General features: G+C 62.4%; 106 protein-coding genes (1 of these 106 cut by a window edge). 57 read left to right on the plus strand and 49 right to left on the minus strand.

The genetic code is table 11. The annotated features are described in order from the left end of the window. Positions 1-910: 910 nt before the first annotated feature. On the plus strand, positions 911-1399 hold the full coding sequence (locus AC1DVN_RS07895) for a hypothetical protein (protein WP_477993672.1): 489 nt from the start codon (positions 911-913) through the stop codon (positions 1397-1399). A 164-nt stretch (positions 1400-1563) separates the two neighbouring features. On the opposite strand, the gene AC1DVN_RS07900 is transcribed toward AC1DVN_RS07895, so the two are convergent. Further along, positions 1564-1698 carry a hypothetical protein gene (locus AC1DVN_RS07900; RefSeq protein WP_477993673.1) on the minus strand — a complete coding sequence of 45 codons (135 nt, stop codon included), beginning with the start codon at positions 1696-1698 and terminating at the stop codon, positions 1564-1566. 297 nt (positions 1699-1995) lie between these two features. Here AC1DVN_RS07900 and AC1DVN_RS07905 point away from each other — a divergent pair, with 297 nt between their 5' ends. Beyond that, entirely contained in the window at positions 1996-2874 is an 879-nt protein-coding gene (locus AC1DVN_RS07905; RefSeq protein WP_477993674.1) for a serine/threonine-protein kinase, read from the plus strand. Then, a complete protein-coding gene (locus AC1DVN_RS07910; protein ID WP_477993675.1) occupies positions 2871-4040 on the plus strand; it encodes a hypothetical protein in 1170 nt (389 codons plus the stop codon). Before AC1DVN_RS07905 ends, AC1DVN_RS07910 begins: the two co-directional genes overlap by 4 nt. On the opposite strand, the gene AC1DVN_RS07915 is transcribed toward AC1DVN_RS07910, so the two are convergent. Next, positions 4001-4558, minus strand: a complete 558-nt coding sequence (locus AC1DVN_RS07915) for a hypothetical protein (RefSeq protein WP_477993676.1) — start codon at positions 4556-4558, stop codon at positions 4001-4003. The genes AC1DVN_RS07910 and AC1DVN_RS07915 overlap by 40 nt on opposite strands. A gap of 1384 nt (positions 4559-5942) precedes the next feature. On the opposite strand from AC1DVN_RS07915, the gene AC1DVN_RS07920 reads away from it, so the two are divergent. From AC1DVN_RS07920 to AC1DVN_RS07930, 3 genes are read left to right on the plus strand one after another with little or no spacing between them, the layout of a single operon-like run. Then, positions 5943-6353 (plus strand): DUF4192 family protein, encoded by a 411-nt coding sequence (locus AC1DVN_RS07920; RefSeq protein ID WP_477993677.1) that lies wholly within the window; start codon positions 5943-5945, stop codon positions 6351-6353. Beyond that, positions 6236-6763 (plus strand): DUF4192 family protein, encoded by a 528-nt coding sequence (locus AC1DVN_RS07925; protein ID WP_477993714.1) that lies wholly within the window; start codon positions 6236-6238, stop codon positions 6761-6763. The genes AC1DVN_RS07920 and AC1DVN_RS07925 overlap by 118 nt, the downstream gene beginning before the upstream one ends. Positions 6764-6794: 31 nt before the next feature. Beyond that, the gene (locus AC1DVN_RS07930; RefSeq protein WP_477993678.1) at positions 6795-6965 is read left to right on the plus strand and encodes a hypothetical protein; all 171 of its coding nucleotides are present in this window, start codon (positions 6795-6797) and stop codon (positions 6963-6965) included. Between the two features lie 155 nt (positions 6966-7120). On the opposite strand, the gene AC1DVN_RS07935 is transcribed toward AC1DVN_RS07930, so the two are convergent. Further along, positions 7121-8560 carry a phytoene desaturase family protein gene (locus AC1DVN_RS07935; protein WP_477993679.1) on the minus strand — a complete coding sequence of 480 codons (1440 nt, stop codon included), beginning with the start codon at positions 8558-8560 and terminating at the stop codon, positions 7121-7123. Between the two features lie 556 nt (positions 8561-9116). Between AC1DVN_RS07935 and gltB the strand changes: the two genes are divergently transcribed. The 3 genes from gltB to AC1DVN_RS07950 all read left to right on the plus strand — a co-directional run bounded on the left by gltB (position 9117) and on the right by AC1DVN_RS07950 (position 16240). After that, positions 9117-13715 (plus strand): glutamate synthase large subunit, encoded by a 4599-nt coding sequence (gene gltB, locus AC1DVN_RS07940; protein WP_477993680.1) that lies wholly within the window; start codon positions 9117-9119, stop codon positions 13713-13715. Next, entirely contained in the window at positions 13708-15159 is a 1452-nt protein-coding gene (locus AC1DVN_RS07945) for a glutamate synthase subunit beta (RefSeq protein WP_020968013.1), read from the plus strand. The genes gltB and AC1DVN_RS07945 overlap by 8 nt, the downstream gene beginning before the upstream one ends. 184 nt (positions 15160-15343) lie before the next feature. Next, positions 15344-16240, plus strand: coding sequence for a cutinase family protein (locus tag AC1DVN_RS07950; RefSeq protein ID WP_020905644.1), 897 nt, complete (start codon positions 15344-15346; stop codon positions 16238-16240). On the opposite strand, the gene AC1DVN_RS07955 is transcribed toward AC1DVN_RS07950, so the two are convergent. After that, the gene (locus tag AC1DVN_RS07955) at positions 16241-16801 is read right to left on the minus strand and encodes a DUF732 domain-containing protein (RefSeq protein WP_172932407.1); all 561 of its coding nucleotides are present in this window, start codon (positions 16799-16801) and stop codon (positions 16241-16243) included. A 212-nt stretch (positions 16802-17013) separates the two neighbouring features. Here AC1DVN_RS07955 and AC1DVN_RS07960 point away from each other — a divergent pair, with 212 nt between their 5' ends. Together AC1DVN_RS07960 and AC1DVN_RS07965 are read left to right on the plus strand one after the other, a co-directional pair. Further along, on the plus strand, positions 17014-17886 hold the full coding sequence (locus AC1DVN_RS07960) for a hypothetical protein (RefSeq protein ID WP_205907220.1): 873 nt from the start codon (positions 17014-17016) through the stop codon (positions 17884-17886). 150 nt (positions 17887-18036) lie between these two features. Continuing rightward, positions 18037-18762: a single stranded DNA-binding domain-containing protein gene (locus AC1DVN_RS07965; protein WP_477993681.1), complete on the plus strand. Its 726-nt coding sequence runs from the start codon at positions 18037-18039 to the stop codon at positions 18760-18762. Position 18763: 1 nt separating this feature from the next. Here AC1DVN_RS07965 and AC1DVN_RS07970 read toward each other — a convergent pair whose 3' ends face one another. Beyond that, positions 18764-19666 carry an SDR family NAD(P)-dependent oxidoreductase gene (locus AC1DVN_RS07970; RefSeq protein ID WP_054825338.1) on the minus strand — a complete coding sequence of 301 codons (903 nt, stop codon included), beginning with the start codon at positions 19664-19666 and terminating at the stop codon, positions 18764-18766. Positions 19667-19737: 71 nt separating this feature from the next. Between AC1DVN_RS07970 and AC1DVN_RS07975 the strand changes: the two genes are divergently transcribed. Both AC1DVN_RS07975 and AC1DVN_RS07980 read left to right on the plus strand, forming a co-directional pair. Beyond that, positions 19738-20028, plus strand: coding sequence for a putative quinol monooxygenase (locus tag AC1DVN_RS07975; protein ID WP_003943546.1), 291 nt, complete (start codon positions 19738-19740; stop codon positions 20026-20028). 174 nt (positions 20029-20202) lie between these two features. Continuing rightward, the gene (locus AC1DVN_RS07980; protein ID WP_003943604.1) at positions 20203-21822 is read left to right on the plus strand and encodes an ABC transporter substrate-binding protein; all 1620 of its coding nucleotides are present in this window, start codon (positions 20203-20205) and stop codon (positions 21820-21822) included. Positions 21823-21895: 73 nt separating this feature from the next. Here AC1DVN_RS07980 and AC1DVN_RS07985 read toward each other — a convergent pair whose 3' ends face one another. Both AC1DVN_RS07985 and AC1DVN_RS07990 read right to left on the minus strand, forming a co-directional pair. Then, entirely contained in the window at positions 21896-24208 is a 2313-nt protein-coding gene (locus AC1DVN_RS07985) for a transketolase-like TK C-terminal-containing protein (RefSeq protein ID WP_477993682.1), read from the minus strand. A 292-nt stretch (positions 24209-24500) separates the two neighbouring features. Further along, positions 24501-24821 carry a UBP-type zinc finger domain-containing protein gene (locus tag AC1DVN_RS07990; RefSeq protein WP_019746256.1) on the minus strand — a complete coding sequence of 107 codons (321 nt, stop codon included), beginning with the start codon at positions 24819-24821 and terminating at the stop codon, positions 24501-24503. Between the two features lie 26 nt (positions 24822-24847). On the opposite strand from AC1DVN_RS07990, the gene AC1DVN_RS07995 reads away from it, so the two are divergent. From AC1DVN_RS07995 to AC1DVN_RS08020, 6 genes are all read left to right on the plus strand, one after another. Beyond that, complete coding sequence (locus AC1DVN_RS07995; protein WP_477993683.1) at positions 24848-26443, plus strand: Na+/H+ antiporter; 1596 nt, start codon at positions 24848-24850, stop codon at positions 26441-26443. A 182-nt stretch (positions 26444-26625) separates the two neighbouring features. Beyond that, positions 26626-28245, plus strand: coding sequence for an ABC transporter substrate-binding protein (locus tag AC1DVN_RS08000; protein WP_477993684.1), 1620 nt, complete (start codon positions 26626-26628; stop codon positions 28243-28245). Positions 28246-28337: 92 nt separating this feature from the next. Continuing rightward, complete coding sequence (locus AC1DVN_RS08005; protein WP_019746259.1) at positions 28338-29294, plus strand: ABC transporter permease; 957 nt, start codon at positions 28338-28340, stop codon at positions 29292-29294. Further along, positions 29287-30381 (plus strand): ABC transporter permease, encoded by a 1095-nt coding sequence (locus AC1DVN_RS08010; protein ID WP_020968023.1) that lies wholly within the window; start codon positions 29287-29289, stop codon positions 30379-30381. The genes AC1DVN_RS08005 and AC1DVN_RS08010 overlap by 8 nt, the downstream gene beginning before the upstream one ends. After that, entirely contained in the window at positions 30378-31475 is a 1098-nt protein-coding gene (locus tag AC1DVN_RS08015; RefSeq protein ID WP_019746261.1) for an ABC transporter ATP-binding protein, read from the plus strand. The genes AC1DVN_RS08010 and AC1DVN_RS08015 overlap by 4 nt, the downstream gene beginning before the upstream one ends. Next, positions 31475-32464: an ABC transporter ATP-binding protein gene (locus AC1DVN_RS08020; protein WP_020905656.1), complete on the plus strand. Its 990-nt coding sequence runs from the start codon at positions 31475-31477 to the stop codon at positions 32462-32464. The genes AC1DVN_RS08015 and AC1DVN_RS08020 overlap by 1 nt, the downstream gene beginning before the upstream one ends. On the opposite strand, the gene AC1DVN_RS08025 is transcribed toward AC1DVN_RS08020, so the two are convergent. The 4 genes from AC1DVN_RS08025 to lysX all read right to left on the minus strand — a co-directional run bounded on the left by AC1DVN_RS08025 (position 32465) and on the right by lysX (position 38818). Continuing rightward, positions 32465-33064: a histidine phosphatase family protein gene (locus AC1DVN_RS08025; RefSeq protein WP_031330982.1), complete on the minus strand. Its 600-nt coding sequence runs from the start codon at positions 33062-33064 to the stop codon at positions 32465-32467. Positions 33065-33069: 5 nt separating this feature from the next. Next, positions 33070-34479, minus strand: a complete 1410-nt coding sequence (locus AC1DVN_RS08030; RefSeq protein ID WP_019746264.1) for a GGDEF domain-containing protein — start codon at positions 34477-34479, stop codon at positions 33070-33072. 78 nt (positions 34480-34557) lie between these two features. Then, positions 34558-35448, minus strand: coding sequence for an alpha/beta fold hydrolase (locus AC1DVN_RS08035; protein WP_477846510.1), 891 nt, complete (start codon positions 35446-35448; stop codon positions 34558-34560). A gap of 13 nt (positions 35449-35461) precedes the next feature. Continuing rightward, positions 35462-38818: a bifunctional lysylphosphatidylglycerol synthetase/lysine--tRNA ligase LysX gene (gene lysX / locus AC1DVN_RS08040; protein ID WP_019746266.1), complete on the minus strand. Its 3357-nt coding sequence runs from the start codon at positions 38816-38818 to the stop codon at positions 35462-35464. Between the two features lie 88 nt (positions 38819-38906). Between lysX and AC1DVN_RS08045 the strand changes: the two genes are divergently transcribed. Further along, on the plus strand, positions 38907-39134 hold the full coding sequence (locus AC1DVN_RS08045; RefSeq protein ID WP_003943569.1) for an RNA-binding S4 domain-containing protein: 228 nt from the start codon (positions 38907-38909) through the stop codon (positions 39132-39134). 15 nt (positions 39135-39149) lie between these two features. Here AC1DVN_RS08045 and rraA read toward each other — a convergent pair whose 3' ends face one another. Next, entirely contained in the window at positions 39150-39626 is a 477-nt protein-coding gene (gene rraA, locus AC1DVN_RS08050) for a ribonuclease E activity regulator RraA (RefSeq protein WP_003943552.1), read from the minus strand. 72 nt (positions 39627-39698) lie between these two features. Here rraA and AC1DVN_RS08055 point away from each other — a divergent pair, with 72 nt between their 5' ends. Next, positions 39699-40685, plus strand: a complete 987-nt coding sequence (locus AC1DVN_RS08055) for a DUF2332 domain-containing protein (protein WP_084325567.1) — start codon at positions 39699-39701, stop codon at positions 40683-40685. On the opposite strand, the gene AC1DVN_RS08060 is transcribed toward AC1DVN_RS08055, so the two are convergent. After that, positions 40682-41302: a TetR/AcrR family transcriptional regulator gene (locus tag AC1DVN_RS08060; protein WP_041814434.1), complete on the minus strand. Its 621-nt coding sequence runs from the start codon at positions 41300-41302 to the stop codon at positions 40682-40684. The genes AC1DVN_RS08055 and AC1DVN_RS08060 overlap by 4 nt on opposite strands. Before the next feature lie 124 nt (positions 41303-41426). Between AC1DVN_RS08060 and AC1DVN_RS08065 the strand changes: the two genes are divergently transcribed. From AC1DVN_RS08065 to AC1DVN_RS08075, 3 genes are read left to right on the plus strand one after another with little or no spacing between them, the layout of a single operon-like run. Further along, entirely contained in the window at positions 41427-42650 is a 1224-nt protein-coding gene (locus tag AC1DVN_RS08065; protein WP_477846508.1) for a phosphotransferase family protein, read from the plus strand. Further along, entirely contained in the window at positions 42647-43810 is a 1164-nt protein-coding gene (locus AC1DVN_RS08070) for an Rv3169 family protein (RefSeq protein WP_477846507.1), read from the plus strand. Before AC1DVN_RS08065 ends, AC1DVN_RS08070 begins: the two co-directional genes overlap by 4 nt. A gap of 51 nt (positions 43811-43861) precedes the next feature. Next, complete coding sequence (locus tag AC1DVN_RS08075; RefSeq protein ID WP_477846506.1) at positions 43862-44797, plus strand: tyrosine-protein phosphatase; 936 nt, start codon at positions 43862-43864, stop codon at positions 44795-44797. Between the two features lie 10 nt (positions 44798-44807). Here the strand turns inward: AC1DVN_RS08075 and AC1DVN_RS08080 are convergent, their stop codons facing one another. Next, positions 44808-45383, minus strand: a complete 576-nt coding sequence (locus tag AC1DVN_RS08080) for a hypothetical protein (RefSeq protein WP_477846505.1) — start codon at positions 45381-45383, stop codon at positions 44808-44810. Between the two features lie 150 nt (positions 45384-45533). Between AC1DVN_RS08080 and AC1DVN_RS08085 the strand changes: the two genes are divergently transcribed. Beyond that, entirely contained in the window at positions 45534-45998 is a 465-nt protein-coding gene (locus AC1DVN_RS08085) for a GNAT family N-acetyltransferase (RefSeq protein ID WP_477846504.1), read from the plus strand. Positions 45999-46180: 182 nt separating this feature from the next. Here AC1DVN_RS08085 and AC1DVN_RS08090 read toward each other — a convergent pair whose 3' ends face one another. Beyond that, complete coding sequence (locus AC1DVN_RS08090; protein ID WP_021342356.1) at positions 46181-47077, minus strand: oxygenase MpaB family protein; 897 nt, start codon at positions 47075-47077, stop codon at positions 46181-46183. 170 nt (positions 47078-47247) lie between these two features. On the opposite strand from AC1DVN_RS08090, the gene AC1DVN_RS08095 reads away from it, so the two are divergent. Both AC1DVN_RS08095 and AC1DVN_RS08100 read left to right on the plus strand, forming a co-directional pair. After that, positions 47248-47706 carry a hypothetical protein gene (locus AC1DVN_RS08095; protein ID WP_019746277.1) on the plus strand — a complete coding sequence of 153 codons (459 nt, stop codon included), beginning with the start codon at positions 47248-47250 and terminating at the stop codon, positions 47704-47706. A gap of 154 nt (positions 47707-47860) precedes the next feature. Continuing rightward, positions 47861-48244, plus strand: a complete 384-nt coding sequence (locus tag AC1DVN_RS08100; protein WP_336504053.1) for a helix-turn-helix domain-containing protein — start codon at positions 47861-47863, stop codon at positions 48242-48244. On the opposite strand, the gene AC1DVN_RS08105 is transcribed toward AC1DVN_RS08100, so the two are convergent. From AC1DVN_RS08105 to AC1DVN_RS08115, 3 genes are all read right to left on the minus strand, one after another. Then, positions 48190-49638 (minus strand): histidine-type phosphatase, encoded by a 1449-nt coding sequence (locus tag AC1DVN_RS08105; protein ID WP_279164339.1) that lies wholly within the window; start codon positions 49636-49638, stop codon positions 48190-48192. The two genes, AC1DVN_RS08100 and AC1DVN_RS08105, sit on opposite strands and share 55 nt — an antisense overlap. Positions 49639-50016: 378 nt before the next feature. Next, positions 50017-51666, minus strand: a complete 1650-nt coding sequence (locus AC1DVN_RS08110; protein WP_477846503.1) for a class I adenylate-forming enzyme family protein — start codon at positions 51664-51666, stop codon at positions 50017-50019. Further along, positions 51663-52616: a cyclase family protein gene (locus AC1DVN_RS08115; RefSeq protein ID WP_003943547.1), complete on the minus strand. Its 954-nt coding sequence runs from the start codon at positions 52614-52616 to the stop codon at positions 51663-51665. Before AC1DVN_RS08115 ends, AC1DVN_RS08110 begins: the two co-directional genes overlap by 4 nt. A gap of 115 nt (positions 52617-52731) precedes the next feature. Here AC1DVN_RS08115 and AC1DVN_RS08120 point away from each other — a divergent pair, with 115 nt between their 5' ends. Both AC1DVN_RS08120 and AC1DVN_RS08125 read left to right on the plus strand, forming a co-directional pair. Then, complete coding sequence (locus AC1DVN_RS08120) at positions 52732-53658, plus strand: TetR-type transcription factor C-terminal domain-containing protein (protein WP_029254130.1); 927 nt, start codon at positions 52732-52734, stop codon at positions 53656-53658. Positions 53659-53704: 46 nt separating this feature from the next. Next, positions 53705-55432, plus strand: coding sequence for an oleate hydratase (locus AC1DVN_RS08125; protein ID WP_020905674.1), 1728 nt, complete (start codon positions 53705-53707; stop codon positions 55430-55432). Positions 55433-55439: 7 nt separating this feature from the next. Here AC1DVN_RS08125 and AC1DVN_RS08130 read toward each other — a convergent pair whose 3' ends face one another. Together AC1DVN_RS08130 and AC1DVN_RS08135 are read right to left on the minus strand one after the other, a co-directional pair. Further along, positions 55440-55817 (minus strand): DUF5313 family protein, encoded by a 378-nt coding sequence (locus tag AC1DVN_RS08130; RefSeq protein ID WP_003943558.1) that lies wholly within the window; start codon positions 55815-55817, stop codon positions 55440-55442. A 30-nt stretch (positions 55818-55847) separates the two neighbouring features. Beyond that, entirely contained in the window at positions 55848-56819 is a 972-nt protein-coding gene (locus tag AC1DVN_RS08135; protein ID WP_070796726.1) for a GlxA family transcriptional regulator, read from the minus strand. A 71-nt stretch (positions 56820-56890) separates the two neighbouring features. Here AC1DVN_RS08135 and AC1DVN_RS08140 point away from each other — a divergent pair, with 71 nt between their 5' ends. From AC1DVN_RS08140 to AC1DVN_RS08150, 3 genes are all read left to right on the plus strand, one after another. Continuing rightward, entirely contained in the window at positions 56891-58207 is a 1317-nt protein-coding gene (locus AC1DVN_RS08140; protein WP_021332663.1) for an MFS transporter, read from the plus strand. 78 nt (positions 58208-58285) lie between these two features. Next, positions 58286-59839: a succinic semialdehyde dehydrogenase gene (locus tag AC1DVN_RS08145; RefSeq protein WP_003943578.1), complete on the plus strand. Its 1554-nt coding sequence runs from the start codon at positions 58286-58288 to the stop codon at positions 59837-59839. A 3-nt stretch (positions 59840-59842) separates the two neighbouring features. After that, positions 59843-60286 carry an SRPBCC family protein gene (locus tag AC1DVN_RS08150; RefSeq protein ID WP_019746286.1) on the plus strand — a complete coding sequence of 148 codons (444 nt, stop codon included), beginning with the start codon at positions 59843-59845 and terminating at the stop codon, positions 60284-60286. Positions 60287-60321: 35 nt separating this feature from the next. Here the strand turns inward: AC1DVN_RS08150 and AC1DVN_RS08155 are convergent, their stop codons facing one another. From AC1DVN_RS08155 to AC1DVN_RS08165, 3 genes are read right to left on the minus strand one after another with little or no spacing between them, the layout of a single operon-like run. Next, positions 60322-61683: an MFS transporter gene (locus tag AC1DVN_RS08155; RefSeq protein ID WP_259121297.1), complete on the minus strand. Its 1362-nt coding sequence runs from the start codon at positions 61681-61683 to the stop codon at positions 60322-60324. Positions 61684-61743: 60 nt separating this feature from the next. Next, positions 61744-62481, minus strand: a complete 738-nt coding sequence (locus tag AC1DVN_RS08160) for an SDR family NAD(P)-dependent oxidoreductase (protein ID WP_477993685.1) — start codon at positions 62479-62481, stop codon at positions 61744-61746. A 15-nt stretch (positions 62482-62496) separates the two neighbouring features. Continuing rightward, positions 62497-63210: a GntR family transcriptional regulator gene (locus AC1DVN_RS08165; RefSeq protein ID WP_256065318.1), complete on the minus strand. Its 714-nt coding sequence runs from the start codon at positions 63208-63210 to the stop codon at positions 62497-62499. Between the two features lie 441 nt (positions 63211-63651). Between AC1DVN_RS08165 and AC1DVN_RS08170 the strand changes: the two genes are divergently transcribed. The 4 genes from AC1DVN_RS08170 to AC1DVN_RS08185 all read left to right on the plus strand — a co-directional run bounded on the left by AC1DVN_RS08170 (position 63652) and on the right by AC1DVN_RS08185 (position 69166). Beyond that, the gene (locus AC1DVN_RS08170; protein WP_029537334.1) at positions 63652-65832 is read left to right on the plus strand and encodes an alpha-ketoacid dehydrogenase subunit alpha/beta; all 2181 of its coding nucleotides are present in this window, start codon (positions 63652-63654) and stop codon (positions 65830-65832) included. 80 nt (positions 65833-65912) lie between these two features. Further along, entirely contained in the window at positions 65913-67172 is a 1260-nt protein-coding gene (locus tag AC1DVN_RS08175; RefSeq protein ID WP_256065319.1) for a dihydrolipoamide acetyltransferase family protein, read from the plus strand. Positions 67173-67204: 32 nt separating this feature from the next. Then, the gene (lpdA, locus tag AC1DVN_RS08180) at positions 67205-68605 is read left to right on the plus strand and encodes a dihydrolipoyl dehydrogenase (RefSeq protein WP_290283670.1); all 1401 of its coding nucleotides are present in this window, start codon (positions 67205-67207) and stop codon (positions 68603-68605) included. A gap of 51 nt (positions 68606-68656) precedes the next feature. Beyond that, the gene (locus AC1DVN_RS08185) at positions 68657-69166 is read left to right on the plus strand and encodes a VOC family protein (protein WP_019746293.1); all 510 of its coding nucleotides are present in this window, start codon (positions 68657-68659) and stop codon (positions 69164-69166) included. Here the strand turns inward: AC1DVN_RS08185 and AC1DVN_RS08190 are convergent. Next, positions 69123-70103, minus strand: a complete 981-nt coding sequence (locus AC1DVN_RS08190; protein ID WP_290283671.1) for a proline dehydrogenase family protein — start codon at positions 70101-70103, stop codon at positions 69123-69125. The two genes, AC1DVN_RS08185 and AC1DVN_RS08190, sit on opposite strands and share 44 nt — an antisense overlap. 161 nt (positions 70104-70264) lie before the next feature. Between AC1DVN_RS08190 and AC1DVN_RS08195 the strand changes: the two genes are divergently transcribed. After that, on the plus strand, positions 70265-70438 hold the full coding sequence (locus AC1DVN_RS08195; RefSeq protein WP_400821616.1) for a hypothetical protein: 174 nt from the start codon (positions 70265-70267) through the stop codon (positions 70436-70438). Positions 70439-70467: 29 nt separating this feature from the next. Further along, positions 70468-70647: a hypothetical protein gene (locus tag AC1DVN_RS08200; protein WP_019746296.1), complete on the plus strand. Its 180-nt coding sequence runs from the start codon at positions 70468-70470 to the stop codon at positions 70645-70647. Between the two features lie 9 nt (positions 70648-70656). On the opposite strand, the gene AC1DVN_RS08205 is transcribed toward AC1DVN_RS08200, so the two are convergent. From AC1DVN_RS08205 to AC1DVN_RS08220, 4 genes are all read right to left on the minus strand, one after another. Then, on the minus strand, positions 70657-71472 hold the full coding sequence (locus AC1DVN_RS08205; RefSeq protein WP_030536654.1) for a siderophore-interacting protein: 816 nt from the start codon (positions 71470-71472) through the stop codon (positions 70657-70659). 144 nt (positions 71473-71616) lie between these two features. After that, the gene (locus AC1DVN_RS08210) at positions 71617-72855 is read right to left on the minus strand and encodes an HNH endonuclease signature motif containing protein (protein WP_477993686.1); all 1239 of its coding nucleotides are present in this window, start codon (positions 72853-72855) and stop codon (positions 71617-71619) included. Positions 72856-72947: 92 nt separating this feature from the next. After that, positions 72948-73565 (minus strand): response regulator, encoded by a 618-nt coding sequence (locus AC1DVN_RS08215; protein WP_019746299.1) that lies wholly within the window; start codon positions 73563-73565, stop codon positions 72948-72950. Then, positions 73562-74764, minus strand: a complete 1203-nt coding sequence (locus tag AC1DVN_RS08220) for a sensor histidine kinase (protein WP_477993687.1) — start codon at positions 74762-74764, stop codon at positions 73562-73564. The genes AC1DVN_RS08215 and AC1DVN_RS08220 overlap by 4 nt, the downstream gene beginning before the upstream one ends. A 114-nt stretch (positions 74765-74878) precedes the next feature. Here AC1DVN_RS08220 and AC1DVN_RS08225 point away from each other — a divergent pair, with 114 nt between their 5' ends. The 3 genes from AC1DVN_RS08225 (at position 74879) to AC1DVN_RS08235 (ending at position 77214) form a co-directional block, all read left to right on the plus strand. After that, a complete protein-coding gene (locus AC1DVN_RS08225) occupies positions 74879-75925 on the plus strand; it encodes an ABC transporter permease (RefSeq protein WP_477993688.1) in 1047 nt (348 codons plus the stop codon). Next, complete coding sequence (locus AC1DVN_RS08230; protein WP_020968047.1) at positions 75922-76662, plus strand: ABC transporter ATP-binding protein; 741 nt, start codon at positions 75922-75924, stop codon at positions 76660-76662. Before AC1DVN_RS08225 ends, AC1DVN_RS08230 begins: the two co-directional genes overlap by 4 nt. Before the next feature lie 111 nt (positions 76663-76773). Next, positions 76774-77214, plus strand: coding sequence for a PAS domain S-box protein (locus AC1DVN_RS08235; protein WP_003943598.1), 441 nt, complete (start codon positions 76774-76776; stop codon positions 77212-77214). Between the two features lie 6 nt (positions 77215-77220). On the opposite strand, the gene AC1DVN_RS08240 is transcribed toward AC1DVN_RS08235, so the two are convergent. Next, entirely contained in the window at positions 77221-77847 is a 627-nt protein-coding gene (locus tag AC1DVN_RS08240) for a TetR/AcrR family transcriptional regulator (protein WP_019746303.1), read from the minus strand. A 51-nt stretch (positions 77848-77898) separates the two neighbouring features. Between AC1DVN_RS08240 and AC1DVN_RS08245 the strand changes: the two genes are divergently transcribed. After that, positions 77899-78870: a saccharopine dehydrogenase family protein gene (locus tag AC1DVN_RS08245; protein WP_153213364.1), complete on the plus strand. Its 972-nt coding sequence runs from the start codon at positions 77899-77901 to the stop codon at positions 78868-78870. On the opposite strand, the gene AC1DVN_RS08250 is transcribed toward AC1DVN_RS08245, so the two are convergent. The 5 genes from AC1DVN_RS08250 to AC1DVN_RS08270 form a co-directional block, all read right to left on the minus strand. Further along, positions 78817-80109 (minus strand): YcaO-like family protein, encoded by a 1293-nt coding sequence (locus AC1DVN_RS08250; RefSeq protein WP_477993689.1) that lies wholly within the window; start codon positions 80107-80109, stop codon positions 78817-78819. The two genes, AC1DVN_RS08245 and AC1DVN_RS08250, sit on opposite strands and share 54 nt — an antisense overlap. Then, positions 80106-81446 carry a YcaO-like family protein gene (locus AC1DVN_RS08255; RefSeq protein WP_322742492.1) on the minus strand — a complete coding sequence of 447 codons (1341 nt, stop codon included), beginning with the start codon at positions 81444-81446 and terminating at the stop codon, positions 80106-80108. The genes AC1DVN_RS08250 and AC1DVN_RS08255 overlap by 4 nt, the downstream gene beginning before the upstream one ends. Next, a complete protein-coding gene (locus AC1DVN_RS08260; protein ID WP_477993690.1) occupies positions 81439-82869 on the minus strand; it encodes a CocE/NonD family hydrolase in 1431 nt (476 codons plus the stop codon). Before AC1DVN_RS08260 ends, AC1DVN_RS08255 begins: the two co-directional genes overlap by 8 nt. Then, complete coding sequence (locus AC1DVN_RS08265) at positions 82866-83678, minus strand: hypothetical protein (RefSeq protein ID WP_477993691.1); 813 nt, start codon at positions 83676-83678, stop codon at positions 82866-82868. The genes AC1DVN_RS08260 and AC1DVN_RS08265 overlap by 4 nt, the downstream gene beginning before the upstream one ends. A gap of 94 nt (positions 83679-83772) precedes the next feature. Beyond that, positions 83773-83961: a streptamidine-related RiPP repeat protein gene (locus AC1DVN_RS08270; protein WP_003943543.1), complete on the minus strand. Its 189-nt coding sequence runs from the start codon at positions 83959-83961 to the stop codon at positions 83773-83775. A gap of 92 nt (positions 83962-84053) precedes the next feature. Here AC1DVN_RS08270 and AC1DVN_RS08275 point away from each other — a divergent pair, with 92 nt between their 5' ends. From AC1DVN_RS08275 to AC1DVN_RS08295, 5 genes are all read left to right on the plus strand, one after another. Beyond that, positions 84054-85313, plus strand: a complete 1260-nt coding sequence (locus tag AC1DVN_RS08275) for an MFS transporter (protein ID WP_031330989.1) — start codon at positions 84054-84056, stop codon at positions 85311-85313. A gap of 85 nt (positions 85314-85398) precedes the next feature. Further along, positions 85399-86466, plus strand: a complete 1068-nt coding sequence (locus AC1DVN_RS08280) for a FecCD family ABC transporter permease (protein WP_069146710.1) — start codon at positions 85399-85401, stop codon at positions 86464-86466. Then, positions 86463-87257 (plus strand): ABC transporter ATP-binding protein, encoded by a 795-nt coding sequence (locus AC1DVN_RS08285; protein ID WP_477993692.1) that lies wholly within the window; start codon positions 86463-86465, stop codon positions 87255-87257. The genes AC1DVN_RS08280 and AC1DVN_RS08285 overlap by 4 nt, the downstream gene beginning before the upstream one ends. After that, entirely contained in the window at positions 87254-88234 is a 981-nt protein-coding gene (locus AC1DVN_RS08290) for an ABC transporter substrate-binding protein (RefSeq protein ID WP_477993693.1), read from the plus strand. The genes AC1DVN_RS08285 and AC1DVN_RS08290 overlap by 4 nt, the downstream gene beginning before the upstream one ends. Then, positions 88231-88914 (plus strand): SagB family peptide dehydrogenase, encoded by a 684-nt coding sequence (locus AC1DVN_RS08295; protein ID WP_477993694.1) that lies wholly within the window; start codon positions 88231-88233, stop codon positions 88912-88914. The genes AC1DVN_RS08290 and AC1DVN_RS08295 overlap by 4 nt, the downstream gene beginning before the upstream one ends. 1 nt (position 88915) lies before the next feature. Here AC1DVN_RS08295 and AC1DVN_RS08300 read toward each other — a convergent pair whose 3' ends face one another. From AC1DVN_RS08300 to AC1DVN_RS08315, 4 genes are all read right to left on the minus strand, one after another. Next, positions 88916-89209 (minus strand): SHOCT domain-containing protein, encoded by a 294-nt coding sequence (locus tag AC1DVN_RS08300; RefSeq protein ID WP_069146707.1) that lies wholly within the window; start codon positions 89207-89209, stop codon positions 88916-88918. Beyond that, a complete protein-coding gene (locus tag AC1DVN_RS08305) occupies positions 89206-89658 on the minus strand; it encodes a DUF6325 family protein (protein WP_070796736.1) in 453 nt (150 codons plus the stop codon). The genes AC1DVN_RS08300 and AC1DVN_RS08305 overlap by 4 nt, the downstream gene beginning before the upstream one ends. 3 nt (positions 89659-89661) lie before the next feature. Continuing rightward, a complete protein-coding gene (locus AC1DVN_RS08310) occupies positions 89662-91311 on the minus strand; it encodes an MFS transporter (protein WP_019746318.1) in 1650 nt (549 codons plus the stop codon). A gap of 65 nt (positions 91312-91376) precedes the next feature. Then, positions 91377-92624 (minus strand): hypothetical protein, encoded by a 1248-nt coding sequence (locus tag AC1DVN_RS08315; RefSeq protein WP_477993695.1) that lies wholly within the window; start codon positions 92622-92624, stop codon positions 91377-91379. 18 nt (positions 92625-92642) lie between these two features. Here AC1DVN_RS08315 and AC1DVN_RS08320 point away from each other — a divergent pair, with 18 nt between their 5' ends. Beyond that, complete coding sequence (locus tag AC1DVN_RS08320; RefSeq protein ID WP_019746321.1) at positions 92643-93230, plus strand: DinB family protein; 588 nt, start codon at positions 92643-92645, stop codon at positions 93228-93230. Position 93231: 1 nt separating this feature from the next. Here the strand turns inward: AC1DVN_RS08320 and AC1DVN_RS08325 are convergent, their stop codons facing one another. Then, positions 93232-93411, minus strand: coding sequence for a hypothetical protein (locus AC1DVN_RS08325; protein WP_139047398.1), 180 nt, complete (start codon positions 93409-93411; stop codon positions 93232-93234). A gap of 1 nt (position 93412) precedes the next feature. On the opposite strand from AC1DVN_RS08325, the gene AC1DVN_RS08330 reads away from it, so the two are divergent. Genes AC1DVN_RS08330 through AC1DVN_RS08345 form a run of 4 tightly spaced genes read left to right on the plus strand, consistent with a single transcriptional unit; the run spans position 93413 to position 100392 of the window. Further along, on the plus strand, positions 93413-94048 hold the full coding sequence (locus AC1DVN_RS08330) for a TetR/AcrR family transcriptional regulator (protein ID WP_019746323.1): 636 nt from the start codon (positions 93413-93415) through the stop codon (positions 94046-94048). 25 nt (positions 94049-94073) lie between these two features. Beyond that, positions 94074-95771 carry an AMP-binding protein gene (locus AC1DVN_RS08335; RefSeq protein WP_477993696.1) on the plus strand — a complete coding sequence of 566 codons (1698 nt, stop codon included), beginning with the start codon at positions 94074-94076 and terminating at the stop codon, positions 95769-95771. Further along, positions 95768-98965 carry a carboxyl transferase domain-containing protein gene (locus AC1DVN_RS08340; protein ID WP_019746325.1) on the plus strand — a complete coding sequence of 1066 codons (3198 nt, stop codon included), beginning with the start codon at positions 95768-95770 and terminating at the stop codon, positions 98963-98965. The genes AC1DVN_RS08335 and AC1DVN_RS08340 overlap by 4 nt, the downstream gene beginning before the upstream one ends. A gap of 56 nt (positions 98966-99021) precedes the next feature. After that, entirely contained in the window at positions 99022-100392 is a 1371-nt protein-coding gene (locus AC1DVN_RS08345) for a sulfatase family protein (protein ID WP_477993697.1), read from the plus strand. Here the strand turns inward: AC1DVN_RS08345 and cysC are convergent. The 8 genes from cysC to AC1DVN_RS08385 all read right to left on the minus strand — a co-directional run bounded on the left by cysC (position 100389) and on the right by AC1DVN_RS08385 (position 107480). Next, the gene (gene cysC, locus AC1DVN_RS08350) at positions 100389-102269 is read right to left on the minus strand and encodes an adenylyl-sulfate kinase (RefSeq protein ID WP_019746327.1); all 1881 of its coding nucleotides are present in this window, start codon (positions 102267-102269) and stop codon (positions 100389-100391) included. The genes AC1DVN_RS08345 and cysC overlap by 4 nt on opposite strands. Next, positions 102269-103183, minus strand: coding sequence for a sulfate adenylyltransferase subunit CysD (gene cysD, locus AC1DVN_RS08355; protein ID WP_019746328.1), 915 nt, complete (start codon positions 103181-103183; stop codon positions 102269-102271). The genes cysC and cysD overlap by 1 nt, the downstream gene beginning before the upstream one ends. Beyond that, positions 103180-103989, minus strand: a complete 810-nt coding sequence (stf0, locus tag AC1DVN_RS08360; protein ID WP_019746329.1) for a trehalose 2-sulfotransferase — start codon at positions 103987-103989, stop codon at positions 103180-103182. Before stf0 ends, cysD begins: the two co-directional genes overlap by 4 nt. A gap of 122 nt (positions 103990-104111) precedes the next feature. After that, complete coding sequence (locus AC1DVN_RS08365) at positions 104112-105053, minus strand: copper resistance D family protein (protein WP_019746330.1); 942 nt, start codon at positions 105051-105053, stop codon at positions 104112-104114. Between the two features lie 4 nt (positions 105054-105057). Beyond that, positions 105058-105576: a copper resistance CopC family protein gene (locus AC1DVN_RS08370; protein WP_019746331.1), complete on the minus strand. Its 519-nt coding sequence runs from the start codon at positions 105574-105576 to the stop codon at positions 105058-105060. Further along, positions 105576-106244, minus strand: a complete 669-nt coding sequence (locus AC1DVN_RS08375; protein ID WP_019746332.1) for a YcnI family copper-binding membrane protein — start codon at positions 106242-106244, stop codon at positions 105576-105578. The genes AC1DVN_RS08370 and AC1DVN_RS08375 overlap by 1 nt, the downstream gene beginning before the upstream one ends. A 52-nt stretch (positions 106245-106296) precedes the next feature. Continuing rightward, entirely contained in the window at positions 106297-106812 is a 516-nt protein-coding gene (locus AC1DVN_RS08380; protein WP_019746333.1) for a hypothetical protein, read from the minus strand. 14 nt (positions 106813-106826) lie between these two features. Continuing rightward, entirely contained in the window at positions 106827-107480 is a 654-nt protein-coding gene (locus tag AC1DVN_RS08385) for a DUF6474 family protein (RefSeq protein ID WP_003944178.1), read from the minus strand. Between the two features lie 124 nt (positions 107481-107604). On the opposite strand from AC1DVN_RS08385, the gene AC1DVN_RS08390 reads away from it, so the two are divergent. Continuing rightward, on the plus strand, positions 107605-109161 hold the full coding sequence (locus tag AC1DVN_RS08390; RefSeq protein ID WP_029537352.1) for a TM0106 family RecB-like putative nuclease: 1557 nt from the start codon (positions 107605-107607) through the stop codon (positions 109159-109161). A gap of 138 nt (positions 109162-109299) precedes the next feature. Next, on the plus strand, positions 109300-111627 hold the full coding sequence (locus AC1DVN_RS08395) for a putative bifunctional diguanylate cyclase/phosphodiesterase (protein ID WP_477993698.1): 2328 nt from the start codon (positions 109300-109302) through the stop codon (positions 111625-111627). Here AC1DVN_RS08395 and AC1DVN_RS08400 read toward each other — a convergent pair. Further along, the gene (locus AC1DVN_RS08400) at positions 111615-112373 is read right to left on the minus strand and encodes an SDR family NAD(P)-dependent oxidoreductase (protein WP_477993699.1); all 759 of its coding nucleotides are present in this window, start codon (positions 112371-112373) and stop codon (positions 111615-111617) included. The two genes, AC1DVN_RS08395 and AC1DVN_RS08400, sit on opposite strands and share 13 nt — an antisense overlap. A gap of 158 nt (positions 112374-112531) precedes the next feature. Between AC1DVN_RS08400 and AC1DVN_RS08405 the strand changes: the two genes are divergently transcribed. The 3 genes from AC1DVN_RS08405 to AC1DVN_RS08415 are packed head-to-tail and all read left to right on the plus strand — an operon-like array spanning position 112532 to position 115258. Further along, complete coding sequence (locus AC1DVN_RS08405; RefSeq protein WP_030535862.1) at positions 112532-113122, plus strand: hypothetical protein; 591 nt, start codon at positions 112532-112534, stop codon at positions 113120-113122. Next, on the plus strand, positions 113115-113765 hold the full coding sequence (locus tag AC1DVN_RS08410) for a DUF6308 family protein (RefSeq protein WP_477993700.1): 651 nt from the start codon (positions 113115-113117) through the stop codon (positions 113763-113765). The genes AC1DVN_RS08405 and AC1DVN_RS08410 overlap by 8 nt, the downstream gene beginning before the upstream one ends. 35 nt (positions 113766-113800) lie before the next feature. Then, a complete protein-coding gene (locus AC1DVN_RS08415; RefSeq protein WP_477993701.1) occupies positions 113801-115258 on the plus strand; it encodes an HNH endonuclease signature motif containing protein in 1458 nt (485 codons plus the stop codon). Here AC1DVN_RS08415 and AC1DVN_RS08420 read toward each other — a convergent pair. Continuing rightward, positions 115236-115343 carry the end of a GNAT family N-acetyltransferase gene (locus AC1DVN_RS08420; RefSeq protein ID WP_317832484.1) on the minus strand. Its footprint extends 444 nt past the window's final position, so 108 of the gene's 552 nt are visible here — the last part of the coding sequence; the start codon falls outside the window, past its right edge; the stop codon is at positions 115236-115238. The genes AC1DVN_RS08415 and AC1DVN_RS08420 overlap by 23 nt on opposite strands.

The following is a 115343-nucleotide window of genomic DNA, read 5'->3' on the forward strand; positions in this document are numbered from 1 at the left end:
CGACGCCGCCTACAGGCGCGTCCTTGACGAAGCCAGCCGTCTCTACTTGAAAGACTGACTGCCAGGACATCATTGGAGGATCTGCGCTTTACCGACACGCGAGTACACCTCACAGAGCCCCTACCTGGGCTACCCATCTACTTGACCTTCGCGGAGATCAAGCATCTACCAGACCTCACCGCGATATTCCGACAGGCCACCGAAGAAGTTGCAGAGGGTGCAGATCCGGAGACCATCGCCACGCGCATCAAAAGGAAAGCCAGATTCGCCAACTCCCTCTTCGAACAGGCGATGAACTATCGATACATTACCCAGTCGGGAGACTCGTCCAGCTTGATTTCCGCAAGTCAGCCCGGATGGATCAACATCACCGTTCATCCCCACAACGCGGGGGAACTGAGGAGTGATCGACAACTTCTTAAGCGCCCACGACGAGCTCTACGACGCGAATGCCCCGGACACAGAGACCAATCGCCCCCATTCTTCTGGTGTCTTCAATAATGGATGAGACCTTCGAATGCAGGCGCACGACTAAGAGAGTCCTCGTTGTCCCCCTACATCGGATCGGTTCATTGGAAGATCTGCACGACTGGTGAATGAACGCATGCGGTGCCGAAATTGTCTGCCCCGCCAAGTAACCTTCACGATGCGACGAGAAGCGGGTCGTCACACCTGCCAGACCGACGATCACTCGACGGTCCCGATCTGTAGGGAACCCCTCGGATCGGCAGCTGTGTGGCGACCCGATTCTAGTTCGACACCACCAGGGATGTTGCTTCGCTGGCACGTATCTGGATTGCTCCACCCGGACAGCCGAAAGAAGGCGAAAGAAACCGGATGGTCAGCTACTATCCACTCTCGTAGACGCTCTCGAAGAGCGCTCAGCTCGACCGCATCAGAAAGACCACACATGAGTCGTACGACCACCCTCGCCGCTGCCACTGTCCTGGCGGCAGCCCTGTCCCTCGCCGCGTGCGGCCACGACGTTGACGCCAAGCCTGAAACTCACACCAACTCGTCGTCCTCCCAGGAGCAGCAGGTGGATACCCCGGCCCAGCCGGTCTCCAAGTCCGAATCTGTCGTGCAGAGATTCACCACGGCTCTCGATAACCTCGGCATCAAGTACGCCGAGCCCGAACGTGCAGAGGTTGGACTGTCAGGGGCTCAGATGCGGTTCGATATGCCAGTGAACGGCTACGACGCCGGAATCAACATCTTCCCGAACAAGGAGACGCTCGCGACGTGGCAGGAGGCCAGTGATGCCTTCGGCGGGATTCACGTCGCCCTGCCCGATGCGGATGCCGTGCTGACATTGAACAGTTCCGAGGGTATCGCTGACTCAGCGAAGATCGCCCCGAGGATCGCCGAGGCCGTCGGCGGCACCGCACACGGAGTTTAGATGCGCAACGGGCGACTCCCCGACGCTCTCCGGGGAGTCGCCGGCGAGTGCAGTCAACTATTGAAACTGGCAGTCCTGTTTGATGATCGGCAACCGCTCGGCTTCGCCGACCAGCCTAGCTAGTAGTCGATGATATCGAGGGCGTCGAGGTCGCTGGTCAGCTTCTAGTAGACGTCGGAGTCGTAGAAGCCCTTTGCATCGCTGTTTCCTTGCCCTGGGTCGATCTTGTCCATATCGGGGACGTCGTAGGAGATCTCGTAGCGTTCAAGCGCATCGCTCCACTGGAGATGGACGATCATGTCCGCTGTTTCGATGTCGTACTTGTCGTTCCCGTAATTCTGGCGATGTACTCGAAGGAATACGTAAAGGTGTAGCTGTCGTCCTGCTTCCGCGACTGGGGGTCAGCTACTTCAACAGTGGCGACGTCGCTACGGCGCGAGCGTGGTGGGAGACGGCTGCTGCTGCGGGATCTGACAGCGCGCGAAAAGCCCTTGACGAGTTGGGTGATGATTAGCCGCAGACCACCTGGAGTGTCGGTGTCGTACGTCGAGCTAGTCCGTATGCGACCATTGCCTGGTGAGCAAGAAGGACCTGACATGAGCGTTCCGTTTTCCGATGATGAGCTGCTACGGGTCTTTGCCGACTTCCAGCTCACCCTGCCCGCGTTGGGGCAGGGTTCGTTCAAAATCGCCTACCGAGGTCAAATCGGGCCGGACGACATTGTCATCAAAATTTTGAAAGATCCCCTGCCGGATGAAAACTTCGACTCCGACGATTCGATTCCGATTCCCACACGGTTTGGGCGTGAGATTGAGGGTATGTCGCAGGTCGACTCACCGTATGTTGTTCGCTTGGTCGAATCCCCGAGGAAATGCCGTCTTTCGCAGCGGGACTATATTTGGTACGCGGAACCTTTTTATTCCGGTGGAACGCTGGAGGAGGCTATAAATGCTGAAGGTGGGAGTGAAGAGCTTTCTCGGCGTCTGGTGATCGCATTGCTCCATGCAGTGAACGCAATGTGGTCTGATGCGGGGATCGTGCATCGCGACATCAAGCCAGGCAACATTGTTTTTGACAACGACGGACGTCCGGTCCTTCTAGACCTCGGGATCGCCTACCATAACGATCTCTCCCCTCTGACCGATGCGTTCGACGCTTCGCCGCGGACCAGTCGTTATGCGGCGCCTGAGCAATTCGAAATGAGACGATTTGCAGAGATAGACTTTCGGACCGATCTGTTTCAAATCGGCATAGTGGCATTCGAGGCACTCGCTGGCCGCCATCCGTTCTGGCATGAGAAGATCGACACCAAAGAGTACTTTCGGAAACTTGAGAGCTTCGATTCCTCCAATTTCGACGGTTTATTCTGCGAAGAGGATCTGCGAGCTGTTATAACACGGTTACTTGCGCCTCGGCCTAGTCAGCGGTATAGGAACGTGTCAATCCCACTGCGACGGCTTGGAGTGACGGCATGAGTTTCTATGTCCAGCATGGATACGGTAAAGGCACAAAAATTTTCGACGTTGCCGATCAAGGTTCGCTATCGGGTGTCGTGCTAAGTCCTGGGGACGAAGAGGTCGCGGGTCTCACCAGCACCGTAGCAGGGATCCAATCTCTGGGGCTGGACGCACTTCTTGACCCTCAGTCTTACATTTACTCCACGACGCCCGTCGGTTCAGCTCGTTGCCATTCAGCTCATGATCTTAACTTCCGTCGGGTTAAATGGTCCCAAAGCGCTCAAGACATTGCTGGTCAGATTGACTCGATTGAGGCAGCTAATGTAGCAATTGGTATACGTGGTCCGATGATTGCGCCTACCTGTGTCCAATCGACTTTCACCGACATCTGGACGCCTCTGGCCCTTCAATATGCGCGATCGGCCGTAGATTCATGGGGGCCTGACCGAACCATCGCCAGCGTGGCAATTGACGAGGGCGCCTTGACCAATTGGAAAGATATTGCCGATTGGCTCGACGTCGTAACAAGTATCGACGTCCGAGGGTTCTATATCGTTGTCAATCGGGCAACGAAAGGGTATCCCCCAGCGCCGTGGGACTCGATCCGTTTATGCAATCTACTTCGACTTATCTATAACCTCTCCGAGGTCAATGAGTACGACGTTCACTGGGGCTACTCGGACCTTGAAGGATTGATCGGCCTTGCAGCCGGAGCAACCGCAATATCATCAGGTTGGTTCTACACCCTGCGGCAATTTTTCACTTCGAAATGGCAACCGTCTCCAGCTGGTGGTCAACCTCCTACTGCACGGGTGTATATACCGGCGCTGTGGGGTTCACTCAAAGCGCAGGAAGAGCTGTCCTATGTCATGAACCTTCCATACAAAGACGACATCGTGCTTCCTGCAATCGATTCGATTTTCACTGCGCGCAGCCTGTCTTCCTGGAGCCGCGTAGAGGCTCAGGTGCAGTTCATGACGCAACTGTCCAGAGAGGCAGAGAGCGTGGTCATATCGCGCGACCTGCCAACCCGGTTGGATTCAGTCGAAAGTGCCCTGAGCCAGGCGTCGAACTTGTACGGCAGGATCGCTCGAGATGGGGTAGTGCTTCCGCCCGGTTATGCCGGACGTGTCACCAACCTCCGTTACGCAGTCGAGGAGATGCGGCGCGCAGAAGGAGTCTGATCGTCGTCCAGCTGCCGATGAAGAAGTTCAAGGAGCCAGAGTTTCTGTGCATCACCGAGCGGACGTTTGGGGGCGCCACGCTGCCATGAAAGTCGACGGTCGGTCACCGCGATCAAACCGCTCTCGTACACGCTCAGTGTGTGGCGATCCACCCGGTTAGCGACTTCTTCGGGCATCAGGATGGCAGTGCGGTGAGCCATTGGCCTGAACCTCGCCACTTGTCTGACCGCACGTCGCCAATCCGCCATTTTGGCTTCCACTGCGAGCGAGTCGTGGACGAGGTTCCTTGCCTGGAGGAGTTGGGAGTCATTCCAGTCCGCAGCTTGTACCCGCGCGCGTAGGTCTTTCGCGTAGGTGGCCGATACGCCTATCGGTTCGTCGACGTCGCCAGAGATGACCTGTGCCTCGGTAAAAGTGGACAGGCGACTGGACTTACGGAGGTACGACAGGAGACCGCTGGAGGAAACTACGAGGATGAGAATGTCGGGTCTGCCGCGGCCCACTCGTGGTTCCAGCATCAGGTAAAGGCTGCGACCTGGTCCTGGCGGCATCAACTTGTCCGCATCCCTGACGAACGCGTCTGTCAGCCGTGCTTCGTGAATGGGGAGCCCCACTATTCGGCGAGCTACCGACTCGCTTGGGTCGGTCGTAATGTCGTGCTGTTGCCCGGTCACAGCGTGAGACGATACGAATGTAGTCACCTCCCCAGCCTATTGCCCTTGGACATGAGTAAGCACTCTGGGCAGTCGGGTCGGTGAGGGGTAGCTTCCGCCGACAGGCAAAAGAAACTTGAAGAAGACTGGGTCGCCGATTGTTGATTGTGTGCGACGCGTGGTTTCGGGGACGATGCGGGAGGGTTGTCGGGCATGCCGGGCAGCGGCGATGGTGCATCGTTGGCGAACGTCATCGTCTGCTCCTGACACTCGATCCGGACTGTTACCCGAGCTGACTGTAGGAGCGTGCACCGACAGGGCCATGCTCACACTGGCCTCGGACGGGCGCGGGTGACAGCTCCAGCGAGTGCCAGCGGCATGCAGCACACTCAGCTCCTCGCTTCCCCCGCCGGCCACTCGAGTGGGTGCGAACGCCGCGCCCGCCGCCGGCTGTGTTGCCGCCTGCCCGGCGGCCGGCTACCTGCCGGTGTCCTCCGAAATGCACTCCGAAATGCGCTTCGCACCAGCGAAAAAATCACCACCGCAACGAGCGCGGCAGGGATGCAAGCCGCAATCGGGTAGCTCACCCACGCTCACGAAATCACCGCACACGAGGCCGTCGCGCTGCTCGCCGTTGCGACCCGCCGCACCGCACGGAATCCGATTCCGAGGGTAAGCGCACCGAAGGAGGAACTGCGGTAGATCCGTGGATGTTCAACCATCACCAAGGATCTAGGGGAGTTCGGCGGCCTCGTCGTCTGTCAGTTCGATCTCTTGCCCGTTGTCGCCAAGCCTGTAGTAGTCCCGTTGTCCGTCCGTCGGATTTGTGCGCTTAACGATCGTGTAGGTAGCTCCGTTTGGATCTTTACTGTCATGCAGCGAAGCTACCTCGCTGAGATCGGCCGGTCCGGCGATGGAGTACCGGAAAAGTGACGCTTGCCCGGCGGCCGGCCACCTTCGGTGTCCCCCTAAATGAACTCCGCTGCGCTCCGTTCTGCGAAAAACATTGATTTGTTTTCACTTCTGGCCTTCCGATTCTCGTCGGCGGTGACCTGCGCGCAACCCCTGGCGGCGCAAGCGCCGGCCGATGGCTCCGAGAAATTTTCGCCACTCGCAAGCTCCCGTCAAAATTTTCTCGGCCAAGGGGTGGCACTCCGGCCCCCTCATGCCGACGCGATTCTCCTTTGCCAGAAGGCGAAAAAAATTGGCGGGGCACGAGGCCCGGTCACTTTCACAGCAAGGGGACGACATGCAGAACATCCGTTTGAGGACCGCCACCGACGTCTTGGCCGCAATCCCGGCATTGCTCGGATTCGTCCCCGCCAATTCCGTCGTGATGATCGCTCTCACCGGATCACCGGCCACCCTCGCGTTCGTCGCGCGCACCGATGTCATCGGTGCCCATGCGGCAGCCGACTACCGCGTCGCACTTGAGCAAGCCGCAGTCACGTCCGTTATCTGGGTTGTCGTCGGCACCGGTCCGGTGGCAGCCGCCGGACTCGATCAGATCGAGGCGGCAAGCGCGAGCTCGACAGCATGGGAATCCACAGCGTCCGCACCCTTGTCGCCGAGTCTCTCGAAATCGGAGCGGAGTGGTTCGACACCAACGGCGAGGAGAGTGGACGCACCGCCAACCCGTTCCTGTCGGAGGTCAGCATGAACCGAATCATGGGCGGACGTCAGACGTCGAGCAGCCGCGCCGAGATCGAAGCCCGTTACCGCGAGGACACGGCCGCCGACATGGACGCAGCCCGCGCCGCCGCAGCCGAGCAGGGCGAGGACTTCGCACGAAACACGATCACGGAAATCGCCGCAGTCGTGCGCAATTTCGAGGTTCCCAGCCTCGACCTCGCCGCCCGCGCTGGATTATGCGCGGCAGCGGACCCGCACCACCGCGACGCCATGATCGGAATCGTCACCATCAGCCCGCAAGCCGCAACGGACGCCTTCGGAACCATCGCCGCACACCTACGCGGAAACTACCGAGTCCAGGCCCTCACCCTTGCCGGGTTGGCCGCATACGTCGACGGCGACGGAGCCGCCGCCGGAATTTGCGCTCGACACTGCTAGCGCTATCGGCGTCGACCCCAGCCTCACGACGTTGCTCAAGCTGCTCGACGCGTCCCGCACGGCCGGAATCAAGCCGGAGGCGATCGCCGAACGCGCCACCATCGGCGTCGAAGTGGCGCGGTCGATGGGAATCGACCTCCGCGCCGGGCTTCCCATGGTTGTCTTCATTCCCGATAACGAACGCGCCGCCGTCTGCGCTTAGTGACGCAAGGTCTCTCGCTAGTCCTGTATTTGCGCCAGTCGGGTTGAACCTAGGCTTTTGCGGCCCGAGGTAGAAAGAGCAAGTAATCGAACAATCATGAAGCACAGTCTTGATAACACCTACGTGTCCGAAATGTCGTCCCCATCGGGGACGCCTCAACCCCTTGCTTTCAGCGCCGCCCGCGCCGCATTGAACCCACCCATCCCGTGGACCCCGCCGCCCGGGGGAGTCGCGGACGAGCAAAGGTAGACGCCCGGGGCGCCGGTGGCATAGGGGTCGAGCCCGAACCGGGGGCGCGCGATGATCTGCCGCGCAGTGTTCGCGCCCGCGGAGATGTCGCCACCCACGTAGTTGGGGTTGTACGCCTGCATCTGCGGCACATTGCGCACGTGGACGCCCACGATCCGGTCCCGGAACCCCGGCGCGAAGCGCTCGATCTGACGTGTGATCGCTTCGGTGGCGTCACCCGGATATCCGTGCGGCACATGCGCATACGCCCATACCGGGTGGATGTCTCCCACAGATCGGGAGGGGTCGGCCAAGAACTGCTGGCCCAACAGAATGAAGGGCTTGTCCGGCATCTGACCCCGAACGGTCTGACGTTCGACAGCAGCAGTTTGCGAAATCGTCCCGGACAGGTGCAGGGTGCCGGCCTTGCGGGCATGCGGATTCGTCCACGGCACGACGCTTCCGTCGGAGTCACCACGCACGGCGTAGTCGACCTTGTAGGCGGCGGTGCCGTAGCGGAATTTGCGGTAGGCCCGGGCAATGCGGTCGGGCTGCCGGCCGTCGAGCAGACGACCGGCCGCATCGGGGGCGATGTCGAGCATGACGATGTCGTAGTCGGCGATCTGGGCGTAGTTGTTAACCCAGTTTCCGGTTTCGATGGTGCCACCGAGGCTTCGCAGGATCGACGCGAGGGCGGCTGCAATTGAGCCCGAACCACCTTGTGCCACAGGCCAACCGTGAGCATGAGCGGCCGCAGTGAGCATCGACGCGACAGCGCTGGACAGGGGAAGGTCCAACCGCCCGAACATGTGCGCCGCGACGCCACCGAAGAGCGCCCGCGCCTGTGGAGTCTTGAACATCCGCGCGAAACCCGTCGCGGGAAGCAGAGCGCCCGTCCCGAAACGGGCGAGCATCAGCGGGTGCTTCGGGAGATGCACGATGGGCTGGAAGACGTCCTGCACCAACTCGTCGAAGTTCTCGGCGAGGTATCCGAAGACGTCGAGCCACCTCTTACCGTCGGCACCCAATCCGTCAGCGGTCCGGTTGATGTCGCGCCACAGAACCCCGGCGGTGCCGTCGTCGAGTGGATGGACCAGATCGATCTCGGGCCACAGCCACGTCAGGCCATGTTTGGCGAGCCCGAATTCACGGTCGAGTTCCTTGAAGTATGGAGAAGCCAAAGCGGTGGGATGGAAGGCGGAGCAATCGTCGTGGACGAGTCCGTCGACGATGTATTCGCTACTGCGGGTGCCGCCGCCGATCTTGTCCGCACCCTCGAAGACATGGACGTCGATTCCGGCGCGGGCGAGTTCGATCGCCGCCGCGAGGCCGTTGGGGCCACTGCCCACCACTACTGCTGTTGTCATTTGCTCTTCGCCACCCGTCTTCTCAAGGGTGAGCCTACGGAAATTACAGCGATGGCATTCTGCGAGCAAACAATTCAGGCCTAGACCTTGGTTGATCGATCAACTTTTGTTACAGTTCGAGGCGCACTGGCCGCAGCTGATTCTTATCGCTGCGGCCAGTTGTTGCATTCATCGCCCATCGCGCCTGTTTCCTGCGGATTCGGTATCCTGTGAATCGGAACTTCTCTGCACAGACGCAGCTCCGAAATCTGTCGAGGGGCCTTCTGGCTCCCTGCATCGCCGCAGTTCAGAGCAATTATAGGGCTACCTTAGTTGCGCCCGTGCCGGGGTTCTGAATTATCGTTTTCGTTACACGGTTGACTCACAAAAGTTTCAACCGACCGAAGACTCACGTCGCCGGGTGCCAGAACGCACACCATCGCGTCTGCGCAGGGCGGCTACTTCGGTGGTACCGAACACATCGTCGTGTCGGTGCTTTGAAGGACTTGCATTGCAAGTTGATGGCCATCAGCGCTGCTGGTCGTCGGTGCATCTTTATGGCATACGAAGGCTGGGTATGAAGCAACTTCCAGGCCCCCAGGGCCTCTATCACCCGTCCAATGAGCACGACTCCTGTGGAGTCGCATTTGTTGTCGACATGCATGGTCGCCGCAGCAGGGACATCGTCGAAAAGGCGATCACCGCTCTGGTCAACCTCGAGCATCGCGGCGCTGCCGGATCAGAACCCAACACGGGTGACGGTGCGGGCATTCTGCTGCAGGTTCCCGACAAGTTCTTCCGAGCTGTCGTGGACTTCGCGCTGCCCGCCGAAGGCGCGTACGCAACCGGTATCGCATTCCTCCCGCAGGGCGACGCCGATGCACACGAGGCTGCTGCTGCAGTCGAGAAGATCGTCGTCGAAGAGGGCCTGAAGGTTCTCGGCTGGCGCGAGGTCGGAACAGACGACTCCTCGCTGGGCGCACTGGCGCGCGACGCGATGCCGACGTTCCGTCAGATCTTCATCGGCTCCGAGGGTGACAAGTACACCGGCATGGATCTCGAGCGTCGTGCGTACGTGGTGCGTAAGCGCACCGAGCACGAACTCGGCTCCGAAGGCGCCGGCAAGGGTGGCCCGGGTAGCGAGACCGTGTACTTCCCCAGCCTGTCCGGCCAGACGTTCGTCTACAAGGGCATGCTCACCACCCCGCAGCTCAAGGGTTTCTACCTCGACCTGCAGGACGATCGTGTCGAGAGCGCACTGGGCCTGGTCCACTCGCGCTTCTCCACCAACACGTTCCCGTCGTGGCCGCTGGCGCACCCGTTCCGCCGGGTCGCTCACAACGGTGAGATCAACACCGTCACCGGCAACGAGAACTGGATGCGCGCTCGCGAGTCCCTGATCGACAGTGACGTCTTCGGTGGCCGCGAGAACCTGGACAAGATCTTCCCGATCTGCACCCAGGGCGCCAGTGACACCGCTCGTTTCGACGAGGTGCTCGAGATGCTGCACCTCGCCGGCCGCAGCCTGCCGCACGCAGTTCTCATGATGATCCCGGAAGCCTGGGAGAAGCACGAGAGCATGGACCCGGCTCGTCGGGCGTTCTACGAGTACCACTCGGCTCTCATGGAGCCCTGGGACGGACCGGCGTCGGTGTGCTTCACCGACGGCACCGTCATCGGCGCCGTGCTGGACCGCAACGGTCTGCGTCCGTCGCGTCTGTGGATCACCGAAGACGGCCTCGTCGTCATGGCGTCGGAGGTCGGCGTTCTGCCGATCGATCCGTCCACCGTGGTCCGCAAGGTCCGCCTCCAGCCCGGCCGCATGTTCCTCGTGGACACCGCGCAGGGCCGGGTCATCAGCGACGACGAACTCAAGTCCGAACTCGCTGCCGAGCACCCGTACCAGCAGTGGATCGATGAAGGTCTGATCCACATGGACGACCTGCCGGACCGCCCGTACACGTACATGTCGCACGAGCGCGTCGTCCTGCGTCAGCAGCTCTTCGGTTTCACCAGCGAAGAGGTCAACCTGCTGGTCAAGCCGATGGCTCTCTCCGGTGCCGAGGCTCTGGGTTCGATGGGTACCGACACTCCGATCGCCGTGCTCTCGTCACGTCCGCGGATGCTGTTCGACTACTTCTCGCAGCTCTTCGCTCAGGTCACCAATCCGCCTCTCGACGCGATTCGTGAAGAGGTTGTCACCAGCCTCGGCGCGACCATCGGCCCCGAGGGCGACCTGCTGCACCCGAATGCGGACTCCTGCAAGCAGATTGCGCTCCCGCAGCCGATCCTGCACAACGACGATCTGTCGAAGCTCGTTCACGTCAACGACGACGGCGAATTCCCGGGCTTCCGCAGTGTCGTGATCCGTGGCCTGTACCCCGTCAAGGAAGGCGGCGACGGTATCCGTCGTGCGCTCGAGGGCATCAAGTACCAGGTCTCGCAGGCAATCGAGGGTGGCGCACGCATCGTCGTGCTCTCGGACCGCGAGTCCACCGAGGACTACGCACCGATCCCGTCGCTGCTCCTCACCTCGGCTGTGCACCACCACCTGGTTCGTGAGAAGTCGCGCACCAAGGTCGGCCTCATCGTCGAGGCCGGCGACGCCCGCGAGGTGCACCACATGGCGCTCCTCATCGGCTTCGGTGCCGCAGCGGTCAACCCGTACATGGCTTTCGAGACCATCGACGAGTTCCTGCAGAACGGCGAGCTCGAGGGTCTGACTCTCGAGAAGGGCATCGCGAACTACATCAAGGCAGCCGGCAAGGGTGTCCTGAAGGTGATGTCCAAGATGGGCATCTCGACGCTCGCGTCGTACACCGGTGCTCAGCTGTTCCAGGTCATCGGCCTCTCGCAGGAGCTGACGGACGAGTACTTCACCGGTCTGCAGTCGCAGCTCGGTGGCATCGGCCTCGACCAGATCGCAGCCGACGTCGAAGCACGTCACCGCATCGCGTACCTCGATCGCCCCGAAGAGCGCGCTCACCGCGAGCTCGAGGTCGGCGGCGAGTACCAGTGGCGTCGTGAAGGCGAGTACCACCTGTTCAACCCGGACACGGTCTTCAAGCTCCAGCACGCAACTCGCACAGGTCAGTACGAGGTGTTCAAGGAGTACACGACAATGGTCAACGACCAGTCGGAGCGCCTTGCCGCTCTGCGTGGTCTGTTCGACTTCAACATCGGCAAGCGGCCGTCGATCTCGATCGACGAGGTCGAGCCGGCCAGCGAGATCGTCAAGCGTTTCTCGACGGGTGCGATGAGCTACGGCTCCATCTCCGCCGAGGCTCACGAGACTCTCGCCATCGCGATGAACCGTCTGGGCGCCCGCTCCAATTCCGGTGAGGGCGGCGAACATCCGTCGCGCTTCACGCCGGACGAGAACGGCGATCTGCGTCGCAGTGCCATCAAGCAGGTCGCGTCGGGACGCTTCGGTGTCACCTCGCACTACCTGAGCAACTGCACCGACATCCAGATCAAGATGGCGCAGGGAGCCAAGCCCGGTGAGGGCGGCCAGCTTCCGGCTCACAAGGTGTACCCGTGGGTGGCCGAGGTTCGGCACTCCACGCCTGGCGTCGGGCTGATTTCGCCGCCGCCGCACCACGACATCTACTCGATCGAGGATCTCGCGCAGCTGATCCACGACTTGAAGAACGCCAACCCGCAGGCCCGCATCCACGTGAAGCTGGTCTCCGAGGTCGGCGTCGGAACCGTCGCGGCCGGTGTCTCCAAGGCACATGCCGACGTCGTTCTGATCTCCGGTCACGACGGTGGCACCGGTGCCACCCCGCTGACCTCCGTCAAGCACGCGGGCGCACCGTGGGAGCTCGGCCTCGCCGAGACCCAGCAGACGTTGCTGCTCAACGGTCTTCGTGACCGCATCGTCGTGCAGGTCGACGGCCAGCTCAAGACGGGTCGCGACGTCGTCGTTGCTGCCCTGCTCGGCGGCGAGGAGTTCGGTTTCGCCACCGCACCGCTGGTGGTCTCGGGCTGCATCATGATGCGCGTCTGCCACCTCGACACCTGCCCCGTCGGTGTCGCGACGCAGAACCCGTTGCTGCGTCAGCGTTTCAGTGGCAAGCCGGAATTCGTCGAGAACTTCTTCATGTTCATCGCCGAAGAGGTTCGCGAGCTTCTCGCGGAACTCGGTTTCCGCACGCTGCTCGAAGCAGTCGGCCAGGTCGACATGCTGGACACCACGCGCGCTCTCGATCACTGGAAGGGAAGCAAGGCAGGCAATCTCGATCTGTCGCCGATCCTGACCCAGGTCGAGTCCGCGTTCATGGACCAGGACGTCCACTGCACCGGCACACAGGATCACGGTCTCGACAAGGCACTCGATCAGCAGTTGATCGTCTCGGCCCGCAATGCACTCGACAAGGGTGAGGCGGTTTCGTTCGAGTCCGCGATCACCAACGTCAACCGCACGGTCGGCACCATGCTCGGCCACGAGGTCACCAAGGCGTTCGGTGGAGAGGGCTTGCCCGAGGGCACCATCGACATCACGTTCACCGGTTCCGCCGGTAACAGCTTCGGTGCTTTCGTGCCCAGCGGTATGACCCTGCGCCTGCACGGCGACGCCAACGACTTCGTCGGCAAGGGCCTCTCGGGTGGACGCATCGTCGTACGCCCGCCGCTCGATGCAGCGGAAGGCTTTGTCGCCGAGGACAACATCATCGGTGGCAACGTCATCCTGTTCGGCGCCACCAGCGGCGAGGCTCTGCTTCGCGGTGTCGTCGGCGAACGCTTCGCAGTCCGTAACTCCGGCGCCACTGCCGTCGTCGAGGGTGTGGGCGATCATGGTTGCGAGTACATGACGGGTGGAAAGGTGGTCATCCTCGGAGCCACCGGACGTAACTTCGGCGCCGGCATGTCCGGTGGCGTCGCGTACATCTACAACCCCGACAAGGCATTCGAGAAGAACCTCAACACCGAACTGGTGGACCTCGAGGATCTTTCGGGCGACGACTTCACCTGGTTGAAGAGCGTCATCGAACGTCATCGCGACGAAACCGGCTCCGAGGTTGCCACGCGCATCCTCGGCGACTGGTCGCAGCAGGTGGGTCACTTCGCAAAGGTGATGCCCCGCGACTACAAGAAGGTTCTTTTGGCCATCGCGGCCGCAGAGAAGGATGGCAAGAACGTGGACGAGGCAGTTATGGAGGCAGCTCGTGGGTGATCCAAGCGGCTTCCTGAAGCACACGTCGCGCGAACTTCCGGTTCGCCGGCCGGTGCCGTTGCGCCTGCTCGACTGGAAAGAGGTCTACGAGGAGTTCCCGAAGGAAACCCTCCAGACCCAGGCCAGCCGTTGCATGGACTGCGGAATTCCTTTCTGCCACAACGGTTGCCCTCTCGGAAACTTGATTCCCGAGTGGAACGACCTGGTCTTCAAGGACCACTGGCACGACGCCATCGAGCGTCTGCACGCGACCAACAACTTCCCGGAGTTCACCGGTCGTCTGTGCCCCGCACCCTGTGAGGCGTCCTGTGTCCTGGGCATCAACCAGGATCCGGTCACCATCAAGCAGGTCGAGGTCGAGATCATCGACAAAGCCTTCGACGAAGGGTGGGTCAAGCCGGTTCGCGCCGCGCACGCCACCAACAAGAGGGTCGCAGTTGTCGGCAGTGGTCCGGCCGGTCTGGCCGCAGCGCAGCAGCTGACCCGCGCCGGTCACGCAGTGACGGTCTTCGAGCGGGCAGACCGCATCGGCGGCCTGCTGCGCTACGGCATCCCCGAGTTCAAGATGGAGAAGCGGCACATCGACCGCCGTCTCGAGCAGATGGAAGCCGAAGGCACCGTCTTCAAGACCAACGTCAATGTCGGCGTGGACATCACCGCGGACGAGCTGCGCGAGCAGTTCGACGCAGTGGTTCTGGCCGGCGGCGCCACCGCAGCTCGCGATCTGCCGATCCCGGGCCGCGAGCTGGACGGCATCCACCAGGCGATGGAGTTCCTGCCGATCGCCAACCGTGTGCAGTTGGGTGACCTCGACGCTCCCACCATCACCGCTGAGGGCAAGAAGGTTGTCATCATCGGCGGCGGCGACACCGGCGCGGACTGCCTCGGCACCTCGCACCGTCAGGGCGCAGCCAGCGTGCACCAGTTCGAGATCATGCCGCGTCCCCCGGAGACTCGCGCCGAGCAGACTCCGTGGCCGACGTACCCGCTCATGTTCCGCGTGGCTTCGGCTCACGAGGAAGGCGGCGAGCGTCTGTTCTCCGTCAACACCGAGAACTTCGTCGGTGAAAACGGCAAGGTCACCGGACTCAAGGCTCACGAGGTCGAGATGAAGTCGGGTCGTTTCGAGAAGGTCGAGGGCTCGGACTTCGAGCTCGAAGCCGATCTCGTGCTCCTGGCAATGGGCTTCGTCGGTCCCGAGAAGCCGGGTCTGCTCACCGATCTCGGTGTCGACTTGAACGAGCGCGGCAACGTCGCCCGCACGTCGAAGTGGAACACCAACGTCGACGGCGTGTTTGTGGCCGGTGACATGGGCCGCGGTCAGTCCCTGATCGTCTGGGCCATCGCCGAGGGACGTTCCGCAGCAGCCGCTGTGGACACCTACCTCGAGGGTGTCACCGCCCTTCCGTCACCGATCCACCCGACAGCGGCTCCGCAGCGCTAGAGGCTCTTACAAAGCCGCACCCCATCGCATTCGGTGGGGTGCGGCTTTGTTTCTGCAAGTAGTTCGCACGATCTGTAACAAACCTTCATCAATCGTGCATCGGACAGACACAACGCCCAGACAGTATGATTCCGGAGCATCGATAGTGGTGTATGGGTTGCTTAAGTTAAATCAGGGGAGTTTCATGCGTGCGAGGCGTCTCGTTGCGGTGTTGTCGGCACTAGCTGCGGCAGTAGTGGTACCGGTTGTCAGTTCTCCTGTGGCGTCGGCTGATCCCTGCCCCGGTCTGTACGTCGTGGCCATTCCTGGAACCTGGGAGCCTTCGGGTACTTCTCCCGGTGCCGGCATGCTTGCCCCGGTCACCAACGGCCTTCCCGGTTCCGTACGCACCGATTACGTCACGTACTCGGCAACGGCCTTCCCGTGGGAGTCCAACGTCTACGCCAAGTCGAAGCAGCAGGCTGTCGACAACGCCCGCGGCATGATCGCCGCGATGGCCGCCTCGTGCGGTGACACCCGCTTCGCGATCGTCGGATACAGCCAGGGCGCCGACGCGGCAGGCGATCTCGCAGCCGAGATCGGAACCGGCATCGGCGTTGTTCCCCCGACTCGCGTCGAGGGCGTAGGCCTCCTGTCAGATCCCCGCCGCTCCGAGTCAGACGTCCTGATCGGACCCGCTGTCGGAGGCAACGGAGCCAGCGGCGCTCGCATCGGTGGATTCGGTTGGCTGTCAGGCAAAACGGTGACGCTGTGCGCCGTCGGTGATCTGTACTGCTCGACGCCCAAGGACGATTTCGTGATGCGTCTGGCCGGGTTCATGGCTCAGGTTTCCGACCCCACTCCGGCAAACGCTCTCTCGCTGCGCGACGAGGCCGCCGTGATCGTGAACGATCTGGTCACTGCAGGCGGACTCCCCGCACTGATGGCTCAGCTCGATCCAGGCGCGAACTCCCGGCGTGTCGATCAACTGGTCGCCTTCTACGGCTCGCAGGTTCACACCGACTACACGCGTTACGTCGTTGACGGCGCAGGCAATTCGGCCACATCCTGGCTGCACAACTGGTTGGCAGGAAAAGCCTGATCAGCAGTACGTCTGCTCCGCGGTGTCGACGTAGATCTCGGCGATCCGCTGCGAAGACATCGGCGTGATCTGTGAGTACACCTCTCCGACGGAGTTGAACTCCGCCAGCACCTCGGACCGCGGCATGCCGTCGGCCAGAGCCTTGCAGGTGCCGTCCGCGTAGAGGATCTCGGCGGAATCCATTCCGGCGGGCGGGATCCCGGCCAGACGCAGGGCGGCGATGTACCGCTGTCCCTTCTCGCCTGCGTTCGCGACGATCTCGTCCGGTGACCGGGCGTCGATCGGTGCGTTCGCCGGTGGCGCTACCTGTGGCGCTACCGGCAGCGTTACCGGTGGGGGCGTCGATTCGACGACGCTCGGCGCGGCTTCCGGAGTTGCGGCGGGTGGGCTGGTCGCCAGCGCCGACAGTGACTCGGGGGCAGCTGAACTCGACGTTGCCGCGATCGACGTGCTGGTGGCAGCAGAAGTGGATTCCGCTGCGTTGCTGTCGGATTGGCTGCTGCAGCCGCTGAGGAGTAGGCCCGCTGCCGCGACGCAGAGGACCAGTCTGTTCGTGTTCATCACCCGTGAGTGTTACACACCGTACCGCTTAGTTTGTCCGTTTTAAGGAAACTCCCTTTTGCCCTGTTTTTAAGTCGAAGTCCTGTGATATACATCTGTTCAGTTGTTACTTGTGAGTAGGAGCACATCGCAAGACCTTGTCGGCGGCGGTCGAAACACAAGCAATGACTGCGAGTTTCGTCCCCCATCACATAAACGGCAGGGAGAAATCAGTGCAGAAATCTCACAAGAACGGCAACAGACGTCTCGTCACGCGCGTGGCCGTTATTGCAGGTACCGCAGGTGCAGTGCTGGCTTTTGCAGCGCCGATGGCCTCGGCTCAGGACCCGGTCGACAATTCGGTACCGGGCGCCGCAGTGTGTCCGGCTACTGCCGAATCCTGTGTGTCGGTGGTGGTTCAGAGCGGAACCTTCGACAACAACGGCTTCAACCTCCCGATCGGAAAAGGCGACATGATCATCGCCGCCGAGGCCGGCTCCGGTGAAGGTGAGTCCACCGTTCTTCTCCCGCGCGACGACGGACACAACGGTGTCTACTCCAAGCCGCTGACGGTTCCCGGCGGCGTTCTGGGAATCGATCTTCCGTTCGGCAATCTCTTCGGCCTGGCCGCAGTAACGGCCGAAGTGGAGGCAACGGCTGCGCCGACCCTCAACGGAATCATCACCGACATGGATCTGAGCATCCCGGTGCGGATGAAGATCAACAACGCGTTCCTCGGTGACAACTGCTACCTGGGTTCCGCGGTGGCGCCGGTGAATCTTCGTCTCGCGCCTGACCCGTCGGTGGTCCCTACCTACACGGTGCTGCCGTCGACTGCGCTGAAGGTGAGCCCGGTCGGGAACGAGGCCACCGGCTTCGCGCTGCCCGCCGCCAGTGGTTGCGGACCGTTCGGAGTGCTGAATCCGATCGTCAACTGGCGAGCAAAGGTACCGGCCACGTCCGGAACCTCGCTCAGCACGATCTCCGACGCCTACCTGTACCCGGGAGGGCTCACCGGTAGCGATCCTCTCGACGATCTCGGTGGCGGAACAGGATCCAGCGGTTCCAGTGGCTCGAGCGGTTCGTCCGGAAGCTCCGGTTCCTGAAAAATCGGAAGCCTAGACGCAGCGGTGGTGACGGAATGTCACCACCGCTGCGGCGTCCGACCTGTAATAACCTGTGCCTCAGGGTGGGCGAAGGCGGCACTCCATCAGGAGGACCTGCGCGGCCACGAAATCACAGGGGAGTCCTCAAACATGTTTCGAGACAGCGTTCTTGCCGGTCCGGTCCTGCGTCGGGGTGTGACGGCGCTGGCAGTTGCAGCCGCGGCCACCATGTTTGTCGGCACCGCAGCAACGGCGGAGCCGGCAGCAGTTGTCGGTGAGGTGTCCGCGGACTCCATCGCGGCAGCCCGTGCGCAGGCCATCGGAACGACGGTCACCGTCGTGGGAACCGCGACTACGCCGTCCGGAGTGTTCGAATCCAGCTTCTACGACAAGGGCTTTGGTCTCCAGAGCGGCAATTCGGGCATTTACATCAGCGATCCGAACAACTCCGGGATTGCTCTCGGCGATCAGGTTCAGGTCACCGGAGTCCTCGCGGATCAGGAAGGCCTGCTCGTCGTCCGCCCGACTGCCATCGAGGTAATCGGCACGACCACTCAGATCAGCCCGGCGCGATTGCCCCTCGATGCAATCGGTGAGGGCAGCGAAGGTCGTCTCGTGACGGTGTCCGGAATCGTGAGCGGACCCGTCGTCGACGATCTGCCGTACGGTCACAAGATCCTGGTGTCCGGCGTCGACGGAAACACCGTCATCTTCGTCAACACCCAGACCGGAATCGACGTCGATGCCGTCGCCGTCGGACGACCGATCACCGTCACCGGTTTCAGTGGCCAATACGCCAGCACCTACGAGGTTCTTCCCCGTTCGGAAGCCGATGTGCAGCAGGGTTTCACGGGCAGCCTGAGCTTCGGCAGCTGACCTAGATCTCGAACCGAGCTCCGACGCGCATCGACCCGGGAGACAACCGGCTGATCGTGCGTCCGAGCTTGGCTTCGACGGTCACGGGCACCACGGCCTTGTTCGTGCGAACTGCTTTCACGATGGCACTGGCCACCCGGTCGGGGGTGAAGTTGCGCTTGCGGTAGAAGTTGTCGACCTTGGTTTGATTCTCGAGTTGTTCCTCGGCGGTGGTCCCGGCAAATTCGGTGGTCTTGAGGATGTTCGTGTGCACGAGGCCGGGGCAGATGGTGCTGACGCCGATGCCGTGTGGAAGTAGCTCTGCCCTTAGGCAATCCGAGAGCATGAATACCGCTGCCTTGCTTGTCGAATACGCGGTGAGTGCCTTCTGTGGCGTGTAGGCGGCGGCCGAGGACAGGTTGACGACGTGTCCGCCGGTTCCCCGGTCGATCATCATCGGGGTGAATGCCCGGCAGCCGTAGACAACTCCCCAGAAGTTGATGTCCATGACGCGCTCGAACTGGCGCTGCTCGGTGTCGGCGAATGTCCCGGAGAACCCGATTCCAGCGTTGTTGACGACGATGTCCGGCACGCCGTGATGCGCCGCGACTGTCTCCGCGAATCGGATCACGGCCTGTTCGTCGGACACGTCGACCTGGTAGGCATGCGAACCGCCACCGAACACCGCTTCGGCTCCGCTGGCCTGAGTGGGTGTGTTGATGAGTGCCGCAGTGTCCTGCGCGCTTTCGAGGTTGATGTCGGAGACGACGACGATAGCTCCCTGGGCCGCGAAGGCGAGGGCCGTTTCACGCCCGATGCCGCTGCCTGCACCGGTGATCACCACCAGCGTGCCGGTGAGATCGCGCAGTCGACGCTGCAACTTCGTTCCGCGTCGCCAGCCGGTGACGTCCTTCAGTAGCCCCATTGGTTGCCCTTTTCGTGTGTACGTTTGTGGCGTGTGTCTCTAGCTGACTTCCCCTCTGCGAAAGGTATCCGATGAGCGAGCTTCGTGTAGTTGCAACCATCCCGGCCAAGTCCGGTTCCGAGGACGACGTCCGATCGGCTCTGACAACTCTCGCGGAGGCGAGTCGGTCCGAGGACGGCTGTGTGTCGTACGAGTTGTTCGAGTCAGCGGCTGCGCCCGGCACGTTCGTCACGATCGAAACTTGGCGCGGGCAGGAGGAGTTGGACGCTCACATGCAGTCCCCGCATCTACAGGCCGCGCTGGCCGCCGCCGGACCACTTCTCGACGGCGCTCCGGCGATTCATCCGTTGAAAGGCGCCTGAATCAGAATGAATTCCTGACCTTCGCTAAGGGTCTGACCTGCGAATGTCGCTCGAAAACTGACCAATCGTCGCGCTTCATTCCACTGAGCGGGACCTGCGACTAATACCTGTGCCTTAAGTCACAAACTGTCTCGACAATGCTTCACATCACAGTTTCTGACCTGGAGGTTTTGAATGAGTCGCAGTTCTCGGCGCGGTCACCGCAAGGTTGCCGCCGTCGCGCTGGCAGTCTCCGCCGGCCTGTTCGTCTCGTCGTGCGCTGACAGCGGGAACGGGGGTGGGAGCGGCGACGCACCGGACTCCGGTTCGGGATTGTCCATCGGCCCGGTCAACGAGCAGTCCGGCGAGGGCGATCCGGTCAAGGGCGGCACCCTCACGTTCAGCGGGTACTCCGCCGTCACCAATCTCGATCCGGCGAAGACTCAGATCGCCGGTTCGGTCGCCGGTTCGGAGTTGGGCGCGATCTACGACACGCTCCTGCGGTACGACCCGGCGTCCAAGGAATTCGTTCCGAAACTCGCAGAGTCGATGGAGCCGAGTTCCGACTTCAAGACGTGGACCCTCGAACTGCGTGACGGTGTGAAGTTCAGCGACGGGACGCCGGTGGATTCGGCGGCCGTCTCGGCGAGCCTCAATCGCTACGTCACCAACAAGGGGCCGCAGTCGAGTCTGTACGCGTCGAAGGTCGCGTCGGTAGACACTCCGGATCCGTCGACGGTCGTCTTCAATCTCGTCGACCCGTGGACCGGTATCGAGTCACTGCTCTCGACGGGCCCCGGCATGATCGTCGCGCCGAGCGCCCAGCAAGGTGATCAGTTCACCCCGATCGGCGCGGGTGCCTTCACCCTCGAGAAGTTCGCTCCCAACGAGGAATTGATCCTCGACGCTCGGGAGGACTACTTCGACGGTGCCCCGAACGTGGACAAGCTGCGGTTGATCAGCATCGTCGGTTCGCAGTCCACCACCGAATCGCTCAAGAGCGGCGGCACGGACGTCGCATACATGCGGTCGCTACCGAACGTGCTGGATCTGATCGACTCCGGCTACCCGGGCTTTGTCGACATCCCCTCGCTGTCCTACCTGTCGCTGGTCAACACGGCACCCGGTCGTCCCGGTGCCGACGTGCGCATCCGTCAGGCATTGGCGCTCGCAACCGATCCCGTCGCACTCGACAACCGACTCAACGAGGGCAAGGGTCTGCCCGGGCAGGTCATCTTCCAGGACACCTCTCGCTGGCACAACGACGTCGCTCCGATCGGCGTCGACACGGCCAAGGCGAAGCAGCTTCTCGACGAGGCCAAGGCTGACGGTTACGACGGCAAGATCACATACCTGACGCTGCAGGAGAATTCGGCGCAGGCGATGGCTCTGGCACTGCAGTCGATGGCCAACGCCGTCGGATTCGATTTCCAGATCGAGTACGTCAACTCGGTTGCCGACGTCGTCAAGCGTTTGTACGCCGACCGCGACTTCGACATGGCAACAGGTTCCGCCAACCTCGCGGAAGCCGATCCGTTCGAGCGTCTGTACTCCAATCTCAAGTCGGGTGGACGAAACAACGCCACGAGCTTCTCCGACCCCGAGATCGATTCGCTTCTCGACCAGTTGGGTGTCGCGACGTCGACCGACGCGAAGATCGAGGTGCTCGCCAAGATTCAGGAGCGCGCCAACGAGGTTGTGCCGTGGCAGGTTTACGGCAACACCCCGTGGCTCGGTGTGTGGGGACAGAACGTCCACGGCATTCAGCAGAGCCTGGACGGAATAATGTTCTTCGACAAGGCCTGGAAGAACTAGACACCTGAATGACTGACTGGACCCGAGAAGCGTCCCTGCGGGGACGCTTCTCGGCATCAGAGAGTGTGATAGATCAAGAAGTGAGATCGAGGGCAGCGCGGACGATGCTGTCGGAGTCGAGGCCGTGGTACCGGTAGACGTCCTCGAGTGAACCGACCTGACCGAACCGGCTCACTCCGAGCGCAGCACCCGGAACGTTGTTGATTCCCGTCAGGAACGCGAGGGTGTGCGGGTGTCCGTCGAGAACGGTCACCATCGGCGCGGACCGGCTGCTCGGAAAGACCTGATCCAGGATCCACGACGGACCGTCCGCGAGACCGCGCCGAGACTGGAGTGCTTCGAAGAGCAAGCCGGGGCTGGTCACGCACACGACGTCGGCGGAAATGCCTTGCTCGCCGAGTCTTTCGGCGGCGACAAGTGTTTCGGTGACGGTGGCACCCATGCCAACCAGGGTGACGACCGGATCAGGGTTGTGCCGCAGCGTGTACGCGCCGGCCACCACCTGACGTCGGCGGCGTTCTCGCGCAGCCGGATCGGTCGGCACCGCGGCCAAGGCCTGATCGACCGGACGGGTTGACAGACGCAGATACGACGAGCTGCCGTCTGGTCGGCCGAGGCGTCCGATGCTGTCGAGGAGCGTCCACTCCACGTCGACGGCGAATGCCGGTTCGAAACTGACGCATCCCGGCTGTTCGAGCCCGATGGACGGGGTCTTGATCGACTGGTGCGCACCGCCTTCGGCTGCCAGGGTGACGCCCGACGGAGTGCCGACCATGATCGACTGTCCACCGGCGTAGATGCCGTACGACCACGGTTCGAGAGCCCGCTCGATGAAGGGGTCGTACATCACGCCGATGGGGAAGAGCGGCTGGCCCCAGCGACTCCAGGTTGCACCGAGTTCGCCCATCAGTCCGACCAGGTTGGTCTCGGCGATACCGAGTTCCATGTGCTGACCGGTGGGCTTCTCACGCCAGTGCATGATCGTTTCGGCGTCGTCGGCAAACCAGTTGTGCCGCTCGTTGGGGGACCAGACCCCGACCTTGTTCAGCCACCCTGCCAGGTTGGTGGTGGAACTGACGTCCGGGCTCAGTGTGACAACACGTTTCGCGGCGTCCGGCGCCTCTCGGCTGAGGTCGAGTAGCACCCGACCGAGAGCTGCCTGAGTGGTGGATGTGCCGGAGGGGGTACGGCCGATGTCTTTCGGAACTGCCGGGGGCATCAGATGCTCCACCTTCGGGCGAGCCAGGCGCTCAGCGGTTTCGGCGCAGATGCGGCCGGACGGGCCGTCCGCCTCGAACCGTTCCCAGGGCTTCGACGGATCCATGCCGAGTTCCGCCGCCAGAATCTCGTACTGCTCGGCGGTGAGCAGCGACGAGTGGTTCTGCGGATGGCCCTGCGTCGGCAGGCCCCTGCCCTTGATCGTGTACGCGATGATCACGGTGGGGCGGGTGTCGTCGATCTGCGCGTACGCCTCTCGCAGAGCGTCGAGGTCGTGGCCACCGAGATTGCGGATGGCCTCGAGCACCGTGGCGTCGTCGAGGTCGTTGATCAGCGACGTGATCCCGTCGGCGTCCGCCGCGTCGCCAGGCAGCCTCAGACGGACCTCGTCGGCCGTGCATCGCAGCAGACGCTGGTACTCCGGATTCGGCATGTCCAGGATTCGTTCGCGCAACGCGGTGCCGCCCGGCCGGGTGAACAGTGATTCCAGGAGCGCGCCGAATTTCACGGTGATGACCTGCCAGCCGGCGCCCGAGAACATGCGCTCCAGGCGGGTGGCCGCGATGTTCGGCACCACCCGGTCGAGTGATTGGCGGTTGAGGTCGACGATCCACACGATCTCACCCAGTTCGGCGACCGAATGATCGAGAACTGCTTCCCACACAGCGCCCTCGTCGAGTTCGGCGTCACCGACAAGGGAGTACTGACGCCCGGTTCCGGCGCCGCCGAGGGAGGCGTCGACGTATCGGCGTGCGATCGCGCCCCAGATGGGAGCCGTCGCACCGATTCCCACCGATCCGGTCGAATAGTCCACCGGATCAGGATCTTTTGATCGACTCGGGTAGCTCTGCAGGCCCCCGAACTCGCGCAGCGTTGTCAGGTACGACTCGTCGAGTTCACCGAGCAGATAGTTGATGCCGTGGAGCACCGGAGCCGCGTGCGGCTTGACGGAAACCCGGTCGCCGGAACGAAGTTGGCCGAACCACAGCGACGTCATGATCGAGACCATCGACGCGCACGAGGCCTGGTGGCCGCCGACTTTGAGCCCACTGGGATTCGGACGGACACGGTTGGCGTGATGGATCATCGCGGTCGACAACCACAGAACGCGCTTCTCGATCTCCGCCAGTGGCTCGGGAGCGTTCTGGTTGATGCTGGGGCTGTTCACGGCCGGTCCTGCCTTCAATAGTTGACATCGATCGCCGCACCGCCTGTACCCCAGATCATGGGGCCGACGATGTGGTTGTGATGTTTGGCAGGACTTCCTGAGGCCGAACCGTTCGGCGCGGCAAAGTCCAGCCGCACCTGTCGATCTGTTGTGCAGATTCTGCGTCAAAGTCCATCATCGGCATACAGATTGGGCAATAGCTACCCAGTGGGTTGAGCAATGTGCGCAACACCGGGCCCTGTGCGCCGTGCGAGGTGGGCACTATGCGCAGCACAATGCGAGTCGTGCGCGCTCAATCCATCAGATCGTGGACGTAGCACCAGCGCCAGGATTCGCCGGGCTCGTGCGAGCGCATGACCGGGTGCGCGGTGTCGCGATAGTGGTTGGTCGCGTGCTGATGGGGGCTGGAATCGCAGCACCCGACGTGGCCGCAGGACAGGCACATGCGCAGGTGAGACCAGTTATCCTCGCCCAACTCGGCGCACTCCTGGCAGACGCCGGGCGTCAGCGCCGCCGGGTCCGTTTCGGGCGCATTGGTTAGTTCCTCGCAACCGGTCGGAGCGGGTGCGGGCTGCTGTGTGCGAGCTGCTGCTCGCTTCAGGATTTTCTTCATCGCCTTCCATACTGCATGCTGCCAGAGTGAACGGCATATTACTGGGGGTTGTAGTAGCGGCGTTGCTGGTGGCGGCGGTCGCGCGAAGGTTCGGATTGTCTTCGCCGCTGATCCTTGTCCTGGTCGGTTTGATCGCCTGCCAGATACCCGGTGTTCCGGAGTTGGAGCTCGATCCGGACCTCGTCCTGTTCGTCGTGTTGCCTCCACTTCTCTACTCGGCGGCGCTGGACAGTTCATACCTGGCACTGCGGTCCAATCTGCGTCCGATCGGATTTCTCGCAGTGGGGCTTCCCCTGGCGACGACGGCAGCGGTGGGCTTTGTCGCCTACCTGATCGTCCCGGAGTTCTCGATTGCGGCCGCACTGGTTCTCGGCGCCATCGTGGCGCCGCCGGACGCGGTGTCCGCGAGCGCAATCGGACGCAAGCTCGGCCTGCCGCGCCGGATCATGACCCTGCTGGGCGGGGAGAGCCTGCTCAACGACGCCACCGCTCTGACGGCCTACAAGGTCGCTCTTGCGGCGGCGGTGGGTACCGGTGCGACACTGATCGGCGGCTTCGAGACCTTCCTCGTCGCAGCGGTCGGTGGAACGGTGATCGGCCTCGCGGTGGGCTTTGTCATCTCGAAGGTTCGCGGCAAACTCCAGGATCCGGTGATGGAGAGTGGAATCGGATTGGTGGTGCCGTTCTTCACCTACCTGGCTGCAGAAGAGGTCCACGCGTCGGGCGTCATCGCGGTCGTCGTGGCCGGATTGTTCCTCGGCCAGCGCTCGACCCGCGCGAGTTATGCGACGCGCTTGCAGGACACGGCAGTGTGGAAGGCCGTCGACCTGATCCTGGAATCGTTCGTCTTCCTGTTGATCGGGCTCCAATTGCCCAGTGTCGTCAACGGATTGCAGGGGTACAGCACCTCGATCGTCGTCTGGGCGTCGATTGCCGTGCTCCTGACCGTCGTGGTGGTGCGGATCGCCTGGGTGTTCCCGTTCACGTACGTACCGCGTTGGCTGTCGCCCCGTATCCGAGCGAGGGAGCCGGAGATTTCAGCGCGGGCAGTGTTCGTCGTGTCGTGGGCCGGTATGCGAGGGGTCGTGTCGCTGGCTGCTGCCTTCGCCATTCCGTTGACGGTCAACAGTGGTGAAGACTTCCCGGGCCGTTCGCTGATCCTGTTCCTGACGTTTGTCGTCGTGGTCGGCACGCTGCTGCTGCACGGCCTGACGTTGCCGTGGGTCATCCGTGTCCTCGGTGTGCAAGGAAACGAGGAGCAGTCCGACGCACGTGCCGAGGCTGCGGCTCAGGACAAGGCTGCGCGCGCCGCTGCGGCGCGTCTGGACGAATTGGTCGGAGCCGACGCCGACGACGTCCCTCAGGTCCGCAATCGCGCCGCGGACATCTTGCGAAGCTGGAACACCCACCGCGCGAACTCGGCGTGGGAGCGACTGGGACGCAGCGACGAGGATCTGGGGGAGAGCCCGTCGAACGCCTTCCGCTCGCTGCGCCTCGAGATGATCGATGCCGAGCGAGGTGTGTTCATCGCCGAGCGCGATGCCGGCCGGATCGACGACGAGGTTCTCCGCAAGGTACTTCGAGAGCTCGATCTCGAGGAAGCCACGCTCGACCGGGACTAGACCGGCTGGTCTGATGTCGGTGAGGGTAATCGCTGGCCAGGGTCGGTTTACCTGGCCGTTGAGGCCTGCAACTTAACCGATTCCACTGAGCGAGACTCGATCCAATTTTCTGTGCCTCCCGTCACAGACTGTTTCGTGTTCAACATCACGTCACGGTCTTACCCCGCCTTGGAGGCATTCGAATGAGTCGTAGTTCCCGCCGCGGAAGTCGCAGATTGGCTGCGGCTGCGCTGGCGATCACCGCAAGTATGTTCCTGGCGTCGTGCGCCGACAACGGCTCGAGCAATGGCGGCGGCGAATCTGCTGATTCCGGTTCCTCGCTGAAGATCGGCATGGTCAACGAGCAGGCCGACCCCGGCACTCCCACCAAGGGCGGCACGCTGACGTTCAGCGGCTACTCGGCGGTCACGACTCTCGATCCCGCGAAGGCTCAGGTTGCCGGCGCCACCGGCGGCAGCGAGCTCAGCGCCATCTACGACGTGCTCATGCGCTACGACCCCATCGGGCAGAAGTTCGAGCCCAAGCTCGCCCAGTCGCTCGAAGCGAGTTCGGACAGCAAGACCTGGACGCTGAAGCTCCGCGACGGTGTGAAATTCAGCGACGGAACAGCTTTCGATTCCAAGGCAGTGGCGGACAGTATCAACCGCTACGTCACCAACAAGGGACCGCAGTCGAGCCTGTGGGCTTCCAAGGTTGTCTCGATCGACACCCCCGACGCGACGACCGTCGTCTTCAACCTCGTTGATCCGTGGACGGGCATCCAGTCGATGCTCGCTACCGGACCCGGCATGATCGTCGCCCCGAGCGCGCAGCAGGGTGACCAGTTCACCCCGATCGGTGCGGGCGCGTTCACTCTCGAGAAGTTCGCTCCCAACGAGGAACTGCTGTTGGCTGCTCGCCCCGACTACTACGACGGCGCGCCGAACATCGACAAGCTCAAGCTGATCAGCATCGTCGGCGCTCAGCCCACCGCTGAAGCCCTCAAGACGGGCGGCATCGACGCCGCGTACATGCGTACGCTCACCCCGATYCTGGATCTGATCGAGTCGGGTTACCCCGGCTTCGTCGACATCCCGTCGCTCGGTTACATCGCCAACGTGAACATGGCCCCGGGTCGCCCGGGCTCGGATGTTCGTGTCCGCCAGGCGATGGCGCTTGCCGTCGATCCGGAGACGCTCAACACCCGCGTCAACAACGGCAAGGGACTGCCCGGCCAGGAGATCTTCCAGGACACCTCGCGCTGGCACAACGACGTCGCACCGATCGGCGTCGATCCCGCCAAGGCGAAGGAACTGCTCGATCAGGCCAAGGCCGACGGCTACGACGGAAAGATCACCTTCCTCTCCATCCAGGAACCGTCCGCCCAGGCAACGGCTCTGGCCATCCAGGCAATGCTCAACGCTGTCGGATTCGACGCTCAGATCGAATACGTCACCGGTGCAGGTGATCTGGTCAAGCGGATGTATGCCGATCACGACTACGACATGAGCACCGCAGCACTGAGCCTCGCCGAGGCCGATCCCTACGAGCGTCTGTACACGGGCATCAAGTCCGGCGGCCGTAACAACGCCACCGGCTACTCCGACGCCGAAATGGACGCTCTCCTGGACAAGTTGGGCGTCGCAACCACCGACGACGACAAGAAGGCAGTCCTGGCACAGATTCAGGAACGCGCCAACGAGACCGTCCCGTGGCAGGTGTGGGGCAACGTCGCCGCACTCGACGTCTGGAACCAGAACGTTCACGGTCTCGAGCAGAGTCTCGACGGAATCGTGCTCTTCGACGGAGCTTGGAAGTCCTAGAGAGCCTGAAGTCCTGGAGAGCTTGAACCAAGACCTGAAATCAGAGGAACTGCTGTGTATTGCGAGCTCGCTGTCCGAAGGAGACGAAATCGATGAACATCGGCGCAATAGGTAAGAAATTGGGCCAGCTCGTCATTGTGATCCTGATCGTCAGCTTCGGAACCTTCGTGCTGGCATCACTGATCCCCGGCGATCCTGCTGTCTCCGTTCTAGGTGAAGGCCGAACGCCCGCCGAGTACGAGGAAGTTCGGCAGCAGCTCGGGCTCAACGATCCACTCCTGGTTCGCTATTGGGACTGGCTGACCAGCGCTCTCCAGGGCGACCTCGGTAATTCGCTTGTTCCCCCGCAGCAGGACGTTCTGACTGCGATCGGCTCGGCACTGCCCGTCAGCGTTCAGTTGGCCGTGATGGGTCTGGTCATCGCACTCGTCGTCGCCGTGCCGCTCGCACTCTGGTCGGCGCACCACGAAGGCGGCGTCATCGACCGCGTCATCAGCGCCGCGACGTTCGGTGTTCTTTCCGTCCCGAGCTTCCTCGCCGGTCTGTTGCTGATCATGGTCACCGTCAATTGGCTCGGCTGGTTCCCGCGATCACAGTGGGTGCGCATCGGGGACAGCCTCTCCGGAAACCTCTCACACGCAATACTCCCGGCTATCACCATCAGCCTCCTCGAGATGGCGATGTTCACTCGCGTTCTCCGATCCGATCTGGTGACGACGCTCCGTGAGGATTACATCCTCGCTTCGAAGGCGAAGGGAATGCCCACGCTGCGAGTGCTTTTCAGTGACGCGCTCCGACCGTCGTCGTTCTCGCTCATCACGATGATGGGTCTGGCTCTCGGCGGCATGATCGGCAGCACCGTGATCGTCGAGACGCTGTTCTCGTTGCCCGGAATGGGCACGCTCATCGTCCGCGCAGCGCAGCAAGGTGATTCGCCGATGCTGCTTGGCGCGGTGGTCGTGATCGCGGTCATCTACGTCCTCGTCAACAGTGCGATCGATGTTCTGTACACCTATCTTGACCCGAGGAGTCGTCGTGTCCATGTCTGAAGTGACGCCAGACGGAGCGGCCCCGTCGCCGGCCCCGTCCGAGGTGATGACATACCGGCAGCAGACAGTCCTGCTGGCTCCCGGTCCCGTCGAGACGTTGGAACAGCCCAAGAATCTGGTCCTGATCGGATCGATTCTCACGGTGATCGGCGTTGCGCTGCTCGGCACCGCACTCTTCGGTTCGGCCATCATGATGACCGTCCGCATCGTGCTCGCGCTCGTTGCCCTGGTTTTCCTCTTCAAGGGTCTCGGCAAGCTCGGTACGTCCAAGTGGGGCAGTCAGTTCGATCTCTCGTACTGGTTGGCGTGCATCTGGCTGGCCGCGCTGATCCTGGCCGCGATCTTCGCACCGCTGCTGCCGCTCGGTGAGTACAAGGACACGGTCAAGACCTTGGCCGAGCCGGGCTTCGCCTCGCCGAGCCTGCTCTCCGATCACCCGTTGGGTACCAACAACTTCGGTCTCGACCTGCTTGCCCGCGCTTTGTTCGGTGCCAGGGCATCCTTGACCGTGGCCATCTGCGCCGTACTGATCGGCATGATCATCGGCGGCACCATCGGCGTCATGGCCGGTTACTTCCGCGGCAAGGTCGACGCAGTCGTCGGAATCCTGACCAACTCGCTGCTGGCCATTCCTTCTCTGGTGCTGTTGATCGCACTGGCCGCGGTGCTCACGTCGAACCTGCGCAACATCACCCTCGCACTCTCGATTCTCTGCATTCCCAGCATGGTTCGAATCGCCAGGGCCAACACCATCGTCGTCGCCCAACGGGAGTTCGTGCTTGCCGCGAGGGCCATGGGCGCCACCAAATGGCGCGTCATCTGGCGCGAGTTGGTTCCCAACGTCCTCGTTCCGGTCGCCGCGCTCGGCCTGGTGGCCGTCTCCGGCCTGATTGTCGCGGAAGCATCACTCAGCTTCCTCGGACTCGGTATCGCACAACCTGATCCGACCTGGGGCAACATGATTGCGGAAGGCCAGGGCGGGATCGTGGAGAAGCATCCGTTCATCGTTCTGGTTCCCGGCGTCTTCCTCTTCCTGACGGTGTTCTCCTTCAACCTCATCGGCGAGAAGTATCGGAGTAAGCTGTGACCACTTCAGTTCAGAACGGCGTTCCGCTACTGCAGGCGGACAACATCAGGACCGTATTCGCCACTCCGCGTGGCCAGTTGCGAGCAGTCGACGGTGTCTCGATCCACGTTTCCGCCGGTGAAACTCTCGGTATCGTGGGTGAATCCGGTTCCGGCAAGTCGGTTCTCGGACGCACCATCATGGGTCTGCTCCAGAAGGGTCCGGCTCTGGACATCAGCGGGACGGTGACGTTTGCCGGCCGCGACATGTCGACCATGAAGAAGTCGGAGATGAAGCACTTCTGGGGACCCGAGATCGCCATGGTCTTCCAGGATCCGATGACCTCGCTCAATCCGTTCAAGCGCATCGGTACCCACATCACCGAATCCTTGAAGTTCCACCTGGGTCTGAAGAAGGACGCGGCCCGCGATCGCGCTGCGGAACTCCTGTCGATGGTGGGTATCCCCGAGCCCAAGCGTCGGCTCGATCAGTACCCCCACGAACTTTCGGGCGGTATGCGTCAGCGTGTGGTCATCGCGATGGCCCTGGCCTGCGAGCCGAAACTGCTGATCGCGGACGAGCCGACCACAGCTCTCGACGTGACCGTGCAGAAGCAGATCCTCGACCTGCTCGCCTCGCTCAACGACAAGCTCAACATGGCCGTCATCCTGATCAGCCACGACCTCGGTGTGGTCTCGGGACGATCGGATCGCGTCGCCGTCATGTACGCCGGGTCCGTCGTGGAAACGTCGGCCACCGAGGAGTTGTTCACTCGTCCGCGCCACCCGTACACCGAAGCGCTTATGGCCGCGATTCCGCGACTCGAATCGCCGACGCACACAGTGCTGCAGACAATTCCGGGTGGACTGCCGGACATGACGAAGCCGATCACCGGTTGCCGCTTCGCCGCTCGCTGCCGGTATGCCCAGGACGACTGCCTGACCGGCGAACCGGCTCTGGCTCCCGGCGGCCTGGGAGACAACACAACCGAAAGCCACACGTTCGCGTGCCACTACCCGGTCGACACCCCTGAAGGCACAACGGCATTGGTCGCCAACGAGAAGGCCGGCACTACCGCAGCGGGCCTGACGCTCGCGGTGAAGGAGATGGTCTGATGACTGCAGCAACCGATACCAGGAAGCCCGAGACGGTGGACGCGGCCCTGACGGTCGAGGATCTGGTCGTCGAATTCAACGTCGGCAAGGGGCAGACCGTTCACGCCGTGTCCGGGATCAGCTTCACCGTCGCTCCGGGTGAAACCTTGGGCGTTGTCGGTGAATCCGGCTGTGGCAAGTCCACGGCGGGCCGGGCGATCATGCAGTTGCCCTCACCGACGTCGGGCTCCATTCGCCTCGGAGAGACGGAAATGACGGCACTGGGCGCGGAAGAACTGCGTCGCAGTCGCACTCAGTTGCAGATGATCTTCCAGGACCCGATCTCCTCCCTGAACCCTCGTCGCAAGGTCAAGGCTCTCATCACCGAGGGTCCGTCGATCTGGGGCGGAAAAGACAAGGCCGCCATCGAAGCTCGGGCACGCGAGGTTCTTGCCGAGGTCGGGTTGGACCCGGACATGGTGTGGGACCGGACCCCGCGGGAACTCTCGGGTGGTCAGTGCCAGCGTGTGTGCATCGCCCGCGCGTTGATGCTGGACCCCAAGGTCCTGATCTGTGACGAGCCGGTCTCGAGCCTCGACGTCTCCGTGCAGGCGCAGATTCTGAACCTGCTCGAGGATGCGAAGAAGCGTCACGGGCTGTCTTTGCTGTTCATCGCGCACAACATGGCCGTCGTGAAGAACATCAGCGACCGCGTGATGATCATGTACTTGGGCCGCGTCTGCGAAATCGTTCCCGCAGAAGACATGCAGAACCGCGCGCTGCACCCGTACACGCAGCTACTGCTGTCGTCGATTCCCGATCCTGATGCCACCGTCACCGCAGCGCAGAACGTCGAGCAGAAGGTCATCGAGCTGCCGTCGCCGCTCAATCCGCCCAGCGGCTGCCGGTTCCGCACGCGGTGCCCGCTGGCCACGGATCTCTGCGCCGAGGAAGTTCCCGAACTTCGTCTCGTCCAGGGCGGTCATCAGGTGGCGTGCCACAACGTGTGACTACACGCGAAGCATGTTGCGTACGTGACCGGTTTCGTTGATCGACCCGACCCTGCGGCTTCCGTCCCGGGAAACAAGAATTCGCGTGACGGACACGTACTCGATCGGGAAGGTCAACGGACGCTCCAGCCCGAGTAGTTCCTGCAGAACGATATTGATGACGCCGCCGTGGCAGAAGATCGCCACGGTGGCGTTGTTGTCGGTTGCGGCGACGACGTCGTCGATCGCACCGAGGACTCGCGCACGAAAAGCGTCGCCGTCCACCGACTCGGGTAGCCATCCGGCCTTGATGCGCGCATACGTTTCCGGTGCGCGTTCCAAGACCTCGTGCATCGGGATGTAGTGGGGCTGCTCGTAGTCGTACTCCGCCAGACCCTCGAGCTCGGTGACCGGAAGATCCAATGCCTGCGCTACCGGGTCCGCGGTCTCGAGTGCGCGCTTCTGCGGGCTACTGAAGAGCCCGGTGATCCGGTAGGGGGCCAAAGCCGCAGGCAGCCGAAGTGCCTGCACGCGACCGGCGTCGGTCAGTGAGGGATCGGCGAAGCCTTCGGTGACCTCGGCCAGTTCGGGGAGCGCGTGTCGGATCAGGAGTAGTTGCACCCACGTCACCTTGCCATGTACAGATCGACGGCCACCACGAGGTTTCGGCCTTCGCGTTTCGCCTGGTACATGGCGGTGTCGGCGATGTCGAGCAGGGCGTCCATCTCGGCCATGGCCTGATCTACCCAGGCGACTCCGATACTGACCGTTCCGGCGAAGCCGCGGATGGATCGGGAGTGCGCCTCCTGTCTCTGCCTGATGCGTTCTGCCAGGGCAATTGCTTCCTCGAATGTGCAGTCGGCGGCGGCGACGGCAAATTCCTCACCGCCAAGTCGACCGGACAGTCCCAGTCCTTCGGTAGTGGCGAGGAGGGTGTTTCCGAACTGTTCGAGGACCGAATCTCCGGTGAGGTGGCCGAGGTTGTCGTTGATCGATTTGAAGTGGTCGAGATCGAGCATCATGACGGCGATCGATTTTCGCGCTGTGTGTTGGGTGTCGAGGAGTTCCTGCGACTGGGTCCAGAACGCATGTCGGCTCAGCGTTCCGGTCAGGGCGTCGCATTCGGCGATGCGTTGGAGTTCACGTTCAGCGCGTCGCTGTGCGCCCGTGGCGACGGCTACGGCGATGGGGGAGAGCGCCATCAAGATGACGGAGATTCTGGTGGTTACACCTTCGCTCAGCAGGTGAACCGGATCGGCCAGGGCCAACCGCCCCTGGCCCGCCATGATCAGCGCCCACGCGCTCCACCCAGCCGCGAGGAGCGAAGTGCTGAACAGCGAGACGCGCATCGCGCACCACAAGAGCGCCGGCATCGGAAGCAGCAATGCGAGGGCTCCCTGCACTTCGAGGGCCAGCGGGAGGCAGGCGAGGAGGGCTGCCAGCGGCAGAAGGATCTGGGCGACTCGTCGAAGTCGCAGATTCTGCCGCACGGACGGCCCGAACGTACGACGGACGTGGTCGAGCGGAGGTGCGGAAAGAAGGATCGGCAGCACGATCAGATAGGTGCACAGGTCGGCGAAGAACCAACCCACCAATTCCGTTCCCGCACCGCTTCCTTCGTGGAGTTGAGTGCGCAGTGCGCTGGCGGACCCAGCCGTGAACGACGCCAGAACCGAGACGACGAAGATTCTGGTCGTGTACTTGGTCTCGGAGATCCGCCGCGGAAAACAGCCGAGCAAGTTCGCGGCGATCAATCCTGTCGTGACGCCGACCAGATTGATCGCATTCAGTTCGAAGGCCCTCTGCACGGGGCTTCCGGTCGCAAGATCCGCCGTCAGCAGCGCGGCGCCGCCGACAGCGAGTCCGATCGGCGCAAACGAGCGTGGGTTACGAAGGAGAATGCCCAGAAGGATCGCGTTGGCGGGCCAGAAGGTCGACAGAAACCCGGGCGGACGGGCGGCGATGCCGGCGAGTGCGACAACGAGTATGGCGACGAAGATCAGCGACGAGCGCACCCGGGTTGTCGAACGATCCATGGCCAGCCTGTCGTAGAAAGCAGAAGCTGTCCGAGCCTAGCAATGATCCGGCTACTGTCCGAGTTGTACGTTGAAGTGTCATTCCCGAAGGTTCGGCTGCGTGAGGCGCCGAATCAAGTTCGCCAACTCCTCGGGCTGATCGATCATCGCGTGGTGATGCGCCGGGCGCAGGACGTGAAAACTCCCGCCGAGGTAGGTGGCGAGTTTCTGCTGCTTTGCCATCCAGGCGATGGACCAGGGAGTGGTGTGGCCAGTGTGTGCAGCGACGACGCTGAGGTCGATGTCGGGCAGTGGATGCTTGCTCGAGCGTCGTAAAGCGGTGAGCTCCAGCGCCATATCGGTGTACGCGACGTATTCGATCATCGCCGCCTCGAGATAATGAGGTTCGCGGTAGATCTTCCTGACCCATTCGAGGGTGGCTTCGGACGACCCGCTCGGCGGCACGGACTGGTTGAGGATCTTGCGCGTCGTGGTGCCGAGGAGTCGTTGGAGCCCGGTGGTGCTGAACGAGGCTGCGGCGGCCCGGGAGGCGATCAGCAGCAGGTCACGGGGGAAAAGACGTTTCGGTTCTTTCTCGGCACTGGAATCGAGGAGCAGCATCCCCGCCGCCCGATCGGGGAACAGTCGCGCGAAGCCTTCGGCGTAGAAGCCGGCGATGGAGTGGCCGACGACGACGGCCGGCCGTGCCAATCCCAGAGTGTCGAGCACGTCGCGGATCCGCTGAGCTTCGCCGCGGACGGTCGGCACTTCGGAAGACGGCTCGCTGAGTCCGAAGCCCGGGCGATCGAAGCGGACGACGGTGTGGTCCGACTGGAGATGACGCGCGCAGTCATCCCAGTCGAACCAGTTGCCCGCCAGTCCGCCGCACAGGACGACGACGGGGCCGTCGCCCTCGGCAAGAACATGCAGTCGGCTCTCGCCGACCTGCAAGATCTCGCCCGGTGGTTTCACGTGGAACAATTCCGGCACGTGAGAATCCGGACTACTGACGCGGTTTCGCGAGGGGGAAGGCCAGCGTCTCGCGGATGCTGCCGCCCGTGATCAGCATGACGATTCGGTCGACGCCCATCCCGAGACCACCCGTCGGCGGCATCGCGTGTTCGAGGGCCTGAAGGAAGTCCTCGTCCAATTCCATCGCTTCTGGATCACCGCCGGCCGCGAGCATCGACTGCTCGGTGAGCCGGTTGCGCTGATCCACGGGGTCGGTCAACTCGCTGTACGCGGTTCCCAGTTCGACACCCCATGCGACGAGGTCCCACTTCTCGGCAACGCCGGGGATGCTGCGATGCGGCCGGGTGAGCGGAGACATCGAGGTGGGGAAGTTGGTGTAGAACGTCGGGAACTCCGTGTAGTCCTCGACCAGGTGCTCGTACATCTCCTGCGCGATGGCGCCGGTATCCCAGCTGGACTGGTACGGGATCTCGTTGGCGTCGCACAGCTTCTGCAGGTCTTCGAGACTCGTCTCGGGGGAGACGTCGACACCAAGCTTTTCGGCGACGGCGCCGTGCATCGTCTTCACCGGCCACTCGCCGGAGATGTCGACCTCGACCAATTCGCCGTCCGGGCCGGGTCGCATGATGATTTCGCGCCCGAACGCTGCGACGGCCGCGGCTTGGATGAGCTCGCGGCACATCCGCATCATGCCCTCGTAGTCGCTGTGCGCCTCGTAGGCCTCGAGGATCGTGAATTCGGGATTGTGTTTGAAGTCGACGCCCTCGTTGCGGAACACGCGGCCGATCTCGAACACCTTCTCCATACCCGCGACGCACAAACGCTTCAGGTACAGCTCGGGTGCGATGCGGAGATAGAGGTCGAGGTTGTACGCGTTGATGTGTGTCAGGAACGGAGCGGCGTTCGCGCCGCCGTGCACCTGCTGCAGGATCGGGGTCTCGACTTCGAGGTATCCGCGACCACCGAGTGAATCGCGCAGCGACTTCACGACGGCGCTTCGGGCCTCGAGCAGTTCGCGGGCCTTCGGGTTGAGGGCGATGTCGAGGTACCGCTGGCGGACTCGGGTCTCGGGATCCGAGAGGCCCTTCCACTTGTCCGGCAGCGGGTGCAGGCACTTGCCGTTCATGCGCCACTCGACGGCGATGAGCGACAGCTCGCCCTTGCGGCTGCGCCCGATGGTTCCGCTCACTTCGATCAGGTCACCGAGATCGAACTCGGCAGCGAACTCCGCCAGCTTCTCCCGGCCGACGTTGTCCTGGTCGACCAGAACCTGGATGTCGCCGGACCAGTCGCGCACGTCCGTGAACACGACTCCGCCGTAGTCGCGAACCCTCAGCAGGCGTCCCGCGATGCGTACGCGGGTGCCCTCCGGCGACTTCGCTGCGGCGGCAATCGTGTGGGTCGGCGGATAGGCGACGGGGTAGGCGGCGATCCCTTCGTCGGCGAGTTGCGCGAGCTTGTTCATGCGCACCCGAACCTGCTCGGGTCGACGCGGACCGTTGGTCGTGAACGACGGCGCCGAGTCCGGCGGGCTGCCGTCGGCGTGCAGTCCTTCGGAAGTCACCAGAGCTGCCGGCACCGCCGCATGTGTTCCGGTGTGCTTGACGACCTGGCTCGACTTGCGTCCGAAACTGGGCAGAACCACAAAGCCTTCGGCGATGGCCGACGCGAATCCGACGCGTGGAAGCTCACGGTTGTCCTCGAAGCAGAGAAAACGCGGCTCCCAATCCGGCTGGTACTTCACGTTCGAGCGGTACAGCGCTTCGAGCTGCCACCAGCGGGAGAAGAAGACGAGCACCGAGCGCCAGATACGGAGGATCGGGCCGGCGCCGATGCGCGAACCTTCCTCGAACACCGAGCGGAAGACGGCGAAGTTGAGCGAGACCCGCACGACGCCGATCTCGTCGGAACGTGTGGCCAACTCCGAGACCATCAATTCGACGACTCCGTTGGGCGCCGTCGGCTTGCGACGCATCAGGTCGAGCGAAACGCCGTTCGGTCCCCACGGCACGAGCGAAAGCATGCCGACGACGCTTTCGTCCTCCGTGCCTTCGCCCATGACGGCTTCGACGAGGAGGCAGTCGCCGTCGAGGTGATCGCCCAGTCGGCCGAGCGCCATGGAGAAGCCGCGCTCGGTGTCGGTGTCACGCCAGTCGTCCGCGCGGATGATGACGGCCGCCATGTCCTCGGGCGGGATGTCGCGATGGCGTCGCATCCGCACGGTGACGCCGTGGCGCCTGACGCGGGTGACGGCCTGGCGCACCGGGCGCATGTCGCGTCCGTTGAGGTTGAACTCGCGGGTGCGCAGGATCGCTTCGTCGCCGAGTTGCAGGACGCTCAAGCCTGCCTTCTTGTACGCCGTCGCCCCGGTTTCGCTGGCGCCCATGACGGCCGTCGCCCAGCCGTACTGCGAGGCCAGGTCCTGCCACGCTTCGATGGCGTGCGGCCACGCCTCGGGATCGCCGATGGGATCACCACTGGCGAGGCAGACGCCGATCTCGACGCGGTACGTGATCGCGGCCTTGCCGCTCGGCGCGAAGATGACGGCCTTGTCGCGGCGGGTGGCGAAGTAGGCGAGGGAGTCGTCGGCGCCGAAGTTCTGGATCAACCCGCGGATCGCGGACTCGTCGTTTCCGGTGAGCGCGTTGTTGGAGCGTTGCGCGCGGAAGAGCGTCATAACGGCGGCGAGTAGTGCGATGGCGCCGAGGAGACCGAGGACCGTGTTGACGAAGACGCGTGGATGGCCGTCGAACACCTCGTTGTCGACCGAAGCCGCCGCGGTGACGCGGTTCAGGGCCCAGAGGAATCGTTGGTTCTGCGGCAGGTCGCCCGGGAAGAGTTCGACAAGGCCCCAACCGATCACGGTCGCGACAGCCATGCCGCCGATCAGTACGCCGAGCGCTTTCCAACCGGCGCCGCGTCGTACGCGTGTGTAGAACTCGGGCCTCGCGGCGATGAGGATTCCGATCACGACAAGCAAAACGACAGCGGCGACGGCGTTGTTCGGGTTCTTGTCGACGATTGTGGAGGCGATGTTGGTGAGGGTGATCAGCGCGAGGTAGATCGTCAGCAGCCACCAGGCGATGCGCTTGCGACTCGCGAGGGCCGCGGCGAGCAGGGCGACGACGAGCGCCCACGACAGGCTCGTATCCGGTGCGTCGAAGTAGTAGCTGTCGATGTATTCGCGTGGGACGCGGAGGATGTGCCGCAGAACCGGCGAGATGCTCCACAGGAACACCAGTACGGAGAAAACTCCGAGGATCAATCCCGAGATATGGGGAACCTGGCTGAACCGCCCTTTGCGGAATCGCCGCGCCTGGCGCGGATTTTCGGGTGGCGATTCCACCAGCTCTGCAGTGGTGTCCGATACCTCGGTCAATGGTGCCATCGAGCTTCCTCTCCTACCGGTCGATCAGATCCTCACGCTAAGTGTGGTCTGTCGTGTCCAGTTTTGTGGGAGGAGGAAGATGATTGACATGACCGACAACATTCCAGCAGTACCCATCCGCGACGAAATGATTCGGCTCGGTCAGTTTCTCAAGCTCGCGAACCTCATCGAATCGGGCGCGGAGGCCAAGGAAGTGATCGCCGACGGCATGGTTTCGGTCAACGGTGAGGTCGAAGATCGTCGGGGCCGCCAGCTTCGTGACGGCGATGTCGTCGAGATCGGCGGGATGGCCGCCAAAGTGGAAGCCCCCGCCTGATCCCGCGACTTCTGACTAGCTTTCGCGAACGACGACGCCGTCCTGGTCGCTGTAGACGATCTCACCGGGGTTGAAGGTGACTCCGCCGATTTCGATCGGCACGTTCTTCTCGCCCGAACCAGTCTGAGTGCTCTTGCGCGGGTTGGTGCCCAGCGCCTTGACGCCGATGTCGAGGGTGCGCAGGATCGCCGAGTCGCGGACAGCTCCGTTGACGATGACGCCGGCCCAGCCGTTGTCGACGCCGCGGCCGGCGATGATGTCGCCGACCAGGGCGGTGTGGATGCTCGCGTCACCGTCGACGACGAGGACTCCACCGTTGCCCGGTTCGCTGAGGGTCTGCTTCACGAGCAGGTTGTCCTGGAAGCACTTGATGGTCGTGATGGGGCCGGCAAACACTTCACGTCCACCGAACTGGGTGAACTGCGTGTCGCAGCTACGGATGTCGGGTCCGATCTCGTCGGCAAGGTCAGCGGTCGCTACAGGCTCGGTCATGCCCCACAGGATAGTCGGCAGAGAGTTGACCACGGGTTCCCAGACCTATGCCGCATCCGGTAGACATCGACGGTGGACACATCGCGCTGGTACCGATCGTTCGCGGAAGTGGAAGCCCGAGGGAACTCCGAGGTCTACGAGGAATGGGGCAACGGCGTATCGGAGGATCCAGCAGTCCTCGCTCTGATCGATCGACTTCCAGAACCCCGCAGGCAACCCAACCTGATATTCGGGGCGAGCCGTCACCTCGGTGCACCGGTCGCGCCGTATGCGTCGTTTCGCCGGTGGCTGAGGGAGAACTGGTCTGCGGTTGAACAACTTGCGCGGATCCGGACTACCCAGACCAATGAAGCAGGCCGCGCTGCTGTGTTGCTTCCCGTTCTCGGGTTGTTGAAGGGCCCGCTCTCCCTCATCGAAGTCGGTGCTTCGGCGGGCCTGTGCCTTTATCCGGACCGCTACAGCTATCTCTACGACGGCGAAAAGTATCTGCATCCAGTCGATGGTCCGTCCACCGTTCTGCTGGAGTGCGCGACGACTGGCAGTCCGCCGATTCCGGAGAGCGTCCCAGACGTGGTGTACCGGGCGGGCATAGATCTGAATCCACTCGATGTACGCGACACCGACGACATGAGATGGTTGGAGAGTCTTGTGTGGCCGGAGCAGGACCATCGCCGTCAGCGATTACGCGACGCTGCTGCACTCGCTCGTGTGGATCCACCGCATCTGGTTCGCGGAGATCTCACGGCGGCTGTTGCCGATCTGGTCCGGCGTGCGCCACAGAACACAACGGTCGTGGTCTATCACAGTGCAGTCCTCAACTATCTGACCCTCACTGCCAGAGAGGAATTCGCAGAAACTGTTCGTGCTTTGCCATGCCACTGGATAGCCAACGAAGGTCTTGGGGTTCTGCCCGAAGTCGATGCCAAGTTGACGGCATCACCAGAGGCGCGCCGTGGCAAATTTGTTGTCTCTCTTGACGGCACACCCCGCGGGCTAGCTGGTGGCCATGGGCAGTCCCTCGACTGGTTAGACCAAACCCGCACGGCGCCAGCAGGTTAGGTGCTGGGAAGTATGCCGTTCAGCACTATGTCGGCGAGAGAATCGGCAAACGGTCCCGGGTCCGAGACGTCACGAACCGACAGTGCGAAGATGGCCGCGCCAGCCATGATGTCGAGAAGAGCGTCGGCGTCGACGCCACTTCGGATGTCGCCGCGCTCCCTCGCCGCTTCCAGTCGACGGTTCAGCTCGACGCGGACTCCGGCCAGTTGCCGCACCACGAGAACGTCGCGTAATTCCGCGTTTGTGCGCACTTCGCTCATCAGTCCGGGCGCCGCGGCCCGGGTGGCGGGAGCGGCAAACAGTGCCACCGCGCCCTGCACAAGCGCGCGAATCTGATCCGCGATCGTGCCCTCGGCGCCGAGTTCGGTGTCGATGTCCGCGCCCTGTTCGACGTCGAGTACCGGATAGATCGCGTCGTTGACGATGTGTGCCTTCGACGGCCACCGACGGTAGATGGCTGGACGCCCGACTCCCGCGCGCGTCGCGATGGCGTCGATGGATGTGCCGGCGTACCCCTTTTCCTCCAACAGTTGCCTGGTCGCATCCAGTACTGCGTCGTCGATTGCAGGGTTTCGCTGCGGGCCCAGGCGGTGCTGAGTTTCGGAATCTTTGGACATTTTGGGCAAATCCCTTGCGGTATCGCTGTGATGGCCGTTACATTCTGTCACGGCTTTAGTCGATACATATTGTATCGACTATCGGCACGTGCGCATCGGCGCCACCGAACCACGAGGAGTGGTGATGAACCTTCGAACCGAAACAGAAACCTCAGGCGAAGATCCCGACTACGCCGAATTCGCCAGGCCCGGCGAATCCCGCAACGACCCGGCAGAGATGCGGCGCAGCCTCGAAGGCTGGCTCACGACCGTGCTGTGGCGAGGCTCGAAACCTTCCGTGACCTCGGTCGAGGTGCCGGCCGCGAACGGCATGTCCAACGAGACCGTGCTGTTCGATGCGACGTGGATCGAGGACGGGATTCGAGCCGAGCATCGCCTGGTCGCCCGCATCGCTCCACGAGACAGTGCGGTGCCGATCTTCCCGTCGTACAACCTGGACCAGCAGTTTCGGGTCATGAGCGCCGTCGCAGCTCATACGTCGGTGCCGATCCCACGCGTGTACTGGTCCGAGAGCAACCCGGACGCGCTCGGTGGCGAGTTCTTCGTGATGGAACGGCGCGACGGCGAAATCCCGCCAGACGTCATGCCGTACACGTTCGGATCCTGGCTCTCGGAGGCTTCAGCGGACGACTGTTCTCGACTCCAGCAGTCATCGGTCCAGGTGCTGGCGGAGTTGCACACTATGGCCGATCCACACCTGGCTCTCCCCGAGTTGTGCCGCGATGGTACCGAACCGACTGGGGCAGAAGCACTTCGCGCGCACCTCGAGGACCAGCGACGCTATTACGAGTGGGCAACAGTCGACGGACCAGGATCTCCGTTGATCGAGCGCGGCTTCGACTGGATCGAAGCGAACTTTCCCGTCGATGCCGGTTCCGCGGTGCTCTGCTGGGGTGACTCGCGGATCGGAAATGTCATCTACCGCGACTTCGAACCAGCGGCGGTCCTCGACTGGGAGATGGCCACACTGGGGCCGCGTGAGCTGGACCTCGGCTGGATGATCTTCCAGCACAGGTTCTTCGAGGATCTCGCTGCCATGGCCGGACTCCCCGGAATGCCGGATTTCCTTCGTCGTGAGGACGTGGCAGAGGCCTACCGCTCGCTTTCGGGCCACGAGGTTGCGGATCTAGATTTCTACATCGTGTACGCCGCGCTGCGGCATGCGGTGATCATGTTCCGAGTCCAAAGTCGCGCAGTGGCTTTCGGTCAGGCCGAACTCCCCGACAACCCGGACGAGATGATCCTGCACCACAAGACACTCGAAGCCATGCTCGACGGCACCTATTGGGAATCGCTCGCTACAGCCACGCTCACAACAGCGTCGGTCGCAACAGGAGATGCACGATGACACTGTCCCCGCTCGACGACTACCCGGTACATCAGATCGCCGAGACCATCCGCCACGTGGGCACCTCGGATCGAAACTTCTACGACCGCTACTACTTCAACTGCCATGCAGGCGTCGACGGCGATACCGAGCCGCTGTTTCTCATCATCGGTCTCGGTCAGTACCCCAATCTCGGTGTGTGCGACGGCTTTGCGGTTCTTCGGCGCGGCGACGACCATATCGTCTTCCGGGCATCCCGCGCCTTGGGTGACGATCGTATGGACCTGTCAGTAGGCCCGTTGAGGATCGAGATCATCGAGGGTCTGCACCGTCTGCGGGTGGTGTTGGACCCGAGTCCCGAAGCGCCGGACCTGAGCTTCGACCTCACCTTCGAGTCCGACGGCCCCGCCAATCTCGAGGCCAGGCATTTCCATCGCCAACTGGAACGAGTCACCTTCGACACGCAACGATTCGTGCAGACCGGAACATGGTCCGGATCCCTGACCGTCGACGGCGACGTCATCCCGGTCACCCCGGAGACGTGGCGGGGTAATCGCGATCGATCCTGGGGTGTTCGACCGGTCGGCGAGGCGGAACCTCCTGGACGCAAGGCGGATCCGTCGATCGCCGGCAGTCAGAACTTCTTCTGGATCTACTCGATCATGCAATTCGGGGACTTCACCGTCGTCACGGTCGTTCAAGAGGATCAGCAGGGACGCCGAATTCTGGAGGATGCGACACGCGTCTGGGCGGATCGTTCGCGCGAGCCGGAGTGGTTGGGTCGACCGGACCACCAGCTCACCTTCATTTCCGGTACCCGCGAGGTGAAGAGCGGAACTCTGTACTTCCGGCGTCCCGGTGCACCAGGCGAATCCGACCCCATCCTGGAGATAACCTGCGAACCGATTCTGCCCAACTACATCGGTGTCGGTACGGGCTACGGACTCGAGCAGGATTGGCGCCACGGGATGTGGCAGGGAGAACTGGTGGTTCAGGGCCTGCGAGAGAAGGTTTCGGACATCGAACCGTGGAAGAAGATGCTGTGCCCGGTCGACAATTTGGCCCGGTTCACCCTTGTAGAAGACGGCGTAACCCGCACCGGGACAGGACTGTTCGAGGTAGCAGTCATTGGACCCCACCAGCGATACGGGTTCACCGGAATCGGTGACGTCGCACCGTAACTCCAGCTCGCCAAACCGCAAATCCCAAACCACAGAGAGAGACACTGCCACATGTCCACACGCTCACGAATGTTGTTCGCTCGCACTGCGAAGACCGCCGCACTTGTTGTCACCGGAGGCCTGTTGTTTGCCGCTCCCGCCACGGCCATCCCGCTCGACTTGGGCTCTCTCAACACGGGATCGGTCGATCTCGGCTCGCTCGATCCTGTGCTCGCGCCGACACCGAACTTGGCCTCCGTGGCCAACTTTCGCGACGTCGCCGGCAATGACGGTAGGGGATACGCCACCGTCGACGGCTCGCACCTCAAGCGCGGCGTCATCTACCGGTCCAATGCGCTGACCGCGACCAGCGACGCAGACAAGGCGACGCTCACCGGCCTCGGACTTGCCGACGCCTATGACCTCCGCGGTTCAACCGAGATCTCCAACCCGTTCATCGGTGGCGCGGACAAGCTCCCGGACGGTGTGACGTACACGAACATCCCCATCGAGTTCAAGGATCTCACTCAGCTGGCCACAACGATCAAGTCGCCGGAAGAGGCCAAGCAGTTCTTGGTCGACACCAACCGCAGTTTTGTCACCGATCCCGTGCGCCGCGCCGGCTTCAAGCAGGTTCTCTCGGACATCGCTGCTGGTGACGGGGTGCAGTTGTTCCATTGCACTTCAGGCAAGGACCGCACGGGTTGGACCGCGATGTTGCTGCAGACCATCGCTGGTGTCCCCGCCCAGACGATCATGGACGACTATCTGTTGAGCAACACCTACCTTCAGGCGACCAACGAGAAGATCCTTGCGCAGATCTCTCAGGCTTTGAGCCCGCAGGTAGCGACCAATCTCGAGCCAGCCCTCGGTGTCGATGCGTCGTACCTGGAAGCTGGACTCGCGCAGATAGCCAGCGATTACGGAACCGTCGACGGTTATCTCACCGAAGGTCTCGGACTCACTGCGGACACGATCGCGCTTCTGAAGGCCAAGCTGGTCGGCTAGTTTCACGCTGTTAGAACCGTTGAACGAACGAGTACCAGTCGCCGTCGAACTCCTGGTAACCGATCTCGCCGTCGCGGCGGGGCTTGCCGAGATATGGTGCGCCGTCGGGTAAGTACGCCAATCCGATCGAATCGATCAGACCGCCCTCGATGTGGAAGCGGCACCCGTTGCCGACGGGCCAGACCTGCAGGACCCGGTAGACGCCAATTGTTCGGTTGTCCAACGACTTCTGGCAATCCGCGGCCACTGCTTCGAGCGAATCTTTCGACAATGCAAACGCAACACGCGAGGGGACGGACAAGGTCACGAGCGCGCCGGTGACGAGGACTATCACCGGCGCGATCGTGCTCAAACGCAGGGTTTTGTACTTCATCCAGCCAATCAGGCTGAGTATCAACCACACTCCACCCAAACCGAGTAACACTGAGGCGGCGAGCGCAAAGAATGGAAAGTACACAACCGGCGGCATAAAGGACCACACGATGACGCCGCATGTGAGAGCGACAAGCACTGCGATGACAACTGCCATCACCTTCCACCAGGATGCCGGACCTCCGCGCGCAGTTGTCGGATCACCGTCAGTCATCGGACAACCCTTGCACAAGGCAGTAATTGTGGGGTGGCAACGAATGGAATTGTTGCCACTGGTTTACGTCGAGGCCGTCGTGCGTTGATCCGAGAATTGGTCACTTTCAGCGCCGGCTATCTCTCTGATGCCGGAGGGTATGGTCGGATTGTGAACCAGGATCTGATCATTCGCCGCTACCTACCCTCGGATGAGGATGTGGTCGTCGACCTGTGGTCGCGCGCTGCCCGTGAAGCCCATCCATTCCTTGCAGGCGAGGGGACCGGTGAGCGGGAGCAGAAGATGCGAGAGGTCTATCTGATTCAGGCCGACAATTGGGTGGCTGAGCACAACTCCGAAGTTGTTGGCCTGTTGGGAATGATCGGCTCCGAAATCGGGGGACTGTTCGTCGCGCCGGCATCACAGGGGTTGGGAGTCGGGAGGGCGTTGGTCGAACACGCCACCACCATGCACGACGAGGTGACACTCGAGGTTTACACCCTCAACGATCGCGCCCGCAGGTTCTATGCGCTGATGGAGTTCGAAGAAGAGGGGCGCCGACACGACGCCGAGACGAACCACGAATTGATCACTCTGCGTCGTACTGGTCGCGACTCCTCCCTCATTCAGGCCTGAGAAAGGCGATTCAGCCCAGCGCAGGGTGCCAGGAGTTCCACCACTCCACGATGGGAACCAGCCAGGGAGTCCAGATCTTCCAACTGTCACCGAGTCCGTACGGCGGTATCGGAATCATGACCATCGCCTCCTGAACGTCCCGCAGACAAACTCGTCCGTGAATCTGATGTATCCCAACGCACCTACGCTTGGGCCTGCTGGTCTGCCTGCAGGTGCTTGACCGGGCATCCCGTGGGGAAGGTGCCGAGGTCTTCGACCTTGTAACCGTTCGGGTAGCTGCGGATGTTGGGCAGCTCGCGGGCGAATTTCCGCTTCGTACGCACCGGGAAGAAGCGCAGCAGACGCGCACGGACCTTCAGCGCACCGCGCGAGACGACGCGCATCGCGGTGCTCGGGTGCTTGTAGTGGAAGGCGTCGAGTAGGTGATCGTCCATGAGGGCGAACGCGAATCCCTTGACCAGAGCCTTCGGCGCCAGGTTGTTGGGCGGGAAGGTGCACATCAGGTCGAGGGTGGAATCGGCAACGGCCCGCGCTCCGGAGTCAAATGAAAAGTGTTCGCGCTCATAGTCGTCGAGAAGTTTGACGAACCCCTCGTAGGTGTCAGGCGTGTCCTTGATGTTCATGTACCGACCCAGGTGGCGGTAATAATTCGTCGACCCGACGATCTCGTTGTCGGTCATCTTCCGCCAGCCGTACTCGTCGAGCCATCTGACCGGCGTGACGACAAAGGTGGCCAGAACGTAGAGCATGTCGTCGTTGGAGATGTCGTAAGAACCGTGCATCTGATTCATTCGACGGACGCTCTTGCGGCCTTCGGTGCTGCTGAGGCCGTGCTCGAGGATGGCGTCGAGGATCAGGCTGGTGTCGTCGTAGCGCTTTTGAACCTTGTCGGTGAACTCGCCCGTCGAGAAGAGGAGCTTGCCGATGGAAGGGACCGCGTACGTGCGAAAAAGGGCGAAGCTGAGCGCCTGATTGATGTCCCAGGGAAACTCTTGCGCCGCGAGAATGCGCGACATCTCTTCGTAATCGGTTTCGGGATCGAGTCGATCCGTGCGACTGCGGAGGTCGTAGCGCTTCATCTGAACACTCCCTGGGACTGGTCTGCGCGCTGCAGAGGTAGGTGTGAGCTGCACCACCGACTGTAGTTCTGACAACACGCGTTGTCTAGGGGTGTGAATAGTCGACTTTCCATCGTTTCGGGCGTTGTACCAGGGGTATCCGGAAAGTGTTGTCGACCCGAGGAGCAGCTATGAGCGTCACACGCACGGCCGGGGTTTTTGCGGCCATCGGATTACCGATTGCCGCGAGCGTCATGTTCGCCGGAGTCGCCTCGGCTGATCCGCCCCACCCTTTCGGCGGCGCCGCCGTCACCATCGGGTGCCCGAATCAGGGGTCACTGGCCTCGTTGACCGGGCTCACCGGCCAGTCCGGACCAGAGTCCAATCCGCCCATCGCCAAGGGTGATATTCGCTTCGATTCGTTCCCGGCAGCCGCGCCCATTCCGGCGGCGGGTCAGGTGACCGTTGCGTGGGTCAACACCGACACGGGTAAGTCCGGAATCGTCGACCTGGTAGGGGCGTACCCGTATCTCTCTGCCACGGTGAACACCGGCGTCGGCAATGTCGTTGCGACGGCGTTCGGTTCGATCAATTGGGGCAGTAGTCCCATCTGCCAGTCGAATCCGACGATCGGCAGGTTCATAGCCTGATCTTCGGCCTCTGATCGTCACAGCCTGAACGGGCATAGGGTTGGCGGTATCGCGTGATTATCTGTCATCTCGGAGATACCGCCGTGTCCGTCCCATCCCATATTCTGAAACGTGTTAGTTGAAAGCGTATTTCAGGGATGGAAAAGGTGGCGACGTGAACGGGTCGAGCGCGCGTCAGTTGATGAGCCAGATGCTCGTCGAGAAACGAAACAGTCTTGCGCCCGAACAGGTCGGCATGCGCTGCGAGGGTGCTCGCCGCATGCACGGCCTCAGTCGGCGTGATGTCGCGCAGATTGCCGACATCAGTTTCAATCACTATCAGCGGCTGGAACAGGGTACGTCCGTTGGTGTTTCGGCTCCGGTCATCGTACGTATCTGCGACGCCTTGTTGATGGAAGACGACGAGAAGGCGCGCATGCTGGCGTTGCACCAGGCATGGGCGCGCCCTCGTCGACCGCTGGCTGGATCCCGAGTTGCCGGACCTCAGGCCGCCGGTGAAATCTCCGGTAGGCAGCGGGCCAGTTCGTCCGGCGTGTAGAAGAAACTCCCGGCGCTCACCGGAGCGCACGGGGCAGCAAATGCTGTCTCGCGCTCGTTGTAGAGCATTCGGACCAGCCGCTCACCGTCCGGTCCGGCGTAGACGTCCCACTGCACGTTGGCGGCCATCGGGCTGACATTCGCTCCGCGCCAGGGGTTGTTCGCGTAGGTGTAGAGATCGCCCTCGGCCTGCGAGGCGGTGCTTCCCGGCAGTTTCAGGAGCGCAGCGAAGGGGATGATCGTTTCTGCGTGTGCAAATCGGAAGTCCGCTCCCGGCACGGCGGCGTCGCCGGTGTGTTCCTGCAACCCGCGCAGGAACTCGTCGCGCAGGACGGTTGCCATCCGGTAGGTGACGTCTTCACCGGTGAAGCCAGGGCCCTTGGCGTAGAAGTCCTCGGCGTCGTTCGTGTACGCGAGCCACTGAGCGTCGTCGGAGTCGATGAACCGCTCGAAATTCCACGTGCCTTCTTCGGCCATGCCCGGAGTGATGATGTACGTGTTGTACAGCATGTACGCGGCGTCGACCTCGTTGTCGATCGTGCTGGAGCCCTTGCCACGGTCGACGAGTGAGAACTCGCCCGCACTCAGCCGGTTCACGAAGTCCTCCGAGTAGAGCCTGAGCATCATGTGCCGCGAGACCTCGCGGGTGCGGGGAAGATCGGCGATCTGGTCGTCGACGGCTTTCAGTCGAGGATCGGACTCTTCGTAGTCCTTGTAGTCGGCGTTTGCATCCGAGTCGTGGAAGTAGAGAAGGTCGGCATCCGTGGTCACCGGCGCAACATCGCCGGCGACGGCCGGAAACGCACCGGTCAGGCCCTGAGCGAAGTTCTCGGCGCTGTCCACGGCACGGTCGACGCCCGACGAAGTCAAAGTGATGGTGCCCTGTTGCGCTGCGATGGCGTCGAACAATTGCGGGAGGCGCTCGGTGACGCGCGCTCCGAGCTGCCGATGTTCGGTGACCCCGAGTCCGCTGAGGTTGCCGTACCCGAGCTTCTTGTTGGCGGCCATGAGATCACGAAGCGCCGGGCCGAATTCCTTGCCGACGGGTGTCAATGCGTTCTCGGCTTCGGCGATTTCCCACAGCTGCAGGCTCAGGTCGTCGTACTTCAGACTCGACAGTGCTCTGGAACCATGGCGCGCAACACTTTCCGTGTACACCGGGATGTATCCGGTCGGCGGCGCCTGATAGTCGGCGATGCGCTGACCGGGAGTGTAGGGCGTCTTGGAGGTGAAACCGCCGTTGCTGACGGTCGGTGTCTCTGTCGAACCGGAACTCGAACCGGCGTCGAGCGAACCGAACGGTGACGCCGTGGCGATGGACTGGACGCTGCTGGTGACAAGCACGAGTCCGACAGCGCCGGCAGCGGCCAGCACGCCGAAGCGTGAGCTTCGCATGGTGAGTTGATCCTCTCCGTCGGTGCCGAGGTGACACGACGGAAGGAAAGTTAGAACAGCTAAGCGTCCGAATTGCACCTATTTGCCCATGTGCAGATGGACGCGGGGTTACAAGTTTCGGATCCGCCGAGCTCAGGAGGGTTTGGCGGCAATCCCGATCGACACGGAGAGCGACAACGCGATGAGGGTCATGGCCAGCCACTGGTAGCTCTTGGGCGTGGGCTGCTTCTTACGTCCGAACTTGCTCACTGATGTCTCCCGTTTGTCCGTGGGTACTCAGCACATATTACTGTTCCATTACCCCGATTGCGTGGTCGACCTAAAACTGTGCGCGATCAGACAGCAGGCGGACCGTGAAGTCCGCCCGCTGCCCTGTGATCAGGAGGTCGTGCGCAGCTCCCGTCGCAAGATCTTGCCCGTGACGGTCTTGGGCAGTTCCTCCACCAGCACCACGGAGCGTGGGTACTTGTACGCCGCCATCCGCTGCTTGCAGTGATCGATCAGATCTTCCGGGGTGACGGACGCCCCCGCGACGAGGCTGACAAACGCCTTCACCGTCTCACCGCGGTATTTGTCGGCGATCCCGACGACTGCTGCCTCACGGACTGCGGGGTGCTCGGCAAGAACGTCCTCGACCTCGCGTGGCCACACCTTGTAGCCGGACGCGATGATCATGTCCTTCTTACGGTCTACGACGTAGAACCAGCCGGCTTCGTCCATGAAACCGACGTCGCCGGTGTGGAACCACCCGTCGCGAATGGCCGACGCACTCTCCTCCGGCTTGTTCCAGTAACCGCGCACCACCTGTGGACCACGGACGACCAATTCGCCGATCTCTCCGATCGGCAGGACCGCACCGCCCTCGTCTTCGATGCGGACCACGGTGTTGGGTACTGGAACGCCGACGGACAGTGCCCCGGACGTGGGGTCGACGGGGGTATCTGCCCCGACGGGAACGGCGTGAGTGGGCGACGTGGTCTCGGTCAGCCCGTAGATGTTGTGCAGCGCAGCACCGGTCATGGCGCGGACTGCCTCGGCGGCTGTCGGCGAGATGGGTGCGCCGCCGGAATACAGCAACCGCATGGAGGTGAAGTCTTCGGGCGCGCAACCCGGAGTGTTGAGCAGTGCGGTGAACGCAGTGATGGCGCCGACTGTGAATGTCGGGCGGTGCTCACGAATCGCGTCGAGCATCACCTCGGGCTGGAAGCGATAGGCAAGCACCAGCGGCATTCTCGCCAGGACGGACACCGCGATGTGACCGATCAACCCCGTGATGTGGAAGAGCGGCGCGACGCCGAGAACCGTGTCTTTCGGGGTGAGCCCCAGCCAGTCACGGTAGACCTGGGCGTTGAAGGTCATGTTCGCGTGAGAGGTCATCGCTCCCTTCGGCGGACCTGTGGTTCCCGACGTATAGGTCAGTACCGCAATGTCTTCCGGTGCAGCGTCGGTAGTGATCGGATCGCCGAGACGATGCTGGTCGATCAGCGTCGCGAGATCGTCGGTACCGAGGTCCTTCTTCACGATTCCGTCGAAAACCCTTGGATCGTTGCGGCTTTGGTACTCGAGTTCCGAGGTGGTGATTACTCGCCTGACCGGCGAGTCCGAGACGACGTTGCGGCCGACGGACTCGTAGAGCCCCTCGAGAGCGATCAGAACCGCTGCTCCGGAATCTTCGAGTTGGTATCCCAGTTCTCGTTCACGGCTCATGGGATTGATCGAGACTGCGACGCCGCCGGCTTTCCAGATTCCGGCGAGGGCGAGCACGAATTGCGGAACGTTCTGCAGGAGGAGTGCGACACGGTCTCCCTTCGCCAGACCACCTGCTCGTAGTGCGCGGGCCAGGGCGTCACTCTGCTGATCCAGTTCAGCGAAACTGAGTTGACCGTCGAAGTACTTCACAGCCGTGGCGTCCGGATCAGAGCGGACCGCCGCCGCCAACATTTCGAGCATTGTGGGCTGTTCGACGCCGATGTCGGGGGGAACGTCGTTGCGGTACAACGTCAACCAAGGGCGATCTTCGTATGTCATTTGATGGCAACCGGATTCACGGGAGAGCCGCTGGCCTTGGCAACCTTGAGCGGTGCGGCGACGTACAAGAACGTGTACTGGCCGTCGGACGCGCAGTCCGCGGCCAGCTTCTCCAGATCGCAGATCTCGGTGAACACCACGCCGAGGTTGCGCATCAGAGCGTTGTGAAGCACCAGTGCCACACCGTTTTCGGGATCGGTGGTGACCTCGTTGGCAATGGTGTCGGTGACGAGGTTCGGAATCTCCATGTCCTGGAACCACTGGACGAGTTCGGGGCTGTAGATCAAGCCGGGCTCGCAGAAGCCCTCGTAGAAGGCTTCGCCCTGGTCGAAGAACAGCTTGAGGAAGTTGGTACGGATGACGAGAATGTCACGCTTCTCGATGGTGACCCCCTGCGCTTCGGCACAGGCCAAAAGATCATGGTGCGTGAAGGTTTCGGCCTTGTCGAGGTTTTCCTTGCCGCGGAACTTCGCCATGTCGAGAAGTACTGCGCGTCCGACGACGCCGCGGTCGGCAATCGGTTCGACGCTGGCCTTCTCCAGGCCGCCGACAGTGGTATCAGCCGAGTATCCGTTCCACAGGGCGCCGTCGTACCAGACGTGGCCGAGTGCGTCGTACTGCGTCGAGCCCTGCAGGAACGCGTCGATCTTGTCGTCCGCGTAATGCAGGCCGCCGGGGAAGTTGGGGGCGTCGTCGCCGTCCCAGCTGCTCTCGTCGAAGATCTGTGTGCGCTCGGCGGGGCTCCGGCCTGGCCAGACCGGATCACCCTTGGGATCGCCGATAAGACGTTGGAGTGTGAACACGGAACCCTGCTTGATGGTTCCGACGCCGCGAAGCACCTGTCCGGCGTCGAGGTAGTTCAGTGAACCGACCTCGTCGGACTCTCCCCACTTGCCCCAGTTGCTGGGTGCGTCGCGCAGGAGTTCTCCAAGATATGGCGCCTCGGTCATGGTGATTCGATCCTCTCGCTACCGACACCGAACGATCGCTCGGGCGGACCTGGGTCTTTGTGATCCACATCATGTTCAGGCCGATAACTAGTAGTCAACACGTTCATAGATTTCCGTGGTCATCGCATTGTTGGAAATCCTATGTTCGGCAATACTGAACACTGTGACCGAATTTGAGAATGCTGTCCTGATCGGGGCGTCGATCCGGCAAGCGCGGCGTCACAGCGGGCTCTCGCTGCGTGAATTGGCCAGGCGTCTCGATGTCAGCCCGGCGACGCTCAGCGCTGTCGAGACCGGAAAGACCAGAGTCAGCGTCGACAGGTTGGCGGCAATCGGCGGGATTCTCGGAGTGCGTTTCGACGCTCTGCTCCCGGCTGCGATAGTGCGTCCGCCGGAACAGCCGCGATGGGGAGGCGACGACGCCGACCCGGACGCACATTTTCGCCCGAACGAGTGGCGAAGGTTCGGTCCGAGTTCGTTCGATCCGGTGTTGGCTGCCGCGCTCGCGGAGATGGTGAAGACCGGATATCACGGCGCTGCGATGCGTGAGATCGCCAAACGTGCGCAGATGAGTGTTCCGGGTCTGTATCACCACTATTCCAGTAAGCAACAGATGTTGGCCGAAATTCTCGACCTCACCATGGCTGAACTCAACACGAGATCGTTGGCGGCTATCGAAGAGGGCGAAAGTCCCGACGAAAGATTGGCTTTCCTTGTCGAATGTGTGACCTTGTTCCATATCTATCGGCGTGATCAAGGATTTCTCGGCGCCAGTGAAATGCGCAGTCTCACAGCCGAGAACAGGTTGCGCATCACGGAATCACGCAACTACCAGCAATGGTTGATGACGAAGCAAGTGGACGACGGAATCGCCGCCGGTGTGTTCGAGACGGATCGGCCGCGACAGGCCGCGCGTGCGATTGTCGTGATGTGTGTCTCTGTCGCGCAATGGTATCGGCCGAGTGGGCCGCAAACGCCCGAGGAAATTGCACGTGACTACGTGCGTTTTGCGCTCGATCTGGTGCGCCTTCAGCGACCGTGACGGACGTCATCCGGTTCGGGTGATGCGCCTGCGGGCAAACGGGTCCATGCTTGGAAGGTATCCGTACCGCGACTCGAGTAAGGAACGAAACCCAATGTCTTCCAATCTGTCTCACAAGGCCTACATGATCGGTGCCGGCATCGGAAACCTCTCGGCTGCCGTCTATCTGATTCGAGACGGTGAGTGGAACGGTGAGGACATCACCATCATGGGCCTGGACATGCACGGAGCGAACGACGGCGAATCCGCCGCTACGTTTCAGCACCAGTACGGCCATCGCGAACTCGGTAACGACGCGGGTTTCATCAACCGCGGCGGCCGCATGCTCAACGAGGAAACCTACGAGAACCTCTGGGACATATTGAGTGCGGTTCCGTCGCTGGACAACCCGGGAAAGTCGGTGACGGATGACATTCTCGACTTCGACCACGCGCACCCCACGCATGACGTCGCACGGTTGATCGACCGAGACGGTATTCGCAACAAGGGCGAGAACGATTACAAGCACATGCAATTCGACAACAAGGACCGGTACTTGTTGACGAAGCTGATGACGATGCCGGAGTCGGACGAGGCAAAACTCGACGACATCAGCATCGAGCAGTGGTTCGAGGACACTCCGCACTTCTTCACCACCAACTTCTGGTACATGTGGGAGACCACTTTCGCTTTCAAGCGGGTGAGTTCGGCGATGGAGCTTCGCCGGTACATGAACCGAATGATTCTCGAGTTCAGCCGCATTCAGACGCTTGCGGGTGTCACCAGGTCCCCGTACAACCAGTACGAGAGCATCATCTTGCCGATGCGGACCTTCCTCGAAGGTAAGGGCGTGAAGTTCGTCAACGAACTGAAGATCACGGAGTTCGTGTTCAAGGACACCCCGCTTCGAGACGAGATCATCGTGACGGGACTCGATTACGAGAACGTCCGCACCGGCGAGAAGGGCCGAATCGACGTGGCGGAAGGCGATTTCGTCTTCGACACCAACGGCAGCATCACCGACAGTTCGTCGATCGGCGATCTCGACACCCCGATCGTCGAAGACATGAGATACGCACCGAGTGCGCTGCTGTGGAAGCAGGCCACCGAGCATTTCTACGATCTTGGGAATCCCGACAAGTTCTTCGGGGACCGGGCGCAGAGTGAGTGGACCAGCTTCACCGTCACCACTTCGTCACACGAGCTCATCAACGAGATTTCCCGAATCACCAAGCAGCTCCCCGGAAATGCACTCAACACGTTCGTGGACTCGAACGTGCTTCTGTCGATCGTGGTTCACCATCAGCCGCACTACCACGCGCAGAAGGAGAACGAAGGAGTCTTCTGGGGTTACTGTCTGTTCCCGCGCAAGGACGGCGACTACGTGAAGAAGCCGTTCATCGAGATGACCGGCCGGGAAATGCTGGAAGAGACTCTCGGGCATCTCGAGGCACTCGACGAGAGCGGTGCGCTCGCCGCGCGCCGACAAGAGATTATGGACAGCGTCGTGAATTCGATTCCCAGCCACATGCCTTACGCCAGTGCGCTGTTCAATCGGCGAGCCGTCGGCGACCGGCCGCTGGTGGTGCCGAAGCACTCCAAGAACCTGGCCTTCATCAGTCAGTTCGCGGAGTTGCCGTTCGACATGGTGTTCACCGAGCAGTACTCGGTGCGCTGCGCTCAGGTGGCCGTCTACAAGTTCCTGGGGATTCCGGAAGACAAGCTCACCAAGATGCATCACTACGAGAAGGATCCGAAGGTCCTCGCCAAGGCCGCAGTGACGATGTTCCGCTGAGGGGTGCTCAGCGACCGTGCCGCTTCTCGTAGTCCTCGCGAGTGCGATCGGCACGGCGCTGGGCCTTCTCGTCGAGCAATTCGGGATCGAGTCCGTGGCTCAGCAGTCGGTGACGGCGGTAGATGGTCCCGAGCGCCACGACGAAGTACGCGAGCGGGATGAGCAACAAGGCCATCATGGCCAAGGGAATCCAGATCGGTCCCGGAATCAACAGGAACAGCAGAAGAATCAGCGTCGCCGGCACGGTGAAACGAATGATGTAGCGGGCCTGTGCACCCGGTCCGACCAGATCGTTCCGCACCCAGTCCTGGTACCGGTCGGGGAGCGTCTTCCCCAGGAGGTATCCGCAGTACTGGGGAAAGTTCGGGCGAGTCTGTTCGGCCATGGCCTCCAGGATAGTGCCTGGTACTGCCGCTTACGCCGGTGCCTTGAACGTGCGTCGGTAGGCGCTCGGTGAAACGCCGAGCGCTTCGTTCATGTGTTGACGCATCGATGTCGCGGTCCCGAAGCCGGTTCGAGCTGCAATTGCATCGATCGACAGATCGGATTCCTCCAGCAATTCACGTGCCCGATCGACGCGTCTGCTGGTCAGCCAGCGGTTCGGTGTGGTTCCGACTTCGTCGCGGAATCGACGGCTGAAGGTGCGGACGCTCATGTTGGCACGCGTCGCCAGGTCTGCCAGCGTGATCGGATCGCCGAGATGTTCGAGGGCCCAGTGCCGAGCGTCGGCAGTCGATTCCGAAGGCTTGTCAGCCAGTGGGCGGCGGATGTACTGCGCTTGACCACCGTCGCGCCACGGCGGTACGACGCAACGCCTCGCGACGGTGTTCGCCACTTCCATGCCGTGGTCGCGTCTGACGATGTGCAGACAGAGATCGACGCCTGACGCCACGCCGGCCGAGGTCAGGATGTGGCCTTCGTCGACGAACAGCACGTCGGGATCCACGTTCACCTTGGGATAGACACGCTGGAAATGGTCGGTGTTGCGCCAATGCGTCGTGGCGCGGAGTCCGTCGAGCAAACCGGCCGCGGCGAGGATGTACGAACCGGTGCAGATCGAGACGAGCCGGGTCCCCGGGCGGATGCGGTCGAATGCTGCGGCCAATTCGGGGGAGAGATAACCCTCGTCGAAGGCCGGGCCCAATTCGTACGACGCGGGGATGACGACGGTGTCGGCGGTGGCGAGCAACTCGCTCCCATGATCGACCGAAATGCTGAAGTCAGCGTCGGTCTGCACGGGATTGCCGTCGACGGTGCACGTCAGGATCTCGTACAGCGGCCGATCCTCGACGTCGATGGCACGCCCGAAGATACGCGCGGGGATCCCGAGTTCGAAGGGAATGACTCCGTTCAGAGCCAGTACGACGACGCGATGCGGACCAGACATGGCTCGATCCTTTCATATATTGGCAATCTGGCCACTGTTCTCGATCGAATCCGAACTGCAGAATTCTCTCTGTGACTTCTGAGACCGCTCTCCCCGAATCGGGCCCGCAGCAGGTGAGCCCCCCGCGCTTTCACCGCGCGTGGTCCGTCGCGATCGTGGCATTCCTGGCATTGGTCGGTGCGGCGAGCTTCCGCGCTGCCCCATCGGTGCTGATCGATCCGCTGCACGAGGATTTCGGGTGGTCGCGCGCCAGCATCTCGGCCGCCGTCTCGGTCAACCTGATCCTGTACGGGCTGACCTCGCCGTTCGCCGCTGCCCTGATGGAAAGGTTCGGTATCCGGGCGGTCGTCACTTCGGCGTTGGCGCTCATCTCGCTCGGCAGTGGTCTCACGATCTTCATGACCTCGAGTTGGCAGCTCATTCTGCTGTGGGGTGTGTTCGTCGGCCTCGGTACGGGTTCGATGGCGCTGGCGTTTGTCGCCACCGTCGTCGATCGCTGGTTCGTCGAAAAGCGTGGTCTCGTGACCGGCATCCTGACGGCCGGTGGTGCTGCCGGTCAGCTGGTGTTCCTGCCCGTCCTGGCGAAGCTCGCGGAAACGTACGACTGGAAGAGCGTCGCCTTCACAGTTTCGTTTGCCGCACTGGCCGTCGTGCCGTTCGTTCTGCTGTTCCTGCGTAACTATCCGTCAGACGTGGGAACGACGCCGTACGGCGCGCCCGCCGATTACGCCCCACCCGCCAAGCCTGTCTACCAGCGCGGCGGCGCCGGAGGCCGGGCGATCTCGGTGCTGGTGATGGCGTCGAAGACCAAGGTGTTCTGGCTTCTCGCCGGTACCTTCGCGATCTGCGGCGCGAGCACCAACGGCCTGATCGGAACGCACTTCGTCCCGGCGTCGCACGATCACGGAATGCCGATCACGACGGCCGCGTCCCTATTGGCGTTGATCGGAATCCTCGACATGGTCGGCACCATTGCTTCGGGTTGGTTCACCGACCGGATGGACTCGCGAAAACTTCTCGGCATCTACTACCTCTTCCGCGGAATCTCGCTGCTCTTCCTGCCGCTGCTGCTCGCCAACACCGTGAATCCGCCGATGATCGCGTTTGTCATCTTCTACGGGCTCGACTGGGTGGCGACGGTTCCGCCGACGGTCGCGCTGTGCCGTCAACACTTCGGCGCCGATGCCCCCATCGTGTTCGGTTGGGTGCTGGCATCGCACCAGATCGGTGCAGGTCTGGTGGCCTTCTTGGCCGGCCTCGTTCGTGATCAGATCGGCTCGTACGACGCTGCCTTCTTGGTGGCCGGCGCGCTCTGCGCGATCGCTGCAGTCATGTCGTTGTTGATCGCAAAACGTCCGAAAGAGGCAGTATTGGTTGACTCTGTCTGATTCGGCACTGTGATCGGTACCACCGACGGGGTAAGTTGTGTGTAACTCCAAGAACTACTCACCAGTAGGGGTACTGAAATGCCTGCTCCGTCCGCTGCGACCTTCTCGCGGCTCGCCGATCTGATCGCCATCGACAATGTTGCCGATCGCCCGACGAAGTCCATCACCGAGGTGTTCACCGGCAAGGAGCTGGCGACCATCCCCGTCGGCACCGCCGACGACGCACTTGCGGCCATCGCCCGTGCCCGCGTCGCCCAGAAGGAATGGGCCAAGCGCTCCGTCCTCGACCGCGCCGCCGTCTTCCACCGCTACCGCGACCTCATCCTCGAGAACCGCGACGCCCTCATGGACATGGCTCAGGCCGAGACCGGAAAGTCGCGTACCGCAGCTCAGGAAGAAGTCCTCGACATCTCGATGACGTCGCGTCACTACGCACGTGTGGCGCCGAAGCTGCTGCGCCCGCGTCGCGTCTCCGGCATGCTTCCGGGTCTGACGAAGACCGTCGTTCGATACCAGCCGAAGGGTGTCGTCGGCGTCATCTCGCCGTGGAACTACCCGATGACGCTGGCCGTGTCCGACGCCATCGCCGCGCTGCTCGCGGGCAACGCCGTTGTCCTCAAGCCGGACAGCCAGACGCCGTACTGCGCGCTCGCCTGCGTCGAACTGCTCTACAAGGCGGGGCTGCCCCGCGACCTCTTCGCCGTGGTTCCCGGACCGGGCTCCGTCGTGGGCACCGCGTTGGTCGAGAACACCGACTACCTCATGTTCACCGGTTCCACCGCGACCGGTCAGCTCCTCGCCGAGCAGGCCGGCCGTCGACTGATCGGCTTCTCCGCCGAACTCGGTGGCAAGAACCCGATGATCGTCGCGGCCGGCGCAGACCTGCGCGAGGTCACCGACGCCGCTGTGCGTGCGTGCTTCTCCAACTCCGGTCAGCTGTGCATCTCCATCGAGCGCATCTACGTCGAAGAGTCCATCGCACCCGAGTTCATCCGTATGTTCGGTGACCGCGTCAAGAAGATGAACCTCGCCGCTGGTTACGAATTCGGAATCGAGATGGGCAGCCTCGTCTCCGAGGCCCAGGTCAAGGCAATCTCCGCGCATGTCGACGACGCAGTGGTCAAGGGCGCCACCGTCATTGCCGGCGGCAAGGCCCGCCCGGACATCGGACCGCTGTTCTACGAGCCCACCCTGCTCACCGGGGTTCCCGAAGACGCAGAGTGCTACCGCGACGAGACCTTCGGGCCGCTCGTCTCGATCTACCCCGTCAAGGACGTCGAAGAGGCCATCGCTGCGGCCAACGACACCGAGTACGGCCTCAACGCCAGTGTGTGGGCGGGAAGCAAGGCTGCCGGCGAAGCCATCGCAGCGCGCATCCACGCCGGCACCGTCAACGTCGACGAGGGTTACGCACCCACCTGGGGCAGCACCGCAGCACCGATGGGTGGCATGGGTGTCTCGGGCGTCGGTCGTCGTCACGGCGCCGAGGGGCTGATCAAGTACACCGAGCCGCAGACCGTTGCCACCACCCGCGTCATGAATCTCGGTGGACCGCGGGGACTTCCGGCCAAGGTGTGGGCAAAGCTCATGCCTCACGCAATCAAGATCATGTCCTGGGTTCCGGGCCGGTAACGGGTGGAAACCGCCAGCGCGTACATCGAGGCAACTCCCGTATCGGTGTGGAAGGTTGTCAGCGACATCGAAGGTATGGGTCGCTTCAGCCCTGAAAACACCGGTGGAACATGGACTTCCGGAACCCCGGGCACCGTGGGCGCAAAGTTCAAGGGCACCAACAAGCACGGCCTGATTCGGTGGAGCACGCACTGCACGGTGGTCGACGTGGTCGACTGCCGGAAGTTCTCCTTCGAATCGGACGAGCCGAAGGCTCGGTGGACGTACGTGCTCGAACCTTCGGGAACGGGCACTGTACTTACCGAGACTCGTGAAATCTATGCGACGCCTGCGCTTTACGTCCGCATGATGTCGGGTAGCGGCCTACTCGGTCGGGGTCGAGATCAGCTGATGCAGACCGGAATGGAAACCACTCTGGCGCGCATCAAGGCGTTTCTGGAGAGCTAGAAACATACACAAGTGGGGCTGCACTCGTTTTGTCTCTATCTGTTCGACAACTCGCCGATGTCGGAAGTCGACACCCGATTCTCGTTCTTGCCGGCATTGCGGAAAGGCATGCCGACCGTACGGAGGTCGATTCCCTTGGTCTCCTTCATGATCAAGGCGGCAATAAGGGAGAGCAGGCACAGTGCTCCGACGTACACAGAGAACACCCATCCGAGATCTCGCGAGGTCAACCAGGTGTTCAGGTATGGCGCCGTACCGCCGAAGATCGCAACGGACAGCGAGGTAGCGAAGCCGACTCCCATCGCGCGTGCACGGGTCGGGACGAGTTCGGACATGAGCGCCGGATACATCGCGGACGCGCAGCACCATACCGCCAATCCCATCGCCTGCGTCACGAACAAGGTCCACGGCTGGGCGGTCAGGATAGCCGCGATCGGCAGTACGAGGACAGCGCCGGAGATGCCGAAGGCTGCCGCCATGGTACGCCGACCGTACTTGTCCGAGAGGTGACCCGAGAGTGGAAGTAGTGCCAGCACAACGAGTTGGGCAAGCAAGCTTGCAATGAAGGCTCCGTTGGGATCCATTCCCTTCGCTGAAATTGCATACGCTGACGCGAAGGTGGCCCAAGTGTAGTAGGCCGCGTTCTGCCCCGCAGACAGCATGAGAATCAGCACACCGATCTTGACAATGTCCTTTCGTGCGATCGGAGGTGCCGTGGCTGCAGAATCCGAATTCTCTTCGAAGTGAGGCGATTCGGATGCTGCACGACGCAAGAACAATGCGTAGAGACCGAGTACGGCCCCGATGGCGAAAGCAATTCGCCATCCGTATCTGCTCATGTCGTCTTTTCCGAGGATCCCCGTCAACAATGCTGCGACGAGAGTCGCCAGCATTACTCCGAAGGTGACAGCCGTGAATACCGAACTGCCCCAGAGCCCTCGGCGATCTCGAGGCGAGATCTCACCGACGTAGGTGTAGGAAACGCCGGCCTCCCCTCCATGCGCGAGGCCCTGCGTCAGACGTGCAATCAAGAGCGCGAGCGACGCCCACACCCCAATGCTCTCGTAGCTCGGGATCAATGCAATTGCCAGGCTTGCAACGGCCATCAGGCACATCGTGAGCACCATCGTGAATTTTCGACCCTTGCGGTCCGCCAGGCGCCCGAAGACAAGGCCACCGAACGGCCTCGCCACGAATCCGACTGCGAACACCGCAAGTGTCGACAGCAGGGCAGAAGTGGGATCGCTGTCATCGAAGAAGTTCGAGGCCAGGTATGTGGAGAAGATTGCGTACAGAGTCCAATCGAACCATTCGAGGATGTTTCCGGACACGGCTGCCCGGAGCGAACGGGCGCGATCTAGTGCGGGGGTTTCTTCCGGAGGTGCAGAGCTGTTCATGTGAGCCTTCTCGAGATGTCAGTATGTTTGTCGTTCAACAAGTTCGCTGGATATGGGCGTTCAGCCCATATGGAGTCCGCCGTTCACATGAATCACTTCGCCGTGCACGAAACTCGCGGCTGGACTGCACAAGAACCCGACCACGGAAGCAACCTCGGCGGCGCGGCCGAATCGGCCCATCGGCGTCGAACGGATGAGGTGGTCGTTTTGGCTGTTGACCAAATTTGCAGTCATCGGTGTTTCGATGATGCCGGGCGATACTGCATTGACTCGGATCGATCCGCCCAGTTCCCAAGCGAGACTGCGAGTGAAAGCGAGTAGTCCACCTTTTGACGCCGCGTAGTGAGCGTGATTTCGACTGCCGCGATGGCCTGCCATGGATGTCAGATTGACGATCGAGCTGCCGTCACGCATCACCGGAATGGCGGCGCGTGTCAAATACATTGCCCCGTCGAGGTTGACGGACATGATCGTCCGCCATTGCTGGTCGGTCATCAACTCCACTGACTGTTCGGGATAGATCCCCGCAGCGACGATCAGATGGTCGATCCCCCCGAAATGCCTTTGCGCAACCGCAACGAAGTGATCATTGCTTTCAGGTGAAGCAGCATCGAGTTCGGTTGTCGCTATACGATTTCCGTCAGGATCCAGGGAGGCTCTGATTGCGGAGAGTGCTTGTGTATCCAGGTCGCCGAGTACCAGATTCGCCCCTGCTGCGTACATCTGCTCGGATACCTGCCTGGCAATTCCGCCTGCGGCTCCGGATATTGCAATGGTGCGATCGGTGAAGTCGTACAAGTCGCTTTCCTTTGATCAGCGCACTTTCGACGAACCTCCCGGCGAAGAATCAGGATGGGTGCTGTCGAAAAGTTCGGGATGCTTGGTTAATTCGGTTCTGGTTCTTCGTATGTGGCCGGTCAGGCACCGTTCGGCATCGATCTCGTCTTTGCGCACGATGGCTTCGATCAGTAAGCGATGTTCGTAGTTGATGACCCAGGTTCGATCGGGACCCGTCAGTCGGGCATATGCCCGACGGTAATGCTGAGTGGTATTCCAAAACCGCGTCACCATAGTTATCAACTGAGGAATCTCGCAACCGCTGTAAGTGAGTAGATGCAACTCCCGGTCCAGTACCAGGAATCGGTCTACGTCCTCGTTGGCTTCGATCTCTTCCTGGATACTCCAGAGTCGATCATGCACACTGCTGTTCAGATGCGGGATGCTCTCCGCCAGCGCCATGGGCTCGATACGTTCGCGAATGCGATACACGAAATCGCATTCCTGCATATCCATCGAGGACACCCACGCGCCGCTGTTCGCCTTCAGTTCGACCAGGCCTTCGGATTCGAGCATGCGCAGCGCTTCTCGCACCGGTAGTCGACTCGCGCCGAGTCGTTCGGCTATCTCCTCCTGGCGGATTCGAACTCCGGGGAGTAGGCGTCCGGAAAGTATGTCTTCGCGGATATGGGCAGCGATGCGGTGGCTCGCGACCGTGGTGGGGCCGTTCGCAGAATCGGCTTCGGACAACGGTGCTCCTCGAGATGGGGGACGGGCGCAGTTCTGCTCGGCCACGGATCGAGCGGGTGCCGGAGTTCATTGTTCACTGCGGACATGCGTGATGGTGTTCGGGATGATCCGTGTCGCGGATTGGATCCAATTGTGCCTGTTTGCATGTTTGACCGCGGTTGCGATCTGGGTCGAATGCTTCACCGCTTTGGATCCAATCGCTTAAGTTTGCATGCCGGACAAAACTCACAGCTCGTATGTTGCGCGGTGTTGCACCAGTTCGTCAAGTGGGGCAGGCCACATTTGCTTCCGATAGAGACCTGGTCGGGTTTGCGAATGGATCCATTCGATGGCAATGTGAGGCCCAACACGGAAAGTGGACCGCCCCGCGCGAGTCCCTCCGCGCTGTCCAGACGCGCTGCCAAAGCTTGGCCGTCCAAAGGCCTGATCCGGAGACTGACTATGACCACGCACAAGAAACTCACCGCAGCATCACCATGGGTGGAACTGGCAACATCGAACAAGGACTGGGATGCGGCCGCCCCGTCGCTTCTCGCCACGATGCTGGCTCAGACGATCTTGATCCGATCCTTCGAGGAATACGTCCTGGAGTTGGCGGGGAAGGGACTGATCCACGGTCCGGCCCACTCCAGCATCGGACAAGAGGGTGGGGCTGTGGGGTCGATCGTCGGCCTCACATCCGCTGACTCCATCAACGGTTCCCACCGCGGACATCATCAGTTCCTTGCCAAGGCGCTGGCCCATGTGGCTGTCGACGGTTTGGATCCGACCGCTGAACTCTCGCCAGAGGTCCGTACCGTACTGACCCGCAGCCTCGCAGAGATCTGTGGTCTGTCGCGCGGCTACTGCCGTGGTCGTGGCGGGTCCATGCACCTGCAGTGGAAAGAAGCCGGCGCGATGGGTACGAATGCGATCGTCGGAGGCGGGGTACCGCAAGCTGCAGGGTTTGCCTGGGCGCACCGTCAGGCAGGAACCGATGCCGTCGCAGTAACCTATTTCGGTGATGGCGCGGTCAACATCGGTTCGGTACTCGAATCGTTCAATCTGGCAGCGGCATGGGATCTTCCGATCTGCTTCTTCATCGAGAACAACCAATATGCGGTTTCCACACATGTCGCGGAAGCGACCGGTGAACCGCGATTGTCGGCACGCGGGCTCGGGTTCAACATTCCTAGTTGGAAGGTTGACGGTATGGACCCACTTGCGGTCCACCTCGCGATGCAGGAGGCCCTCACCCATATGCGTTCGGGTAAGGGCCCGACGATCATCGAAGCTGATGTCTACCGCTTCTTTCACCAGAACGGTCCATTCCCGGGCAGCGCTTTCGGCTATCGCACGAAGGACGAAGAAAAGGCCTGGAAAAAGCGCGATCCGCTTCGTCTGCTCACCGATCAAGTAGTCCGTCGGAAGCTGCTGACGGAAGCCGACGTAGCCAAGGCGGTCGCGCAAGCCTCCCGAGTAATGCAGGAGATCGGTGGCGAGCTGCTGGAAACAGTGCCAGGGGGCAAGCCTGGCGAGGCCAGAATCAAGGCATCGGAATGGCCGGATGTGAACTTCGTCGATGTCGGGATACGTGGTGATCTCAGTGAGTTCGGGGGTGCCCGATTCGTCGAGCCGGAGGAGTTCGCCGGCGAGATGGTCGATCGGAAGTTCATCGACGTCGTGGCGGAGGTAATGGACCGTCGCATGGACGCCGACAACTCCATCGTCGTGATGGGTGAGGACATTCATCGCTTGAAGGGCGGAACGAACGGCGCTACAAAAGGATTGGCTGATCGATACCCGGGCAGAGTGCTCGGCACTCCGATCAGTGAGAATGCGTTCGCAGGCCTCGGTGGCGGAATCGCATTGGACGGACGGTACAAACCAGTCGTCGAATTCATGTACGCCGATTTCATGTGGGTGGCAGCCGACCAGATCTTCAATCAGATCGGAAAGGCGCGACACATGTTCGGAGGGGACAGCAACGTTCCATTCGTATTGCGCAGCAAGGTCGCTATGGGGACCGGCTACGGCTCGCAACATTCCATGGACCCTGCCGGCGTGTTTGCAACTGCCCCGGGATGGCGCATCGTCGCACCGTCCACGCCGTACGACTACATCGGCTTGATGAACAGCGCTTTGCAATGCAACGACCCGGTGGTGGTCATCGAGCACGTAGACCTATATGGCACGAGCGGCCAGGCGCCGACCGATGACTACGACTACTTCCTGCCGGTCGGGAAGGCCGCAGTGCGTCGGCGCGGAAGCGATCTCACGATCATTTCCTACCTGTCGATGGTGGGGCATTGCCTCGAGGCAGTGGATGAAATCGGGACAGTCGATGCCGAGGTCATCGATCTCCGTTGGCTCGACCAAGCGAGTATCGACTGGGACACCATTGGCGAAAGCATCAGAAAGACCAACAACGTGGTCATCGCTGAGCAAGGAGCATACGGAACGTCATACGGCGGCTGGCTCAGTGATGAAATCCAGCGCCGATTCTTCGATTGGCTTGATCAGCCCATCCAGCGAGTGACGGGGTCTGAGGCATCGCCGAGCATCAGCAAAGTGCTCGAACGTGCGGCAATTGCACAGACGGATGAAGTGGTCGAAGCGTTGAAGAGGATCACTCGATCGTGAAGCGACCGAACCGAACCCACTTACCCTCATCGGCAGAAATTCTCTAGGAGCAATCAACCGCCATGGCGACATTACTGCGCATGCCAGAGGTGGCAGCCGGAGCTACCACCGTAATCCTCTCCGAGTGGCCGCTTGCTGTCGATTCGGAATTCGATGTCGACGAACCGTTGGCCGTTCTCGAAACGGACAAAGCGACGGTTGAGATCGAGGCCGAGTCCGCGGGTGTACTTGTACACACATTCGTCGAACCAGGGACATCCGTCGAGGTCGGTGCACCGATCGCCGTCCTCGCTGATCGGGGCGAAGTCGTAAAGGATATTGCGGCATTGCTGGCCGAGCTCGGGGTCCGTGATGCCCATGGGTGCTCTGCCAAGCCTGAAACATCCAATGCTGTAGACGAACCCGACGGTACGTCGTCTCCGACCGTGCCGGGCGAGAAAGTGGCCGATGAGAGGGCGCCGCGAATTTTCGCGAGTCCCTTGGCGCGACGCCTAGCGGAATCGGCAGGGCTGAACCTCGGTGACATCGTGGGATCGGGCCCGAACGGACGCGTCGTACGTAACGATGTCGATGCCGCAATAGCAGTAAAGGGCGCTTCGGCACAGGCCGTCGCAGTGAAAGATGTTGGTGTCAAGGACGCTGGTGTCAAGGGCCATGGCTCTGCCTTCACGGACACACCGCACACGAGACTTCGGCGTGCAATTGCTGCTCGGCTGACATCGAGTAAGCAGACACAGCCCCATTTCTACATCTCTGGTTCTGCTCGGGTCGATGCGTTGCTGGAGGCGCGCAGGCAGCTCAACGAAGTCAGCGCTTCCAAGGTGTCGGTCAACGATCTGTTGATCAAAGCGATGGCGAAGGCGCATACGCTGGTGCCGGAGATGAACTCGATCTGGGTCGAAGACGCAGTGAGAACCTTTGCCAAGGTGGATATTTCGATCGCGATAGATTCCGATCGCGGATTGCTTACTCCCGTTCTGCGCGGGGTCGACGCCATGTCCATTTCCGAAATTGCTAGCGCTACAAAAGATTTAGTAGCGAGAGCAGGTGCAGGGAAGATTCGGCAGGACGAACTCGAAGGTGGGTCGACGACGATCTCGAACCTCGGGATGTTCGGGGTCGAGGAATTTTCGGCCATAATCAACCCTCCTCAATCGTCGATTCTTGCAATTGGAGCAGCGACCGAGCAGCCCGTTGTCGTGGCGGGACGGCTGGAGGTCGGGACGGTCCTACGAGTGATTCTCTCGGTTGATCATCGTCCGATCGACGGGGCGATCGCCGCGAAGTGGATGAAGCATTTCACCACAGTTCTCGAGAACCCGATCCAGATCTTCGGCTGAGCAGACATCGCGAGAAAGTGGGAGGCACAGGTATGAATTCACACTACGACGTGGTCGTACTCGGAGCTGGGCCCGGTGGCTACGTTGCGGCCATCAGGGCCGCGCAGTTGGGGCTCTCCACTGCTGTGGTCGAGGAAAAGTACTGGGGTGGCGTATGTCTGAACGTCGGATGCATTCCGTCGAAGGCACTGCTACGGCACGCGGAGATTGCGCACCTGGTGACCGACGGAGCCTCGATGTTCGGAATCGAAGGTGTCACTTCGGTTGACTTCGGGGTTGCGTTCGACCGCAGTCGATCTGTTGCGGACGGCCGAACCAAGGGCGTCAATTACCTGATGAAGAAGAACGGTATTCGGCAGTACAACGGTCGCGGCGTATTTCGTGGACCGAATACCCTCGAGGTATCGGGGGTCGATTCCGCGACGATAACTTTCAACAACGTGATTATCGCCAGTGGAGCAGAGCCACGGCTACTTCCAGGCACGACTCGCAGCGACAATGTAGTCACGTATGAGGAGCAGATTCTCACTCGCGAGCTGCCGAAGAGCGTGGTCATCGCCGGTGCAGGAGCGATCGGTGTGGAATTCGCCTATGTCCTGAACAGTTTCGGAGTTGACGTCACGCTGGTCGAGTACGCAGAGCGGATCCTTCCGCTGGAAGATGCGGATGTATCTGCCGAACTGTCGAAGCGATACAAGAAATCCGGGATCACGATTCTGGTTTCCACTGGGGTGGAGGAGATCGTCGATTCGGGTGGCCAGGTCAAGGTAGTAGTGAGGCAGGGTGGCGAGGCGCGAACGCTGCTCACGGACAAGGTGATCCAAGCGATCGGATTTGTTCCGCGGACCGACGGCTACGGCCTCGAGACGACAGGCGTCGAACTGACCGAGCGAGGAGCCGTGATGGTCGACGAGTACATGCGTACTTCAGTGCCCGGAATCTTCGCAATCGGCGACGTCACCGCACAGTTGATGCTCGCTCACGTCGCAGAGGCCCAGGGCGTGGTCGCGGCTGAGACGATTGCCTGCGTAGACACCGTCCCTGTCGACTACCCAATGATTCCCCGCGCAACTTTCTGCCAACCCCAAGTTGCCAGCTTCGGATGGACGGAGCAGCAAGCGAGGGACAAGGCCGACACCATGGGCTGGGATGTCAAGGTGGCTACCTTTCCGTTCAGTGCCAACGGCAAGGCGCATGGTCTAGGGGATGCTGTCGGGTTCGTGAAGCTGATCAGCGACGATACGTACGGTGAGTTGCTCGGTGGACATCTGATCGGACCGGAAGTGACCGAGTTATTGCCAGAGCTGACGCTCGCTCAGAAATTCGAACTGACAGTTGAAGACCTCGTACGCAACGTTCACGCTCACCCGACACTGAGTGAGGCGCTGCAGGAGGCTTTCCACGGGCTTGCCGGACACATGATCAATCTGTGAACGGACTGCTGTTGAATTGGTCCGATAACCGAACCGAACGAGGAGTGGCAAGTGATAGGCGTCAAGGCAGACTCGCTCCCTGAGCCCCTGCGGGGAAACGCGGTGGCACAGATCGCCATGATTGTGCCTGATCTGGAATCGGCCGTTGCGCTGTGGAGCGGCATTCTCGGCCGAGACGATTGGTCGATCTACACGTATGGGCCCGACAACGTTCCGGAGTTGAGCTACCGAGGTGAGGAAGGACGGTTCGGCATGCGCTTGGCTTTTGTCGGTGTCGGTCCCCAAATCGAGCTGATCGAACTCCTCGAAGGCCCCAGCTCGTACCACGAATGGCAATCGCGTCACGGTTTCGGATTGCACCATCTGGGTTTTGTCGTCCCGTCGATCAAGGACGCGATGATCGAAATGGCGGAACACGACGTCGATTTGATTCAGTCGGGGTACGGCTATGGGGCGAACGGGGACGGAGGTTTTGCGTACTACGACACTCAGGATTCGGTCGGCGCGATTGTCGAGCTCATCGAGGTTCCATCGATCCGACGACCATCCGAGGTTCTGTAGAAGCCGCGTCGATGAGCGCGGTGTAGACACGCTCCGGCTCTTCGGCGATGCGATTGAGTACGTACAGCCACCACTGTGTTCCGAAGATGACGTATTCGCGTGTGGTGAAGCCCGCGGCTCGGAGTGCGTCCAGTTGCTCGGTACCGAGACCAAGCAGCATCTCGAACTCCACGTGGTCGGCTCTGAGCTTCGAATCATGCTCGGCGCGTAATGCTTCGAGGATGTCGCGGTCATGCGTCGCGATGGAAACCTGGTGACCCGATTCGACAATTCGGGCTGCGTAGTCGAGATACGCGCTGCGCAGTTCGGCACTACCGCGCGGGTAGGCGACGGATTCGGCTTCGAGGAAGGCGCCCTTCACGAGACGGATGCGGCCGGGTCGGTCCAGCAGAGCGGCGAGATCCTTTGCGGTCCGGTGCAGTCGGGCCTGAACGGTGATCCCCACGTGAGTGAAGCGCTCGGCCAGCCGCGCGTGCATGTCGAGGACCAGGTCGGTGCGATCGGACGCTTCGGCGGAGATGATCAGCTCGGCACCTGCGCGTTCCGTGGCCTCGGCCAGGCGCACGACATTGCGAAAGCACTGCTCCGGATCGATTACCAAGCCGATGTGCGAGAGGTCGAACGACACGGTGCTCTCGACACCCGACGTGCCGATTCGTTCGGCGAGTTCCACGAAAACATCGGTTTCGGCGTTCGCGAGCTCGGGATCCCGGACGCTTTCCCCGGTGTATTCGATGCTCGCCTTGTGTCCTCGCGCGAAGATCGAGGGGAGGCGGTCGAAAGCGTCGTCGATGGTTTCGCCGCCGATGTAGCGAGCGGCGACTTTCCGTGCGAGTGCTGCAGTCGCAGCGTCCGCCATGGTGCGTTCTTTCAGGGATTCGTCGAGTGCGAGGCGGCGTAGGACGTCTGCGGCCTGGGCTTGTAGATCCGTGTTCACGGCTTCAGCGTATCCGGACGAGGGTGCGGGAATTATTCTCCGGACCCTTGCGTTCGATCTATTGTCGATATATCGTCGATACGTCAAACAAACATAGACAGTCCAGGAGGACAACATGTACGCCCCACATAACAACCCAGAAATGCAAGAACGTCGCGAGCATGGCCGCCGAGGCCCGCATCGTGGACACGGTTTCCGTCGAGGATTCGATGGAGAGCGCCCCGAGGGTCGCTTCGAAGACCGAGCAGAAGGACGCCCCGAAGGCCGACGCGGTCGCGAAGGTCAGCGCGGATTTGGTCGACCCGACCAGCGCGGACACGGCCGCCCTCACTTAGGTGAAGCCGGCGCAGCGCTCCGTCCCGCGATGGGTCTACTCCGAGGTGCCGCTGTCGCGGTAGCCGCAGGTGGGACCGCTGAGCAGGTCGCCAAGGCAGAGGCAATTCTTGCCGAGGCACGCCGTGCACTGTTCGAGATGCTGGCGGAAAAGCCGGCTGACGTGCAGCAGGCTCACGCAGAATCTACCGACACACTGCCGGCAGAGTGATCACGGCGCTCAGGCGCCGACGGTGACTTCCTCGCTGTTCATGCCGGAAACGTGGCCGTCGGCGCCCTCTCGCCAGTACCCGACAACATTGTGCTTGTCGCGAGCAATTCCTCGAACTTCCCTCAGATGCTTACGAATACGACGGCTGGTTGCGCTTTCGCACGCCACCCACGCGTAGACGTCGGCCGATTCGGATTCGGGAAACTCGACCTTCTCCACAGCTTCGAACAGCGCGCTCGGCGCCTTTCCGAGGCCACTCCCCACGAGCCACGTGTACGTGACGTCGCCGCGAGTGACAAATTCCTGTCGATCCTCTTCGGTTTCGACCTCGATGATCGCCTGTGCGACATCGCCCTCTCGAAGTTCTTCGACAATCCTGCCCAGTCCGGGGAGACCCGTGGCGTCTGCGACCAGCAGCTGCCAGCGAGGACCCGCCGGTGCTTGGTAGTGGGACCGCGAACTGTCCGACCAGAAGACGCCTAGTAGGTGACCTGGTTCGGCCCGCAGGGCCCAATCCGCTGCAATACCGCCAGGGTGCACGACGAAGTCGATGTCCAGACGTCGGCCGCCGTCGTGCACCTTGCGCACGGTGTAGTGCCGCCACGGTGGCTCGGTTCCGAGATCGGCCTTGCCGTAGTCGGGATTGTTGAAGTAGTCGTAATCTGCTTCTGTTTCACCGGGTTTCGGGAACGCAATATCGATGCGCTCGTCGCCTTGTCCGCCGGTCGGCCAGTGCCAGTCGCCTTCTGCCTCGATGCTGATTCGCCGCATGTGCGGGGTCAGGGACGTGACGGTGACAACGCGGGCGGGTTCGCAGAAAGACATGCCTCGACCCTATTGGTCCTGCGTGTCGAAGTGGAGACAGATGCTGTCGCAAGACGGACATCGCGCGCAACCGAAAATGCCAGCGTATGCCCCGGGGCATGGTTATTCCCCGGGGCATACGCTGGCATTTTCAGTTATGCCCGTTCAGGCGGCTGTCGGTGGGCTGTTCCCGCCGATCGGGTGCTGATACGGGTCAACGGACATCGGCGGATAGAACACCGTCTTCCGATCCGGGCCGATCTCCACCCGCCACTCCGTATGGTGCAGCGTCCGATGATGATGACCACATAACAAGATCAGATTGTCGAGATCTGTTGGGCCACCATCATTCCAGTGAACAATATGATGGGCATCGCACCACCCCGACGCCGTCCCACACCCCGGAAACGCACACCCACCATCACGAACCGCCAACGCCCGCCTCTGCGGCACCGTTGCTGTTCTCGCTTCCTTACCGCAGTCGAGCGGAACACCATTCTCATCCAACAAGATTCGGGTGACGGTGCAGTCGCACGCCAGCATCCGGGCAGTGTCGATGCTGATCGGGCCCACCCAATCCGTCCACGCGAACCCCAGTTCATCGGTGGACGGCAACAGGTCTTTCAACGCCTGCAGGTCCGTCATGTCTTTCGCGGACGCGGTGACCGTGATGTGTGGTTTCACTCCACCTTCGATCGGACCCAACCCCGCCCGCTCGTACCGGCGCAACAGTTCGCAAAACCCGTCCGCACGCCGTAATGCAGGCGTGCGGGTGTCCTTGACACCGTCCTTCTCCGGCGTCGGAGCAGACAAACTCGACAACAACGTGATCAGACGCGCCCCGTTCACAGCATCCAGATCACCCTTCACAGACACCCGCCCGTACAAGCCTTTCGAGGCGTAGAACTCGTTACGTTCGGAATCCTCGCCGACCGGGACGCCATCCTCGCGCTTGCCGTACTGCTTCTCGATCCGCCGAATCGCCGCCCGCACCGCATCACAATCCGCAATGTTCTTCGACGCCAACCCCAACAAGATCCCGCGAGCCTTGTCCACATCCGCCAGGGTCATATTCTTCGGCGGATGCTGACAAAACGACGCCACCTGACGCGCCTTCAACGCATCGACATCACCCCGGTGAAACGCATCGCCCACAACAGGTTCGAGCATCAACAACCGCGCCAACCCGACCAGCAGACTGCACTCACCGATCTCCAAATTCGTCGAACCATGCAACCACTGCGCGATCGCCCGAAAACCCTTCCCGCCAAGAACCTCACGGGAAAACATCTCCACGATCAACAACACCATCCGCGACTGCAACTCGTGCCGGACACGCGCCAGATCCAGAACCTCACTCTTGAGGTCCTCACCATCCAGCTGCCACGCATCCCGACTGTCCATGAAGCAATCATATTCGAACAGAGTTTCGAACACAAGAGAATTGCAAGCGAAAATTACTGCTGTCCAGCTACTTTCGACAATTCGGACAAACGTCAGATCGAACCCAGCTCCCGCGCACGAGCTACCGCCGACGTCCGCGACTTCACGCCCAACTTGCCGAAGATGTGGACCAGATGCGATTTGACCGTGGTCTCGCTCAGGAACAGTTCTTTGCCGATCTCGCGGTTGGATCGACCCGCCGCCACCAACTTCAGCACTTCGATTTCCCTTGGACTAAGGCTGGTTTCGGGTTTGCGTACCCGAGTCATGAGCTTCGACGCGATGGCGGGGGAGAGAACGCTGTCCCCGCTTGCGGCGGCGCGGACGGCCGACAGCAACTCGACCGGGGGTGTGTCCTTGAGCAGATAGCCGCTGGCTCCGGCTTCGACGGCGCTCAAGATATCCGCGTCCGTGTCGTAGTTGGTCACAACGAGTACGTGCGGCGGATTCGGCAGCGCGCATACCGCGCGGGTGGCGTCGACCCCCGTCTTGCCTGGCCCGAACCGCAGGTCCATGAGCACGAGGTCGACCGGCGTGGTGGCGCAGAAGGCTATGGCTTCCTCGGCGGTCCCTGCTTCGCCGACCACCTCGATGTCGGATTCGCTTTCGAGCAGCGCTCGCAGCCCGGCGCGCACGATCGCGTGATCGTCGGCGAGCAGCAGGCGGATCACTGTTCACCGACATCGAGGGGAAACGTCACCGCGACGGCCGTGTGTCCCGGCTCCGACTCGATGGAGAACGTTCCGCCCTGCAGTTCGACGCGTCGTCGAATTGCGTTGAGGCCAAAAGATTCCGCCGGTCCACGTTCGAGAACTGCCACGTCGAAGCCGCGGCCGTTGTCGACCACGTCGAGGCTGACGGTGTTGTCGGAATACGTCAGTGTCACAGCCATTCTGGTTGCATCCGCGTGGCGGAGAACATTGGACACCGCACCCTGGGCGATGCGCACCAGTGTTGCTTCGAGAGGCATCGGCAGCCGGATTGCCTCACCTTCGACCACGGATCGCGCTTCCAGTTCAGGACTGCTCGCGCGTTCACAGATTCGACGAAGCGCATCGGCGAGCGACTGACCGTCCAGGGCCGCCGGTGTCAATTCGGCTATGAGTTGGCGGGTTTCGGCAAGACTGTCCGCTGCAGTTTCCCGTGCGAGGCTGATCTGCCGGATGGCCGGGCTTTCCGGATCGGCGCGTTCGGCAGCGTGGAGGAGCATCTGGATGCTCGAAAGTCCTTGGGCCACGGTGTCGTGGATCTCGGCCGCGAGCCTTTCACGTTCGGCGAATTTTCCGGCATCGCGAGACGTCGACGCCAATTCTTCACGGGTGTTCATCAATTCGTCGATGAGACGTCCGCGCTCGGCTGCCTCCCGGTACAGCGCCTGATACCCGAGACCGATAGCAACGGCTACGGCGGCGCCGATGATCGGGCCGACGGCGCCGGCCACTGTCCACCCGCGATGCAATCCGGTGCCGATCACGGCGACAGTCGTTGCCGCGGTGACGGCCAGCAGGCTCCAGGGGCGCCGCAGAATATGGAGATAGAGGAAGAAGAGTCCGAACGCGAGGTAGGCGGCGTCGGCGGATACCGCCATCGTCGCGATCCAGACGAGGGTCAGCACGGCCAGCCACCAGCGGGCAGCGTTGCCGCGCAGCCTTTTGGCAACCCCGAAAAGATAGACGGCAACAAAGATCACGGCCAACGCGATGATTGTTGCGGTCAGGTCGGATTCGTCGATCAGCGCTCGAAGAAACACCACTCCGGCCAGCGCCATGACAAGGACATGCAGGCCCAGTTGTAGGCCGGCGAAGACAGGCGTGAGCGGAGATCGGTGCATCTCGCCCAGCTTAGCGAGGTTCGGGCCTGGTTCATCCATCAAAAGTTGTAAACCGGGATGGTTCTTTCGAGCGCTGGAATGTCGATCCGAGGTGCGATGGAAAGAGTCTGCATCCGCGAGAGCGTAGAGGCAAGCACAGGAAAGGAATTCACAGTGTTTGTCGCAATGAGGGACTTACGGGCAGCGCGAGGTCGTTTCGCGCTGATCTCCGTCGTGGTTCTGTTGGTTGCACTTCTGGTCAGTTTTCTCAGCGGGTTGACTGCAGGACTTCGCCATCAGAACGTGTCGGCCATCGAGGCCATGAATGCCGACACGGTGGTGTTTGCAGACACCGGAGCTGGGGCGTCGTTCGACGAATCGGCGCTCACGCAGGACCAGGTCAACGCCTGGGCCGGGGCCGCGAAGGATGTCGATCCCATCGGAATCGGCCGCGGGAAGGCAGGATTGGCCGACGGAAATCAGAAGTCGGTGGCCCTGTTCGGTGCTGACGGCGGTTTCGGTGACGTGACGCCGTCGGCGTCAGGCACGGTGGTGTTGAGCGAAGGTGCCGCCCGCGATCTGGGGGCGGGCGCCGGCGATCAGGTGAGCGTCGGTACGCAGCAGTTCACCGTCAGCGACGTTCGCGGTGACGACTGGTACAGCCATTCGCCCGTCGTCTGGATGACGCTCGGTGACTGGCAGGCGGCCAATCCACGCGGCGGAGTTGCGACAGTACTGACTGTCACCGGAGCCTCTGACGCTTCCGCAACGGACAAGTCAGCCGTGACGACGTCGACGACGGTCAGCGGTTCGCTCGACGCGATCGGTTCGTACAAGTCGGAAAACGGGTCGTTGACGCTGATGACGCTCATGTTGTTCGCGATCTCGGCCCTGGTGATCGGTGCGTTCTTCACGGTGTGGACGATCCAGCGAACCCCGGACATCGCGACGTTGAAAGCGCTCGGCGCGACTACTGGTTCTCTGGTGCGCGACGCACTGGGCCAGGCGCTCATCGTTCTGATCGCCGGCGTCACCGTCGGAATCGGGCTGACGGCCGTGGCCGGCTCGCTGATCGGAGACGCCATGCCGTTTGTCCTGGACGCATCCACGACCGTCGTACCTGCCGTGGCATTGATCGGACTCGGTCTGCTCGGCGCGGCCTTTGCACTTCGATTCCTCTCGACCACCGATCCACTCACAGCATTGGGGAGCGCACGATGACCATGACAACCGGCACCACAGTTCTCGACATCCAGAACGTCGATCTGACGTTTCCCGACGGGCAATCGCGGGTGACGGCGCTGGACGACGTGTCTCTGCGACTGCACCGCGGCGAGATCGCCGCAATCACCGGACCTTCGGGTTCAGGCAAGTCCAGCCTGTTGGCGGTGGCGTCGACCCTGATCCGTCCGGATTCCGGGCACGTCTATCTCCGGACGCCGGAAGGCAGCACCGACATAGCGGCGCTGAGTCGGAGGGCGGCGTCGGAATTGCGACGCTCGTCGATCGGAATCGTCTTCCAGCAGTCCAACCTCGTGTCGTCGTTGACGGCTCTGGAGCAGCTCGAGGTGATGGCGCATCTGGGGCAGTCCGTTTTCACGTCACGGACCCGTCGCAAGGCCGTGAAATCAAAAGCGATGGATTTGCTGGACGCTGTCGGGCTCGCGGATCAGAGCGGAAAACGACCGTCTCAGCTGTCGGGTGGGCAGCGACAGCGCGTCAATCTCGCGCGAGCATTGATGAACGATCCGCAGCTTCTGGTGGTCGACGAGCCCACCAGCGCGCTCGATCAGGAGCGCGGTGCCGCTGTCATGGATCTGATCATCGGGGTGGTGCGGGAACACGAGGCGGCAACCCTTCTCGTGACACACGACCGAAGTCACCTGTCTCGGATGGATACTGTCTATCGTGTTGTTGACGGTTCCTTGGCGGAGGACCAGGAGGCGCTCGCGGCGTAACTCAGGCGGGCACGATTCGGGCATTCGTCACTGCATCCGGGCGGGAAGTCAACCCGCGATTTGCTGGGCAGTTAGACTGTTGTCGACTCGGGCAACTTGAGAGGACGTGTTATGGAACGCCGCCGCAATGTTGCGCAGCCGCCACAATCGCCGATTGCGGATCTGGAGCAGATGCCTGCTCTGATTCTCCTCGACAGGCTTCCGGTGCCGGTCATGGCCGTTCACCGCGACGGCAGCATCGTTTTTGCCAACCCGTCCTTCGCTGACATGCTGGGATATCCCAAGAAGGCCGTCTCGGCGTTGCGTTTGCAGGACATCCTCTACGACAAGGATGCCGACGACGTCAGTGCCGAGCAGGCTCATCGTGAACTGAGTTCCGAGCCGGGCTCGGTCAAGGAGTTCGTGCACTCCGACTCCACGTTGGTGCGCGCGACGGTCAGTCAGTCGTTGCTCCGACGGGACGACGACACGATCACCCTCGCCGTCCTTCACGATCTGACGGAACGCCTGTGGAACAACCCACGGCACATCGACGACAAGCCCACCAAGTAGTCCCAGCTACTTCCGGGATTTGACGGTTCGGTCCAGGCCGAGGGTGGCGGCAAGGGTGTTGACCACCCATTCTTCGTACTTTTGGCCGGTCCAACCCGCGCCGACCACGAGGTCTGTGTACGTCTCGGGGCTGAGCAGCGTGAGTGCGACGTTCACGGCTGTTTCGAGGTCGACGGTTGGCGCTTTTTCGACTATGCCGACCATCAGATGTTCCTGCACCGTGCGTCGCTGAGTGCGGTTGATTTGCCACAGGCGGGCGGCGTCCTCGTCGGCGGAAGCGGCAGCCCGCAGTGCCAACAGGATGTCTGCGGTGCGCTCCAGAATGAGCCGTCCGTGGTGAACCTGAATCCGGAGTTGCCCGAGTGGATGTGGGGCGCCTAGTGCTGCCGCCACCCACGGACGGTCGAGAGTTGCCGTCTTTTCCTCGTCGCCCGCAACGGCCACGTCGAGCAGTGCTGACAGCACGCTCGGCTTGTTGCCGAACACAAAATAGACACTCTGCACCGACACGCCCGCCGCCGCGGCAAGCTGTTTGATCGTGGCGGCCGCGTAGCCGGGATCGACAAAAACTTCCCGCGCTGCCTCGATGATCTTGCGCCGCGCCGACGTGTCTTCCCGAAGAACCTCAGTCATGATTAGAGTTTAACTCTAGAGTCGAACTCTAGCGACTCGGGAGGCGAAATAATGACGAAGGTTCTTGTACTCGGTGGCTACGGTGCCGTCGGGATTCCCCTGATGAAACAACTCGCGAAGGTCCCCGAAATCTCCGCGTACTCCGCCGGGCGCGATCGTGCCCGCGCGGACGTCGTCGTTGATCTTAAAGAACCAGGCGCGTACGCGGCTGTGGTTCGAGACTTCGATGTCGTGGTGAATGCGTCGGGTTTCGAGGACGTTCGCCTGGCAGAAGAAGCGGTACGCGGTGGGGCGGCATTCGTCGACATCACGGCAACCTCGAGCTACTGCGAAGAACTGGAAGCGGTCGACGGCCCAGTTCTGATGGGCGTCGGATTGGCACCGGGATTGACCAGTGTCCTTGCCGCCGAAGCGCATCGACTCGGCGACGGACCCGTGGACATCGTGATCGGCCTCGGCGGCGGAGAACTACACGGGCCGGCCGCGACGGCGTGGACGTACGGGATGTTGGGAACGAGGTTTCCCGATCCCGACGGGCGATCGATCCGGAACTACACCGGGATGAAGACGTTTCGGATGCCGGCGGACGCGACCGGGTACCGATCCGGTCCTGCTGTGCGGGCAGACTTTTCGGACCAACATGCGTTGACGCGCGACCTTGGTGTTCCGGTCAGAACGTACCTGCGATTGGACACGTCCACCGCGACGCTCGGGCTTGCGGCCATGACGTGGGCGCCCGCCCTCCAGAAGGTAGTGCCGAAGAAGCTGTGGGGCTCGGATCGTTGGGTTGCGATGGCACGAACGGATACCGGCCCGGCGCTGTGGGTTTCGGGGCGTAGCCAGTCGGCCGCGACGGCAACCATCGCCGCGCGTGCCGTGCAGGTGATTCGAGACAGTGCAATCTCGAAGCCGACTTGGTTTCACGCGGTGGAGACCGCAGAGTCGTTACAACTGGCAGTTCCGGAACTGTCAGTGCGGCAATGGGATGGTACGAGGCGGACGTCCGGCAAGACCGTCGACTAGTCGGGGCGAGCCGAGAAACGGCAATCCGGCGGCCGCATTGGTGAGACAACCGGGAACGACGACGCGGACGACGCGCAGGCCGGCGCGGAGAACATCAGTTGTGGTCAGATCGACCCATGCCGGCCTGAAACCCGAACCTGTCAGTGCGCTTTCGGTGTCGATGGGTGACGTCAGAGAGTCGAGGTCCACCTCGCCGACGACGGCATCTGCCAGCTCACTCTCGAATCGTGCTTGGATCTCCGGGTCCAGGTGGAGCTGCAAGTGGCATCCGTAGTCCATGACGTCGGCAAAGTCCGATCGGTAGACGTCCGCGTAGTGTCGGTCGGCTCGCCACGGCGCAAGCGGGCTGGTCGGGGAGGCAGCGGCTAGACCGATGCCGCTCTCCGGGTCGTCGTAGTCGGCGGAAAGCAGTTGCAGCTGAAGCGCTTCGCCGAGCGACTTGAAAGCAGCCGTCTGCGCTTCTTCGTGGCAGGCGGTACCCATGGTCGAGTATCCGGTGAGTCGGTCGTGGACGAGGGCGCCGAGCACCGGGATGCCGAAATCGCTGTCGAATGACAACCACCTGGTCGAGAGGCTGCCGTGATTGCCCAGGCGCCGAAGCACCTCGGGGATGCCGGTGACTATCCGAACGCCGCGTCTTCCGGTCCAGGAAAGCGTCATCGCGTCGCGCTCGACTATCTCGCGCACTGCATTCCGTATCGCGAATTCCGTCGTGGGACCGGCGGCGAGACCCGCCTGTGCTACTGGAGAGATCGCCGGACCCGTCCGGGCGACGAAATGAGGATACGAACCCCAGACGAGTTCGGCCGGTACCCAGATATCCGAACCCGTCATCAGGTCGACTCCGCGAGTCCAGTCCAACTCGAGATCGTCGGTTGGTTCGACGAACGGGAACTGTGGCCGCGCGTACTGGGCGGCGTCGAAACACGCGAGTTGTGACAGGTCGATGCTTGCTCCGATCAATGCATCGGCCGACCCGCGGACGATCGGTTTGGTGACGATGTTCCCGCAATATCGTTCCACCGCTTCACCTATCGCGGCAGCGGTAGGCCGCGCACGGTCACCCAGATCGAAGCAGTATCCGGCACCCGCCGAGTCGCTGGACCAGGGTGAGAAGCGTGCCGAGTCGGAGACATACGAGTGAATCAGCTTGAACTCCGGCGGAAAGTGCTGGGGAACAACGGCGTCGACCAACTCTCGAATGATCCCAGTTCGGCGGTCGACGAGCAAAGTTCTCATGCGAGAGGAACCGGCAGATGCAGATGGGTGGTGGATGCGCTGGTCAATCTGCTACCTCCAAGAAGGGGAAAAGCTGCCGGCGCATTGTTGTAGAGGCCGGGAGACAGGACGCGGACGACGTGTAACCCGGCAATCGAGATGTCGCGAGTGGTGAGATCGACGGAAAGCGGCTGGTGTCCTCGGGACGTCAGGAGAGCAATCAGAGAAGTCAGATTCAGCGGCGCCTCGTCGGGAATCTCTGATACCGAGCGTGTTTCGGTGTAGTCGAAGAGATGCTCTTCCGCTGCCCCAGCCATCACGGGGTCGAGATACAGCTGGGCGACGGTCGGCAGATCGACGACGTCCTTCCACTGCGCATCGAACTCGTCCCGGTAACGACGGTCGGCCCGAAAGGGTTTGTACAGGTGCGCCGGCAGCGTTCCGTCCGCCACGCTGCGCCAGGTCGGCCCGTGGGGGTCGGCGAGGTCGATCGTGATGGCAAGTACGGCGTACGCCTCGACAAGGGCCTTCGAGACTGCCGCCTCCACCGTTGGTCGACAAGCTGTGCCCAGCGCGACCAATCCACGTCGGTCATCCCGGATCCACACTGCGGCGACGGGAATGCCGAAGGGGGAGGGAAGCAGAAGCACTCGAACGCTCCGAGTGTCGCTCTCCAGATCCCCGAGTTGGCGGTGCACAGGTAACCGCTCCCAGTCGGCGAGTTCGATTGCCGGCTGTGACCGGTCCCCGCACCACCACAGCGCGGTGGCATCGCGTTCGAGAAGTTCCAGCAGAGCTGACATCTCGGCCTCGGCGCGTGAGCGTCCCGCGGCGATTCCGGCGTACTGCAACGACGCGATCGGTGGTTCGCCGCGACGGGTGCCGGTGTAGTACCCGAGATAGGTCAAGGCGGCCGGCACATAGGTGGGCACTTTTTCGTCCATGGTGTGACCCAGCGCCCAGCGGATTTCCAGAGCCGATGTGAAGGGAGCAAAGGGGAATCCGGGAAGGCGGTACTGATCCTCGCTGTACAACGCAAATTTCGTCGGGTCGACGACCCGTGAGCCTGCCAGTTCCAGCGCTGACGCACTGCTGCGGATCAGATCTTCGGGGACCACGTTGCCGCAATATCTTTCGACAGCCTCACCGGTTGCCGCCCCGCGGGCCGCTGCGTCGTTGCGTATCGAAGCCCCGAATCCGTAAGGGTCCGCGCGAAACAGTGAACCGCTGCCGCCGAAGTTTCTGGTGTCGGCCACCCTCGCGGCCCAACCGACCCAGCCCGTCGGCATGTCCGAGCGAATGTGTGGTTCCAGTGAGGTCAGCACGCCGCTTCGGGCGTCGACCAGCAAGTCATCCACCGGCAGTTCCTCCGAGTATCGGCAGGGTCAACGACCCGGAAAATGATTGGTGCAGTGCGGTACTGCGTGTTCCTCGATAGCGATCACCGTCTCCGAGATTGCGTGCGAGCCGTGGGAAGTCCGAGCCGGCGATCCGCAGCGTCAAGACATCACCTGCGCGCACGGTGTGCAGCACGGGATCCAGATCGATTGTCACCATCGTCGGCTGCAGGCTGACACCCGCGCCACGAGCGATCGATCTCGTGACTCCAGTGGGATCGACGACGCTCAGTTCGGCGATCCAATCGGCTTCGCCCTGGGGTGAATGTACTTTCAGCTCCACCGAGGGTGTTCCGGAGAGTACGGAGTCGTGCTTGATATCGAAAGTCCAGACAACACAGTTGTTTCGGTCCCCTGAGGCTTCATACAGGAAGCTGTGGGCTGCGTCCTTCCGATCTGGTTCGAGACGAATCCGGTTCGCACCCGTGACATACGGTTCGGTCGACCATTCGCCTGCACCCCGGTCGAATACCCGATTGATGGTCACGGGCCGCGCCGAGAATATCGATTCCATCCACTCGACCTGAAGGCGGCCGAAACTTGTCTCGCCGACCATTCCAGGGCGGAGGTCGTGCGCCCAGGGACCCACGATCAAACTCTGCGGCGCACGCCACACGGATGCGAAGTGCCGCAGTGTCTCCCGAATCATCGCATCGTCCCAACCGCCGATGTGCAGCCCGGCGACGTCGAGTTCGGAGAGTTTGTCCGCGGACACCAGATCATCGCCACCGAAGTCTTCGCGCTCACGAGCGCGACGGATCGGCGTCAACCAGCCCGGTGAATCGGAGGTCAGGCCAACCTCCTCGATCATCGACTGCACCGGGAGATGTTCCAGCAAAGACGAATCCGAGCGCATCAGGGCAGGGATGAAACCCTCACGAGAGGAAGACGAATCTCCGTGCTCGCCCCACCACGCCAGATGCTCGGCGAGGAGAAGTATCCCCGAGGGATCACGTTTGACGCGGTCGCTTCCGATGGTCGGCACTTTGGAGACGACGCCGCGAGCGCGAAATGCCCGATCGGCGCTGGTGGTCTCGGCAGCAAACGCCCACGCAGTTCCGGCCGCATACGAAGCCCCGCTTGCGATGACGCACTCCGGTGTCCACGGCTGATCCTGCAGCCACTCGGCAAGGGCGGCGCCGTCCTCGCGCTCGTGGAGGTACGGTTCCCAAGATCCGGTGGAATCGTGCCGTCCACGTACGTCCTGACAGATGAAGGCAATTCCTCGCGATCGCCATTCGAGCCCCTCGGCCAGATGCCACCCGCGTCCGTACGGGGTACGGATCACGATCAGTCCCCGAGGTGAAGAATCTGGTGGGAGAAGCACATCCGTAGCCAGCGAAGAGCCGTCTGCCGCTGGGATCTTCACTCCGAGTGAGATCACCGGAGCGTCGGCGAAGGTTCGAGAACGCCGCCTGGCAGTGGTAGCACGGGATGGCGAGTCATCATGAGGGTTCGTGGATTCATCCGGATCTGGTGGTGAAGGTGTGATGGCGGTGCGCCGTAAGAACTAGCCACGACGTCCGAACATGCAAGTGCACTGACCATTGCGGCTGCGGTGGGTGAAAGTCCAAGCGGACGACGTTCGCTGTCGGCGAGGTGGTTCCACAGAGCCAGCAGGTGATCCGGTACACGTGACGCGGCTAGTCGTCGACCGCAGACGTCCCGGTAGCTCGCGCTGTCGATGCCGTCGAAGAAGGGACCGATGCAGATCTCACCCAGCTCCGCGTGGACGCGTTGCCACGGAGTTCGGCTGTGGCGGCACCAGGTATCGAGTTCCGACCACGCGTCGTGAGGAGGAGCGTCGGCAACCGACAGTACGAGGTCCGAAGACGCAACGTCGTCTTCGATTGGCGCAGTGGTGGATACGACCTCGAGGTCCGGAAGCGCCTTGGAGAGCAGAGCGATGCAGGCATCGGCAACGGGTCCGACCCCGTCCATCAGCACACGCTGTGGGGCCGGAATCTCTGGCACTTGACCTGGAACAGCCAGCACGCCGCGAGAGACGAGAGCGTCGGCGATCTCGATCGCTCCCGGGCCGAGCACCGAACCAGAGCGCCGGAGAAAGTTGTCGAGTTCCGCGAGGTCTTCGGCCGGCGCACCGATCGTGACCGCGTTCTCGTCCGGTGTCAGGTAATGCCAAACACCGTCCGGTGTCGGATACAGCTGGTGTCCGTCGGCGAGGGCGTACACGGATCTCCTTGTCGGTGCCCGCACCCGACGAGTCGGATGCGGGCGGGGTCATCGGCAGATCAGACCGTCGAAACAGTCCGGATCAGGGAAGGTTTCAGCTCTGGAAGCTGAACGGGTTGTCGACGAGCGCGTTGGTGCCCACACCCTGCAGAGCGTGTGCGGACGTCGCCTCGGCAACGGGCTCGAAGGTGAACGGGTTGTCGACGAGGGCGTTGGTGCCGACGCCCTGGAGTGCATTGGCCGGAGCCGAGTTGGAGACGCTGTCGAACGAAATGTTGCTCATTGTCATCCCTTCCGTAATGGAAACCATTTCCATTACGATGCCACCGTACGAAAGATCGCCACGGAGAGCAACAGGTACAAGAGAGTGCATACATGAGCGAGACCTCGACGACGGGATCCGCCGAAGCGCAACCACATGTGTTTCGGGACAGATCGTTTCGATTCTTCTTCACGGCTCGCACGATTGCCGTGGCCGGTGCGGCCGTCACCGGAGTGGCAATGCCGATTCTGGTGTTCGACATCAGTCGGTCTCCGTTTCTCACCTCGCTCGCGGCTGCGGGGACGGTTCTGCCGTACCTCGTGTTCGGCTTGTTCGCGGGCGCCGTGGCAGACCGAGTCAACCGGCGGACAGTCATCCTGTGTGCGCAGGCCGTCGCTGCTCTTGCCTTGGCGAGCATTCCGGCGGCTCAGGCGCTCGGTGTGTTGACGGCATGGCACGCGGTCGGCGTATCGATGTGCATCGGAACGTGTTTCGTGTGGTTCGATGCTGCAGCTTTCGGAGCGTTGCCTGCGCTGGTCGGTCGGCAGAGAATACCGGCCGCCAACAGTGCGCTGTGGACTTCCAGCACGCTCGTCGATGTTGCCTTTCCGGCTATTGCAGGAGTGCTCGTGGCGTCGATCGGCCCGGCCTACGCATTGGGTGCTGATGCACTGGCCTACGTATTGGCCGGGCTGGCCATGGCGTCGATCGGAGCCTCGTTCTCGAGTACTCCTGCGGCGCCGAAGAAGTCGGAACCCGGAATTGCGCGTGACATACGCGAAGGCCTCAGCTTCCTCTGGCAGTCTCCGCTCCTGCGAGCCTTGACCGGCGTCGGCTTCGTCAATTCGCTGACGCAGGGTGCTGTCACGGCGCTCCTGGTGGTGTACGCGACCGAGAGGCTGGGGATTTCGACGTCGAGTCCGATGATCGGGGCCGTGTGGACAGCAGTCTCCGTGGGTGGCGTGGTCGGCGCAGTCTTGCTCCCACGCCTACCGGCGCAATGGCCGGTCGGCGCGATCACTGTCGGTGCGTTGACCATCGCCCCGGTGGTGCTGTTCGTCGTTGCGACAACCAGCAACACCGCCGCCGCGATCACCGCTCTGACCGTCTACTCCGGCTGTGCGACTGTCACCATCCTCAACGGCATCGGTGCACGTCAGCGTCTGACTCCGGATCGTCTACAGGGGCGCGTGAACACCACGGCGAGGATGGTCGCCTGGGGTGGTTCGCCGGTGGGTGCCTTGATTGCCGGGGCAATTGCAGGACGATGGGATATCGGCACCGCCTACCTCGTTGCGTGCAGCTTTGCGCTGGTCGGGGCACTCTTCGCGTGGGTGAGCGCCCTGCGTACCGATCCTTGTCCGCACAGATGAGCATGTCACTATTAATGAAAACGACTGTCGTTATGATTAGATCCACCTGTTCATCCCTGTGAACCCCCGCCTATTCAGGAGTGCGATGACGCTGACCAGCGAAGCAGTACCTGATGCCCCGTCGCGTGCGCATCCCGTCGGCGACCGCGGATACGTCCCGTTTCTGTTGGCCACGGCCGTGGTTCTTGCCACCGTCTCCACCGTCGCGGTGTGGTCGGGCGCTGCGTCGCTGTCCTTCGCCGACGTATTCGCGGTGTTGTACGCGCACGTCGGTGGACCGCCGGTCGACCCGCTACTCGATCGGATCGTGTGGGGACTGCGGGTTCCGCGCATTCTGATCGCGGCACTGGCAGGTGCCGGGTTATCACTGGCCGGCGCGGTACTGCAAGCGTTGGTGCGCAATCCGATTGCCGATCCGTACATCTTGGGTGTCGGTTCCGGAGCGTCATTCGGCGCAGTGCTGATCATGACGACGGGCATCGGAACCGGCCTGTCGATCGGTGTTCCGGTGGCAGCCTTCCTGGGGGCCATGGTTTCCCTGATCGCGGTTCTCGTACTGGGTCGGCGCGAGGGAATGCTTGTCCCGCTGCGCATGGTCCTGGCCGGAGTTGCCATCGGCTATCTGCTTTCGGCTGCAACAAGTTTCGTGCAGTTACGCGCCGATCCGAGTCAGCTTTCGGGAGTGCTCTTCTGGTTACTCGGTTCGGTGAGCGGGGCAGGGTGGTCGGATCTCGGTGTGCCCGCCGCGGTGATCACCGTCTGTGCGGCAGTGCTGTTGACGCAGTCTCGCCAACTCAACGCGCTGGCGATGGGAGACGAGAGCGCGCAATCGGTGGGCGTCGACGTGCGCCGTACCAGGTTGCTACTACTGGTGATCGCGTCGTTGCTGACCGCGGTTGTTGTATCCGTTGCCGGCGGAATCGGTTTCGTGGGGCTACTCGTGCCGCACGCCGTAAGACTCCTCGTCGGATCCGACCACCGCAAGCTGCTGCCGGCAACCGCGCTGGTCGGTGCAACCTTCCTGGTGATCGTCGATCTTGCGTCTCGGATGTTGGATGCGCCCAACGAATTACCGCTCGGAATCATCACCGCCGGATTGGGTGCTCCGTTCTTCCTCTGGTTACTTCGACGCGACGGAGGTGCGCAGTCATGAGATTGTCGGCCAGCGGGATTCAGGTCGTTCGAGGTGGGCGTCTGGTGGTTTCCGGCGTAGATCTCGAAGCGCCCGAGGGGAGCGTGGTCGGACTCGTCGGGCCGAACGGCAGTGGAAAGTCCTCCCTCCTGCGCGCGTTGTACCGCTCGATGAAGCCGCGAAGCGGAATCGTGAAGGTCGACGAAGTGAACGTGTGGGACGATCTCTCGCCACGATCCGCAGCACGCATCATCGGTGTTGTGGGGCAAGAGCATTCATCCGACTTCTCGTTCAGCGTCCGCGAGGTGGTGGCGACGGGCCGGACGCCGCATCACAGCGCATTCTCTCGACTCGGTGAAATCGACCGGGACATCGTCAGTGCCGCACTGGCGCGAACCGGTATGCACGGCTTCGGATCACGACTCTTCGCTGAACTGTCCGGCGGAGAAAAGCAGCGGGTGATGTTGGCCCGGGCGATCGCTCAACAACCTTCGGTGCTGGTCTTGGACGAGCCCACCAACCACCTCGACATCCGAGCTCAACTCGAACTGATGGAATTGGTCGCCGAACTCGGTACCACGACGATTGTCGCGATCCATGAACTCGCCTTGGCCGCAGCGTATTGCGACTACGTCTGTCTGCTCTCCGGCGGGGTAGTTGTCGCGACAGGACCAACGGCCGAGGTCCTCACCGAGGACCTGGTGTCCGAAGTATTCGGGGTTCAGGTGCATCTCGGCACTCATCCGTTGACCGGGCGCCCCCTGCTCTCGTTCGCCCCTCCGCTCCTAAACACGAAAGAAGCAGTTTCTTGAAATCCTCGATACGTACTGCCGCGCTGTTGTGCTCGGCCGTTACCGTCACTGCAGTACTGACCGCATGCGGAAACTCCACGGCGGATTCGGCGACGTCGTCGTCCGAGAAGATTTCCGTCACCAATTGTGACCGCGAGGTCACGTTGCCCAAGACGGCGGAGCGGATTGTCTCGCTGTATCCGTCGATGACGGAGCTTCTGATTCAACTCGGTGCCGCCGACCACATTGTCGGACAATCGAATACCGATCTCTCTCCTCCCAGCCCCGAACTCGCGGATCAGTTCGCGGCCGTGCCGGTACTGAGCACCGGAGTTCCCGCGAAAGAAGCATTGCTCGACGCCCGTCCGGATCTGATCGTCTCCGACGGGGAATATTGGTTCGACGGTGACCGACTGCAGAGCATGGACGAATTGCGTGACCTCGGCATCCCGATCTTCGTGAACAGCGGCTACTGCCACAAGGCGGTCACCGAGGGGCGGATCGACGACGTCTGGTCCGACATCGACGGTCTCGGTGCCCTGACCGGAACAAGTGACGAAGCAGCAACTCTCCTGGCAGATGGCAAGAAGTCGCTCGCAGAAACCGAGGCGTCCGTGGCCGGGAAGGAGCCGGTTCCCACTGTGATGGTTCAGGTTTCGGAGGGGCAGTCCTACGCTCTGGCGAGGGGCCTCTACAGCAGCGTGCTCGAGGCGGCCGGGGGAAAGAACCTCTACGAGAGCGACCTTCCGGATGGGAAGTACTTCGGCCAGGTAGCCACCGAATCGATACTCGCGAAGTCGCCGCAGGCAATTCTTGTCGTTTACTCCACCGAGTCGGCTCGGGAATCCACACTCGACGCTGCTCGCACGGCATTTGCCGGGACGCCTGCCGCGACGTCGAATGCGATCTTTGCAGTCCCGGAGGCGTGGTTCGCCGGTGAATTGGTGTCGATCGACGGAGCTGCCGAGGTGTCTCGCCTGCTGCACCCGGGTTCGTGACCGCACTCGAGCGAATCGAGGCCGTCGTATCGCTGCATGCAGCGTTGGACCGGACGGTGAGTCCGTCGGAGCTACCGTTCGACGAGCACGCACTGCCGCCGGTGACGTGTGAATCCGTGGACCTGCCGGCCCCGACGTCACTGCCGGCCCGCGGGTTCGCGGACGTCTTGCAGGCTCGAGGGAGCCGCTACGACCCCGCACAGACGGCACTCCGAGCAGGCGAGCTGTCAAACGTGTTGCACCACAGCCTTGTCAGCAGCCCGACCGCGGGCGGGATGCGCGAACTGACGGTGTTGATGGGTCTCACCCGGCCCTGTGATCCGCTCGGAGTCGGGGTGTACCGGTACGCCCAGGGCCGCGCCGAGGCTGTCCGGCCAGGCGACGTGCGAGAGCACCTTCGAGCGAGCCTTCTCCAACCCGAGTTCGTCGACGTGTTCCCGGTTCTTCTGTTTGTCGTCGCGAACGTGGAAGCGCCGCTCGAGAAGTACGCGATGCGGCACTACCGCACGATGCACGTGGATGCCGGTGTGCTGGTTCAGAATCTGTACCTTGTGACCGAGGCGATGGGACTTGTGGGCTGCGCCATCGCAGGATTCACGGATGCGCGAGTGGCATCTCTGTTGAATCTCGCGACGACGCAGCTTCCCGTCATGGCTTTTGCACTCGGGCGGCCCAGCTAGTTCAGGCGAGGATGCGGGCCTTCTGGGTCTCGAACTCGGCCTCCGTCAATACGCCGGCATTCTTGAGTTCGCCCAGCTTGGTGAGCTGTTCGAGCTTCGCGTCCATCGACATTTCCGATTCTGCCGGAGCTGCCTGCGGCGGGAGGGGCGGTAGATCGGGAATCGGCGGCACCGGCTGGACCTGCGCTGCGCGGGCCTGATCTTCGGCGGCCCAACGGGTCCGCTGACGGCGCTGAACATTGCCGTGAATGGAGCTTGCGACGGCTACCCGGCCGGCTCGCCTCAAGAAACTCATGCGTCCTTCTCCGTGGTATCCGGTGCGGTGTTGTCCAGTGCAGCAGCCAGTTCGTCCACGCTCAGGTGACCTTCGGTGACAACCTTTGCGCCGCTGCGGGTCCAGGCCTCGATGACCGGCAGTATTGCCAGTTCCTCGTAGACGAGTACGGCGGCAACACTTCCGGCGGCCAACTCGTCACCAACGGCAGCGATGTCGCCGGCGTCGAGCAGTCCGGAGGCAGCGCCGTCGAACTGCGCCAGATCGAAATCTGCGAGTTCGAAGGTGGACGCGGGTACGACGGATACCGATCCGTCGGCGGCTTTGGTGACGAACTCGAGGTCGAGGATGCGGATCACTCCGGAGTCGACGAGAGTGAGCAGCTGCTCGAATCCCGCGGAGGTCGGTGCACCGCCGGGAAACTCGACGGCAACGTATTCGATCGGACCGAATTGGTCTTGGTTGGACATCGGTTACTTCTTGCCCTTCGTGGGTTGCGGTTCGTCCAGAGCAGGTACTTCGTTGGGCATGCGCCCGGCCGGAATGATGGCGAGCAGAGAGAGCCCGGCGAGTACGAGCAGCGAGGTTCGCAGTGCGCGCAGGCGCGCTTCGGTGTTGATCCGGATGGCTTCGTCGATCTGTGCCTGTGTCGCCGAGGTGTTTTCGAGCGTCACGACGAGTTGATCGTTGGGGACGAAGTTGACCTGGTCGAGATTGATCCCTGACTCGACCTTGAGCGATGCCGGGATGGTGGGGTTGTCGATCAGCTGCGAGCTGACGAGGGTACCCAGGATTCCGACGGCGAACACGCTGGCCACCGCGATGCCGACGCTGCCGGACATGTTGTGTACCAGTCCTCGCCAGGCGCCGACGTCACCGGCCAGTTCCTTGGGAGCTGCGGTGAGGAGGGTGTTGAACACCAGCGCAACGATGGCGCCCTGCCCGAGGCCGAGCGTGATAAGGCCGATGACAACAAAGATCTGATGCCAGTCACCACGAATGGTGAAGGCCAACAGTATGAGTCCAGCGGCAACAACGACGAACCCGGCTCGTGCGATCAGACGCGGGGAGTACGTCTTGTACAGGCGCGCGACGACGGTGCTCGCGATGAAGATCGAGAGTGTGTACGGGATGATCGAGAACGACGTCTGCAAGCTGCTGCGGCCCTGGATGATCTGCATGTACAGCGGAATGAGGAAGTTGGCCGCGGTTCCCACGAACATCATCGTCGCCATGCAGATCGTGGTGGCGCGCTCGGCGCCGGTCTTGAGGACGTCGAGATTGAAGAGCTGAGGCTTGTTCTGCGCCTTGCGGCTTCGCGTCCACTGGAAGAATCCCTGCGCGCAGATGGTGCCGAGGACGATCAGGATGGCCGCGGGTGAAACACCGATGACCGAGAACGGCGCAGCGTCGGTGGCCAGGATGACGCCCCACGAGTTCAGGCCGCTGAAACCGAAGCTGAGCAGGATGACGGCAACGGCAGCCAGTGCGGCGCCGGCCCAATCGATGGTGATGTCCTTCTGCGGGGGAACAGGTTTGACACGGAAACTCAGGACCAGGTTGACCACGGCGAGCGCCACGACGAGGGCGAAGGAGTAACGCCACCCGATGGTCGTCGCGAAGGAACCGGCGATGAGTAGTGCCAGCACACCGGCTGCGGGGATTGCTGCTGCCAGGTAACCGATGGCCTTTGCCTGCTGATCGCCATTGAAGTTGGTGGCGATGAAAACCGTCAACGCGGGGGCGATGAGAGCGATCACGGCGCCGGACGCGGCTTGCGCCACGAACAGCATTGCCGGGCTCTGGCTCAGAGCGACCGCAGCCATCGCGAGACCGTGAATCGCGACGGCAATCTGGAAGACCAAACGCGTCCCGTAGCGGGCGCCGATCTTGGCGCCCAGCAGAATGAAGGCAGCCATGGCAAAGGTGCCTGCGGTGATCGCGGTGCCGACACTTGTTGCAGGAGTGTCGAGATCGGTGGTGATGCCGGCCATCGAGACGGTCAGCGCATTGACGGCGAACGACGCCTGAATCTGCGTGAGGACCACCACGATCAGTGGTAGCCAGGAGGCGGTGGTTACGGCGGCCGACGTATCGGCTGCGCCAGGCTTTACGGACATCATGGGTCACGCCTTCCTCGACACTGCGTGTACTCGCGGCGTGCCCGGATCAGCCACGCACGGTTACATTAGCCGGAATTGTGCTGAATGGTCGCCTGCAAGTGGTTGGTTTCTTCGCGGTAGACCACCATCTCCCGTTGCAAGGCGCGCCGGAAGCGTGGTTGCTCGGCCAGGAGTACGGCCAGTACGGTCAGCAACAGCCACGTCGCGGCCGCGCTCGCGAGGAGCAGCAGGACCGGAATCCACGGCCCGCCCATTTGTTCGAGCAGCGTCGTCTTGGCCCAGACTCGCCAGTAGAGCATCAGATTGACGATSAGTCCGACACCGTACGAGATGACGAAAGACAGCAGGAACTGCTTCCACGTGCCGTCGTGGCGCCTCGCCGTCATCGGTTCGGCCCGCAGCGGCAAGGCCACGGACATCACGTTGGCGACACCGAGCCACAGCAGGATCATGGTCAGTACCTGACCGCACGCCTTCACCAGATCAGCACTGCTTCCGGAGCGCCACGCGAGGATGGCACTGAGCAAGAACCCGGCGCTGCCGACGAGAAGCAGCATCATCGCATTCTTCGCGACGAGGACGTGCCAGAGCCTGGTTCCGCCGGACAAAGCAGCACGGACGCGGCCGGCGTCGAAGCTGAGCGCATTGGTGCACACGACGCTTCCGACCACACCCGAGAGTGCGTACAGCGCAAGGTAAGGCAGTCGATCTTCCTTGGCGTCCCACTGGAAGAGGCGAATGAATGCCAGGTACACCAAGCCCATTCCGAGGCTCAGCCCCAGTCGAAAAGCGATCGACCGAGGCTTGCCACTCACGACGTGCCGTGCTTCCTCACGGATCCGGGAGCCGAGATCCTGCACGTGCCGGACGACGGGGTTGCCCGAGTTCAGCGGGACGTAACCGCGGATCGCGGCGGCGACGGTATCGGTATCTCCGGCATCGAGCGCGGCGACGCGTGCTTCGAGAACCGCAAGGTGGGCGGCGCGCAAGGCTATCCGCGCGGTGGTCACCGCGGCGACGGCGTCGGCCTCGGCCTGCGCGGCGGTGCTGATGCCGGCGTCGGCGGGCAGCGGCGGCTGCAACGTCGTGATCAGTTCGAGTTGGCGAGCCATGTGCGGCGACGGCGACAACCCGCTGTACGACGGTCGGCTCAGCGCTGATCGTTCGTCGTCGAGCGAATCACGCACGGACGCGGCAGCCTTGCGGACGGCTGCCGGGTTGTGCCAGCGCACCGACCGGGCGTCACGCTCGGCGGCGACGGCCCGGGATGCAACCTCGGTCAGATCCTCCACCGCTGTCAATGTCTGCTCCACTCGGTTTAGGTTGGTTTCATGACCACCAACTCGGAAAAGGAAGATCTCCAGCGGTACCTGCAGGCAGCACGTGACGCGCTCGTCTGGAAGCTCGACGGGCTGTCGGAGTATGACATTCGGCGTCCGATGACCCGGACAGGGACCAACTTGTTGGGACTGGTCAAACACATGATCGGCGTCGAGCTCGGGTATTTCGGTCCGACGTTCGGCCGTCGGGTTCCCGATCTACCGGCGTGGTTGCGTTCGGAGGAACTCAACGTCGACATGTGGGCCCGCGCCGATGAGTCCAGTGCCGACATCGTCGAAACCTATCGCCGCACCTGGGCTTTCGCTGACGCCACGATCGAGCAGCACGATCTGGACGCCCCCGGCTTCGTGAAGCACTGGCCGGAGGATCGTCGCGACGTCACATTGCACCGGATACTCGTTCACGTTGTCACCGAGATCCATCGGCACGCCGGCCACGCGGACATCGTGCGGGAGCTGATCGACGGCGCTGCTGGGATGAAGGCGGGCGACAACAATCTGGCTCCCGGTGATGAGGCGTGGTGGGCCGAGTACAACGACCGACTGGAGACGGCGGCACGCGAGGCCCACCACGCCTGAACTACTCGAATACCGCTGCCGCACCGATCACCACGACGACGATCGCCGGGCCGACCATGTCGCCGGCCCCACGGGTGATCCGGGAGACGATTTTCTTCTCGCCCAGCTTCGCGACTGAGCCGACGAGAACGGCGGCGAGGATGCCGCAATTCTTGACATTGACGTCAACGTCAACACACACTGTGACGGTGACCACCAGCGAAACGCAGGAGCGAGCGCGGACAGCCCGCAAGCTCGGGGACGGTCCACGTCGGGCCGGCCTGCTCGACACCGCTGCTCTCTGTTTCGGCGAACTCGGATACGACGCCGTGACCGTCGAGACCATCACCACCAGGGCCGATGTGTCCCGAGCGACCTTCTACGCGTACTTCTCGTCGAAGGACGAGGTCTTTCGTGCCGTCGCCGAAATGATGTGCCGACGGTTTCTCGACGCCCAGCACATGGAGGGGCCAGCGGCCGAGGATCTACGCGAAGTTCTCAGAACGACCACGTCGGCGTTCATCACGGCCGTGTACACCTACGGGGACCTGCTCGCGGTGATCGAGCACCGGGCGCGGGTGGATTCCGAGGTCGAGCGCAGTTGGTCAGCAGTTCGCGAAAAGCTCGTGAGCCGCTACGTACGCTTCGTCGAACGTATTCGACAGGTTCACGATGTAGATCCCTGCGTTTCGCCCCCGGTGCTCGTTCAGATGATCTCGGACGCACAGATGGCCGGTGGAGCACGACTGAGTAAGGCGAGTGTCGAAGAGCAGAACCAGTTCATTGCAGATATGACGACGATGTCCGAACGGTTGATCGGGTTCGAAGAGTCGAAATAGATTTCTTTTACGAATGGAGTGATCGGTGGCAGAACAAGACGTGCTCGAAGCGGCTCTGGCGGAAATCACTGCGCTGCAGCAGGCGCATTGGCCCGCCGGGATTCCCCGCGCCGTCGAGTATCCGCTCGAAGGCGGGGGACTTGTCGACTACTTGCGGCATTGGGCGCTCGAGCGGCCGGATACTCCCGCAATCGTCTTCTACGGCCGCGTCATCACGTATTCCGAATACGACGAGCTTTCGGATCGTTTTGCCGGATGGCTGCTTTCACTCGGAGTTGAACGAGGTGATCGTGTCGGCGTTCACCTGGTCAACTGCCCGCAGTTCCACATCGCGATGCTCGGCATTCTCAAGGTCGGTGCGGTTCACGTGCCCATCAATCCGCTCTTCCGTGAACACGAATTGATTCACGAACTCAACGATGCCGGCGTCAAGGTCCTACTGACGCAGAACACTTTCTCGAAGCTGGTGAAGAAGGTTCGCTCACAGACTCCACTCGAACACGTCGCGAAGACTGCAGTATCGGACATGCTGACTGCGATCCCCACCGTCGAACTGCCCTTCGAGGTCGACGATCCGCGCCTGAGCGACTGGCAGTCGATCATCACCAGTGAGCGGGTGACTCCCGTTGCCACCGAACTCGATTCCCTCGCCGCCCTGAACTACACGGGCGGAACGACGGGAATGCCCAAGGGCTGTGAGCACACTCAGCGCCACATGGTTTACACCGCGGCCACCGCGACGCTTGCCGGTGGTGACCAGGTGGGTGCCAATCCGCCGGTATCCCTGGTGTTTCTGCCGATCTTCTGGATCGCGGGTGAGGACTTCGGCATTCTGGTTCCGCTCGTCAACGGCGGAACCGTTGTCCTGCTGAATCGTTGGGATGCGGAGACCACGCTCGACGCGGTCGAGACCTACGGTGTGACCTCGCTGGTCGGAACCGTCGACAATTACGTCGAACTGATGGACACATCAGGGTTCTCGGAGCGAAATCTCTCGACACTCCAGAACGCCATGGCAGTCTCGTTTGTTCTCAAACTCGATCCGGCCACGCGCCAGCGGTGGCGCGAGGCTACCGGCGGTGTTCTGCGCGAAGCGAGCTACGGCATGACCGAAACCCACACCGCGGACACGATCACCCTCGGTTTCCAGGACGGCGACTACGACCTGAAAAGCGAGCCGGTGTTCTGCGGAATTCCGGTGCCCGGTACCGATGTTCTGATCGTCGATCACGACGGCAGGCCGGTTCCCGTCGGTGAGCACGGACAGATCATCGTGCGCAGTCCGTCGATCCTTTCCGCGTACTACCGCAACGAGGCTGCCACCGCCGACGCCATCCGTGACGGCTGGTTGCAGACCGGCGATGTCGGAAAGTTCAGTGAGCGTGGTGGTTTGCACTACCTGGCGCGAAACAAGGAAATGATCAAGACCAACGGCATGAGTGTCTTCCCCTCCGAGGTGGAAGCGCTGCTGATGCTGCATCCCGCGATCGAAAAGGCTGCGGTGGTACCGAAACCGGACCAGGAGAAGGGGCAGGTGGCTTTTGCGTTTGTCCAGCTGGTCGAGGGTTCCGACACCGCGGCCGACGAGATCGTCTCGTGGGCCAAGGAGAACATGGCTACGTACAAGGTGCCCGAAGTGGAAGTGCTCGAGGCGCTTCCGATGACTGCAACCGGAAAGGTGCGCAAGGGCGATCTGTTCGAGCGCACTCAGGGGGAAAAGTGAGACTGCTGATTGCGAACCGCGGCGAAATTGCGCTGCGGATCATTCGAACTGCCCGTGAACTCGGGATCGAAACGGTGTCGGTTTACGCCGAGGACGACGCGTCCAGTCCGCACGTCGCGGCGGCCACGGAGTCGGTGCCGCTCGGAGCTTCGGGCGCATCCGCGTATCTCGATCAGAGCGCACTGCTGAAGATCGCGGCCGAAACGGGCGCCACGCACGTGCACCCGGGCTACGGATTCCTCAGTGAGAATGCCGAATTCGCGCAGGCGTGTACCGAGGCGGGCATCGTCTTCGTCGGCCCGGACGCCCAGGTTCTCCGGACTTTCGGCGACAAGGCCAGCGCCCGCACTGCGGCGGTCGACTCCGGCGTACCGGTCCTGCCGTCGACATCGGCGAACGCCGACCTCGACGAGGTGCGTGAATTCTTCGAGCGCAACTCCCGCGGCATCATGATCAAGGCGCTCAGCGGCGGCGGTGGCCGCGGCATGCGTGCGGTGCGCGACCCGAAAGCGCTCGACGACGCGTACCGTGTGTGTGCGGCCGAAGCCCAGTCGGGATTCGGCAGTTCGGCACTGTTCGCCGAGGTACTCAGTGAGCACGCTCGGCACATCGAAGTGCAGATCGTGGCGGCGCCGGGGCAAGGCGGAACCCACGCGCTCGCTCTGGGTGACCGTGATTGCAGCGTCCAACGTCGGCATCAGAAGTTGATCGAGGTTGCGCCCGCGCAGGGGCTGTCGGGGGCCCTGCGCGAGCGGCTTCACGCTGCGGCCGCGCGGCTGTGCGCCGAGGTCGGCTACCGAGGCATCGCGACGGTCGAGTTCCTGGTCGAGGAACGCGGATTCGTCTTCCTCGAAGTCAATCCCCGAATTCAGGTGGAGCACACGGTGACCGAGGAGGTCACCGGAATCGACCTCGTCGCCGTGCAACTCGCTGTCGCGGACGGGGTTCAGTTCGAGGACCTGGACCTGCCAACCGGAATTACCGCCGTCGAGAAGGTATCGGAGACAGTCGGATCCGTGGCGTCGGCGTCGGGGATCGCGATACAGGCCCGCGTCAACATGGAAACCATGACGCCGGACGGCAATGCGCTACCGTCCTCCGGCACGCTCGACAACTTCACTCCTCCTGGCGGACCCGGCGTGCGCGTGGATACCTTCGGTACGGTCGGACTCTCGCCGAGTGCGCGTTACGATTCGCTGTTGGCGAAGGTCGTCACCCACACGCGTCGATCGGATTTTCCTGCCGCTGTGCGCAAGTCGATTGCTGCTCTGAGTGAGTTCACCATCGACGGCGTGGCGACCAACCTCGAATTCCTGCAGGCAATACTGTCGGACAAGGACTTCCGCGACGGCCTGGTCGACGTCGACTGGTTGGGTTCTCGATTGGCGGACCTCGTTCCCGAAGCGGGCCCACAAACACCCTCCGCGAGTGTGGACGTGGCGCCGGACGAGGACGTGGTCCGTGCACAGATGGCGGGAATCGTCGTCGAACTTGCCGCAGTCGGTGACGGCGTCCATGCGGGTGGCCAGGTCGCCGTCCTCGAAGCGATGAAAATGCAGCATGTTCTCTCGGCGCCCGGTGACCTCGAAGTGGTCCGGATCCTGTCGTCACCGGGGAGATCGGTGAGTGCGGGCGAACCGTTGCTCGTCGTCCGTAGCGCAAGCTCGGGATCGAAGCTCGCCGAGGTCGACGAGGTGGACCTCGACGACGTACGTCCCGATCTGGCGGAGATCATCGCTCGCCACGAGGTGACCCTGGACGCGGCGCGGCCCGCGGCAGTGGCGAAGCGCCACAAGCTGGGGCGGCGGACTGCTCGCGAGAACGTCTACGACCTGGTCGACGACGACAGCCTGGTCGAGTACGGCGCTCTCGCACTGGCTGCGCAGCGCAGTCGGCGAAGCGAGGAAGACTTGATCGCCAACACTCCTGCTGACGGTCTGATCGGCGGAGTGGCGACCATCAGCGGCGGCGAGAGCGTCGTGATCTCGTACGACTACTCGGTGCTCGCCGGTACCCAGGGCATGCGCAATCACGCCAAGACCGACCGCCTGCTCGAGATCGCCGATCGCAAGCGAGTTCCGGTAGTGCTGTTCGCGGAAGGCGGCGGTGGTCGCCCCGGTGACACCGATGCAGGGGCGGGAGCGGGCCTGGAACTGGGAACCTTCCGTGCCATGGCGGCGCTGAGCGGCCGCGTACCCATGGTCGCTGTCGTGTCCGGCCGCTGCTTCGCGGGCAACGCGGCCCTGGCCGGTGCCTGCGATGTACTGATCGCGACGCCCGACGCCAACATCGGCATGGGCGGCCCTGCCATGGTCGAGGGCGGCGGGCTCGGAAACTTCCGCCCCGAGGACATCGGCCCCATCGATGTGCAGCGCCGTAACGGCGTCGTACACCTGGTGGCTGACGACGACGCTCATGCGGTGGCGCTGGCCAAGCAGTACCTCGGCTACTTCCAGGGTGCGAGCCAGGCGTGGACGGCTCCGGATCCGCGGCTCTCCCGGCATGTGGTGCCGGAGAATCGCCTGCGCTCGTATGACGTTCGTGGAGCGATCGAGGCGATCGCGGACGTCGACAGTGTCCTGGAACTGCGTCGCGATTACGGTCGCGGTGTAGTGACGGCACTCGTTCGTGTCGAAGGAGTTCCGTACGGTGTGCTGGCGAACAGCAGCGAGCATCTCGGCGGAGCAATCGACGCGGAAGCCTCCGACAAGGCTTCGGATTTCCTGGAACTGCTCGAAGCGCACCGCATCCCTCTGGTGACCCTTTGTGACACACCGGGATTCATGGTGGGTCCGGACTCGGAGGAGGAGGCGACGGTCCGAAGGTTCGGCAGATTCTTCGTTGCCGGTGCTCGCCTGACGGTGCCGTTCGGAACGATCATCCTGCGCAAGGGGTACGGGTTGGGCGCCATGGCGATGGCCGGTGGTTCCTTCCACGCACCCGAGTTCACGGTGGCGTGGCCGACCGGCGAGATCGGGCCGATGGGTCTGGAAGGTGCCGTGCGCCTCGGTTTCCGTAAGGAACTCGAATCCGTCGAAGACCCGGAGGCTCGGGAAACTCTGTTCGGTCAGTTCGTGGAACTGGCCTACGCACAGGGCAAGGCATTGATGGCGGCTACCACGTTCGAACTGGACGATGTCATCGATCCCGCCGACACCCGCGCCTGGATCAGGCAGCTCGGCAGAAACAGTTGAGATCCTGCTGATTCGAGCTGTTGCCGCACGTGGGCAGGGCAACTAGCCTTGCCCACGTGTCGGCTGCGCGAGATAACGTCCTGATCATTCATTGGCACGACCTGGGCCGACACCTCGCGAGTTACGGTGTCGCCGGGGTCAACAGCCCCAACCTGGACCGGCTGGCGGCAGAAGGCATCCGGTTCTCCGACGCACACGCGACGGCGCCGCTGTGCTCACCTTCGCGCGGTTCTCTCTTCTCGGGCAGGTATCCGCACAACAACGGTCTGATCGGGTTGGCGCACCACGGCTGGGAGTACCACGCTGAGGTGCAGACGCTTCCGCAGATCCTCTCCGACAACGGTTGGTACACCTCGCTCTTCGGCATGCAGCACGAGACTGCGTACCCGAAGCGACTTGGCTATCACGAGTACGACGTCACGAACTCGTTCTGCGACTACGTGGTTCCGCGTGCCCAGAACTGGCTACGACGCTTCCCGCCCGAGCCTTTCCTTCTCACCACGGGGTTCTTCGAAACGCATCGGCCGTACCCGGCCGATCGCTATACCCCGGCGGACACCGCAGCGCTGGAGGTTCCCGGATATCTTCCCGACGTGCCGCAGGTACGCGAGGACCTGGCCGAATTCCACGGCAGCGTAGAGGTAGCCGACGCCGCGGTGGGTGATCTGCTCGGGACGCTCGAGGAAGAGGGGCTCGACGAGAACACGTGGGTCTTCTTCCTCACCGATCACGGCGCCGCGTTCCCACGTGCCAAGTCGACGCTCTACGCACCGGGCACCGGGATTGCGTTGATCGCTCGGCCGCCGGCTCGGTATCGCAGTGGCGGAAAGGAATACGAGACACTGTTCAGCGGTGCGGATCTTGTTCCTACCATTCTCGATCTCCTCGGTATCGACGTCCCCACCGAGGTGGAAGGGCGCTCGCACGCCGATGCCCTCGTCGATCGTGGAACCGAGCCGTCCGAACCCGTCCGGACCTCCTTGTTCACGGAGAAGACCTTTCACGACAGTTTCGATCCCATTCGCGCGGTGCGCACCAAGGACTACAGCTACATCGAGAACTACGCTGTCCGCCCCGCGCTGGATCTTCCGCTCGACATCGAGGACAGTCTTTCCGGAAAGGCGCTCGGCACCGAGCATCTGGCGGTACGCGCACCCCGGGAGCTGTACGACCTTCGTGCCGACCCCGACGAGAAGATCAATCTGATCGATCGACCGGAAGTCTCGGCAATACAGGCGGAATTGTCCTCGCAGCTTCACACGTGGCGCGCCGAAACGGATGATCGTCTCCCGGACGAGGCATTGGGAAGCGCGATGGCGGTGCATCGCATGGCGGCGTACCTCGAGAAGATCGGTGTCCGACCCAACGTGCGGTCCGCCTACAGTGCGGACCGCGGTTACCTCGAGTCGGACACCGAAAACCCCTAGGGCCTGGCGGTTTCGCGCTCCTCCAACAATGCGATGACCCGCCCGACCAGTTCGTTGATGTCAGCGCCTGTCGTGTCGAAAGCCAGGTCCGGGTCCTCCGGAGTCTCGTACGGTGCGTCGATTCCGGTGAGCCCCTTCAGTTCACCGGCCCGCGCACGCGCGTACAGGCCCTTGGGATCTCGGCGTTCGCATTCTTCGACGGGAGTGGTGACGGCAACTTCGAGGAAGGTGAGCCCGGCAGCTTCGTTGAGAGCACGCGCAATTGCTCGATCCGAACGCAGCGGTGAGACCATCGACGCGATGGCCACGACGCCGGCATCGGCGAACAGCCGAGTGAGATGCCCGACGCGCCGGATGTTCTCGGCCCGGTCTCCCGGCGAGAACCCGAGATCGTCGGAGATACCGTGGCGGACGTTGTCACCGTCCAGGAGATACGCGGTGCGTCCCGCGTTGACCAGCGCACGTTCGACAGCCACAGCGACGGTGGATTTTCCGGAGGCAGGCAGGCCGGTCAACCAGATCGTCGCGCCCTTCTGGGTCGTCGACGCCCACCGCCGCTGACGTTCGAGTGAAGACGGATGCCACTTGATGTCGTTGCGGGTCTGCTCACCGGGAACGACGACGCGTGGTTCGAGAATGGTGCCGGCGCCGACGGTGTCGTTGCTCTGCTCGTCGATCAGAATGAAAGCGCCGGAGTCCCGATTGTGGTCGTAGGTATCGGCGACCACCACGGAACTGGTTCGGAGCGTGACCGTTCCGATGTCGTTGAGCCCCAGTTCGACTGGGCTGTCCTGCTCGTCGAGCGTCTCGGGGTCGAGTCGGGTGTGCAGTTCTTGAACGGTCGCGCGCACGGTCCGGGACGTATGTTTGAGCGCTATCCGATCGCCGGCTCGCAGTGGAGTGTTCGACAACCAGCAGATCGTGGCTTCGAGTTCTCGGGCCAGAACCGGCAAATGGGCCTGCGCACCGCCGCTGACCAGAACGTCGCCACGTCCGACGTCGATGTCGTCGGCCAGTTCCACCGAAACCGACAGTGGTGCAACGGCAGTACTGCGGTTGTCGTCGAGGGTGTCCAGGCTGATCACGGTGCTCTTCGATCCGGACGGCAGTACCACTACCTCGTCTCCGACGCTCAGTGTGCCCGCCGAAATTCGGCCGGTGTACCGGCGCCGATTCTGCGGATCGGGGCGCGAAACCCACTGCACGGGAAGCCGAAGTTCCTCGATGTGGGTCGCGGGCGCATGGAGTTCGACGCCTTCGAGATATTCGAGAAGTGTCGGCCCGTTGTACCACTCGGTGTTCTCCGAGCGGGTCACGACATTGTCGCCGGCTTTCGCGGAGACGGGGATGGCAAGTACGTCGCCTCGCCCGAGCTGGCGTGCCAATACCCGCAATTCTTCCTGTACCTGCGCGAATCTCGCTTCGTCGAAGCCCACCAGATCGATCTTGTTCACCACGGCCACAAGGTTCGGAACACCAAGTAGCGCTGCGATTCTGGCGTGTCGACGCGTCTGACGCAGCACGCCGGTCCTCGCGTCGACCAGCAGGACCGCTACGTGGGCGTTGGATGCTCCGGTGAACATGTTGCGCGTGTAGCGCTCGTGTCCCGGGGTGTCGGCGAGTACGTAACTTCTGGTCGGAGTGGAGAAGAATCGGTACGCGACGTCGATCGTGATGCCCTGTTCACGCTCGGCGCGCAATCCGTCGGAGAGTGCAGCCAGGTCGGCGACACCGTGCTCGTCGGTCACGGAATCGAGGTGATCGGTTGGCAGGCTGTCGGTGTCGTGCAACAGTCGGCCGATCAGCGTGCTCTTGCCGTCGTCGACGCTACCCGCCGTGGCCAGCCGCAGGAGTTGGCGAGTGATGGTGGTGGTCATCAGAAGTAGCCCTCACGCTTTCGGTCTTCCATCGCGGCGACCGAGGTTCGGTCGTCTGCGCGAGTCTCGCCTCGTTCGGAAACCGTCGCGGCCGAGATCTCGGTGACGACGTCGTCGATGGTGGTGGCGTGCGATCGAACGGCGCCGGTGATGGTCAGATCGCCGACGGTTCGATATCGCACCCACTCGGTCGTTGCCGCGGCGTTCTCGGCGTCGGTGCTGAATTCCGAAGCAGCGAGGAGCATTCCGTCGCGCTCGAATACCCGCCGTTCGTGCGCGAAATAGATGGGCGGCAACTCCAGTTCCTCCTGGGCTATGTAGCGCCAGATGTCGAGTTCTGTCCAGTTGCTCAGCGGGAAGACACGAACGGACTCTCCGCGTCTGATCCGACCGTTGTAGAGCGACCACGGTTCGGCCCGTTGCGCCCGAGGGTCCCACTGGCCGAACTCGTCACGGAAGCTCAGGACTCGCTCCTTGGCTCGCGCACGTTCCTCGTCCCGGCGGGCGCCGCCGAATGCGGCGTCGAATCGCCCGCCTTCGAGAGCGTCGAGCAGAGTTCTGGTCTGCAGGCGGTTTCGCGATCCGCTGGTCTCGGTCGACTCCTGCACTCGACCCTGGTCGATCGAATCCTGAACGGAAGCAACCAGAAGTGTGTGCCCGCCCTCCTTGATTCGGCGGTCGCGAAATTCGATGACTTCCTCGAAATTGTGACCGGTGTCGACGTGTAGGACGGGGAAAGGGAGTGGGGAGGGTCGAAACGCCTTCTCGGCGAGTCGAAGCAGGACTATCGAGTCCTTGCCGGCCGAGAAGAGCAGTACCGGTCTTTCGAGTTCTGCCACCACCTCTCGAATGATGTGAACCGCTTCGGATTCGAGAACTCGGAGTTCGTCGACAACATCGGTGACGGTGCTCATGTGACGGGGTATCCGTTCTGTTCGGCGTCGATGCGGTAGCGCTGCACCCATTCGCGGGAGCGTCCGTCGCTCTGACGACGCAGCGGCGGTGGTGGGGCCAGTTGGCCGTCGAGACCGAGGGAAATGAGGGTTTTTGCGACCACGGACTGCGGGTCTTCGGTGAGATCGCGGAACCCGATCTCGATGGGGGAGATGTCCTCCTCTTCGAACCAGCGCTTCCACTGGCGTTCCTGCTCACCGAGAATCGTCACCAGGTGTGCGATTCCGAGCGCGTTGTACTGCGCACCGTCCGAGAGATTCGGTGGGGTCGCGTCGTCGCGCCAGACCTGGGTCTGCACGGCTCGCCACATCGATACAGCCTGAGCGACAACATCTTCTCGATAGACGTGGATGAACTGCAGGTCGTGATCGAGGGTGTCGTGGAGTGCGGAACGTAGATCTGTCCCACTGCGCCACGGCAATCCGGCTGCGCGATCAAGCAGGAGCGGTGTCTGATTCCACATCAGCTTGCCGCCCCAGACTCCGTTGGGTGTTCGGCCGAGTTCGAGAAGTTGTGTGCGCCACTGCTCGGAGGTGCGGGTGTCCGGCGTACCCGGGTGGAACGGGGCGAGCAGACCCAAGACGGACTCGTCCGTGACGTCTTCGAACCACTGCCTCGGTTGCGGCGAACGCGAGGTCTCGGGGAGGTACTGGAAGAACTCTTCCGGCTCACCCGCGACCCCTGTTGCTCGCAGGGATTCGACCAGCAAAGTACTGCCACTGCGCTGCGAAGCGCAGACGAGAAACGAGCGTTGGGCCTCCGTCATGCGAGCAACGCTAAGGGTGGCCGGAAACCGCCGCAAGCTGGGAAAATAAACTCACGTAGAGGTTAAATCTCGACGTGAAACGTTAAATGTGCGGGTCACGAAATCTTGTGCTGAGGCACGTCTTACGCAGTTGTCGCAAGGGCCGCGGCGAGCCCGAATGCGATGGCCATGAAGACAACTTCACCGATGGCGCGGCGCAGGGATCCGTCCGAACTCATGCGGTGTGCAGCACTTGCGACCACCCATGTCCGGCGCCACCACCATCCCAGCGCGACGAGCATTGCGATCGCCACGATCTTGGCGAGGATCACCCGGCCGTAAGCGGTGTCGTAGAAGGCGGAGAGCGAGTCGAGTCGCACGACGGCGTTGACGATACCGGTGACGACCAACGCGAGGACACATCGCCAGGCGAGGGCGGAGTACCTGGGCAACCAGATCGCCCAGGCACCGCGCGACGGTACGGCAAGCGCGAGTGCGGCCAGCACGCCGAACCACAAGGCCGCAGCGAGGACGTGAACGGCGTCGAGGATCGATCCGAAGCTCTGCTGCGCCATGTGCCCGGTGATCGGGCGGGCAGCGAGTGCCAACGCGGAGACGACCAATGCCGGTGCGACGGGCACCGTCTCGGGATTGGTGAAGCCGTAGATGCCGTAACAGACCACGGCAAACGCGCACGCGATGATCGCGACACCGACGCGGCCGACGTTGACCTCGGAGACGAATGCGCCGAAGTGCCCGATGGTCAGTGAGGTGACCGGGGCGCCGTCTGCCGCTGCGGCATTGAGCACGAGGAGCGTGATCTCGGCGACGAGCCAAACCGCTGCCGCCGCGGTGAGCTGAGTCCACATGATCGCGGGGGTTGTTGCCGGACGGCGTTCACTGCGGCCCATCCAGGCAAGCGTCGCGATGCCGAGCGTCAACGAGCCGCATCCGATCGCGAGAACGCGGACAGTGCTCGACGATTCGGGTCCCGACGGGCTCGCGAGGCCCCAGGCGATGAGGACTCCCAGCAGAGCTGTGGGTACGGCAAACAGCAACCACCACCTGTTTGCCGTACCCGTCACGCGATCAGCTCGACTTCGGCTTACGCAGCACGAAGAACAGCGCACCGCCGAACACGACGACTCCGGCGACGATGAAGATCCACACCGGCATGCTGCCGGACTCCGACTCACCCGTACTCGACGCGGCGGCAGCGCCGGGAGTGCCCGACCCCGCCTCGGTGAGGGTGAAGGTCAGTGTTCCGTTGACGGGGTGACCGTCGGCGGAAGTGACGCGGTACGCGATGGTGTAGACGCCGGTCGGCCCGAGATCGCCGAGGTCTGCACTGACAGTGGGTCCTTCGACGGACGGATCGCTCTTGGTCCAGAGGTTGCCGTCCGGGCCGGTGACCGTCAGTGCCGCGAACTGCGCCTGCAGAGCCTCGTTGAACGTGACCGAAACCTTTTCAGGCGCAACCTGAATGGACGCGCCGTTTTCCGGGTTGGAGCCGACAACCGCGGAGTGTGCACTGGCCGTGCCCATTCCGAGCATCGTGGCCAGCATCGCGAGCATGCCGACGGTGATGACCTTGATCCGGGTACTCATCAGCGCTTGCTCCTGACCAGTGCGCCGAGGCCGAGTGCAGCGCCCAAGGCGCCGAGCACCAGGCCGACGCCGCCGAGCCAGCGCGCGGTGTTGTCTAACGAAGAAGATTCGGAAGCAGCGGACGTCTCGGCAGTGTTATCGGCAGCAGGCGCTCCGTGAGCATCGCCGGTGGATGCGGCGAGAGTCAGCGTCGGCGCGGGCTTGTCCGGCTCGCTGCCGTCGGCAAGTTCTTCCTGATCCCAGTTGACGACGTTGCCGTCGCTGTACGTCTGCACGGCCTTGAACTCGACCTCTTCCTGCTCCGGCAGCGGGCCGGCGGAAAGGACGAACTGCTGGAACTGGCCGGGGGCGATTCCGACGCCGGGGTCGGCCGTCCAGGTCACGGACTTCGCGACCAGCGAGGTGGGGTCCTTCTCGACGACGGCGGTCCAACCGGGCATCGGTTCGGTGCGTGCCGACTTGAGGTCGGGGAGGGCCACCGTCAGCTTGGTGGTCGAAGCGGTGTCGGATTCGGTGGGCACGCGGAACGTGAGAACGGAGTATCCGCCCTGCGTAGCTCCTGGTGCGACGACGCTGACGTGTGCTGAAGCAATTCCGGCGGCCAGCAGCACAGCGCTGCCGGTAGCGACGGTCGTGACAACCGCACGCGAAATCAGGGTGTTCTTCATGTCGGGGAGTGTCCTCTTGGTCTGGTGAAGGGGTGGGGAGTTCTACGAATCTTCAGACCAGGGCAGGAGGGCCGCGCCGCGAGATGCTGGCGCGAAGAAGGGCGTCGACGGGTCCGTGATGGATTCCGGTCGAGACGGTGTGGCCGCGGGAAGTGACGGCGGCGGGAGCCAGGGACGCCAGGACGACGTGGAGAGCGTGGGTGACAACGCGGTAGAGGCGCTCGGCGGCCAGGACCGCCACCGCACAGGCGACGGTGGCACCGGCGTGAGCACCGAGCATCACCAATCCCGGAGCGGGCGAATGAGCGTGCTCGGAGAGCGTCATGGTGGTGTGGGCGGCAAGCTGACCCAGGCCAAGAGCCACGATCAGGGCAGCGGGCCCCCGGGAGAGGGCGGGAAGGGTGGCCGTCACGGCGCCGACGGTTGCGCAGACGGCGAGCAGCAGGGTCAGCGACGACGACTGTGGCAGCTCGCCTCCGCCGATTCCATGCGCGGCGACAGCGAGAGCAGCCGAAGCGGAACCGACAGATATCCCCCGGAGGGTCGCGGTCTGCTCGGCTGCTCTCACTGGCGTTCTCAGGTCTAGCGCACGCCGAGACGTGCGAGCAGATCTGCTTCGACGCCGTCGAGTTCGGAAGAAATTGCCTGGTGAGCTGCCTTACGGCGAGCCTGAGGCATCTGCTCGGCAGCGCGAACTGCCGTGCTGAGATCGCCGAGGCGCTCACGGATGGCGGCGGCAAAACGCTGCGTCTCCGCATCGTCGGGCTTGCGGCTGAGGATCTCGGTGACCGAGCTCTCGGCGCCGGCGATACGAGCGCTCAACTTCGCGCCGTGACCGGTGTAGTCACCGAGCTGGTCGACGGCGATGCCCATCTTCTGCGCGCGCGTGGTGTCGAGCTGGGCGCGCACAGCCGTGGCAGCGCGGTAGGCGATCGGCAGGAGAACGGGGGCAAGCAGACGTGCCACACCCAGGTACTTACGCACCTTGGCGACAGTCAGGCCCTGATTCGCAGCGGCTTTCTCCTGCGCCTTCAGGGTCGCGATCTGCGCCTTTTCGATCTTGTGCTGTGACTCGATCTCGGCTTTCTCCAGCTTCTTGAGCGACTTGGTCTCGACCTTGTCGCGCTTACGCTGGCTCTTGGCGTTGAGCTTCGCCTCGACCTCAGCCTTGTGCTTGAGAGCCTTTGCCTCCGCCTTGCGGGTGGCACGAGACTTTCGCTTCTTGAACAACCCCATCGAAAAGGACCCCGTTTCCAGGTGTTTGTGTGTTGCCAGGTACCTGCGCTTCGGCTTCAGCCTAGGGGAGCACATAATCTTCGTCATCGTGTGTTCCGTTAACAACCCCGCGCCCCAGCTCCCGATCATCGATTCGGGGGCGTTGACCCGATGCCGTCATCGGGTGCGTCTGGACGGGTTGTTTCCCGGGAAATCGGCTTCGGAACCCGTCGACACCGGCGTCAAGCAGCGCCAGGATGCCGCGATCGCGAAGCGCGCGGAGATCGCCGAACTGGTGATCGGCGCTGCTCCCGAGCGTTGGGTGAAGATCAACCCTGATCAATCGGCGTCGGCTCAGGCTCGCGACACACTTGCTGCCTGTGAGGCCGGCGCGGACCGGATCTGGGGCGCGGTCTTGCCGGTCGAGCGCGACACCGGACGCAAGGGCCGCTGCGAAATGCTCATCCGTGACGACGAGGGCGGCGGGTACATCCCCGTCATTGTCGTCAATCACAAGGTGACCGATCCCGGCCAGGGCGCGATCACCTCGGGGCTCTTCGAATGGGAGCCCGCGGTCGATCCCAAGCGCAAGGTCCGCAGTCAGGTCCGCGATCAGATGCGCGTCGCGCAGGTCTATCGGATGCTCGAGCGTCGTGGGCTGGCGAGCCCGTCGCTCACGGCAGGCGCGATCGGATACAACGGAGACTGCGTCCTCGTCCACGACCTCAGTGCGATTCTCGACGACTACGACGAGCGTTTCGCCGACCGTATCGCTGTTGCCCGCGGCGAGGTGCTGACGTCTCCGTCACAGGTGAGCGAGTGCAAGTCGTGCCCGTGGTGGACCGAATGCAAGCAGGAGTTGGTTCGCAACCGCGATGTCAGCCTGGTGGCTGTCGGATCGCGCGCGGAGCTTCTGCGCGACGTCGGCTGCAACACGATCGATCAGCTGGCCGCCTGGGACGGTGAGCCGCTCGAGGATTGGCCGCACGGAAATTTCGACGACGCAGTCGTGATCGCCAAGGCGTGGTTGGCAGATGCTCCGTTGGTGCGGCGGTTCGAGAAGATCTCGGTGACTCGGGCGGACATCGAGATCGACGTCGACATGGAGAGCTATCAGGAGCACGGCGCCTACCTGTGGGGAACGCTGCTCAATGTCGGTGGCTTCTCGATGTATCGAGGATTTGCGACGTGGGATCCGCTGCCGACGCGTGACGAGGCGCGGTCTTTCGCGGAGTTCTGGGGCTGGCTGATGGCGGAGCGTGCCGCAGCCGCTGCTTCGGGTAAAACCTTTGCTGCATACTGCTATTCGCGTTCGGCCGAGGACAAGTGGTTGTTGGACTCGGCGCGCAGGTTTGCCGGTGAGCCCGGGATTCCGAGCAAGGACGAGATTCGTGAGTTCATCGACAGTCCGCAGTGGGTCGACATCTATCAAGCGGTGAGTGATCAGTTCATCTGCCCGAACGGCAAGGGACTCAAGAAGATTGCCCCCGTCGCCGGGTTCAACTGGCGTGACGCCGAAGCCGGTGGTGAAGCGTCGATGGCGTGGTACCGCGAGGCGGTCGGCTACGACGGTGAGCCGGACGAGACGCAACGGACGCGCATCCTGCAGTACAACGAGGACGACGTCATCGCCACCAAGGTCCTACGTGAGTGGATGACGGACCGCGCGGAGAAGGAAATTCCGCTGGCTTCCGAGTTGTAGCGCCGATCCGTTCTGTCGCTATTGTCTGAAACATCCTATTTAACAGTGTGTTTCAATTCGTAGTTTCTCGTCATCGTGTGTCCCGAGCCCGCATCCGCGCTACCTTCATCTGGTCGGCTCCACGATGGAGGGTGTTGCATGCTGAGCAGGCTGACTTCGAGTGCGAGCGACGCCGAACTGTCTGACGTCGAGCGGCGCGACCTCTTCTCTCGCCAGGTCCGTCAAGTGACAACGGTAGCTCCGCTGGCCAACGTCGCAAATTTCTTCAGTGCGTGCGCTTTGTTGGCCTATGTCGTGCCGCCGGCACACGAAGAGTTCCGCCTGATCTGGGGAGCGGCAGCGCTCGCAGTCATCCTCAATTCGGTGCGTGTGTGGCTGCCGAGGGCCATTCAGGGAGAGAGGTATTCGCCCAAGCACACGACCCGGTACGACTACTGGGCACTCATGCTCGAAGTGGTACTGCTGGGTGTTTTGTACACGATCCTCGCGGCCGAGATGCTTCCGGTGATAGACGGTTCACGAAAGCTGGTTCTGATCGCGACCATCGCCGGTGTGGTGGGTGCCGGTGCAGTTGCGCTGTCGACTGTTCGGTCGCTGGGTTTGGCCTGGATTCTGGTGCACGGCCTGGGATTGTTATTCGTCATGCTTGCCGGGGCGACGGCCGAGTACTTCGTCCTTTCGTTTCAACTCGTTGTCTACATCAGTATTCTGTGCGTCGGCGTTGTCTATCTGTGGGCGTCGTTCCGAAGTCGTTGTCTTGCCGAGTTCGAGGCTGCTGCCGAGCGCCAGACGGTCAGTTTGCTTCTCGACGATTTCGAGGGCGGGTCACGCGACTGGCTGTGGGAAGTCGACACCACCGGGACGTTGTCGCACACCTCCGCTCGGCTGTCGCAGATCTCGGGAGTCTCTGTCTCCGACCTGCGAACCCTGTCGCTGCGCGGATTGTTGGATCGGCTCGACGTCGGTTCGACGAAGAGTGGACGAGCCGCGGTCCACGTCATCGGAGATCACCTCTACCGCCTCATGCCGTTTCGAGAGGTCGTCATTCCCGTTCGGGTCGGCGGCGTCGACCGATGGTGGTCTCTGTCGGGTCATCCCAGGCTTTCCGAGGCCATGGAGTTCGTGGGTTGGCGAGGCGTGGGCTCGGACATCACCGAGAAGTACAACTACGAGCGGCGAATTCTTTGGCTTGCTGCAACCGACGGACTGACCGGGCTCCCGAATCGCCGGACGTTCGGCACCGAGCTGTCCGACGCGCTCGGCGCTGTCCGGACCGGCGAGCAGGTTCTTGTCGGCATCCTCGACCTGGACAATTTCAAGTCGGTGAACGACACGTTGGGGCACCCCGTCGGCGACAAACTGTTGATTTCCGTTGCTGCACGGCTCAATCGGGTGGTCGACGGCGCCATGTGCGCCCGAATCGGTGGCGACGAATTCGGCGTCGTCTTGCGGGGAACAGGGGACGGCGGCGAGGTGTTTGCTCGCTATCTGGGTGCACTGCGTGAGCCGTTTTTCGTGCGGGGGAATCGCATCGAGGTTCGTGCATCGATCGGGTATGCCAGCGCGCCGGCAGATTCCGAAGACGCGGACACGCTTGTCATGTCCGCCGACCTGGCGCTGTATGCGGCAAAATCCGCCGGCAAGAACCGGGTCGGAAAATACTCACCGGTGCTGCGGGCGCGGGCCAGGGAACGAGCATCGGCCCTGCAAGAGCTTGGGCTTGCGATCGAGTCTCGGCAGTTCGAGCTGTACTACCAACCGCAGGTTCGTGCGGACACCGGCCGCGTCGAGGGATTCGAGGCACTGCTTCGCTGGAACCATCCGGTGCGGGGAGTGCTTGCGCCGCGCATTTTCATCGATGTCGCGGAGGAGACAGGGTTGATAGTCCCGCTGGGGCTGCAGGTTCTGCACATGGCGTGCGCCGAGGCGATGACGTGGCCCGATGACACCTACGTGACCGTGAACGTCTCTCCGGTGCAACTGATGTCGTCCGGCTTCGGATCAGCAGTCAACGATGCGCTGGAGGCATCCGGTCTGTCCAGCAAACGGCTTCAGCTGGAAATCACAGAGACGGGAGCGGTAGAGGAGCTTGCCGTCGCCGAGCTGGATCGTCTGCGTGCCACCGGAATTGCGATTGCCCTGGACGACTTCGGAACCGGCTATTCGTCTTTCGAGAGTTTGAAGAAACTGCCGTTGGATATTCTCAAGATCGACCGGTCGTTCATCACCGAACTGAGCGAGGGTGATTCGGCAGTTGTCACTTCGGTGGTCGAGGTGGCGAAGGCGCTCGGTATGCAGTCATTGGCGGAAGGCGTGGAGACGGCCGACCAGCTGAGGCTCTTGCTCACCGCGGGTTGCGAATTGGTTCAGGGTTACTACATCAGCCGACCGATGCCGGCGACGGAAGTGGCCGAGTACCTCAGCGCAACTGCCCAATCCAGCGGTGGGTATTTTCATTCGTTCTGACAACCGTGCGCCTTTATTAACCGCGGGCGGTTAATAAAGTGCTCGACGATCATCTGCGCGAGCTGCGCGTACTCGGACGGCTGGCCCAGGCGGGACGGGAACGGAACGCCGGCCTCGAGGCCCTTGCGGTACTCGTCGGTGACGCCTGCGAGCATCGGGGTGTCGATGATGCCGGGGGCGATGGTGTTGACGCGGATGCCGAACTGCGCGAGGTCACGGGCAGCCGGAACAGTCATTCCGTGCACTCCGCCCTTGGAAGCGGAGTACGCGATCTGGCCGATCTGTCCTTCGAAGGCAGCAACGGAAGCGGTGTTGATGACGACGCCACGCTGGCCGGACTCGTCGACGGCCTCGGTCTTGGAGATGGCGTCGGCCGCGAGGCGCATGACGTTGAAGGTGCCGAGCAGGTTGACGGTGATGACCGTGCGGAACAGCTCGAGGTCGTGCGGACCCTTCTTGGACAGGATGCGTCCGGCCCAGCCGACACCGGCACAGTTGACGACGATACGCAGCGGGGAGCCCGACTCGACGATCTGGTTGATCGCTGCTTCGACGTCTTCGCCGCTGGTCACGTCGGTGGGGATGAGGGTGACGCCGGCGGGGACGTTGTCGCCTGCGCGCTCGATCGACGCGGGCAGATCCAGGCCGAAGACGGTAGCGCCGGCGTCGGCGAGGCGCTTGGCTGTTGCGGCGCCGAGGCCTGATGCCGCTCCGGTGACCAGTGCTGCGGTTCCCTTGATTTCCACTTCGTGTGCTCCTCGAGTTAGCGATCGGTAAGGCGGCGGTGCGTGTCGAGAACCATAACGCGAGGGTGTATGTGAGGGCGAACGCGCGAGACCCGCGTAGGGCTGGGTACCTTGGACGCGAGGTCTGAGAGCAAAGCACCGGACGAGAGGGGACCTGCGTGAGCAAGGCGCCTGTGCGTCCCGCCGCTTCTGTCGAGAATTTCGAGCGGTTGCAGCGCGACCCGCTCTTCGAAGATCTTGCCGAGCTGATTGCCGAGGTTCTCTCCTACGCGTTCGACGCTCCGGCCGCCGTCGAGATCGAACAGTGGACGATCAGTTGCCTGCCGTCGACCAACCGATCCGCGGAGCGCCATCGCTTGTTCACGCTCAATATCGGTCCGATGGAGATTCTGAGCGTCGAGTGCCATCTGGTCGGCGGTAAGCCGATCGAGCACGTCATGTCCGTCTACGTATCCAGTTCGGCACTGGAATCGCGAACCGGCTGCAGCATCGAAGAACTCGACGCCAAGCACGATCTGGTCGCCATCAGACGCACCGAGTTGGCGTCCGCCGACGGCGACGGGACCGTGATCGACTGCAGTCTCGAGGACTCGGATGCGTTGGAACAGTTCGCTCAACTGCCCGTCGACATGACGACGGTTCGTCCGCTCGCGGAGCATCTTGTTGCCAAGGGCAAGGGCCCATTTCGGCAGTATCACAACGCCGGGTTCGCCAAATATGTACTGGAAAGGTCGCTCGACCATGGTTGATCAGTTGCCCATCCGACTCCCGCGTGTGCTGCGAGACGGGGACGATGACGGCGCGGTCGACGTGCTGCAGGAATATTTCACGAGGCCGCTCCGAAAGACCGGTTATCTCCGAACCGGTGCGTTGTGGGATTCCTGGGATCCCAGTGGCAATCGCGATCGTGATGCGAACATCTTCACCGCGGAAGATCTTGTTGCGGTGACGCTTCTGTCGGTTCAGGTTCCGGCGCAAGGAGCCTTCTTCCTGCTCGGGGAGAACAATGCCGAACTGAACCGACTCCTGGCGGACGTGGGCCCGGATCGCGATCTGTCGAACGAACCCGATCCCTTCACTCCGGAATCCCCGGTGTGGCGGTTGGAGACGGCGCTTCGAGAGATTCACGGTGTCGGGCGAACCATGGCGTCCAAACTGATCGCGCGCAAGCGTCCGCGACTCTTCCCGATCTACGACGACGTCATCGGGCGGGAGTTGGGAACGAAGGCTGCCCATCTGGAACCGGTACGAGAGGCCTTGCACGACGGAGAATTACACGTGCGATTGCTCGACTTGCGGGTTCGGGCCGGACTGGACGATGCCGTTCCGGCGATCCGGGTGCTGGATGTGCTCGCCTGGATGCAGGGTAAGGGATACAAACCGGCACTCTAGCTTTCTTGTCGGCGGGCAGGTCTAGTCTCGAATGTATGTTCGATAATGAATCGACGGGCGGTGTGAGGGCAGTCGTAGATGACGGCCGTCCTGTCGTCGATCCACTCGTGCTGCCGGACATGCTCTTTGCAACGGCGCAGAGCGAGAACATGCTGGCCGCACAGAAGGTGCTCGGTGCGTCCATGTTGTCGGAGTCGAGATTCAATGCGGAACTCGACGTGTCCGGTGATGCCGACAAGGCGTGGCGGATCGCGTGCAACGAGATCGCGGTCATGCTCACGTGTTCGCGGCGCACAGCCGAAGTTCACATCGAGATCGGTGACGCCTTGCGCGAGTTCCTTCCGCTCACCAAGGCTGCATTTGCTGCCGGCGAGCTGGACTATGCGCGCGTGCGCAAGATTGTCGACGGACTCACCGGGGTCGACCCCGAGGCGATCGCAGCACTCGAGCGCCGGGTACTTGCCTCCGCGCACCGTCTTCCGCCCGGGCAACTGGAGCGCGACATTGAACGTCAGCTCTTTGCCTACGATCCGGACGCTGCCGCCGAACTTCGCCGGAAAATGCTGGAACACCGCGATGTTCGCACGCGTGCAGACCGTCACGGACTCGCCCAGTTGCAGGCAACACTCAGCGCGAACGAGGCTGTCGAAGCGCTTGGCCTGATCAACGAGGCCGCCGGAAGCGTCTGCAACCACGATCCTCGGAATGCCTCGACGCGCCGGGCCGACGCGTTGGTCGCTCTCCTGCACGGCGAACAGGGGCTGACTTGCCAGTGTGGCAGCGAAACGTGCGAGGCAGTATCCCCAGCAGCTCGATCAACTGCGCCCTCACGTCGGAAGCCGTTGCTGCACATCGTGTGCGATCTGGCGACGCTCCTCGGATTGACGTCAGATCCCGCGAGTATCGACGGGTACGGGCCAATCGATCCCGACTTTGCTCGCGAGCTTGCCACCGATTCCACTTGGCAGGCACTGTTAGTCGACTTTCGCTCTCAGGCCGCCGGGAATCGACCGCGTCGGCGACATGCTCCGACTGTCCTGCCGCTTGTCACCCGACGTGATCGCCTGAGTCGCGAACCGAAAGGCTGCGGAGATCGGATTCGGGCGATGCAACGGTTGGTCGCGCGAGCCCCGGACATAGTTCGAAGATCGGATGGGCATGGCGCCCAGCCCGATCCACCTCCCGGCGCGCTGACCTATGCTCCGGGAGCGGCTCTGGCCGCATTGGTGCGGGCCGTCGACGGTCACTGCCGGTTCCCTGGTTGTTCGGTGCCCGCGAACAGGTGCCAACTCGACCACATCACCGAGTTCGATCCTTCCGACCCGAGACGCGGTGGGTGGACCATTGCGAGCAACCTCCAATGCCTGTGTCGCCATCACCATCAGGTGAAGACATACAGGTTGTGGACGCCGGTGATGCTCGTGGATCGTGCCATTCACTGGACCGATAAAACCAGCGGGTTGACGGCTGTCACGGTTCCGGAGAAGCGCTGACTTCGAAGATGGTCTCCAAACCGTCTTCTTCGTCCCACTGCTCACCGACTTCGTTGAAACCGTACTGGCTGATCAGATTTCGCGA

The sequence above is a fragment of the Rhodococcus sp. P4_E4 genome (assembly GCF_056401575.1).

What these genes read in the sequence shown, in the direction of transcription:
- AC1DVN_RS08385 (WP_003944178.1), bottom strand. Translation starts at nt 107,480, where the DNA reads ATGGGGTTGTTCAAGAAGCGAAAGTCTCGTGCCACCCGCAAGGCGGAG.
- AC1DVN_RS08155 (WP_259121297.1), bottom strand. Translation starts at nt 61,683, where the DNA reads ATGAACAGCTCTGCACCTCCGGAAGAAACCCCCGCACTAGATCGCGCC.
- AC1DVN_RS08135 (WP_070796726.1), bottom strand. Translation starts at nt 56,819, where the DNA reads ATGTCTGGTCCGCATCGCGTCGTCGTACTGGCTCTGAACGGAGTCATT.
- AC1DVN_RS08415 (WP_477993701.1), top strand. Translation starts at nt 113,801, where the DNA reads ATGTTCGATAATGAATCGACGGGCGGTGTGAGGGCAGTCGTAGATGAC.
- AC1DVN_RS08305 (WP_070796736.1), bottom strand. Translation starts at nt 89,658, where the DNA reads ATGTCCAACCAAGACCAATTCGGTCCGATCGAATACGTTGCCGTCGAG.
- AC1DVN_RS08115 (WP_003943547.1), bottom strand. Translation starts at nt 52,616, where the DNA reads ATGACCGAGGCGCCATATCTTGGAGAACTCCTGCGCGACGCACCCAGC.
- lpdA (WP_290283670.1), top strand. Translation starts at nt 67,205, where the DNA reads ATGAATTCACACTACGACGTGGTCGTACTCGGAGCTGGGCCCGGTGGC.
- AC1DVN_RS08275 (WP_031330989.1), top strand. Translation starts at nt 84,054, where the DNA reads ATGAGCGAGACCTCGACGACGGGATCCGCCGAAGCGCAACCACATGTG.
- AC1DVN_RS07970 (WP_054825338.1), bottom strand. Translation starts at nt 19,666, where the DNA reads ATGGGGCTACTGAAGGACGTCACCGGCTGGCGACGCGGAACGAAGTTG.
- AC1DVN_RS08010 (WP_020968023.1), top strand. Translation starts at nt 29,287, where the DNA reads ATGTCTGAAGTGACGCCAGACGGAGCGGCCCCGTCGCCGGCCCCGTCC.
- AC1DVN_RS08230 (WP_020968047.1), top strand. Translation starts at nt 75,922, where the DNA reads ATGACCATGACAACCGGCACCACAGTTCTCGACATCCAGAACGTCGAT.
- AC1DVN_RS08060 (WP_041814434.1), bottom strand. Translation starts at nt 41,302, where the DNA reads ATGTCCAAAGATTCCGAAACTCAGCACCGCCTGGGCCCGCAGCGAAAC.
- AC1DVN_RS08410 (WP_477993700.1), top strand. Translation starts at nt 113,115, where the DNA reads ATGGTTGATCAGTTGCCCATCCGACTCCCGCGTGTGCTGCGAGACGGG.
- AC1DVN_RS07910 (WP_477993675.1), top strand. Translation starts at nt 2,871, where the DNA reads ATGAGTTTCTATGTCCAGCATGGATACGGTAAAGGCACAAAAATTTTC.
- AC1DVN_RS08065 (WP_477846508.1), top strand. Translation starts at nt 41,427, where the DNA reads ATGAACCTTCGAACCGAAACAGAAACCTCAGGCGAAGATCCCGACTAC.
- AC1DVN_RS08145 (WP_003943578.1), top strand. Translation starts at nt 58,286, where the DNA reads ATGCCTGCTCCGTCCGCTGCGACCTTCTCGCGGCTCGCCGATCTGATC.
- AC1DVN_RS08090 (WP_021342356.1), bottom strand. Translation starts at nt 47,077, where the DNA reads ATGAAGCGCTACGACCTCCGCAGTCGCACGGATCGACTCGATCCCGAA.
- AC1DVN_RS08110 (WP_477846503.1), bottom strand. Translation starts at nt 51,666, where the DNA reads ATGACATACGAAGATCGCCCTTGGTTGACGTTGTACCGCAACGACGTT.
- gltB (WP_477993680.1), top strand. Translation starts at nt 9,117, where the DNA reads ATGAAGCAACTTCCAGGCCCCCAGGGCCTCTATCACCCGTCCAATGAG.
- AC1DVN_RS08125 (WP_020905674.1), top strand. Translation starts at nt 53,705, where the DNA reads ATGCTTGGAAGGTATCCGTACCGCGACTCGAGTAAGGAACGAAACCCA.
- AC1DVN_RS08070 (WP_477846507.1), top strand. Translation starts at nt 42,647, where the DNA reads ATGACACTGTCCCCGCTCGACGACTACCCGGTACATCAGATCGCCGAG.
- AC1DVN_RS07955 (WP_172932407.1), bottom strand. Translation starts at nt 16,801, where the DNA reads ATGAACACGAACAGACTGGTCCTCTGCGTCGCGGCAGCGGGCCTACTC.
- AC1DVN_RS07905 (WP_477993674.1), top strand. Translation starts at nt 1,996, where the DNA reads ATGAGCGTTCCGTTTTCCGATGATGAGCTGCTACGGGTCTTTGCCGAC.
- AC1DVN_RS08280 (WP_069146710.1), top strand. Translation starts at nt 85,399, where the DNA reads ATGACGCTGACCAGCGAAGCAGTACCTGATGCCCCGTCGCGTGCGCAT.
- AC1DVN_RS08395 (WP_477993698.1), top strand. Translation starts at nt 109,300, where the DNA reads ATGCTGAGCAGGCTGACTTCGAGTGCGAGCGACGCCGAACTGTCTGAC.
- AC1DVN_RS07950 (WP_020905644.1), top strand. Translation starts at nt 15,344, where the DNA reads ATGCGTGCGAGGCGTCTCGTTGCGGTGTTGTCGGCACTAGCTGCGGCA.
- AC1DVN_RS08045 (WP_003943569.1), top strand. Translation starts at nt 38,907, where the DNA reads ATGACCGACAACATTCCAGCAGTACCCATCCGCGACGAAATGATTCGG.
- AC1DVN_RS08310 (WP_019746318.1), bottom strand. Translation starts at nt 91,311, where the DNA reads ATGATGTCCGTAAAGCCTGGCGCAGCCGATACGTCGGCCGCCGTAACC.
- AC1DVN_RS07915 (WP_477993676.1), bottom strand. Translation starts at nt 4,558, where the DNA reads ATGCTGGAACCACGAGTGGGCCGCGGCAGACCCGACATTCTCATCCTC.
- stf0 (WP_019746329.1), bottom strand. Translation starts at nt 103,989, where the DNA reads ATGACGGAGGCCCAACGCTCGTTTCTCGTCTGCGCTTCGCAGCGCAGT.
- AC1DVN_RS08320 (WP_019746321.1), top strand. Translation starts at nt 92,643, where the DNA reads ATGACCACCAACTCGGAAAAGGAAGATCTCCAGCGGTACCTGCAGGCA.
- rraA (WP_003943552.1), bottom strand. Translation starts at nt 39,626, where the DNA reads ATGACCGAGCCTGTAGCGACCGCTGACCTTGCCGACGAGATCGGACCC.
- AC1DVN_RS08170 (WP_029537334.1), top strand. Translation starts at nt 63,652, where the DNA reads ATGACCACGCACAAGAAACTCACCGCAGCATCACCATGGGTGGAACTG.
- AC1DVN_RS08105 (WP_279164339.1), bottom strand. Translation starts at nt 49,638, where the DNA reads ATGCGAAGCTCACGCTTCGGCGTGCTGGCCGCTGCCGGCGCTGTCGGA.
- AC1DVN_RS07895 (WP_477993672.1), top strand. Translation starts at nt 911, where the DNA reads ATGAGTCGTACGACCACCCTCGCCGCTGCCACTGTCCTGGCGGCAGCC.
- AC1DVN_RS08240 (WP_019746303.1), bottom strand. Translation starts at nt 77,847, where the DNA reads ATGACTGAGGTTCTTCGGGAAGACACGTCGGCGCGGCGCAAGATCATC.
- AC1DVN_RS07965 (WP_477993681.1), top strand. Translation starts at nt 18,037, where the DNA reads ATGTTTCGAGACAGCGTTCTTGCCGGTCCGGTCCTGCGTCGGGGTGTG.
- AC1DVN_RS08200 (WP_019746296.1), top strand. Translation starts at nt 70,468, where the DNA reads ATGGGTCTACTCCGAGGTGCCGCTGTCGCGGTAGCCGCAGGTGGGACC.
- cysC (WP_019746327.1), bottom strand. Translation starts at nt 102,269, where the DNA reads ATGACCACCACCATCACTCGCCAACTCCTGCGGCTGGCCACGGCGGGT.
- AC1DVN_RS08250 (WP_477993689.1), bottom strand. Translation starts at nt 80,109, where the DNA reads ATGAGAACTTTGCTCGTCGACCGCCGAACTGGGATCATTCGAGAGTTG.
- AC1DVN_RS08270 (WP_003943543.1), bottom strand. Translation starts at nt 83,961, where the DNA reads ATGAGCAACATTTCGTTCGACAGCGTCTCCAACTCGGCTCCGGCCAAT.
- AC1DVN_RS07980 (WP_003943604.1), top strand. Translation starts at nt 20,203, where the DNA reads ATGAGTCGCAGTTCTCGGCGCGGTCACCGCAAGGTTGCCGCCGTCGCG.
- AC1DVN_RS08130 (WP_003943558.1), bottom strand. Translation starts at nt 55,817, where the DNA reads ATGGCCGAACAGACTCGCCCGAACTTTCCCCAGTACTGCGGATACCTC.
- AC1DVN_RS08285 (WP_477993692.1), top strand. Translation starts at nt 86,463, where the DNA reads ATGAGATTGTCGGCCAGCGGGATTCAGGTCGTTCGAGGTGGGCGTCTG.
- AC1DVN_RS08235 (WP_003943598.1), top strand. Translation starts at nt 76,774, where the DNA reads ATGGAACGCCGCCGCAATGTTGCGCAGCCGCCACAATCGCCGATTGCG.
- AC1DVN_RS08175 (WP_256065319.1), top strand. Translation starts at nt 65,913, where the DNA reads ATGCCAGAGGTGGCAGCCGGAGCTACCACCGTAATCCTCTCCGAGTGG.
- AC1DVN_RS07935 (WP_477993679.1), bottom strand. Translation starts at nt 8,560, where the DNA reads ATGACAACAGCAGTAGTGGTGGGCAGTGGCCCCAACGGCCTCGCGGCG.
- AC1DVN_RS08220 (WP_477993687.1), bottom strand. Translation starts at nt 74,764, where the DNA reads ATGGATGAACCAGGCCCGAACCTCGCTAAGCTGGGCGAGATGCACCGA.
- AC1DVN_RS08205 (WP_030536654.1), bottom strand. Translation starts at nt 71,472, where the DNA reads ATGTCTTTCTGCGAACCCGCCCGCGTTGTCACCGTCACGTCCCTGACC.
- AC1DVN_RS08005 (WP_019746259.1), top strand. Translation starts at nt 28,338, where the DNA reads ATGAACATCGGCGCAATAGGTAAGAAATTGGGCCAGCTCGTCATTGTG.
- AC1DVN_RS08030 (WP_019746264.1), bottom strand. Translation starts at nt 34,479, where the DNA reads ATGGATCGTTCGACAACCCGGGTGCGCTCGTCGCTGATCTTCGTCGCC.
- AC1DVN_RS08300 (WP_069146707.1), bottom strand. Translation starts at nt 89,209, where the DNA reads ATGAGTTTCTTGAGGCGAGCCGGCCGGGTAGCCGTCGCAAGCTCCATT.
- AC1DVN_RS08080 (WP_477846505.1), bottom strand. Translation starts at nt 45,383, where the DNA reads ATGACTGACGGTGATCCGACAACTGCGCGCGGAGGTCCGGCATCCTGG.
- AC1DVN_RS08195 (WP_400821616.1), top strand. Translation starts at nt 70,265, where the DNA reads ATGGCCGCCGAGGCCCGCATCGTGGACACGGTTTCCGTCGAGGATTCG.
- AC1DVN_RS08095 (WP_019746277.1), top strand. Translation starts at nt 47,248, where the DNA reads ATGAGCGTCACACGCACGGCCGGGGTTTTTGCGGCCATCGGATTACCG.
- AC1DVN_RS07900 (WP_477993673.1), bottom strand. Translation starts at nt 1,698, where the DNA reads ATGATCGTCCATCTCCAGTGGAGCGATGCGCTTGAACGCTACGAGATC.
- AC1DVN_RS08020 (WP_020905656.1), top strand. Translation starts at nt 31,475, where the DNA reads ATGACTGCAGCAACCGATACCAGGAAGCCCGAGACGGTGGACGCGGCC.
- AC1DVN_RS08245 (WP_153213364.1), top strand. Translation starts at nt 77,899, where the DNA reads ATGACGAAGGTTCTTGTACTCGGTGGCTACGGTGCCGTCGGGATTCCC.
- AC1DVN_RS07990 (WP_019746256.1), bottom strand. Translation starts at nt 24,821, where the DNA reads ATGAAGAAAATCCTGAAGCGAGCAGCAGCTCGCACACAGCAGCCCGCA.
- AC1DVN_RS07920 (WP_477993677.1), top strand. Translation starts at nt 5,943, where the DNA reads ATGCAGAACATCCGTTTGAGGACCGCCACCGACGTCTTGGCCGCAATC.
- AC1DVN_RS08075 (WP_477846506.1), top strand. Translation starts at nt 43,862, where the DNA reads ATGTCCACACGCTCACGAATGTTGTTCGCTCGCACTGCGAAGACCGCC.
- cysD (WP_019746328.1), bottom strand. Translation starts at nt 103,183, where the DNA reads ATGAGCACCGTCACCGATGTTGTCGACGAACTCCGAGTTCTCGAATCC.
- AC1DVN_RS08210 (WP_477993686.1), bottom strand. Translation starts at nt 72,855, where the DNA reads ATGGACAGTCGGGATGCGTGGCAGCTGGATGGTGAGGACCTCAAGAGT.
- lysX (WP_019746266.1), bottom strand. Translation starts at nt 38,818, where the DNA reads ATGGCACCATTGACCGAGGTATCGGACACCACTGCAGAGCTGGTGGAA.
- AC1DVN_RS08370 (WP_019746331.1), bottom strand. Translation starts at nt 105,576, where the DNA reads ATGAGTACCCGGATCAAGGTCATCACCGTCGGCATGCTCGCGATGCTG.
- AC1DVN_RS08375 (WP_019746332.1), bottom strand. Translation starts at nt 106,244, where the DNA reads ATGAAGAACACCCTGATTTCGCGTGCGGTTGTCACGACCGTCGCTACC.
- AC1DVN_RS07975 (WP_003943546.1), top strand. Translation starts at nt 19,738, where the DNA reads ATGAGCGAGCTTCGTGTAGTTGCAACCATCCCGGCCAAGTCCGGTTCC.